The organism is Streptomyces sp. NPDC005794 (genome assembly GCF_042871445.1).
Taxonomy (GTDB): domain Bacteria; phylum Actinomycetota; class Actinomycetes; order Streptomycetales; family Streptomycetaceae; genus Streptomyces.
Genome location: NZ_JBIAIN010000022.1, coordinates 1 through 115343, shown reverse-complemented (window position 1 = coordinate 115343; position 115343 = coordinate 1). Strand labels below are relative to the sequence as shown.

The window sequence follows — 115343 nt, the reverse complement described above, 5'->3', positions numbered from 1 at the left end:
GATGCTCGGGCCACCTCCGAGTCACCCAGAATGATCCTTCCGCTACTGCCGATGGAACCCTTCACCTCGAAGAGATACGTCCGCCCGCCTTCATGAATGCGGAAGTCGTAGCCCAGGCGATCGTCCCCCTTACCCGCAAGGACATGGCTGCGCAGGCTGGACTTCCAGGAGACCTCGGGAGGCACGCCGAACTGCTCCTGGAGCCACCGTGCTACGACTGCTTCGCCCGCCAGGCCAACCGCTGTGGTTGCGTCTTGGTCCGCCGGAGTGACATGTCCGCCCAAGCCGCCACCGTTTCCCTGACTCCCCGAGCCCTGTGGCCGAGGCGCTCGGGGCGATAGCTCTGCTACCTCCCGTGCGGGCGTCGCGAGTTGTTCGGCAGTGAGCCCTGCCCCCACCTTGTAAGCGAGCTCGCGAAGGTCGTCTCGCTGAATTGGCAGTGCCGTGCCGTTGAACAAGAGACCGGAAGGTGGAGCCCCCGTCGTATGACCGGGTCCGGAGGTCGGCGCCGGCCCCGGGCGTTGTGCTGGAATCGGTGGTTTCTGTTTATCCAATGCCAGGTCCGCACGCCGATGCGTGACGGGCATCCCTACTGGCCAATGACCGAGTTTGCTCAGCCAGTGGGCAAGTCCCCGGGCCGAGGGAATCTCGAAGTCGAGCAAACCATCGCCATCCTGTTCCTGGATGATCTCCGAGGCACCGGGTAGCGACTCCTCGCCTTTACTCGTGTGCTGCGCCCATTCATCGACGAGAGCACGCAGTCTCGGCAAATGTGTGTGGACCGCTGCGATGGCCCCTTCGCGCACTTCGACGAGCGGGCGCAGCGGTGTAGTTGCCAGCCGGTGGGGCGACGTCGGCGTGCGGGTCGCCAGCCAGCTATTTGCTCGGGCTGTCAGGAGCTCGGAGGGAAGATTCCAGTACGTCGTGTGCCAATCCGGGTCGGGTGCAAGGTCCGGCAGCTCGCGCAGGCGGACGTATTCGGAAAGGTCTCCCCCGGAGCGGAAGACGTGAGCGAACGCATCCCTGACGCTCTCTTGGAGTTTCGGTCGTTCCTGCTCCAGCCATGCCTCGAACTGGCGGTGGTGCCCGGCTCGATTGTCGATGACGGGGAGGCCCAGGGTGCGCCAAGCTCGGTTCGCGGTAGCCAATGGGACGTTGAGGGCGTCCAGTTGGTGTGCCCGGTCATCGTAGTCGAGCAGCCCGAGGAGCGTGTCGGCACGGCGGGGGTCTAGCCGGCTCGCCAGCCACTCCCGGAGTTCCGCCTGGTCTTTGAAGCTTTCCATGCGGCGGCGCAGTTCCTCTGCGCCGTCGATATCGACACAGGCAAGCAGGGGTAGCAGTTGGGCGCTGCCGGAACGCTGGGATGCGCGGTCCGCGACGATGAGTTCGAGCCGCCCAAGCGGAATGCCGAGCGCGGCGGCGACGTCCCTGTCAGTGATCATTTCAGTCCGATGGCAGCGATCGGCCAGTTCGGAGAGGGCCGTACGCAGCTGTGCGGCCAAGTAGGGCGTACCGATCAGTGTGCTGATTGCCGTGGCTGCATGCCGCAGCACATGCCAGGGAGTAAGGGCCTCGGTGTGTCGTATGACGAGGCAGGGCTCGTCAGGGTCCTGGTACAGCAGACAACGTTCTGCGTCGGATGCCTCCACCCGGTGCCCGGCGATCCAGATGACGAGATCCTGCGTTACGGTGAACGCGCATGCCTGGAGTAGGCGATCGACGTCCGGCAGGAGCACGGGGTCCGGCCGGGAGGCGCGTTCCTCGTCGAGGTCAACCACTGCGGTCACGAGAGTCTTCAGCCACGCACCGACGTAGCCGACAAGTGATTCTCTAGGGGCTTGTCGGATGGGAAGTACACCGACGCTGATCTCCAGTTCCGCCTCGCCAGCGCAACGTACCTCGAAGTGTGACCGCGCCTGCATGAATGTCACGATTCGACGGCCCAGCGCCTTGTCCATGATGGGCAACACCGGAACCGGCGCCCGTTCTAGCAGCTTGTATTCCTGTACTCCCTGGGGGTCCCGCACATACACGGTCTCGCCCTCTTCGGATCCCTCCTCGTGAACCTCCAGCGCGTCTGCTCGCGAGAGAAGAAGGCAGGACGGAGCACTCGTCCCCGCCCGTGTGGCGGGCTCGTGCACCGGGAGCAGTTCCCCCCACGCCTTCTCGTACTCGCGGCTCACCTCGTACCGGAGAACACCTGTGCGTAGATGTGGATGCCGGTGTACGAGAGCGGGCAGCTCCTCGACTCGGTCGCTCGCCGTTTTCGGGTCGTCCCAGGAGCGGATGCCAAGGAGGCGCAGTCGATCGAGCACCCTAGGGGTGTGCCTGCGACGCAAGGCGGCGGTCACGACGCCCACATAGTCGGGCGGGGGCTGCTCGCTCGACCACCACCATGCCGAGTCGGCGACTGCGAAGGTACCGTCGTCCGTCCCGACCGGGGTCTGGGGAATCCATTCCTCCTGAGTGAGGAAGACCGCAAGAGGGGTCGGCCACCGGGTGCCGGACTTGTCGGTTGACCGGACGAACTTCATCTCCAGGTCGGAATCAACCCAGGTCGCCAGGCCGTGGACGATAAGTTCCGCGTACAGCCTGCGGCTGTGGTCGTCGAAAGCGTCGTAGTCGTACTGGCCAGGCAGCACAGGCAGCCCGGTACGCGACGGGTGATAGTCCACGGTCTCGTACGCGACCTGGCTTCGGCCGGGCCAGCGCAACGCGGCGTCCCGCCACTGGTCCCGGAATCCAGCTCCGGTGGCGCCGTTCGACATTCCTGCGAACCACCGCGGCCTGTTGAGGGCTGAGCCCCGCACACTGCCTCGGAACAGCTCATAGCGCGGTCGCAAACCGTGGTGCACGCCCTGGTGTTCGAGGAACCGACGCATGGCGTCCGCTGAGATACCAGTGTCGGCGCAGATCTGGTCCGCGGTTCTCAGCAGCCGCTTTGCGGTCGTGCTCAAGATCGGCACATCGCGGATGCCGTCGAGGAAGCGGACGAGGGTATCGTCTACCAGTTGCTCCCTGCTGGGCCATCCGCAGCCGAACATGGCCCGGTCGGCATTCAGCCATCCGTCGCGGACCGGCACGGGGAAGTTTGCAAGTTTGGGCGGGCGGCTGAGCGTGGCGGATACCGCGCAGGCGTATAGAAGGCACTGGTGCCGAGTGTCCTCGTCCTGCCCGTCTTGCTGCATGACCGAGTTGACGGCGCGGAGGACGGATTCCGTTTCGTACGCGTGGACTAGCCGCTGTGAACGCAGCCAGCGCAACCCCGCTGGTCGGCGCTTGCCACGTCGCGCAGATCTGTCGATCGCTCCGTGGAGGAAGGAGACGTTGCCCGACAGACCGTCGGGCAACGTGGGCAGGGTGGGTGACTCCGCACGACCCGGCTCCAGGAAGACAGCGTCATGTCCGGCCGGTGCCAGAGTCGCCTCGGAGGTCAGGATGATTTTCTTGCCTGACAGGGGGGTTCCATCGGCGAAGGATTCAGACAAGTCGGCGTAGTAGTCGGCCCACCGGTCCGCGTCGAACTCGTCGCGCTGCATTGCCTTTGCCAGTTGCTCCGCCCAGCTCAGAGTCACGGTCCGCGGCGGGGGCAAGGGAAGCCTGCGGGCTTCGGCGAGAGCGAGCAAGCGTCGTCGACGGGCCGGTTGGAGTCCTGGATCGATGAGGTTCGGTGTACCGATGGCCGCGAGGACTGTTGGTGTGAAAGCCCGCGCCGAGTCCGGGCACTTCCACAAGTAGCCCTTCTCCAGTGAGGTGCGCTCTCCCGGCGGCGCGAGTACCGGCATGAACGGAAGGGCGTCCAAGTCCTCGCCGAGGTCTTCGCAAGCTCTTCCCAAGCGATCCAGGTGAATGGGCGCCCAGCACATCAGATCGACAAGGGCACCCGCAGGGACATCGACCCGGCCCTCGCCGGCGAGCAGGACCGCTCGGGCACACGCCATCGCGGCAGTATCGAGCAGCAGGTTGTTCCAGGGGTTCGCCTCGTTGAAAGACCGTCGATTGAGTTCGACGAAGAACGGCGCATGCACGAACCCGGGTATCGGGCAAAGCGCTTGTGTTCCCATGGGCAGGAAAGCGTAGAGGCGCCCGTCCGGCAGCGGTTCTCCCGCTGGGACGGCCACGCAAACCGCGGCCTTTTTTTCCAACGCCGTCCAGTCGGCGCTCATGGAGCCGTCCCGTATGTTAGGCGCTATCGCGTCTCGGGCCAGTTCCTCGTCGACTCTGGCCCGTACGACGATCAGGCGCATCCGCCCGCGCAACGTGATCTCTTGGACTTTGAGTCCTCGAAATCCGTACAGCTGCCGAACCTTTCGGTCGTAACGCTTGCGCTGTCGGCCGCTCTCCGACCGGATGTCCAGCGTCACCTGAACGAGCCGATCCAAAAACAGCTCGAACGGTGCTGTGCCATCCATGAGTTCGCAGATCTGTGCGCGGGCCGCCTCTCGCGCCTCGGTCGAACGCAACGGCACCCTGACTACGGTGACGTAGCCGCGTGGGCCGAAACGCCGGACCGTATCCGGGACCGCTTCGAGGACGACCGGCACCCTGAGGCGAGGCAGGTTCTCGTGCAGGAGGCCCGACGGGTCCTGCACGTCAGTAGCAATCTTCTCGGCCAGTCGGTCGATGTCCTCTGGCAGGGCGAAGCGAAAGCGGTAACCGTCAAAGATCTTGGAGCCGGCCTGCGCCACGCTGTACAGCTCGGGAGCCTCGCTGAAGTGCAAGATGCTCTTGAAGCCGACTCCCTTGTGGCCGATGCCTTCCTCGGGGCGTTTGCTGGAACGCCCGATGCTGCACAACGCGTTGAAGTTCCGTGTGGTGAACGGGCGGCCTCCGTTAGCGACGTAGAGGACCCCGTGTTCCCCCTCTTGCTCGTCCAAGACGATCTCGACCCGCCCATCGGCAGAACGTGAGGAATGGGCGTCGTGGGCGTTCTGCAGGAGCTCGATCAGCCCCCGCCCCTGGTACTCGGGCGAGATCATCCGATCGACGATCTCCTTGAGCTCCCGGTACACCTCCGGATCCCGTAGACAGCCCTCTACCTGAGCAAGGGCACGGTCGTTGACCGCCTTCCGCCAGGCAGCAGGCCGGCTCCGTTCCACAGTGACCATGAAGAACCCCCACGAGTTGGCTACCCCAATGATCGTATCGATTCACCCCGCCGGTCAGCCGATTCAGTCAAGCACCGTGAGGTCAGAGAGAGCGCGGGGGTAGACGTGACCCCACCTGAGCCGATGTTTGATTGCTCCCCCTATAAGCACGACGGCTGATGATCTGAAGGACTACTGGATCTGAGTGCTCTTTCCGCAATCCATCGTTCCGGAGAAGAACACGAGCTCGGGCATGAGAAGTCGAGCGCCTTTCGGTGTGCGGTGTGCAGTGGGAGACGGAGGGCTACGAGCGTACTTCGAGGAGCGGAACCAGCTGTTCCACAGGGGTCAGCGATCCGTGCATCCCCACCATCGCGGACTCGTGGGGCTCCTTGACCGAAGCGGTGATCACCACGTCGTCGTGAGCGGCCGCCACCACGTCGCCGATCCGGCCGTACACCCGCTCGTCGATCCTCGGGCCGAACCAGCCCGCCGCGATGGCCTCGTCACGGCTCGCCACCCAGAACTGCTCGCCGAGCACCTCACGCCAGACGGTCAGCACGTCCGCCTCGGCCCCGGGGACCGCGTACACATGGCGGGCACGGCCCTCGCCCCCGAGCAGGGCGACTCCGGCGCTCAGCTCCCAGTCCTCGTCGAAGTCGATCCGGGACTGCTCGTCGAACGGGATGTCGATCATGCCGTGGTCGGCGGTGATGTACAGCGCCGAACGGGCCGGCAGCTGCTCGGCGAGGCGCCGCGCGAGCCCGTCGACGTACATCAGCTGGCCACGCCAGGCATCGGAGTCCACGCCGTAGCGGTGCCCCTGGCCGTCGACCTCGCTGTAATACGTGTAGACGAGGGACCTGTCACCGGCGGCGAGCCGCTCGGCGGCGAGGTCCATCCGGTCCTCGCCCGTGAGCCGGCCGAGGAAGGAACCGCCGCTGAGCGCCACCTTGGTCAGCGGCGTCTGTTCGAAGTCGGGGGCGGAGACCTGGGCCGTGCGTACGCCGGCGGCGTCGGCGAGCTTGAAGACGGTGGGGTGCGGCTGCCAGGCCTTGAGGGCGGTCCACGGCTTCCAGCGGAGCTGGTTCATCAGCGCGCCGGTCTCCGGGTTGCGCACCGTGTAGCCGGGGAGGCCGTGCTCGCCCGGGGCGAGCCCCGTGCCGACCGAGGCGAGCGAGGTCGCGGTGGTGGACGGGAAACCCGACGTGACCGGCCGGCCGGTGCCGCCGCGGGAGGTGGGAAGCAGCGAGTGAAGGAAGGGCGCTTCGTCCGGGTGGGCCTTGATCTGCTCCCAGCCGAGTCCGTCGATCAGGAAGACGCAGTTCCGGTCTGCGGGGGTGAGCTCCGGAATCGTGGCTTCGAAACCGGGTACTCCCTGACCCGCGACGAGCGTCGGCAGCAGGTCGGCGAGCGACCCGGTGCCGTACTCGGGTACGGGCGCGGCTTCGGGAGCGAGCAGAACGGGGTCCTGCCAGGCGGGCTGGACCATCAGCGAATGGTCGCCGCGGTCGCGGCCGTGGCCTCGGAGAGCGACTGGGCGAAGGCAAGGGTCTGGCGCACCGCGTCGGGGCCGTCCCCGGCCTCGCTGACGCGCAGGCTCAGGTCGTCGGCGGTCGAACTGCCGGTGTAGCCGTGGTCGGCCTCGCAGTTGGGGTCGCCACAGGCCGCGGGCTCCAGGTCGATGCGGGAGACGGCACCCCAGCCGATGGTCAGGACGACCTCGCGGGGCAACGTGCCGGGCACGTACTTCTCAGGATTGGCGACCACGCGGCTGACCACGACGGACGAGATCCGGTCGAGCTTGACCGACTCCGTGGACGTCGTGGCGTACGGCGTCGGGGAGCTCGTGTCTGCGGCCTGCTCGTCGGTGTGGCTGACGATGAAGCGCGTGTCCGTGAGGACGAGGACCGTGACGTGGCGACGGACCTCGTTGGAGTCGAAGGTGGTCTCCTGGTGCACCAGGTACGAAGCGACCGGCTCCCCGCCGACGGCGGCCTCCACCGCCTCGGCCACGAGGGCCGGGTAGTAGCCGCTGCGCTCGATCGCCGCGCGCAGCCCCTGGGTCGTCGTACCGGTCTTTGCCATGTGCACCATCCTACGGGGGGCCGGTGACTGCCGGGGACGTCGTGCGCGGGTCCATGGGGCGATCAGTAGCTGGGGAGGCGGCGAGGGCCGAGATCACTGCGGGCCGGTGGCGGAGCCAGCCGGACGCTCGCTCCGAGCACCGTCAGGCCCTGCGTGGCGACGACCACGGGTTCCAGTGCGACCGACACCACCTCGGCGTGGTCGTCGACCAGCCGGGACACCCGCAGCAGGAGCTCTTCGAGCGCCGCGGTGTCGGCCGGCGCGGCCCCGCGCCAGCCGAACAGTACCGGAGCCGCCCTGATGGAGCGGATCAGCTCGGCGGCGTCGCGGTCGGTGGCGGGCACGAGGCGGTGGGCCGTGTCGCCCAGCAGCTCGGAGGGCGCGCCGGCCAGACCGAAGGAGAGAACGGCACCGGCGGCCGCGTCGATGGACGCCCTGACCACGGTATCGACGCCCCTGGGGGCCATGGCCTGGACGACGGGCCGGAGTTCGGCGGGCGTACCGAGCAGATCGGTCAGTTCGTCGTACGAACGGCGTAGGGCGTTCTCGTTGGCGAGATCGAGCCGGACACCGCCGAGGTCGGCACGATGCCGGAGATGGGGTGCGGTGGTCTTGAGCGCCACCGGGTAGCCGAGCTTCGCGGCGGCCGCGACGGCGGCATCCGGATCCGGGGCGGGAAGCGCAGGCCGTACGGAGACTCCGTAGCGGGCGAGCAGTTCCCGGGCCTCGTCGTGGGTGAGCGGGCGGCCACGCGGGTCGGGGCTCGGGCCGAGCAGCGTCTCGATCAGCCCGGCGGTCCCGTGCTCGTCGATGGTGTCGTCCAGGAATCCGGGCACCTTGCCGGGGACGGCCGCCTGGCGCCGCCACTGGGCGTACTTCACGGCCTCGGCGAGCGCGCGCACGGCTCGCTCGGCGGCAGGGTAGGCAGGGATCCGCCCGGCGGTGGGCGCGGGGCGAGCGGTGCCGTCCGGCCCCCTTCCGGAGGTCGCCGCGTCGGGCGGGGACGGGGCGGGCGGGGGCGCGGCGGGCGGCCGGGGCTGCGGCTCCGCGGCAGCCGCCTGGGCGGCAGGCCGGGGCGCGGGCGGAGCCGCCGTGCTCGTGGCTGCGGCCAGGGCCTGCGCCAGGCCGCCCATCTCCACGTGCACCACCGCCACCGGCTTGGCAGGGCCGGTGGCCGCCGCCGCGCGCAGCGCGGCGGCCAGGACCTCGCCGTCGCCGGTCTCCGCCTCGCCGTTCTCCCCCACCCAGGGGATCGCGGTCACGATCACGGCGTCGCACGTCCGGTCGGCGAGCGCCTCGGCCAGTGCGTGCCGGAAGTCCTGCGGGCTCGCCTCCGTGGTGAGGTCGCGGGGCGGGCGCGGACGCAGCCCTTCCGCCAGGCAGGCGTCATAGGTGAGGAGGCCGAGCGACTCGGAGTTGCCCAGGATCGCCACCCGGGGGCCGTCCGGCAGGGGCTGACCGGCGAGGAGCAGGCCGACGTCGACCATCTCCGTCACGGTGTCGACGCGGATCACGCCCGCCTGGCGCATCAGCGCGGAGACCGTCGCGTCCGGGATCCGGCTGACCGGCACGGCGTGGCCCGGTGGATTGGTTCCGCTGTGCCGGGCGCCCTTCACCACGACCACGGGCTTCACCGCGGCCGTCCGGCGGGCGAGCCGGGTGAACTTGCGCGGGTTGCCGAGTGATTCGAGGTACAGCAGGGCGACGTCGGTGTCCTGGTCCTCGAACCAGTACTGCAGGAAGTCGTTGCCGGAGACGTCGGCCCGGTTACCCGCGGAGATGAAGGCCGAGAGCCCGGCGCCCCTGCGGTGGAGGCCGGACAGGAGGGCGATCCCGATGGCGCCGGACTGGGTGAAGAGTCCGATGCGTCCGGCCTGCGGCGACTCGGGGGCGAGGGAGGCGTTGAGGCGGACGGTGTCGGAGGTGTTGATGATGCCGAAGGCGTTCGGGCCGATGATCCGCATGCCGTACGAGCGTGCCTGCCGGACCAGTTCTCGCTGCCGTTCCCGGCCTTCCGCGCCGCGTTCGGCGTATCCGGCGGAGAGGACGACGAGGCCCTGGACGCCGTGTTCACCGCAGTCGGCGACGACCTCCGGCACTCGTTCCGCGGGGACGGCGACGACAGCGAGGTCGACCTGTTCGCCGATCTCGCTCACGGCGCGGTGCGCGGGCACCCCGTCGACCGTGCCCGGCCCTGGGGCGAAGGACGTGTTCACCGCGTACGTACGTCCGGTGAAGCCCGAGCCGAGGAGATTGCGCAGCACCGTCCGGCCCACGCCGCCGGGCTCGCGGCCGACCCCGATGACGGCGACGGACCCGGGGGCCAGCAGGCGCTGGACGGAGCGCGCTTCGGCCCGCTGCTCACGTCCGCGCTGGACGGCGAGTGACTCGGCCGTGGGTTCCAGGTCGAGGGTGAGGTGGACGGAGCCGTCCTCGAAGCTGCGCTGCTGGGTGAAGCCGGCGTCCCGGAACACCTTGATCATCTTGTTGTTGGCGGGCAGCACCTCGGCGGCGAAGCGGCGGATGCCCCGCTCCCTGGCCACCGCCGCGATGTGCTCGAGAAGGGCCGACGCCACACCGCGGCCCTGGTGGGCGTCCTGGACGAGGAAGGCGACCTCGGCCTCGTCGGCGGGGGCCGAGGCCGGCCTGCCCTGCTCGTCGATCCGGTCGAAGCGGACGGTGGCGATGAACTCGCCGCCGATCGTGACGGCCAGTCCCACCCGGTCGACGTAGTCGTGATGGGTGAAGCGGTGCACGTCCCGGGCGGAGAGACGCGGATACGGGGCGAAGAAGCGGTAGTACTTCGATTCGTCGGACACCTGCTCGTAGAAGCTGACCAGTCGTTCGGCATCGTCCGTGGTGATGGGCCTGATGCGCGCGGTGCCACCGTCACGGAGCACCACGTCCGCCTCCCAGTGGTCGGGGTACGCGTGATGCGGACTCTGCTCCGGAGTGGGCTCCATGGGCAAAGCCTACGGCTTGGGCTTTTCGTGTGGATCAGGCCGGATCAGGGAGCGGGGTCCGGTGCGTGCGGTCGCGAGGTGGAGGAGGGAGGCAACGCGGAGCGTCGGTGACGGACCACGACGTGGATGGGGTCCCCCTGGCCCTTGAGGCCTTGAGAGGGTACGCACCAGGCGCGCGAGCCCGGCCTTGTCCATAGGAACGCACCGGTCGCGGCGGGATGGTCGCGCAGGCACGCTGAGGGGACCGGCGGGCGTGAACAGCCCGGTGGCGATGCCTGGCACAGCAGTGCGCACTGCATGAGAGACTGGTCTAGACAACCCATTGTTACGTGAAGGGCAGAACCATGGCTGAGCGCCGCGTCAACGTCGGTTGGGCCGAGGGCCTGCACGCCCGCCCCGCTTCCATCTTCGTCCGTGCCGCCACGGCTTCCGGCGTCCCCGTGACGATCGCCAAGACGGACGGCAACCCGGTGAACGCGGCCTCCATGCTCGCGGTGCTCGGCCTGGGCGCGCAGGGCGGCGAGGAGATCGTGCTCGCGTCCGAGGCGGACAACGCCGAAGCCGCCCTGGACCGTCTGGCGAAGCTGGTCGCCGAGGGGCTCGAGGAGCTTCCGGAGACCGTCTGATTCCGCCGCTTCGAACCGGAATCATTTCTGCGGAAAAGCCGCGGCATCCCCACCTGGAGCCGCGGCTTTTTCTGTTTCCTGCACCGGGTCCTGACAGGACTCCGAATACCCGAATCAGGGCAGCAAAAAGAAAGCCCTTCGATAATTACCCTCTTTGTATACGGCGCAATTGTTAATGGCGGACTCCCGCGGTGTTTACGGGGTGTTGCGAAGTCCTCACCCCGGACGTTCCCACCGCGCGCCCCGGCAGGTCCGTGCGCCGCAGCCGGTGGGCCGCGGTGGCCCGCTCGGCGTGCTGGGTGGCGAGCGCCCTGGCCCGCTCCGTGTCACGGCGTGCCACAGCGTCGACGAGGGCGCCGTGCTCGGCCCAGGAGTCCGCGGGGCGGGCCGGCTGCTCGACGGCGTACATCCAGGCGATCTTGTGCCGGAGCTGGGTGAGCAGTGCGATCAGCGCGGGGCTGCCCGAGGCCTGCGCCAGCGTCTCGTGGAACCAGCCGCCCAGGGAGCGCAGATCCTCCCCCTCACCCCTGCGCACCCGCTCCTGCCCCAGCCTGACCAGGCCGCGGAGCACCTTGAGGTGCGCCTCGGTGCGGCGCTGCGCCGCACGGGCGGCTCCGAGGGGCTCCAGGAGCATCCGGATCTCGAGGAGGTCGGCGGCCTCCTGCTCCGTGGGTTCGGCGACACAGGCGCCGGCATGCCGGCGGGTGACGACGAACCCCTCGGACTCCAGGGTGCGCAGCGCCTCGCGTACGGGGACGCGGGAGACGCCGTAGCGACGCGCGAGCACCTCCTCGGTGAGGCGGCTGCCGCGCTCGAAGACACCGGAGACGATGTCGTCACGGATTGCCGTGCATACCGAATACGCGGGAATGCGCATGTCCGAACCTCCGCCTTAATCTCCGCGGAACGCGGCCGATCGACGCCTGTTCGGTGACTCTATTGCAACCGGCCGGAATTTCCGATGGCGGGGTGGAATCCATGGATATCTTTTGGCCAGGGAGCACTTCCGCGAGGCTTCTGCGGGCCCCTCCCCGGGGCACCGCGAAGGCCCCGGCGGATGCCGGGGCCTTCGTCCGAGAGATGTCGTGCGGCGTGGGTCAGACCTGGACGCCGTGGGCGCGGAGGTAGGCGACGGGGTCCATGTCCGAGCCGTACTCGGGGGTGGTCCGGGCCTCGAAGTGCAGGTGCGGCCCGGTGGAGTTGCCGGTCGAGCCGGAGATGCCTATCTGCTCGCCCGAGCCGACGCTCTGACCGACGGAGACACCGATCGAGGAGAGGTGGCCGTACTGGGTGTACGTACCGTCGTTCATGCGGAGCACGATGTTGTTGCCGTACGCGCCGCCCCAGCCCGCCTCCACGACCGTGCCGGCGCCGACGGCGACGACCGGGGTGCCGGACGCCGCCTGGAAGTCCACGCCGGAGTGGCTGCCGGAGGACCAGAGCGCGCCACCCGACTGGTAGCCGGTGGTCACGTGCGAGCCGGCGACCGGGAGGTGGAAGGAGTTCAACCGGGCGCGCTCGGCGGCGCGCGCGGCCCGCGCTTCGGCCTCACGTGCCTCCTTGGCGCGGGCTTCGGCCTTGCGCTCGGCCTCAGCCTTCGCCTTCGCTTCCGCCTCGGCCTCGGCCTTGGCCTTGGCGGCGACATCGGCCTGGTGCTGCTGGGCCTTCGCCTGGGCGTCGATCTGCGCGGCGAGGGTGGTGTCGAGGGCGACGGCCTGGGTCAGACCGGTGGCGGTGACGGCCTCGGAGTCCGCGGCGAGGGCAGGGGAGGCCGTGGTGCCGATGACGCCGGCGGTGGCCAGGGCCGCGATGCCGGCGACCTCGGCGCTCTTGCGCGTCAGGCGGCTCGGGGCACGGTGCTTCCCGGTGGCACGGATGAACGCCATGGAGGGGCTGGTCCTTTCCTTCCTTCTCGCCTACCGGGTTAGCTGACGGGTTCGGAGCAGGAAGGTCTCCTACGGGCCCCTGAGCCTCCGACGAGGTACAGGGATCCGATTCACCCCAGGGACTTATTGGGTCCCCGGCTCCCCAGGCTCGCGCCTGACGGGGACTCGGCGATGGCTGTCCGGCGCCGCGGACGCGGCATTCGTCTGGCGGACAGCCGAGCCGACGCTAGAGCGGGCCGCTTTTCCCCACCAAACGGGAAGGGGCTTTTGTCGCACATCCCACAGGATGAATGACAACTTTCCTCGCGATACGGACACATGACAGAACCCCGGCGAGCGTGCACTCGCCGGGGTCCGCCATGTCCCGTTCTGTCAGCCGGTGACGACCGACACCTCGCCGATACCGAGCGCCCTCACGGGCTCGGCGATCTGCGCGGCGTCCCCGACCAGGACGGTGACCAGCCGGTCGACCGGGAACGCGCTGACCACGGCGGCGGTCGCCTCGACCGTGCCGGTCGCGGCCAGGCGTGCGTACAGCTCGGCCTGGTAGTCGTCCGGAAGGTGCTGCTCCACCTGGTCGGCCAGGGTGCCCGCGACGGAGGCCGCCGTCTCGTACTTCAACGGGGCCACGCCCACGAGGTTCTGCACGGCGGTCTCGCGCTCGGCATCGGTGAGCCCTTCGGCCGCCAGGGTGCGCAGGACCTTCCACAGGTCGTCGAGCGCGGGACCGGTGGACTCCGTGTCGACGGAACCGCTGATGGCGAGCATCGCGGCGCCGGTCGCCCCGGAGGACGAGCCGGGCGCCGTCGAACGCAGCACCTGCCCGAAGGCCCGGACGCCGTACGTGTAGCCCTTCTCCTCGCGCAGCACCCGGTCCAGCCGGGAGGTGAGCGTGCCTCCCAGGCAGTACGTGCCGAGGACCTGGGCGGGCCATACGCTGTCGTGCCGATCGGCGCCGATCCGGCCGATCAGCAGCTGGGTCTGCACGGCTCCGGGGCGGTCCACGATGACCACACGGCCGGTGTCGTCCGCGGTGATCGGGGGCACCGGCCGGGCCTGGCCGGCGTTGCCCGACCAGTCCCCGACGGTTTCGGAGAGCAGTGCGTCCAGGTCCACCTCGGTGAGGTCGCCGACGACGACCGCCGTCGCGGTGGACGGGCGCACATGGGCGTCGTAGAAGGCGCGCACGGCGGCGGCGTCGATGCGCCGGACCGTCTCCTCGGTGCCCTGGCGCGGACGCGACATCCGTGCCGTGGCGGGGAAGAGCTCCTTGGAGAGCTGCTTGGCGGCCCGGCGGGCCGGGTTGGCCTGCTCGTGCGGGATCTCGTCGAGGCGGTTGCCCACCAGGCGCTCGACCTCGCTCTCCGCGAAGGCCGGGGCCCGCAGGGCCTCGGCGACCAGGCCGAGGGCCTTGGTCAGCCGTGAGACCGGGACCTCCAGGGAGACCCGGACACCCGGGTGGTCCGCGTGGGCGTCCAGCGTGGCGCCGCACCGCTCCAGCTCGGCGGCGAACTCCTCCGCCGAGCGCTTGTCCGTGCCCTCGGACAGTGCGCGCGCCATGATCGTGGCCACACCGTCCAGGCCCTCGGGCTCGGCGTCCAGCGGGGCGTCGAGGAAGATCTCCACCGCGACGACCTGCTGGCCGGGGCGGTGGCAGCGCAGCACGGTCAGCCCGTTGGGCAGGGCGCCACGCTCGGGCGCGGGAAAGGCCCAGGGCCTGGCCTCGCCGGCGGTCGGCTGCGGGTGGTACTCCATCGCTACTCCAGTCACGGCGGCGTCGGTCACTTGTCCGCCCCCTCGTGCGCGTCGGTGCCGTCCGTCTCGTCGGCCGGTTCGACCGGCTCGTAGACCAGGACCGCACGGTTGTCGGGGCGCAGATGCGCCCGGGCGGCGGCCTTGACCTCGTCGGCCGTCACGTCGAGCACCCGGCCCACCGCGGTCAGGGCGAGCTGCGGGTCACCGAACAGGACGGCGTACCGGCACAGTTCGTCGGCGCGGCCGGCGACCGTACCGAGACGGTCCAGCCACTCGCGCTCCAACTGCGCCTGGGCGCGTTCCATTTCCTCCGGTGTGGGGCCCTCCTCCGCGAAGCGGGCGAGCTCCTCGTCCACGGCCGCCTCGATCTGGGGCACCTCGACGCCACCGGACGTCTTGACGTCCAGCCAGCCCAGCGAGGGCGCGCCGGCCAGCCTGAGCAGCCCGAATCCCGCTGCCACCGCCGTACGGTCGCGACGGACCAGGCGGTTGTGCAGACGGGACGACTCGCCGCCGCCGAGCACGGTCAGTGCGAGGTCCGCGGCGTCGCACTCGCGTGTGCCGTCGTGCGGCAGCCGGTAGGCGGCCATCAGCGCACGCGCGGGGACCTCCTCCTGGACCACTTCGCGCAGCTGTTCGCCGATGACGGCGGGCAGCGAGCCGTCGCGCGGGGGCTGCTTGCCGTCGTGGGAGGGGATGGAGCCGAAGTACTTCTCGACCCAGGCGAGCGTCTGCTCCGGGTCGATGTCCCCGACCACCGAGAGCACCGCGTTGTTCGGCGCGTAGTACGTCCGGAAGAACGCCTGCGCGTCCTCCAGGGTCGCCGCGTCCAGATCGGCCATCGAGCCGATCGGCGTGTGGTGGTACGGGTGGCCCTCCGGGTAGGCGAGGGCGGTGAGCTTCTCGAAGGCGGTGCCGTACGGGACGTTGTCGTAGCGCTGGCGGCGCTCGTTCTTGACGACGTCGCGCTGGTTCTCCATGGACTCCTCGTCGAGCGCGGCGAGCAGTGAGCCCATCCGGTCGGCCTCGAGCCACAGGGCCAGCTCCAGCTGGTGCGTAGGCATCGTCTCGAAGTAGTTGGTGCGTTCGAAGCTGGTCGTCCCGTTCAGGGATCCACCGGCCCCTTGCACCAGCTCGAAGTGCCCGTTCCCCTTGACCTGGCCCGAGCCCTGGAACATCAGGTGCTCGAAAAGGTGAGCCAGGCCGGTACGTCCCTTGACCTCGTGCCGGGAGCCGACGTCGTACCAGAGGCAGACCGCGGCGACGGGGGTCAGATGGTCCTCGGAGAGCACCACGCGCAGGCCATTGGCCAGACGGTGCTCGGTCGCCGTCAAGCCGCCGGAACCGGCCTGGGCTGTGGCCGTGTGACCCATGGGCATGTACGTCCCTTCGATCGGTACAGGATTTCCTGCCGGACCTGCCACTCTAAGACCGTCCGGCAGATGGTGGGCGGCGTCGCGGAGCTGGGCACGCACATCTGCCACGTTGTCGTCAATCACCATGGCTCCTTCCCCAAGCTCTCAACTTCGTTCGAGCAGGGGAGACCCCAACGGCCTCGATCCTCCGCCTTTCGGCCGCACGCACCCAGCCCCGCTCCTTCCTCCACCCACCATGTGCCGGACGGTCCGGCCAAGCGCACGGGCACCTGGCGAAGTTCCCGTCGGGTGAATGTTGTCGTAGATGCTGCCGTAAACAGGGGCTCTGCGGGGCCCCGGGAGCCGCTTCGGACGGGTCGAGGTCGGCGTTGTCAGTACGGCGGGCCACAATGGTCGGCGTCAGAACCTGAGGTTGCCCGACAGAATCTGTGAAGGAGTCGCAGCCGCGATGGCCCGCCGCAGCACGAAAACCCCGCCGCCGGACGACTTCGAGGAGAAGATCCTCGACATCGACGTCGTCGACGAAATGCAGGGCTCCTTCCTCGAGTACGCGTACTCGGTGATCTACTCCAGGGCTCTGCCCGATGCCCGCGACGGCATGAAGCCCGTGCACCGCCGCATCGTGTCCCAGATGAACGAGATGGGGCTGCGCCCCGACCGCGGCTATGTGAAGTGCGCCCGTGTCGTGGGCGACGTGATGGGCAAACTGCACCCACACGGTGACGCGTCGATCTATGACGCACTGGTGCGCATGGCACAGCCGTTCTCGATGCGCCTGCCCCTCGTCGACGGGCACGGCAACTTCGGCTCACTGGGCAACGACGACCCGCCGGCCGCCATGCGGTACACCGAGTGCCGGATGGCCGACGCCACATCCCTGATGACGGAGTCGATCGACGAGGACACCGTCGACTACCAGTCCAACTACGACGGCCAGGAGCAGGAGCCGGTCGTCCTCCCGGCGGCGTACCCGAACCTCCTGGTCAACGGTGCTTCCGGCATCGCGGTCGGCATGGCGACCAACATGCCGCCGCACAACCTCGGTGAAGTCATCGCCGCCGCCCGCCACCTGATCCGGCACCCGGGCGCCGACCTCGAGACGCTCATGCGCTTCGTCCCGGGGCCCGACCTGCCCACCGGGGGCAGGATCGTCGGCCTCGGCGGCATCAAGGACGCCTACGCCGCCGGGCGCGGCACGTTCAAGATCCGCGCCACGGTGGCCATAGAGAACGTCACGGCCCGCCGTAAGGGTCTCGTCGTCACCGAACTGCCCTTCACCGTCGGCCCGGAGAAGGTGATCGCCAAGATCAAGGACCTCGTCGGCTCGAAGAAGCTCCAGGGCATCGCGGACGTCAAGGACCTCACCGACCGGGCGCACGGTCTGCGTCTGGTGATCGAGGTCAAGAACGGCTTCGTGCCGGAAGCCGTTCTGGAGCAGCTCTACAAGCTGACGCCGATGGAGGAGTCCTTCGGCATCAACAACGTGGCGCTGGTCGACGGACAGCCGCTCACCCTGGGGCTCAAGGAGCTCCTGGAGGTCTATCTCGACCACCGCTTCGACGTGGTGCGCCGGCGCAGCGAGTTCCGCAGGACCAAGCGCCGTAACCGGCTGCATCTGGTCGAGGGTCTCCTCGTGGCGCTGCTGGACATCGACGAGGTCATCCGCCTCATCCGGGACAGCGACAACTCGGCGCAGGCGAAGGAGCGCCTGATGGAGCGCTTCTCGCTGAGCGAGATCCAGACCCAGTACATCCTGGACACCCCGCTGCGCAGGCTCACGCGCTTCGACCGGATCGAGCTGGAGACCGAGCGCGACAAGCTCGCCGAGGAGATCGCCCAGCTGACCGCGATCCTGGAGTCGGACGCCGAGCTGCGCAAGCTGGTCTCGTCCGAACTGGCCGCGGTGGCCAAGAAGTTCGGCACCGATCGGCGCACCGTGCTGCTGGAGTCGGCGGGTTCGCAGATCGCCTCGGTTCCGCTGGAGGTCGCCGACGACCCCTGCCAGGTGCTCCTCTCCTCGACCGGCCTCCTGGCCCGCACGGCCAACGCGGAGCCGGTCGCCCAGGCCGAGGACGCCAGGCGCACGAAGCACGACGCGATCGTCTCGGCCGTCGCCGCGACGGCACGCGGGGACGTGGGTGCGGTGACGTCCGCGGGCCGGCTGCTCCGGCTCTCGGTGATCGACCTGCCGCAGCTGCCGGACACCCATGCGGCACCGAACCTGTCGGGCGGGGCTCAGGTCTCGGAGTTCCTGACGCTGGAACCGGACGAGGAGCTGGTCTGCCTCACCACCCTGGACGAGGAGGCGCCCGGCCTGGCCATCGGCACCCTGCAGGGGGTGGTGAAGCGAGTGGTGCCCGACTACCCGGCCAACAAGGACGAGTTGGAGGTCATCTCGCTGAAGGACGGTGACCGGGTCGTCGGCGCCACCCAGCTGCGTACGGGCGAGGAGGACCTGGTCTTCATCACCTCCGACGCGCAGTTGCTGCGCTACCCGGCCGCGTCGGTACGTCCACAGGGACGCGCGGCGGGCGGTATGGCGGGCGTCAAGCTCGCGGCCGACGCCACCGTCCTCTCGTTCTCCGCGGTGGATCCTTCGGCGGATGCCGTGGTGTTCACGGTCGCCGGGTCGCACGGCACGCTGGACGACTCCGAGCGGACCTGGAAGCTCACCCCGTTCGACCAGTATCCGCGCAAGGGCAGGGCCACCGGCGGGGTGCGCTGTCAGCGCTTCCTCAAGGGGGAGGACATCCTGGTGTTCGCCTGGGCCGGCGAGACCCCGGCACGGGCGGCGCAGAAGAACGGCGCACCGGCCGAGTTGCCGGACCCTGATCCGCGCCGCGACGGTTCGGGCACACCGCTGACCAGTCCGGTCGCGGTGATCGCCGGGCCGCTGTAGGACACCGGCCGGACGGCGCGGGGGCGGACTCAGGCCTCGTCGCCGTCCGGCTGCCGTACGTACCGCAGGACGCCCCACATGCTGCGTTCCAGCTCCTCGGTGGCGTCCTGCCACGCGTCCTGGCAGCTCTCCAGTTCCTTGTGCAGCGCCTCGGCGTCGATACCTGAGCCGATCAGCACGAGCTGGGTCCGCCGCGGTTCGTCGCGGGTCCAGCGCTGCGGTACGAAGCGCAGGAACCTGCCGACGGCGTGCAGTGCGTACCGGTTGCCGGGGTCACCCGCACCGAAGTCGGCGAATCCCTTGATCCGGTAGAGACCCGCGGGCCTGGAGTCGAGGAACGCCATGAAGCGGCGGGGACTGAGCGGTACGTCGGCGGTGAACGAGACGCTCTCGTACGCCGCGTGCAGATGGTCCTCGTGCGTGCGGTCGGCTTCGGGGAGCAGGTCCTCGAACGTCAGCTGGCGGAAGGCGTCGTCCTCGTCCGGTCTGAGCACGGGGTCGAACAGCAGCTCCGGGTCGATCCGCCCGTACGCGGCACGGATGACCGCCGCCCTGCCGCCCGCGGCGTCGACCGCCTCCTGGACGGCCCGCAGGTCCGCGTCGGCGACGCGGTCGGTCTTGTTCAGGACGATCAGATCGGCGACGGCGAGGTGGCGGTCGACCTCGGGGTGGCGCTCCCGCGTGGCGGGGAACTCGGCGGCATCGACGACCTCGACCAGTCCCCCGTACCGGATGTGCGGGTTGTCGCTGGCCAGCAGCATCCGTACGAGTTCCTGGGGTTCGGCGAGACCGCTCGCCTCGATGACGATCACGTCGAGCCGGGCGGCGGGCCCGGTCAGCGTCTCCAGATACGTGTCGAGCTCGCTCGCGTCGACGGCACAGCACAGACAGCCGTTGCCCAGCGAGACCGTGGAACCGACCTGCCCCGCGACGGTCATGGCGTCGATCTCGATGGACCCGAAGTCATTGACGATGACGCCGATCCGGTTGCCCGCCCTGTTGCGGAGCAGGTGGTTGAGCAGTGTCGTCTTGCCGGATCCGAGAAACCCCGCCAGGACGACGACCGGAATCTGCGGGGTGCGGGGCGGGGTCAACGGGGCCTTCCTCGGGTCGGTCGGAGTGCCGGTACGGGCTGCGGAGACGGGGTCCCCACATAGCGGGCCGCCGGGCGGATGATCTTCGAGTCCTCCGCCCGTTCCAGGATATTGGCGCTCCAGCCGACCATGCGCGCGGCACAGAAGGCGGGGGTGAAATCGCGCGCGGCAGACCGCAGAGCTCCATGACGCCGGCGGGCAGCACATCGGGCCCCGCCCGCCACAGCCACTGCCCGCGCCGAGGGCCCCTGCCTCACCGAGGGAACAGCAGAACAGCCGCAGGGCGCATACTCTGCAAATTAGCTACAGCTGACGGAAATTCCCATCGTTCTCCTGCCGGGGCGGGCGGGCCGTCGATCCGCGAACGACCAGCTCCGGCTCGAAGAGGAGTTCGTCGGACGGCACGGTGCGCCCCCCGATCTGCACCGAGAGCAGTTCGACCGCAGCCCTGCCCATGGCTTCGATCGGCTGGCGCACCGTGGTCAGCGGCGGCTCGGTGCAGTTCATGAACGCCGAGTCGTCGTAGCCGACGACGGAGACGTCCCCGGGCACCGACAGTCCGCGGCGGCGCGCCGCGCGTACCGCGCCCAGAGCCAGCGGGTCGCTGGCGCAGATGATCCCGGTGATTCCCAGGTCGAGCAGCCGCGTGGCGGCGGCCTGACCGCCCTCGAGCGAGAACATGGCCCTGGCCACCCACTCGTCCGGCACGGAGACGCCCGATCGGGCGGCCAGCGTGCGGGCGGCGGCGAGCTTGCGCTGAGAGGGCACGTGATCGGCCGGGCCGAGGACGAACCCGATGCGCTCGTGGCCGAGCGAGACGAGATGACGCCAGGCCTGCTCGACGGCCACCGAGTCGTCGCACGAGACCCCGGGGAATCCGAGACGCGCGATGGCTGCGTTGATCAGGACGACCGGGATCTTGCGGTCGGCGAGCACCTTGTAGTGATCATGGGGAGCGTCGGCCTGGGCGTACAGCCCCCCTGCGAACACGACTCCGGACACCTGCTGCTGCAGGAGAAGCTCGACGTAGTCGGCCTCGGAGACCCCTCCCTTGGTCTGCGTGCAGAGCACCGGAGTCAGTCCCTGCTGGGCGAGCGCTCCTCCGACCACTTCGGCGAAGGCCGGGAAGATCGGGTTCTGCAGCTCGGGCAGGACCAGTCCGACCAGCCGGGCGCGCTCACCGCGGAGCTGCGTCGGGCGCTCGTAACCGAGCACGTCCAGGGCGGAGAGAACGGCTTGCCGCGTGGAGTCGGAGACCCCCGGCTTGCCGTTCAGCACGCGGCTGACCGTGGCCTCGCTTACTCCCACCTTCTGGGCAACTTGAGCAAGTCGTCGCGTCATGAGCGCAAGATTAGCGCAAGGAACGCAAGAAGATTGCGTTCGATGCGGTGCCTGCAGAACGCTCACAGATGGACAGCGGAGAGGAAAGAGGCCCGGGCGGCGGAGGCCCGGCGGCAGAGGCCTGGGCGGCGGAGATTTCGATAAGCGGGGCTCGCCCTCTACCGTTCATATGATGAGCGCCCCACCGACCACCCCACGGGGACCTCGCCGGTTCGGCTGGCCGCAGCGGGTCTTCTCGCAGGTCCTGCTGATGCAGCTGGCCATCATCACCGGCGTCACGGTCCTCGTCACGGGTCTCTTCCTGGCACCACTCAGTGCCCAGCTCGACGACCAGGCGATGCGCCGAGCCCTGGCGATCGCGCAGAGCACGGCTGCACAGCCGCAGCTCGCCGCCTCGCTGATCGCCACCGAGCCGAGCCCGGACGGGGCCGTCCAGACCGCGGCGGAGCGGATCAGGCGGTCGACCGGCGCCGAATACGTCGTGATCATGGACAGGAAGGGGGTGCGCTGGTCACACCCCGACACCTCCCGCATCGGCGGCGTCGTCTCCACCGATCCCAGCACGGCCCTCGCCGGCAGGTCCGTGATGGAGATCGACAGCGGCACGCTCGGGCGTTCGGCCCGTGGCAAGGTGCCGCTGCTCGACGGATCGGACCGGGTCGTCGGCGCCGTCTCGGTCGGCATCGCGTACGACAGCGTCCGTGCGCGGCTGCTCGCCGCGATCCCAGGGCTGCTCGCGTATGCGGGCGGAGCGCTGGCCGTGGGTGCTCTGGCCGCCTATCTGATCTCCCGCCGCCTCCAGCGCCAGACCCATGACCTGGCGTTCTCCGACATCTCGGCACTGCTCACCGAGCGCGAAGCCATGCTGCACAGCATCCGTGAGGGGGTCGTCGCACTCGACCGCACCGGGCGCATCAGGCTCCTGAATGACGAGGCCCAGCGGCTGCTCGGCCTCGGGCCCGGCGCCGCGGGCAAGCAGCTCGACGAGGCACTGGGCGAGGGCCGGACCACCGACGTACTGGCCGGACGAGTGGTCGGCGACGACCTGGTGACCGTCCGCGGCAGCCGCGTGCTGCTCGCCAACCGGATGCCGACCGACGACGGCGGGGCCGTGGCCACCCTCCGCGACCGTACTGAGCTGGAGTATCTCGGCCGCGAACTCGACTCCACCCGTGGTCTGATCGACGCGCTGCGCGCCCAGGACCACGAGCACGCCAACCGGTTGCACACTCTCCTGGGACTGCTGGAGCTGGAGATGCACGAAGAAGCGGTGGAGTTCGTCACGGAAGTGGTCGGCGTCCACCGGGCGACGGCCGAGCAGGTCACCGAGAAGGTCCACGACCCCCTGCTGGCCTCGCTCCTGGTCGGCAAGGCAACCGTGGCCGCGGAGCGCGGTGTCGCTCTGCGCATGGCCGCGGAGACACTGCTGCCGGACCGGCTGGTGGACCCACGGGGACTCGTCACGGTCCTCGGGAATCTGGTCGACAACGCGCTGGACGCGGCCGCGGGGTCGTCCGACGCACGGATCGAGGTCGGGCTGCGGGCGGAGGGCCGTACGGTGGTATTGCGGGTACACGACAGCGGTCCCGGAGTGCCTGCCGGTGACCACGAGTCCATCTTCACGGAGGGCTGGTCGACCAAGGAACTCCCGGCCCACGGCAAACGCGGCCTGGGACTTCCTCTGGTACGACGGCTCGCCGAGCGACAGGGCGGCAACGTGTCCGTGTCGGGCTCCCCCGAGGGCGGGGCGGTGTTCACCGTCGTCCTCCCGGAGGCTCTGGGCGAACCGGCACAGCTCGGCGCCCCCGATCCGGGCGGCCTTCGGGCCCCCGTACGACCCCCGACGTCAGGAGACTCCCCATGATCGAGGTTCTCGTCGTCGACGATGATGTACGGGTCGCCCGGATCAACGCGGCCTACGTCTCCAAGGTGCCCGGATTCCGGGTTGCCGCCATGGCCCATTCGGCAGCCGAGGCCCTCGCCAGGATCGGCGAGATGCCCATCGATCTGATCCTGCTCGACCACTATCTGCCGGACCGCAACGGTCTGGCCGTGGTGCGGGAACTGCGCGCACTCGGCCATCACACCGACGTGATCATGGTGACGGCCGCACGCGATGTCGCGACCGTGCAGGCGGCGATGCGCCACGGAGCCCTCCAGTACCTGGTGAAGCCGTTCGCGTTTGCCGGACTGCGCACCAAACTGGAGGCGTACGCGGTGCTGCGGCACACCTTCGAGGGTGGCGGCGAGGCCGAGCAGACGGAGGTGGACCGGCTGTTCGGGGCCTTGTGGGCCACGGACGGGTCCGACCTCCCCAAGGGCCACTCGACGACCACCGCGGAACTGGTCCGTCAGGCCCTGCGAGCGGCCGAGGGGCCCCTCTCCGCGCAGGAGGTGGCGGAGAACGCCGGAATGAGCCGACAGACGGCCCAGCGCTACCTGAAGCTCCTGGAACGCACAGGCCGGGTGCGGCTGTCCCTCAAGTACGGCGAGACGGGCCGCCCTGAGCACCGGTACACCTGGGCCACCAGCTCCTGAAGCCGCCGCCCCTCTGCTCGGCCTACGCCGCCCCCGCCCCGGTGAGCGACCGGACTTCCGTCTCCGCGTACGTGGCCGGATCGGGAGACTCGAACGAGGTGACCGTGCCGATCCATCCGGCCAGGAAGCCGGCCGGGATCGACACCAGCCCCGGGTTCTCCAGGGGGAAGAGCGCCAGGTTGATACCGGGGAAGAGCGAGGTGGGGCTCCCCGAGACGACCGGAGAGAGCAGGACGAGCAGGACGGCGGGGATGAGTCCCCCGTAGACGGCCCAGACCGCTCCCCGGGTGGTGAAGTTCCGCCAGGAGAGCGAGTAGAGCAGCGCCGGGAGGTTGGCGGAGGCCGCGACCGCGAAGGCCAGCCCCACCAGGAACGCGACGTTCAGATTCTGGGCGAGCAGGCCGAGAGCGATCGCCACCGCCCCGATGCCCGCCGCGGCCACCCGGGCCACGCCGACCTCGCTCCGCCGCTCGGCACCCGGCCGGCGGAGTGAGGCGTAGAGATCATGGGCGACGGAGGCGGAGGAGGCGAGGGTGATCCCGGCGACGACGGCGAGAATCGTGGCGAAGGCGATGGCTGCCACGACCGCGAAGAGCACCGTGCCGCCCGTGGAACCCTCACCGCCTCCGAGCACGAGCGCCAGGAGCGGAACCGCGGTGTTCCCTGAGGCGTTGGAGGCCCGGACATCCGCGGAGCCGACGAGCGCGGCCGCTCCGAACCCGAGCACGATGGTCATCAGGTAGAAACTGCCGATCAGTCCGATCGACCAGACGACGGAGCGCCGGGCCGCACGGGCGGTGGGAACCGTGTAGAAGCGCGACAGGATGTGCGGCAGTCCGGCTGTGCCGAGGACGAGCGCCAGGCCGAGGCTGATGAAGTCGAGACGCGCCGTCCAGTTCCCGCCGTACCTCAGCCCGGGCGAGAGGAAGTCGCGGCCGTGACCACTGCGTTCGGCGGCGGAAGTGAGCAGGGTGTTGAAGTCGCCGTGGAAGCGGACGAGGACGAGCACGGTGAGTGTGACGGCGCCGGCCATCAGCAGGACCGCTTTGACGATCTGGATCCAGGTCGTGGCGCGCATGCCGCCGAACGACACGTAGACCACCATGAGCGCCCCGACCCCGACCACCGTCCACGACCGGGCGGTGTCGCTCGTGCCACCGAGCAGCAGCGCGACGAGGCTCCCCGCACCCACCATCTGGGCCACCAGGTACAGCACCGAGACAGTGACGGACGACGTGCCCACCGCCGTACGCACCGGGCGCTCCGCCATCCGGGCGGCGACCACGTCGGCAAGCGTGAACCGGCCACAGTTGCGCACGAGTTCGGCGACGAGGAGCAGCACGACGAGCCAGGCCACGAGGAATCCGACGGAGTAGAGCATGCCGTCGTAGCCGAAGAGGGCGATCAGCCCCGAGATACCGAGGAAGGACGCGGCGGACATGTAGTCACCGGCGATGGCGAATCCGTTCTCCAGGGGGGAGAACAGCCGCCCGCCCGCGTAGAACTCCTCGGGGGAACCCTGCCTGTTGCGGCCGGCCCAGGTGGTGATGCCGAGCGTCACGGCGATGAACACGCTGAACAGCAGCAGCGCCAGGGTCTGATGGTCCCACCTCACCGGCTGTTCCCTCTCGTCATCTCCTGGGTCTCCCAGCGGAGTTCCAGTGCGGCACGGTCCCGGTGCAGGCGCGCATGACGGGCGTACGCCCAGGTGAGCAGGAACGTGGTGAGGAACTGTCCGAGTCCGGCCACCATGGCCACATTGAGCGCGCCGACGACGGGACGCGCCATCAGGTCGTGCGCCGTGGTGGCCGCGATGACATAGACGAGGTACCAGAGCAGGAAGGCGGCCGCCGCCGGGATCACGAACCGCCGGTAGCGACGGCGGACTTCGCGGAATGCCGGGCTGTTCTGCACCTCCAGATAGATCTCGGCCCCGCTGTGGCTGCGCCGCTCCGCCGACCGGGACCGCCCGTCGGCCACGACGGCCCCCGCGGCGTCCTCAGGCCCACCCCACCCGGTGGCCGCCGCCTCGTACCACGGGTCGTCGTGCCGCGTCGCCGCGGCGCCGGTCGCTGTTTCTTTCTCCACCAACAACTCCCTTGTCCACGAGCCTTTTCGGCCGCGTAGCCAAGAATGGGCAGAACGGGAAGATCCCGGGCACTTCATTCCCCGTGCTTCACCATTTCAGGTGACGGAAGTGCCAGGCGGGTGTGCGAGCCCCCGGCCGTACGCATAGCGCACGACCCCTGTCCTGTCGCGCGCTCCTGTCCTGGCGAAGAGGTTGTCGATGTGCGTCTTCACCGTGGCCCGGGAGATGTGCAGGGTGCGTGCCATCTCCGTACGGGACAGACCGTCCGCGATGAGCACCAGGACCTCCGCCTCCCGAGGAGTGAGGCCGTCGGGCAGCTCCGACGGAAGCGGCGCCCCGGCCCCGACGGCCTGGGCGGTGATCCGCTCCAGAAGCCTGCTCCGCGCCTTCGGCGAGAGCCCTGCCTCGCCGGCATCAGAACGTTGAAGAGTTCTGACATGGCCGCCTCCGAGGGGCGTGAAGATTCGGTGTCTTCGGCGCTACGGAGGCGTGGCGGTCATGGGATCGGCTCTGGGGCTGACCGTGGGTGGAGAAGATGTCTCCACCCACGGGTGGAGGACGTCAGACGTCGATACGTGAACGGTCCAGTGTGGCGGCGGAGCTGGTGATGAATTCCTTGCGGGGCGCGACCTCGTTGCCCATCAGCAGATCGAAGACCTGTTCGGAGGATTCCAGGTCGCCGATGTTGATGCGGCGCAGGGTGCGGTGGCGCGGGTCCATCGTGGTCTCCGCCAGCTGGTCCGCGTCCATCTCACCGAGGCCCTTGTAGCGCTGGATCGAGTCCTTGAACCGGACGTTCTTCCGCTGCAGCTCCAGCAGGGTCTGCCGGAGCTCGTTGTCGGAGTAGGTGTAGATGTACTTGTCCTGGCCCTTCTTGGGCTGGACCAGCTCGATCCGGTGCAGCGGGGGCACGGCCGCGAAGACCCGCCCCGCCTCGACCATCGGCCGCATGTAGCGCTGGAAGAGCGTGAGCAGCAGGGTACGGATGTGCGATCCGTCGACATCGGCGTCCGTCATCATGATGACCTTGCCGTAACGCGCCGCGTCGATGTCGAAGGTGCGCCCTGAGCCTGCTCCTATGACCTGGATGATGGCGCCGCACTCAGCGTTCTTGAGCATGTCCGAGACGGACGACTTCTGGACGTTGAGGATCTTTCCGCGAATCGGCAGCAGGGCCTGGAACTCGCTGTTGCGGGCCAGTTTCGCGGTGCCGAGGGCCGAGTCACCCTCCACGATGAAGAGCTCGCTGCGCTCCACGTCGTCACTCCGGCAGTCGGCGAGCTTCGCGGGCAGCGAGGAGGACTCGAGCGCGGTCTTGCGGCGCTGCGCGTCCTTGTGCTGGCGGGCTGCGATACGGGTGCGGGCCGCAGCCACCGCCTTGTCCAGCACCGCCCTGGCCTGTGCCTTGGCATCACGCTTCGTGGACGTCAGGAACGCCTTGAGCTCCTTGGCGACCACATTGGCCACGATCCGGTTGGCCGCCGAGGTGCCCAGCACCTCCTTGGTCTGCCCTTCGAACTGCGGCTCCGCGAGCCGCACGGTGACGACCGCGGTCAGGCCTTCCAGGGCGTCGTCCTTGACGATGTCGTCCTCGGCGACGCGCAGCATCTTGGCGGAACGCAGGACCTCGTTCACCGTCTTCGTGAGGGAGCGCTCGAAGCCGCTGACATGGGTGCCGCCCTTGGGGGTGGCGATGATGTTGACGAAGGACTTGAGGTTGGTGTCGTAGCCGGTGCCCCAGCGCAGGGCGATGTCGACACCCAGTTCACGGGTGACCTCGGTGGCTGTCATGTGTCCGCGGTCGTCCAGGACCGGCACGGTCTCCTTGAACGTTCCCGTTCCGGTCAGGCGCTGGACATCGCAGACGGCCTTGTCCTGCGCGAGGTACTCGCAGAACTCGCTGATTCCGCCGTCGAAACGGAAGGTCTCCTCGGTCTTGCCCTCGCCGTCGATGCCCCGTTCGTCGCGGACGACGATGGTGAGGCCGGGCACGAGGAACGCGGTCTGGCGTGCGCGCTGGTACAGCGTCTCCAGGCCGAGCTTCGCGTCCTTGAGGAAGATCTGCCGGTCCGCCCAGTACCGCACCCGGGTACCCGTACGCGTCTTGGGAACACGCTTGCCCTTGCGGAGACCGTTGGCGGGGTCGAAGGGGCTGTCCGCCCCCTGCTCGGTGAACATGCCCGGGACACCGCGCCGGAAGCTGATGGAGTGGGTCGCGCCGTTGCGGTCGACCTCCACGTCCAGCCGCGCGGACAGCGCGTTCACGACCGAGGCGCCGACGCCGTGCAGGCCGCCCGACGCCGCGTAGGACCCGCCGCCGAACTTGCCGCCGGCGTGCAGCTTGGTCATGACGACCTCGATGCCGGAGAGCCCGGTCTTGGGCTCCACATCGACAGGAATGCCTCGGCCGTTGTCTCGGACCTCGACGGACGCGTCGTCGTGGAGGATGACCTCGATGGTGTCGCAGTAACCCCCGAGAGCCTCGTCGACAGAGTTGTCGATGATCTCCCAGAGGCAGTGCATGAGTCCGCGGCTGTCCGTGGACCCGATGTACATCCCGGGGCGCTTACGGACCGCTTCGAGCCCTTCGAGGACGAGAAGGTGCCGCGCGGTGTAGTTGGAACTGTCCCTGTCTGCGCCGCCTGCTCCGGTCAGCAGCGCAGTGGACGGCACGGAATCGGCGGTCACGCGGTTCGCTCCTCGCTGAATTTCATTGGGGGGCCCAGTGGGGACGGGCTCGGCCTCGGTAGCCCCTGAGAGCCTACCGAGGCCTGGTAGAGCGGTTGTAACGCCACCCAGGGGGAATCCTTATGCTAGTCCAGCCTCGCATAGACGTTCGATCATCCTTTGGGGTGACTCGTACATCACGTTCCCTTCGAGGCATGAACCATTTAGGCTCCGGGCACGTCCTCATGAACAACCGGCAAGCCAGCCGGCGGACCGGCCCACACAAGCAACGCGAAACCGTAGCGCTACGCAATACGGCACATTCGCCGCCAACCGGCAACAGACAGCCATCCTGAGAAGAAGTTTCGAAGAAATGCCACGAGCGGGAACGTTTTCGGCCTGGTTGGATGTTGACCCTGGTACGACAGCTCGTCGAGCTAGAGAAGAGGCGACGTGACTACTGTTCTGACCCCCGCGAGCCCGCTGACCGCAGCAGACCGCTGTGACCGTTGCGGCGCCCAGGCATACCTGCGCGTCGTCCTGATCAGCGGCGGTGAACTGCTCTTCTGCGCCCACCACGGGCGCAAGTTCGAGCCGGAACTCAAGAAGATCGCCGCGGAAATACAGGATGAGACAGATCGGCTCACTGCCGTGCAGGCCAGTGCTGCCGACGAGGAACAACACTGACACCTCGCATCCACGACGAGCCACGGGCCCGGTCCAGGACCGGCCGACGGGCGGCCTCCCCACGGGGAAAGCCGCCCGTTCTCATACCGTCAGCGCGAGGCGGGGCGAGGCGCCACGGTCAGCTCCGGCCGGTCATCCACCCGATGGCTGCGGATACACGCGTGTAGACCCCCGGGCTGCCGGGGCTCCCGCACCCGCTGCCCCAGGAGACGAGCCCGACGAGGCGCCCACGGGCCACGAGCGGGCCTCCGCTGTCCCCCTGGCACGCATCCCGCCCACCCGCACTGTCACCGGCGCAGAGCATCGATGAGGCCTCGTAAGCGCCCTGTGCGCCGCCGGGGTACGCCCGGGAACAGTCGTTGTCCGGCAGCACCCGCACCGAGGCGGCGCGCAGCCCGGACGCATAGGCTCCGTACCCGGTCGTGTCCCCCCAGCCGTACACCGTCGCCGAGGTGCCCGGTTCGTACGCCGCGTTCCCGGCCCTGGCCATCGGGATGACACTGCTCTCCGGCAGCGCCCGGGCCAGCGTGAGGACCGCGAGGTCGGCGGCGTTCGTGCGCGGGTCGTACCCAGGATTGACCCACGTCGAACGCACAGGGATCTCCTGACCGCCCGGCCCACTCAGCTCGTCCCGCCCGGCGATGATCCGCAGATCCCGGACGTCCGGGACCGCGACTCCCAGTACCTCCTCACTGAGGCAGTGCGCGGCCGTCAGCACCCTCGTGGGTGCTATCGCGACTCCGCCGCAGAACTGACCCGCGCGGATTCCTCCGAACCGGTCACGGCTCGAAAGGGCCACCGCCCACGGACTGTCCGCGACGGCCACCGGCCTCCCACCGACAATGATGCTGTCCGCCGCGGCGGGGGCCGGGGGACCGAGCGGTATGACGGCCGCAGAGGCCGCCAGGGCGAAGGCCGCAGGAAGGGCACGGAAGAGAACACGGGGCATGGAGGCTCCTGACGCCGAGGTGAACAGTGCCCACTCAGCGTCATCCGCCCTGGTGCCGACCGCACGCGGACATGGGTCGGGGCGCGGAACCTTCGTCAGGTTCCGCGCCCCGGCCCGTGTACGTCCGCGATCTAGTCGAGGTAGTCGCGCAGCACCTGCGAACGCGACGGGTGACGCAGCTTCGACATGGTCTTGGACTCGATCTGACGGATGCGCTCGCGCGTCACGCCGTAGACCTTGCCGATCTCGTCCAGCGTCTTCGGCTGACCGTCGGTGAGACCGAAGCGCATGGAGACCACGCCCGCCTCACGCTCGGAGAGCGTGTCGAGCACGGAGTGCAGCTGCTCCTGGAGCAGGGTGAAGCTGACCGCGTCGGCCGGGACGACCGCCTCGGAGTCCTCGATCAGGTCTCCGAACTCGCTGTCCCCGTCCTCACCCAGCGGGGTGTGGAGGGAAATCGGCTCGCGGCCGTACTTCTGGACCTCGATGACCTTCTCGGGGGTCATGTCGAGCTCCTTGGCCAGCTCCTCCGGGGTGGGCTCACGGCCCAGGTCCTGGAGCATCTGGCGCTGCACCCGCGCGAGCTTGTTGATGACCTCGACCATGTGCACCGGGATACGGATGGTGCGGGCCTGGTCGGCCATGGCGCGGGTGATCGCCTGGCGGATCCACCACGTGGCGTACGTGGAGAACTTGTAGCCCTTGGTGTAGTCGAACTTCTCGACCGCGCGGATCAGACCGAGGTTGCCCTCCTGGATGAGGTCCAGGAAGAGCATGCCGCGACCGGTGTAGCGCTTGGCCAGCGAGACCACGAGACGGAGGTTGGCCTCCAGCAGGTGGTTCTTGGCCCGGCGGCCGTCCTCGGCGATGATCTCCAGCTCGCGCTTGAGCTTCGGTGCGAGCTTGTCGGAGTTCGCGAGCTTGTCCTCGGCGAAGAGGCCGGCCTCGATGCGCTTGGCGAGCTCGACCTCCTGCTCGGCGTTGAGGAGGGGGACCTTGCCGATCTGCTTCAGGTAGTCCTTGACCGGGTCGGCGGTGGCGCCGGCGACGGCGACCTGCTGCGCAGGCGCGTCGTCCTCGTCGTCGTCGGAGAGGACGAAGCCCTTGTTCTCGCCCTCGCCCTCCTCTTCCTCACCCTTGCCGGCCTTTACTTCCTCGACCGCGTCGTCACCGTCGAGCAGTTCGTCGTCCTGCTTGCCGGTCTTCTTCGCGGCGGTCTTCTTGACCGCGGTCTTCTTCGCGGCGGTCTTCTTGGCAACCGTCTTCTTGGCTGCTGCCTTCTTCGCAGGAGCGGCAACGGCAGCGTCGTCGGCCGCCACGTCCGCGCTCTGGGCCGCCGGGGCGGCAGACGCCGCGACGGTCCGCGTCACGGTCGTCTTGGCAGCGACAGTCTTGGTGGCGGTGCGCTTGACCGGGCTCTTCGCTGCGACGCTCTTGCGGGCGCGCTTAGGCGACTCCGCGGCACTGACCATCAGCGTCACACCCTCTTCCTCGAGGATCTGGTTGAGGCTGCGCAGAACATTCTTCCACTGGGTTGGCGGAATCTGGTCAGCCTCGAAGGCCCGACGCACGTCATCGCCGGCGATCTGCCCATCAGCCTTTCCCCGCTCGATGAGCGCCATCACAGACTCGGACTCGGCGATCTCCGGCGGGAGCGTACGGGATGTGCTGGCCGACACGAACAACCTCTCGGAACGATGGAAACGGCTTCCGGCCCGGCCCTGGAGAGGGCTGGAACCGACGACCGTCGGCTGGGGATGTCGCCGACGGCGCGGGCTTGGCCTCAGAACTGCACAGCGCACTCTGTGGCTGCTGTATTCCTTCCGCGGCGGTCACCTCTTAAGTCATCGCACTGTTTCGAGGAGTGTTACGCCCAATTCGCGTGGCCCCAGTCACACCTCATTTGCGACAAACAGAACCAGAGGTCACATCACCGCATAAACATGCCGCCGAACCGCGAGGGTCCGGCGGCACACGGTTCGCATACCCCGGCCTGACGGCGTTCAGTGCTCGCGAGGCGCGGGAACCACCCGTTCCCCATCGGTGTGGCCGACCAGCAGCTGACGCATGGCGGCCTCGGCACCGGCGGAATCACCCGACGCGAGCGCCTCCACGATCCGCGCGTGGTGTCCGAGGGAGGCCTCGGCGGGCCGGTCACATCCTGTGACGGGTCCACCGGAAACATGCAGGGCGGCCGACACGATCCCGGAGAGATGTTCGAGCATGCGGTTACCCGCCGCCTGGATCAGCAGGGCGTGGAACTCCGCGTCGGCCCGGGAGAACGTCATGGTGTCCCCCTGCCCCATCGCGTGGCCCATGATCTCGATCATGTCGCCGAGACGCTGCTGGATGTCCTCGCGTCCGTGCCCGGCAGCAAGCCGGGCGGCCAGCGGTTCGATGGTCCATCGGAGGTCGTCCAGCTCGCGGCGCTGGTCATCCCGCTGCGGGCCGAAGGCGCGCCATTCGATGATGTCGGGGTCCAGCAGATTCCAGTCGCTCACCGGACGGACCCGCGTGCCCACGTTGGGCCGGGCGCTGACCAGGCCCTTGGCCTCGAGGACGCGCAGGGACTCCCGCACGACGGTGCGGGAAACCTCGAATCGCTGGCCGATCTCCTCCGGGACGAGCGGCCGGTCGGCACCGAGGTCACCGGAAACGATCATCTGGCCGAGCTGCTGGACCAGTTGACCGTGAAGCCCACGGCCGCGACTGGCCGTGCCGCGCCGGCTCGCCCGCCCCAGTTCGGATTCCGTACCGCCCCAGGACCGGAGGGCGGCGCGCTCGCCGGCCGGCGCCTCCGTGTAGGGGTAGCGGTCGAGTTCGCCCGGGCCGGCGAGGCCGGAGTCGGCGGAGCGGGCGGCGGTCATCATGGTGTGCGCAAGGGTACTCACGCATCCTTTGTCGGCGCGGCTCGCCCAGCCCTTGAGGTCTTTGCTGAAAAGCACACGAAAGGGTGATCGGCACCCGCCTCTCAATTGACGCCTTATCGGCAGAAACCGCACCCTTTCGAGAAGGTTGTCCGCAAGAGGCCACCGGGCCTGGACGATCCGGTCACCAACGAGCCCTCCCGCGAAGACTGGTGAACACATACGCGCAGATCAAGGCAGACAACGACAGGGAAAGCGCCAATCCCACGGGCTGGGCCACGACCCGCACGGCAGCCATGACCCATCGGTCCGTCTCGTACGGCCACTGCAGCCACCCGAGTTCACGCAGCCGGCCCGGCAGCCCGGTGATCGACCGGGCGGACGGTCCCGCGAGGAGCTTCTGCACCAGCGGTACGACGAGAACCGGAACTGCCAACACGGCAGCCACTCCGGCACCGGTCAGCCGGAACACGCCTGCCCCCAGCAGCCCCGCCCAGGCGCACCCGACCGACAGCCCCGCCCAACTGAAGGCCAGCTGCGCGCCGTTCGCCGGGACGGCCACCAAGTCGCCGCCGTACACGAGGCGCAAGGCCTGGGCGTCCGCGAGTACGGACAGCAGGGCGAGCAGCAGCGCGACGCCCGCCGAGACCACCAGCTTGGCCAGCAGGAGACCGAGACGACGCGGCACCGTCCCGCGCCCTGCGGCGAGCGCCGGGTAGCGGAACTCGTCACCGAAGGAGAGGGCACCCAGCAGCCCGGCGGCGAACGCGGCAGGCGGAAGCGGCAGCAGGTCGGGCCAGGCGACCAGCAGATCAGGCAGGGGGGTCCTCCCGTAGCGGGCAAGCAACACGGAAAGACCCGCCGAGACGACCAGAACGGCAGCCATGATCAGGGCGGTTGTCCTGACGCCGAAGAGGCGGCGCAGCTCGTACCTCACGGGCCGGAGCGGCCCTCCGGCCGGGCGTACGGGGATGGGAGGCGGCAGCTTCGAGATCGCCACGGTCGTGGCGGGCCCCGGCAGGACGGCCTTCACCGGGCCACGCCCCGGAGCGCCGTCCGGACCTCGGGCCGGAGCGGCCACCGGGCCCGCGTCCCCGGTCTCGTCGGCGAGTTGATGAACGGGGACACCGTGCCGGTACGCCGCGTCCCCGATCTCCGCGCAGCTGCTGCCGTACACCGACAGCCGGCTGCCGTCCTCGGCGACCACTTCGACGGAGCGCTGGGCGGCGCGGGCCTCACGGCTCACCACGGCGGCCAGCCGGGCCGCGTGCGGGGTCCGCACGGCGACCCGGGGCCGCAGACGGGTGCGGGAGAAGTCGGCGACGTCCTGGTCGGCCACGAGGCGCCCCTCGCTGATCGTGACCACCCGGTCGGCCGCGCGGGCGGCCTCCTTGGGATCACCGGTCGTGTGCAGGACGGTGCCCCCCTCGGCCGCGTGCGCGCGCAGCAGGCCGTGGAGCCAGCTCCTCTCGCGTGGCGACAGCCCCTCGGTGGGCTCGTCGAGAACGAGCGTATGGGGGTCACCCAGCAGCGCCGAGGCGAGGCCGAGCCGCCGGTCCATACCCGCCGAGAGGGTTCCGATGCGCTGGTCCCCCAACCCCGCGAGACCGACGACTTCGAGCAGTTCATCGGCTCGCGACGCGGGAACTCCCGCTGCGGCACAGAGCATCCGGAGCTGACCGCGCGCGGTGCGCGCGGGATGCCCCGGTACGTCTCCGAGCAGTACCCCGACCTCGCGGGCGGGGTGGCCGATGCGGTGCAGCGGGCGGCCCTCGAAGTAGGTGACGCCCCTCCCCGCTTCGAGCCCGAGCATCAGCCGGAGGGCCGTGGTCTTGCCGGAACCGGGGGCGCCGAGCAGCATGGTGACACTGCCGGTCGGGGCTTCGAAGGTCAGATCGTCCACGACGGGCGGACCGTCACGGCGAGGGGGGCTGGTGAGTCCGATGGCCTGGAGCATCGCTTCTCTCGCTGAGGGTGAGACCGCTCGGCGGCAGGGTGGAGTACCTCAGCAAGATAACGCGACATTTCAGACTTTTGGCGCACCGCTGCTTCTGTGGGCGTTCCGCAGGTTCACCCGGCGTGGGCCTGCGGGGCCGGATCCGGTCAGACTTCCGGCCTCAGCATCGGAGGGTTGAGCACGGTCGCCGCACCGGCCCGGAACAACTGCGCGGGGCGGCCTCCCTGTCGCGTGGTCGTCCCTCCGGACGGGACGAGGAAGCCGGGCGTGCCCGTCACCTTGCGGTGGAAATTCCGGGGATCCAGGACCACGCCCCACACCGCCTCATACACCCTCCGCAGCTCGCCGACCGTGAACTCGGGCGGACAGAACGCCGTGGCCAGGGACGAGTATTCGATCTTCGAGCGAGCCCGCTCCACCCCGTCGTCGAGAATCCTCGCGTGATCGAAGGCCAGTGGCGCGGACTGCTCGCCGTCGCGGCCGAAGCCGCCTCCCGGCCCGAGCAGATCCTGGACCGACGCCCAGCGGGCACTGTTCGCGTCACCGCCCGCACGCGGGGCCGGCAGGTCGGGCGCCAGCGCGAGGTGCGCGACACTGACGACTCTCATCCGGGGGTCCCGCCCCGGATCGCCGTAGGTGGCCAGCTGCTCGAGATGGGCGCCGTTGCCGACGGCGGGGGCAGCCGGATCGTGTGCGCAGAGCCCGGTCTCCTCGACGAGTTCTCGCGCTGCGGCCGCGCCGAGGTCCTCATCAGCTCTGACGAATCCGCCCGGGAGCGCCCACCGTCCCTGGAACGGCGATTCGCCACGGCGTACCACCAGCGCACAGAGTGCGTGTCGTCGCACCGTGAGGACGACCAGGTCGACGGTGACAGCGAAGGGCGGGAAGGTCGACGGGTCGTAGGGCGGCATGCCGAAATCATAGTCGTCTTCCTGACGATAAACACTCCCTTCGCGAGACCGGTTCCACACCAGGGGACGAGTCCGTCATTCACGGCTCCTGGCTCCTCGGTGGCCCAGCCGCCGGGTGTCACGGGCCCCGTCCCGGCTCAGGGCCGAGCGCGGGCCGGAGGCGGCGCCCGGCGCCGACCGGTGCGTCACCCTCCGCTTCCGCCTCGCGGCCGGAGCACGCGCGGGCCGGTGCTCTGCCCCTCGCTCCGTACGCCGTCCGCTGTGTTCCTGCACGGCGCTGTGTTCCTGCGCGGCGCTGTGTTCCTGCACGGCGCTTCCGGGGCCGTCGCCGTCGCGCACGACGCGCTCCCCGCGGAGACAGCTGCGCAGCGTTTCCGGGTCCAGTCCCTGATTGCAGGCCTCGTGCAGCAATTGAGCGAACGTGTACGCGGGGTCGGCCCGCAGTGCGAGCCCCAGTGCCACCCTGGCACCCGCCTCGTCGCCGGTGGACCACGAGACCCAGCCGGCCAGCGTGAGTGGCGCCGCGGCGTGTTCCACGTACGGACCGACACAACGCCGAGCGAGAGCACGCCACAGCCGTAGCGCCGTTTCGGCCTCGCGGCCCTCCATCCACTCAGCGGCCCGGTCCCTGGTCTCCCGGTCCTGGATGCCGAGAATCACAGCCGCCGCCTCCTCAGCCGAGATCAGACCGTCGTCACGGGTGTCCTCCCCGGCGGAGCCTGCGGGCGGCGCGTCCCCAAGGCGTTCCATGAGGTCACGCGCGAGCGCCAGGGTCTCTCGCGCCACCTCACCGCGCCCGTCGACGTCGAGGATGCGGGACACCAGCACGGCACCCGCCGAATCCAGCGCCCCCTCCTGCTCCTTCGAGGCCGGGGGTTCCCACGGCATGAGCCGCGTCTCCATGTCCCGCAACGATCCACGCACCTGCACACCGGCATACGCGGCCGCGGCAGCCATCACCGTGGTTCCCGGGAGCGCCAGCGGATTCCCCTCGGTCGGGCAACAACGCTCATCGGGGCAGCAGTAGGACCAGTAACGGCCGTCGGAGATGCACAGCGCTTCGAGTACGGGGACGTCGAGCGCCCCGCAGGCCGTGCGCAAGCGCTGCGCGAGCGGCCGCAGCCGTTCCATCGTCTGCGGAGCGCTCTCCCCCTCGACGGGGTCCTGACAGAGAAAGACGACGATCGCGTCAGGGCGGGATTCGCGCCTCTCGCTCCCCTCGATCAGGCATTGCGCCAGCTGGGCGGCGACCGGCGCCCACTCCTCGGGCTCGGGCGGGATGCCCAGCCTGAGCCGGCCGCCGAAGCGGCCCAGACCGCCGTGCAGGGCCACCATGACCACGCTGTCGTTCGGATGAAACCCCATCAGGTACGGAAGGGCATCGGCAAGGTCGGCGGGACCGCGCAGGGTGATCTGCTGGGCATCGGACGGTCCGCTGGTTTCGTCGCGCTTGTTCATGGCACGACCGTCCCGCGCGCCGCCGATTTCCGCGACCCCTGTGGATAACGTTATCCACAGGGGTCGGTCACCATTCGCGCGTTGCCGTAGGCATCGGGTTACATCAGGGCATGACCGACGCGAAAAGTGCCCTGCGGCCGGCGAGGCTCGCTCAACCGGCCAGAGCGAGGACCAGCGGGAGCACCTGTTCGGCGCCGGCCTGACGCAGGATGCGTGCACCCACGGCCAGGGTCCATCCCGAATCGGAGTAGTCGTCGACGAGCAGGACCGGGCCGGGGGTGGCAGCCATGGCGGCGGCGAGTTCGTCGGGGACCGTGAACGAGGCGGCCAGGGTCCGCAGCCGCTGGGCGGAGTTGCTGCGGTGCGCGGCGAACTCATCGGCGTGCGGGGTGTAGGCCAGGCTGCCCAGCAGCGGAAGCCTGCCGACGCGAGCCACTCCCTCGGCCAGCGAGCCGACCAGCTGGGGGCGGGTACGTGACGGCATGGCGACGATTCCCACGGGCCGCGCCGCAGCGTCTGGCGCGCCGCCGGCCCAGCCGCCCGGCGAACGGGCCCAGTCGGCCAGCACCGTCACCACGGCAGCCAGCACGTCGTCCGGGACCCGCCCGTCGGCCGCCTGCGCCGACAGGATCGGGCGAAGGCGGTTGCCCCAGCCGATGTCCGACAGCCTTCCCAGCGCACGCCCGGTGACTGCCTGCTGGCCTGCGGGGATGCGGCCCTTCAGGTCCATTCCGACCGCGGCGAGGCCGGTCGGCCACATCTTGCGGGGTTCGACCTCCACTCCCGGGCGGTCCAGCTCGCCCGTCGCTGCCGCGAGGGCCCCGGGAGAGACAGCGGGATCGAGCCAGGGCCCGGCGCAGGAGTCACAGCGACCGCAGGGGACCGCCTTCTCGTCATCGAGCTGCCGCTGCAAGAACTCCATCCGGCAGCCCGTGGTCGCCACGTAGTCCCGCATGGCCTGCTGCTCGGCTTCTCGCTGCCGGGCCACCCACGCGTATCGCTGCGCGTCGTACGCCCATGGCTGCCCGGTCGCGGTCCAGCCCCCCTTCACACGCTTGACGGCCCCGTCCACATCCAGGACCTTGAGCATCGTCTCCAGACGCGAGCGCCGAAGATCCACCAACGGCTCCAGCGCCGGCAGGGACAACGGACGCCCCGCCCCCTCCAGTGCCGCCAGCGTCCGCCGCACCTGCTCCTCGGGCGGGAAGCCCACCGAAGCGAAATACGCCCAGATCGCCTCATCCTCCTTGCCCGGGAGCAGCAGCACATCGGCATGGTCCACACCACGCCCCGCGCGGCCCACCTGCTGGTAATAGGCGATCGGGGACGAGGGTGATCCCAGGTGCACCACGAAACCCAGGTCCGGCTTGTCGAAGCCCATGCCCAGCGCAGAGGTCGCCACCAGCGCCTTCACCCGGTTCGCCAGCAGATCCTCCTCGGCCTGCAGGCGATCGGCGTTCTCCGTCTTCCCCGTGTAGGAAGCCACCGGATACCCGCGCTGCCGCAGGAACGCCGCGACCTCCTCCGCCGCCGCCACCGTCAGCGTGTAGATGATCCCCGAACCCGGCAGATCGCCCAGCCGCTCCCCCAGCCACGCCAGCCGATGCGCCGCGTCGGGCAGCTCCAGCACACCCAGCCGCAAGCTCTCCCGGTCCAGCGGCCCCCGCAGCACCAGAGCGTCCCCGCTCCCCGTCCCCAGCTGCTCCGCCACATCCGCGGTCACCCGCGCGTTCGCCGTCGCCGTCGTGGCGAGCACCGGCACCCCGGCCGGCAGTTCCGCGAGCATCGTGCGCAACCGGCGGTAGTCAGGCCGGAAGTCATGGCCCCAGTCGGAGATGCAGTGCGCTTCGTCGACCACCAGCAGCCCGGTCGTGGCCGCGAGCTTCGGCAGCACCTGGTCACGGAAATCCACAGAGTTGAGGCGCTCCGGGCTCACCAGGAGAACGTCGGTCTCACCGCGCTCCACCTCCCCGTAGATCGTCTCCCACTCCTCAGGATTGGCAGAGTTGATCGTGCGCGCCTGGATACCGGCCCGCGCCGCCGACTCGACCTGGTTGCGCATCAGGGCGAGCAGCGGCGAAATGATCACCGTGGGACCGGAGCCACGCCGGCGCAGCAGGGCGGTGGCCACGAAGTACACCGCCGACTTGCCCCAGCCGGTGCGCTGCACCACCAGAGCGCGGCGGTGCTCCTCCACCAGGGCCGCCACGGCCTGCCACTGGTCCTCCCGCAGCCGTGCCGAACCCCCTGGGGCGCCGACGAGCTCGGCAAGGATGGCGTCGGCTTCAGCGCGGAGCTCCAGGTTGTCCATGTCCCCCATGCAACCCGATGACACTGACAATCGGCGAATCCTGACCGGTGCGGCGAAGGGCTCACGAAGGGTGCGCCTGCCGCGCGCTGATCGAGTTCGGCCCGGGCGGAGCGCCCGGCCACGTCCCTTCCCTGCTGCTCCGAGGCGCGGGGGCGGTGGAGGTGTTCCCGCTGGTCCTCGCAGTCCGGGCGTGACGAATGGCTTCGTCCGTCGCCGAACGGGCAGGGATATCCGTGCCATTCCGTCAGATAACCGTCAGCCGCGCCAATTGCTCGTTGCCGCCTGCCGGTACGACAGGAAGAATTGGAGTCGCTCCCCGCACGGTCTCTTCGCGGGCCCGGAAGGGCTGTGCTGCGGCGCGCCCTCACTCGACCCTGCCCGCACCGTGGGCGTGTAGCGAAGGGAGGACCGTGACCTTCGGATTCGCTCCGTCCGCAGCCTCTTCACTGTCGGCGTCCGCCGGCTCCGCCAATCACACTGCCAGGATCCTCGAACCAGCCGAGTGGGCCGCGGCAGGCATACCTCTGCTGCGCAGCCCGCGGGAGGTGGTCAGCGGCCTCCACGCGCGGCACCGGCCGACTCCCGCCACCGCGGTCGTCGCCGTCGTCGACCACGAGGAGCGGCTCACGGCCAGCGCCTCGTTCGCCCGGCGGTCCACCGTGGCAGCGGACGGCTGGGAGTTCCGCAATGCCCTGCTGGCACATCTGCGCCGGGTGATCCCGCACGATCTGCGGCGCCGCACCCCGGTGCGAACCGCGGTCCTGCTCTACTGCCGTGAGGGCGACGAGCGCTGGACCGAGGAGGACGGGGCGTGGATGTGGGGGCTGAGGGACGCCTGCACACTGCACGGCCTTCGCTGCGGGGCCTACATCACCCTGACGCGTGGAGGCTGGCAGGTCCTCGGTGAGGGCCGGGGCGGCCGCAGCCCGACGCTGCTGTCCAGACCGTCGGCCCTGGCGGACACCTCCGCCGGCCATGACGCCGTTCCGCTGAGCACCGGGGGCGGGGCGGTCGAGGCACTGCGGCGGAGCGCCGCCCGGTGAAACGGGACGTGGGTCCCGGACGTCCTCTCGGACGGCCGGGACCCACGGACGTTCAGCTCAGACTCCCGCACCCAGTGCGGAGTTGATCTTCTGCGGGTCTCCGCAGACGATCAGCAGCGCGCCGGCGCGCTCCCGCGCGCCGGACAGCGCTCGGGCAGCTACGTCGTCGAGGTCACCGTTCACCGCGACCACGACCACGGCACGGGAGGCGCAACGGTCGGCGTTCGCCGTGCGGGCGAAGAAGACGTCGTCACCCGCGTCGTGCTGGGCCCAGTAGGCGGTCTCTCCGAAGGAGAGTTCGTGGGCGGCCCAGGGGTGCTGTTCGCCGGTGGTGAGCACCAGGATGTCGCCAGGTGCCCTCCCGGAGTCGAGCAGCAGGTCGACGGCCTCGTCGGCTGCGTCGACCTCGCCGCCGGCCGGAGCCGGAATCAGCTGGAACTGTGCTGCGGAACCCTCTTCCGGCAGCTTTCGCCCGGCAGGAGCCGGAGCGGTGGGAGAGGCGGATGCGGGGCGCGGGCGCTGCGCCGGGGGCGCGGGCCGCGCGGGACCGCGTCCCGGGCTACCGGGACGCGGGGCGGCCGCGGAACGCGGGCCAGGTACGGGACGGGGGGTCGGCGCGGTGCGGCCGGCGGCCGGAGTAACGCGGGGACCCTGGGCGCTCTCGGGAATCTGAGGCTCCTCGGGGATGAGAGGCAGGAATGGTGGTCTGTCACAGCCGACGCGAACACGTCGGCGGGTGGGTGCGTACGTGCGATCAGAAGTCGAAGCCGAGCTGGCCCCCGCTTTCCAGTGCTGCCGCCTCGGCGGAGAATCGGACCTTCTTCAGGTGCTGCCACTCGGGCAGCGCGTCGAGGTAGGCCCAGCTGAGGCGATGGTGAGGCGTAGGCCCCCGTTCCTCCAGCGCGGCCCGGTGCACCGGTGACGGATAACCGGCGTTCGCGCCGAAGGCGAAGTCTGCGTACTGCCCCGTGTCCGCTCCCAGTTCGGCCATCATCGTGTCCCGGTGGACCTTGGCGATCACCGACGCCGCGGCGACGGCGATGCAGGACTGGTCCCCCTTGATCACGGTACGGACGTTCCAGGGCGGTCCGAGGTAGTCGTGCTTGCCGTCGAGGATCACGGCGTCCGGCCGCACGGGCAGTACCTCGAGCGCCCTGACGGCCGCGAGACGGAGAGCCGCTGTCATGCCGAGGTCGTCGATCTCCAGGGGTGACGCGTGCCCCAGCCCGTAGGCAGTGACCCACTTCTCGAGCGTCGGGGCGAGTTCCGCCCGGCGCTTGGGGCTGATCAGCTTGGAGTCGGTGAGGCCCTCAGGGGGTCTGCGGAGACCGGTGACGGCCGCGCACACGGTGACGGGGCCGGCCCACGCTCCGCGTCCGACCTCGTCGACACCGGCGACGGTCCTGGCACCGGACGTAGCGCGCAGTGAGCGCTCGACGGTGTGCGTGGGTGGTTCATACGGCATGGCGCCTGCCAGGTTACGCCGATGGGCACGGCAAGAACACCCCGGGGCACCATCCAGCGGTTCGGCACGCGTCCGGCCTGGTCCGGAACACCCTGCCGGTGCCCTGGGAGGCGCCGGTGAGTCACCGTCCTCGTGCGCCCCTCGCACCTCTCCGGGGCGAACGCGCTCCCCGAACGTCCCTGACCCGACCGGGCGTTCGGGGTACTCCGGGCACGCAAGGCGTGCGCCCACGTGTACGGGGCGCACGGCCGGCTCAGTACGGGTCGTAGGGGTCCTTCTCCTCGTAGCCGTCCCGCTCGCCGGTTTCCTGGCCGAGGCGGTAGCACTCGACTCCGTGGTTCCGTACGGGACGCTTCTCCAGGATGTCCCGGGCCCTGACCTCGCCCCAGCTGGAGGAGTACCACGGAGCGTCCGCGAGGGCGACGTCGCGCTCGAAGTCCCGCAGTGCACAGGACCTCAGCGGTTCCGGCAGTGTATCGAGGGCCGGTACGGCGTCCGCGGAGAGGCCCTTGAGGTAATCGATGTCGATCGTCTTGTCCCGGTCGTACCGCTCCACGTTCTGTTCGGCGATCAGCCCGTCGGGCGAGAGCAGCCCGAAGGCGAGCACACCGGCGGCGGCACTCACCGCGATCGCGCGCGGCAGCAGCCTGGCCCCGAAGACACCGGCCGCGAGGATCAGGACCAGCACCACGCCGAGCCAGAGCTCCACGGCGGCGACGGAGATCCGCAGCCGGGTCAGCCCGAAGGCGTCCACATAGAAGTCCATGCGCCGCAGCGCTGAGGCCACGACGACGAGCGTGAGTACGCACAGGGAACCGAGAACGCTCCGGACGAGGGTCCGGTCGCCCGGTCCGCCCCGCGGTGCCCAGCGCAGGGCGAGCGCGATGACGAGCAGGATCAGCACGGTGGCCCAGAGGAGCTGCCAGAAGCCCTGTCGCGCGTACTCGGAGGGCGTGAGGCCCGTCTTCTCCTGCACCGTGTCGTACCCGCTGAGAAGAACGACGAGCTGGAGCGCGATGAAGGCGGCGAAGAGCAGGTTGAGCACGATCAGCGGAAGTGCCCACTCCGCCCGGTTCCTGGCTTTGCCCGGCCGGACGGTGATGCCGTCCCAGCGCACCGGTGCCGCGGCGCTGTACGCGGCGGCGAGTGCCCCGACGAGTCCGAGCACGAAGAGGAAGACCCGCCAGGGGCTGTCACCGACCGACACGTCGGGGGTGAGGCTGCCCAGCAGGTCGGCGAAGGCGGCGTCCGCGGAGGCGAAGAGCGCGCCGAACACGACGAGCAGCACCACGGCCACCACCGTGCTGCGCACCACGGTGCGCACCCGGCCTCGGGAGTCGTCCGCGCGGGCACGCACCCCGAGCCATCCCCAGCGCACACCGGCGGCGGCCGAGGGGAACAACCCCAGCGATCCGAGCAGCACCCCCGGCCAGCTGCGGCTTCCGTGCAGGGCGAGTGAGCCCAGGGCGAGGGCGGACACCACGGCGAGGAAGACCGGCCACCCTGCCTCCCTGAGCGCCGGGATCGCCAGGAGGGCCAGGCCGCCCACCGCCCAGACGGCGGTCCAGGGCCGTAGCCTGCGCCCTGCCGTGCGCGCGGCGAAGAAGGCTCCCAGGGCGGCGGGCACCGCCACGATCAGCAGGTTGGGCCCCAGACCGTCCCCGAGCAGCAGGGCGCTGAGCAGGGCCGTGGCGAAGACCGACCAGAGTGTCGCCGGTCCGATCACGGACGGGGACGGAGGCCGCAGCCGGGACAGCACGCCGGGAGGAGGCTGCTGGCCCCGGCGCTGCCAGACGTCCGCCCGGGGCGGCGCCTGGAGATACCCGGGCACCTTCGGCACGTCCGGGCCGGCATTCTGCGGCGGGACCGGCGGGGTCGAAGCCCGCGCGGGCTTTCCCGCCGCCTTCGCCCGGCCGGGGCCTTCGCGCGGCACCTCACTCGCCGGCTCGGGCGCGGATTCCACCGGGTCGACGGAGACCGGCGACTCCGGTGGCGTCTCCGGCCGGCTGGACGCGTCGGACGGCTGATCGGACATTGGGACCCCTCCCCGACCGGGGTCCGCTCACACGGCCACATCGCGGCGCGACGGCCCCGGCGTCTCTAGGCGCACGCCCACCAAGATCGATGAGGGCGGCGTGGCCGAAAGAGTAAGTCCCGCCCGAGCTGTTCGAACGGTTGGGGTCACCGCTGTGGCAGGACCGTGACAGTGGAACGCCGGTACCTGGCTGTGGCCCCGCCGAACCGCCCCGGCGGACGGTCAGCGACGCGCCGGAGCGCGGGGCACCCAGTCGGGCAGTTCCTCCGTCCGGGCCAGCCAGTCCGCCGGAGGCGCGCCGACCGGCTCCGAGGCCACGATCCCGCCGACGATGGCGCAGGTGGTGTCCACGTCGCCACCGGCCTGCGCCGTCACCCAGAAGGCCTGTTCGAAGTCGCCGAGGCTCCGTGCCGCCGACCAGAGGGCGAACGGCACCGTGTCGTGCGCACTCGTGCGGCGGCCGTTGCCGAGCACCGCCGCGACCGTCCCGGCGTCCCGGTAGTCGAGCATGTCGCGCGCCCTGCGCAGCCCGGCACCGACCGCGCTGCGGGGCACGAGGGCGACGACGCCGTCAAGCAGGTCCTCCGGCGTCGGCGGCCCTCCCGGAGCGGCGACGAGGGCGGCGGCCGCCGCGACGGCCATGGCCCCCACGACGGCTTCGCGGTGCTGATGCGTGGTGTACGAAGAGATCTCGGCCTGGTGGGTGGCCTGTTCCGGGTCGTGCGCGTACCAGGCACCCAGCGGCGCGATGCGCATCGCCGAGCCGTTCCCCCAGGAGCCCTGGCCCTGGAAGAGGGCGGACGCCAGCTCCCGCCAGTCGCCACCTTCCCTCACCAGCCTGAGCAGCCGGTTCACCGCGGGGCCGTAGCCCCGGTCGAAGTCGTGGTGCCGGGCGAAGGAGAGGGCGAGCGCGTCCTGGTCGACACGCTCGTGCGTGGCCAGCACAGCGAGTACGGAGCAGGCCATCTCGGTGTCGTCGGTCCATTGCCAGCCGTCCGGCGGCAGGTCCCGGTTCTTGAGCAGGGGGTAATGGGCCGGAACGAAGAACTGGGAGCCGAGGGCATCTCCCACGGACAGGCCACGCAGGCTGGCCAGAGCGCGTCGGAAGCGTTCGGAAGCGGAGTCAGCGGTCATCGCCCTGCCACTCTATCCGGTGGTGCCGTACGACTCAGGGGTACGCCACTGCTCGAAGGGCCGGTCGAGCGTGTAGCGGCCGTTCTCACCGAGCAGCAGCGTTCTGGACTCGCCGTTCCCCGGATTGGACAGCGACTCGAATTCCGCCACCGACCAGTGGAACCAGCGCATGCAGAAGAGCCTCATGGTCAGCCCATGGGTGACCAGCAGGACGTTCGGCGGATGGTCGGGGGCCTCGAAACTGCGGTGGAGGCTCTCCAGGAACGCGTCGACCCGGTCGTACACATCGGCCCCGGACTCACCCTGCGCGAAGCGGTAGAAGAAGTGCCCGTACGCGTCCCGGTAGGCCTTCTGCAGCCTGATGTCGTCGCGGTCCTGCCAGTTGCCCCAGTCCTGCTCACGCAGCCGGGGCTCCTCCCTGACCCGCACGCGTCCGGATTCGAGGCCGAAGGCCCTGAACGTCTCGTGGGTGCGCCGGTAAGGAGAGAGGTAGACGCTGACACGCTCGTCGCCGAACGTCTCACGCAGCCGGAAGCCCGTCGCCCGCGCCTGGCTCAGGCCCTTCGCCGTGAGCCTGAGCGCGTGGTCGGGCTCACGTTCGTAGACGGTGTCGTCGGCGTTGCCCTCCGACTCACCGTGCCGGACGAGAACGATCCGCTGCGGTCGTGCCATGTACCGACCCTAGATGTCGACCGGCGCGATCGAGCAATTGTGCGGGCTTCGCCGGGCGTATGTGACCGAGGGAACGACCGTACCGGCGTGGGTCAGACCGTCCACGACGGATCGAGCTGCACCACGTCCCCCGTGAGCGAGACGACGTCCCTCTCGATCTCCGCCCGCGCGGAGAGCCGGGCGACGCCCTCGGGCCGGTACTTGCCGCGTTCGGCGCTGGACTGCCACATCGACAGCACCAGGAACTCATGGCCCGGGGCTTCCCCGAAGACTCCGCGCAGCATCCCGGGGGAACCCGCCATGGCCGGGTTCCACACCTGTTGCTGCATGAGCGCGAAGTGGTCGACGCGATCCTCGTGCACCCGGCTGTGCGCCACCCTGACCACGTCCGCGTCGGTGAAGTGCGGCGCAAATCCGGTCTTCACGTCGAAGCGGTACTCGAAGAGTTTGACCTGCATGTCCTTGTACATTCCGGACTGTGCGACGGCCAGCCGGTCGTGCCCGCGGGCCATGAAGGAGTCGTAGAAGACCCGGCTGTCCCAGAAAGCGAAAACGTGGGCGACTTCGGGCTGCCCTCGGCTCCACCCGCCGCTCTGACCCCGGAATCCCGGCTCGTCGAGCAGCCCCGCCCACTTCCGCTGCCCCCGCTCGAAACCACGACGGTCCGACACGGTACAGCGAATCCACTTGACCAGCACTGCGCCATCGTACGGCGCCCGGCGTGTCGCGGGTCACGCGCCGGACGCACCCGGGCCGTCCGGCACGAACAGCACACAACTCCGGCCACACGATGGCCCGAAAGCGACGTCCGTTTCCAACGCGGTTGGATCCACGGACAGTTACGGACATGATTCGAGGATGGAAGAGGTCCGTCGGTCCAGCAGCAAGGAGGCACGTCCGATGAGCACTCCCAACAAGGACATCGAGAAGGTCGAAGTGAGGGTCAAGTGGGACCCCAGCGTCACCGGTGAGCCCGCCAACGACCTCGACATCATCGCGGCCACGTACGGGGCGGACGCGCCCTACGGCAGTCCCACCTACCTCGTGCACTTCGACAGCAGGTCGCCGGACGGCACGATCACACTGAACCGGGACAGCCGGACGGGGCAGGGTTTCGGCTTCGACGAGGTCATGACGCTCGAGCTGGCCCGGCTGTCGGACGCGTACGCCCGGGTCGTGGTCGGCGTGGCCATCCAACAGCGCGACGGTTACAAGACCTTCGGCCAGATCGAGCACACGGTCGTGCAGATCCGCGAGGGGTACACGAATCTGGCGGAGGACGACTTCTCGGCGGTGGCGTCCGCCACCGCCGCGGTCGTCGCGGAATTCGTCCGGGACTCCTCGGGTTCCTGGGGCTTCCACGGGTCCGTCCGCGGATTCGACGGTGACCCGGGTTCGTTCGCCTCGGAGATGGGGAACCGCTCGGACTGACGGGACGGGCAGACTGATGCCCGGCGCGCGGAAGCCCTCGGTTTCGGCACCAACACCCTCGGCATCGGCCTCGTACTGCTCCACCGCACGCAGAAGGGGACCGGCCGGTGGCCGGTCCCCTTCTGTGAGCGGGCCGCTGGTCAGCTACCCGTGCGGACTACACCGGATGTCCGTCCGATGCGGTGCCGCCCGTTCCTCAGCTGCATCCGCTGGTCGAGCCGCAGCCCTCGCAGATGTAGCAGGACCCGGCGCGCTGCATCTTCGTACCGCACGAGAAGCAGAGCGGCGCGTCCGCGCTGATACCGAGCTGCATCTCGACCAGCTCGGCCGAGGTGTGCGCGGCCCTGGGGGCCGGCTTCTCCGCGACGCTCTCCTCGGGCGACGCGACGGCCTTCAGCGGCTCCACGAGCACGGGAGCGGACTGGGCCAGGCTCTCGGCGTCGAGCTCATCGTCCCCGAAGGCAGGCTCGTACGAACCGGTGTCGAGGTGACGCTGACGCTCCTCGGCCGAGTGGATACCGAGCGCGGAGCGCGTCTCGAACGGCAGGAAGTCGAGCGCCAGACGGCGGAAGATGTAGTCGACGATCGACTGCGCCATCCGCACGTCCGGGTCGTCCGTCATACCGGCCGGCTCGAAGCGCATGTTGGTGAACTTGGAGACGTACGTCTCCAGCGGCACGCCGTACTGCAGACCGACCGAGACCGCGATCGAGAAGGCGTCCATCATGCCCGCGAGGGTGGAACCCTGCTTGGACATCTTCAGGAATACCTCGCCGAGACCGTCGTCCGGGTAGGAGTTGGCGGTCATGTAGCCCTCGGCGCCGCCCACCGTGAAGGAGGTGGTGATGCCGGGACGGCCCTTGGGCAGACGCTTGCGGACCGGGCGGTACTCGACGACCTTCTCGACCGCGGCACGGATGGTGTCCTCGGTCTTGGCCGTGACCTCGTCCTTCTTCTCCTCCCACTTCTTGGTGGAGAGGGGCTGGCCGACCTTGCAGTTGTCGCGGTAGATCGCGAGCGCCTTGACGCCCATCTTCCACGCCTCGAAGTAGACCTCCTCGACGTCCTCGACGGTGGCCGTCTCCGGCAGGTTCACCGTCTTGGACAGCGCGCCGGAGATCCACGGCTGGATGGCCGCCATCATCCGGACGTGGCCCATGGCCGAGATGGAACGCTCGCCCATGGCGCAGTCGAAGACCTCGTAGTGCTCGGTCTTGAGGCCGGGGGCGTCGATCACATTGCCGTGGTCGGCGATGTGGGCGACGATCGCCTCGATCTGCTCCGGCTGGTAGCCGAGGCGGCGCAGGGCCTGCGGCACCGTGCCGTTGACGATCTGCATCGAGCCGCCGCCGACGAGCTTCTTGAACTTGACCAGGGCGAGGTCGGGCTCGAGGCCGGTGGTGTCGCAGGACATCGCGAGCCCGATGGTGCCGGTCGGGGCGATGACCGAGGCCTGGGCGTTGCGGAAGCCGTTCTTGGCTCCGAGGCGGATCACGTCCTGCCAGGCCTCCGTCGCGGCGGCCCAGACCGGCGAGTCCAGGTCGTCGACGTGGACGGCCACGGCGTTGGCGTCCGAGTGCTGCTTCATGACGCGCTGGTGCGGCTCGGCGTTGCGTGCGTAGCCGTCGTACGGTCCGACAACAGCGGCCAGCTCCGCGGAGCGCCGGTAGGACGTGCCGGTCATGAGCGAGGTGATGGCGCCGGCGAGCGCACGGCCGCCGTCGCTGTCGTAGGCGTGCCCGGTCGCCATCAGCAGGGCGCCCAGGTTGGCGTAGCCGATGCCCAGCTGGCGGTAGGCGCGGGTGTTCTCACCGATCTTCTGGGTCGGGAAGTCCGCGAAGCAGATCGAGATGTCCATCGCGGTGATGACCAGCTCGACGACCTTGGCGAAGCGCTCGGCCTGGAAGGACTGATGGCCCTCGCCGTCGTCCTTGAGGAACTTCATCAGGTTCAGCGAGGCGAGGTTGCACGAGGTGTTGTCCAGGTGCATGTACTCGCTGCAAGGGTTCGAGCCGTTGATGCGGCCGGACTCCGGGCAGGTGTGCCACTGGTTGATGGTGTCGTCGTACTGGATGCCCGGGTCGGCGCAGGCCCAGGCCGCCTCGGCCATCTTGCGGAAGAGGGACTTGGCCTCGACCTCTTCGATGACGTCACCGGTCATACGGGCGCGGAGGCCGAACTTCCCGCCGGACTCGACGGCCTTCATGAACTCGTCGTTCACGCGGACCGAGTTGTTGGCGTTCTGGTACTGGACGGACGTGATGTCGTCGCCGCCCAGGTCCATGTCGAAGCCCGCGTCACGCAGGGCGCGGATCTTCTCCTCCTCCTTCACCTTGGTCTCGATGAAGTTCTCGATGTCGGGGTGATCGACGTCGAGGATGACCATCTTGGCCGCGCGGCGGGTCGCGCCACCCGACTTGATCGTTCCTGCGGAGGCGTCGGCGCCGCGCATGAAGGAGACCGGGCCGGAGGCGTTGCCGCCGGAGGAGAGCAGTTCCTTGGAGGAACGGATGCGGGAGAGGTTCAGGCCGGCACCGGAGCCGCCCTTGAAGATCATGCCCTCTTCCTTGTACCAGTCGAGGATCGACTCCATGGAGTCGTCGACGGCCAGGATGAAGCAGGCCGAGACCTGCTGCGGCTGGGGCGTGCCGACGTTGAACCAGACCGGGGAGTTGAAGCTGAAGATCTGGTGCAGGAGGGCGTACGCCAGCTCGTGCTCGAAGATCTCGGCGTCGGCGGGAGAGGCGAAGTAGTTGTAGTCCTCGCCGGCCTTCCGGTACGTCTTCACGATCCGGTCGATCAGCTGCCGCAGACCGGTCTCGCGCTGCGGCGTGCCGACAGCACCCCGGAAGTACTTGCTGGTGACGATGTTGACCGCGTTCACCGACCAGAAGTCGGGGAACTCGACGCCACGCTGCTCGAAGTTGATCGAGCCGTCGCGCCAGTTGGTCATGACGACGTCACGGCGCTCCCACGCGACCTCGTCGTACGGATGCACGCCGGGAGTCGTGTGGATGCGCTCGATGCGCAGGCCCTGCTTGGTCGCAGTCGACTTGGCTCCCTTGGTGCGGGAACCTCGTGCCGGGCCGCTCGCCGTCTCTGTCATGCCGCCTCCCATATGTGGGCAAAAACGCCCTGAAGTGCCCAGTTCTTCCCAGGGCACAGTGTGTGTCTGATGCTCCGGGCGCCACGCACAGCGCCTCGGAACAGGTCTGGTGCCGCTGCCGCCGGCTCGGCCGCCCTGCCGGCCGGCTCAGTGATCAATCAGCGGCGACTGCGGCGGGGGCGGGGACCTCGAGGGTCTCGCCGCTCCCGCATTGTTCTGCTCGGGGCCGCTGTTCGCGGAGTTCCGCGATCGCGGTCTCGAAGTCCTCGAGCGAGTCGAACGCCCGGTACACCGATGCGAAACGCAGGTACGCGACGAGGTCGAGTTCCTGCAGGGGGCCGAGTATGGCCAGACCCACATCGTGTGTCGTCAGTTCGGCACTGCCCGTGGCCCGCACGGCCTCCTCGACCCGCTGGCCGAGCTTCGCCAGGGCGTCCTCGGTGACAGGCCGGCCCTGGCACGCCTTACGGACACCCGAGATGACCTTGGTGCGGCTGAAGGGTTCGGTCACGCCACTGCGCTTGACCACCATCAGCGAGCAGGTCTCCACCGTCGTGAAGCGACGGGAGCAGTCGGGGCACTGCCGGCGCCGTCGGATCGACGTCCCGTCGTCCGTCGTGCGACTGTCCACGACCCGGCTGTCGGGGTGCCTGCAGAAGGGGCAGTGCATGTCTCCGAACCCTCCTTCACAGCACGACTGAATAGCCCTCCGTGCCCCGTTCAGGGCCCCTGAGGACAGTCACCAGCATAGGCGATGAACTCGCCCCCGATGGACCGGGGACCACTACTTGTGGGTGGCGACAGCAATGCAACCACTACATCTAGGGTTTTGCCCCACCTCTGCCCCCCGCGCGTGTCGCGCTTCCCCGAGGGCCGGGGGGCAGCCTACGGCCCGGCATGAGGGTACGGGAAACGCGCGAGGGCCCCGGCCACGGCCTGTCATGGGGCAACCGCGCGACAGGCCGGGGCGGGGCCCTCGATGGCTCCCCCACAGCGCGCGCGGGACGCACCCCCGCGCGCGTGGGCGGACCGGCGGAACGCTAGCGTGACACTCGGAACCCGCCGGTCGATTCCAGCCCACCGCGCCAGCACATACACCCCCCGGCAAGTCCACGACCCCCCTTTATTTGTTTTTCACTCGAACGTGTGTTTGGCGCAACCTTTCGAAAGCTACTACCGTTGCCTAACCAGGGAGACCATTCGAGAGGGGCCGACGTGACCACCACCGCAGACAGCGCCACCATCACTGCCCAGGACCACCGCTCCCAGGGCCGACTTGAGCCGGTGCATGCCATGAATGACTCAGTCATGAACGCGGAGGGGCCTGAGCCCACGCGACCCGCACGCTCCTTGCCCGGCCGCCCTCCAGGAATCCGGGCGGACAGCTCGGGGCTCACGGACCGGCAGCGGCGCGTGATCGAGGTGATCCGGGATTCCGTGCAGCGGCGGGGCTATCCCCCGTCGATGCGCGAGATCGGCCAGGCGGTGGGACTGTCCAGCACCTCGTCCGTCGCCCACCAGCTGATGGCTCTGGAGCGCAAGGGCTTCCTGCGCCGCGACCCTCACCGGCCGCGCGCCTACGAGGTCCGGGGCTCGGACCAGCCGACCACGCAGGCGACCGACACCACCGGGAAGCCCGCGGCCTCGTACGTACCTCTGGTCGGCCGGATCGCCGCCGGCGGGCCGATCCTCGCCGAGGAGTCCGTCGAGGACGTCTTCCCGCTCCCCCGCCAGCTCGTCGGTGACGGCGAGCTCTTCGTGCTGAAGGTCGTCGGTGACTCGATGATCGAGGCAGCGATCATGGACGGGGACTGGGTCACGGTGCGGCGCCAGCCCGTCGCGGAGAACGGCGACATCGTGGCAGCCATGCTGGACGGCGAGGCCACGGTCAAGCGGTTCAAGCGCGAGGACGGTCATGTATGGCTGCTCCCGCACAACTCCGCCTACCAGCCGATCCCCGGTGACGAGGCGACGATCCTGGGCAAGGTCGTGGCGGTGCTGCGGCGGGTTTGATCTCCGCCGGTCAGGACTGGGCCCCGGGATCCCTGCGCCGATCCCGGGGCCCTGACGCGTTCCCCGCCGGTGGCCCGCTTCCCTCACTGCGCGGTCTTGGCCGCCTCGTCGATGGCCGCGAGCGAGCGCCGTGCCTGGTTGCGGTCCGTGGTGTACCAGAAGTCGGGCAGCGAGGCGCGGAGATAGCTCCCGTACCGGGCGTTGGCCAGCCGGGGGTCGAGCACCGCGACCACGCCCTTGTCGCCCGTGGCCCGGACGAGCCGGCCCGCACCCTGGGCCATCAGCAGCGCCGCATGGGTCGCCGCCACAGCCATGAACCCGTTACCACCGGCTTCCTCGACCGCCTTCTGGCGGGCGCTCATCAGCGGGTCGTCCGGCCGGGGGAACGGAATGCGGTCCATGACCACGAGCTGGCAGCTCGGGCCGGGGACATCGACGCCCTGCCAGAGGGACAGCGTCCCGAACAGGCAGGTCTCGGGATCCGCCGCGAAGTTCTTGATCAGCTCCCCGAGCGTCTCCTCGCCCTGCAGCAGGATCGGCTTGTCCTGTCGGCCGCGCAGCTCCTCGGCTGCCGCCTGGGCCGCCCGCATGGAGGAGAACAGACCCAGGGTGCGGCCGCCCGCCGCCTCCACCAACTCGGCGAGCTCATCGAGCATGTCCGTACGGGAACCCTCCCGGCCGGGCAGGGCCAGGTGCCGGGCGACGTACAGGATGCCCTGCTTCGGGTAGTCGAACGGCGAGCCGACGTCGAGGCCCTTCCACTGCGGGATGTCCTCCCCGGCCGTGCCCTCGGGAGCGAGCCCCAGCGATGCCCCCACCCCGTTGAAATCGCCGCCCAGCTTGAGCGTGGCCGAGGTCAGCACCACCGAACGGTCGGCGAAGAGCTTCTCGCGCAGCAGGCCGGACACCGACAGCGGCGCGACCCGGACCGATGCCCCGAAGCGGTCGTGGCGCTCGTACCAGACGACGTCGTACTCGGAGCCCTGCGTAATGCGCTCCGCGACACTGTGGATGGACTCGACGTACGCCATCGCCTGCTTGCGCACCGCGTCCTCGTCCTGGACGGATGTGTCGCGGGTCCCGCCGAGGGCGGAGATCACCGTGCGCGCGGCGTCACGCAGCGCCATCAATGCGTAGCCGAGGTCTTCCGGCACCTCTTCGAGGCGCCCCGGAAGCGCCAGCTCCATGACGCGCTCGAATCCCTCCGAGGCTGTCAGCAGGGCGTCTGCCACCTTCTCGTCGACCAGCTTCGCCGCACGGCGCACCGCCCGGTTCACCTGGCCGGGGGTGAGCTCCCCGGTGGCCACCCCGGTGACCCGGGAGACCAGCTCATGGGCCTCGTCGACGATGAGCACCTCGTGCTGGGGGAGCACCGGGGCGCCCTCGATCGCGTCGATCGCCAGCAGCGCGTGGTTGGTGACGACGACGTCGGCGAGCTTGGCCCGCTCACGGGCGGCCTCGGCGAAGCATTCGGCGCCGTACGCGCATTTGCTGGCGCCCAGGCACTCACGCGAGGAGACGGAGATCTGGGCCCAGGCGCGGTCCGAGACGCCCGGTGTCAGGTCGTCGCGGTCCCCGGTCTCCGTCTCGTCCGACCAGTCGCGCAGGCGCAGCAGGTCCTGGCCCAGCTTGCTCGACGGCGCCGCCGCTTCGAACTGGTCGAAGAGCCCCTCCTCCTCGTCCTGCGGCGCCCCCTCGTGGAGGCGATGCAGACAGAGGTAGTTCGACCTGCCCTTGAGCATCGCGAACTGCGGTCGGCGGCGCAGCAACGGGTGCAGCGCGTCGACCGTACGCGGAAGGTCCCGCTCCACCAGCTGGCGCTGAAGGGCCAGCGTCGCCGTGGCCACCACGACCCGCTCGCCATGGGCCAGCGCCGGCACCAGGTAGCCGAGGGACTTACCGGTGCCGGTGCCGGCCTGGACGAGCAGATGGGCGTTGTCGTCGACTGCCTCGGCGACGGCCTCGGCCATGGAGACCTGACCGGGCCTTTCCGTACCGCCGACAGCGGTGACGGCGGCGTGGAGGAGCTCGGGGAGAGATGGCTTCGTCATAGCGCGTCCACCCTACGGCGCCCCACTGACAACATCGATCGGTCCCGGACTCAGACCGAGGGGTGGAGCGGGTTCGGGACGGTGCCGTGGACGGCGGCGTGCGGGCGCTTCGGCCGGTCGCGGTAACCGTCCAGGTGCAGACGGTTGCGGTTGAGACACAGGCGCTCGATCGTCGGCGTCAGCATGTCGAAGATCTCGAACCGCTCCTTGAGGTCGGGGAAGCGTGCGTGATGCCTCAGGATCTCTGCACGGACGAGTGACCAGAATTCGCCCTCCGGTACATCCATCTGATCCTCGCAGAGGGGGGACAGGTAGCGGAAGACGCCCACGAAGAGCCCCGAGTGGATGAACTGGGTGAGGAAGGAGGGGTCCTCCGTGAGCAGGATCTCGCGGACGGCCGCTGGCATGGTGTCGTGCTCGGGCAGACGCCGGGCGCTGACGTTCACGTCGTCGACGAAGTCCTTGATCGCGAGACGCACCGGCACGTCGTTCTCGTCGAAGACCACGATGGCGTTCTCGCCGTGCGGGGAGAACACCGTGCCGTAGCGGTACAGGAAGTGCAGCAGCGGCGGCAGCAGGGCGGCGAAGAGCCGGGTCAGCCAGACGGCCGGGGCCAGCCCCGAACGGGCGACGAGCTCGGCGGTGAAGCAACGGCCGTCGGAGTCCGTCAGCAGCAGCGAGGCCAGCGTACGGGCGCGTTCACCGGGTGCGAGCCTCGGCTGGAGAGGCTCTCTCCAGATCGCTCCGAGGATCTCCTTGAACTGGTACGGCGACTCGGGGAGGTGGTCGTAGAGCGGGTGTTCCACAGCCACCGACGCGACCTCGCCGAGCAGGATGACGCCGCAGGTGTCACGGAGGAACGGATCGCCGTCGCACAGTCCCTGGACCCACGCGGTGACGGCCGGCGCGGCGAGCGTGCGCTCGGTCGGGAGTCCCCGCCAGACGAGGGTGTTGAGGATCGACAGCGGCAGCTTGACCGTGTGCCGGTCGGGCCGCCCCACGTTGGTGAAGGTACGGATGGACTGCTGCGGCAGCCGGAGGTCGTCGTCGGTGTGCAGGGGCACGATGTCACCGTCCGCGATCGCGGGGGCGAAAAGCGGGACGATCCATTCGTCCCACTGCCACGGATGCACCGGGAGGAACAGATAGCCGGCGGGGTCCAGACCCCGTCCGCGCAGGATCCCGTTGAAGGATTCCCGGACGCGCGGGTCCAGTTCCTGTTCGTAGAGGTCTTCGGAGGCGGCGACGCGGCCCACTCCCCGGTAGCCGGCTATACGGGTACTGACGGCGATCCAGGGCAGTGCGGTGGCCGACCGGGCTTCGGGGGTGAAGCGGGCGGCATCTGCGGCGGAGAACCCGAGACGGCCTTTGTTCGCCACGAGCCACGGATGGCCGGTCTGGTGGCCTTCGAGCTCGGCGTAGGGGAGTTCGGCGAGCTGCGCCGCACGGAGCGCGGTGTGTTCGAGGTGGGCGTCCGCGGTGAGTGTGGCGGTCAGTTCACGGATGAGGTGGGCGAGCGTGGCACCGTCGAGGCCGAGGAGACGGCGGCCGCGGGCGAGGAACCGAAGCGGGTCACGGAAGGGGGTGCCGTCGTCGGCACTCCTGTCCCCGCTCCCGTCGGCGGTCATCTCGCGGATCGTCGCGGGGTCGACGCGCCAGCTGCCGTAGACGCCTCGCCGGGCGTGAAAGCTCAGTGTCGCGCCGTCATCGAGCGACACGGTGTAGTGGCCGGTCTCCCCGGCGGCGTCGTCCGCCCGGGGTACGGGCTCGATGACTTCCTCGTAGGCGAACTCACCGAGCATCTTGGCGAGGAGTCTCGCCGCCGCCCGGTTCCAGACGGTCCGGTTGAGTTCCGGAGTGTCGAGCGGCGTATAGGACTCCGCCGGATGATGGCTCGCAGGATATGTCGGCACGGGGACTCCTCCGGGTGGGACCGATGGGGTTCGAGCGGGCTGGGCGGTGCGGCGAGTTGTTCACAGGTGTTCGCGGTGGGCTCGGTCGCGGACCATCAGGGCCGCTCGCTTGTCGGGAAGGTCCACTTCCGCGCAGAAACGGAAACCGGCGCGCAGGAAGGCGGACACGGACGGGGTGTTGCGCAGGTCCGGCTCCGCGACCACACGTCCGCAGAGCGGACGGTGGTCGAGTACGAGGTCGGCGACAGCTCTGAGCAGTACGGTGCCGACGCCCCGCCCGCGGTTGCCCACACCGCCGATGAGGAGGTGGATCCCCATGTCGTGGGGACGTGCCGGGTAGTGGCGCGCCAGGGGGTCCAGATCCGCACGGTAGATCTCCCAGTAGCTCATGGGCGTACCGCCGAGGACCCCGAGGCACGGGACGCTGCGGCCGTCCCCTGCGAGCTGCTGACGGAGATGAGCGGCGGTGACCGCCTCCGGTCCGGCGAGCTCCCAGAAGGCGGCGACCGCGGGGTCGTTCATCCAGCGGCTGATCACCGTCAGATCACGTCCGGGCTCCACCGCGACGAGTTGGAACACTCCGGCGGTGGTGGTGACCGGGCTCCACGTGCCGGGGTCGCCCACGAGAGCGGAGGCGTCGGCCCCCGCGGCGGCAGCCGCGGGGGCGCTACCGAGCAGGGCGAGGAGCTCTTCGGTGAGCCGTAGCTCCAGGGTGTCCTCGGTGCCGGTGACGTCGCGCGGGACGGCACCGGTCTCGGTGTGGGCATCGGCTCGGTGCACCGTGACCCTCCCCTCTCGTGGTTTCAGGCGGTCATGTCCTCGAGCTGCGGAGCGGGTTGGCGATGGTGACGTACACGGACTGTGTGTCGACCGGGCCGACGAGTTCGTCCAGGCCGTGCATCCGGGTGAGCAGATTGGCCTTGCAGCGGAGCTGTCCGGTCTCCAGAAGGTAGGCGGGCAGGGAGGATCCCATTCCGGCGGCGCCTTCGAGGAAGCGGCGCAGCGCGGCGAGGAGCAGCTGTTCGTCGGCGAGCCGCTGCGAGCCGAAGGCCCCGATCAGCCCGAACACGTTGTTGATGCCGAGGTAGTAGGCGAGGCGCTCGTCGGTGACGTCGTCGGAGACGAAGGTGTCGCTGACGGCGCCGATGCCCGGCAGCCGGCGCTCGAGTGCGGACCGGTGGGACTCCCGGAAGTAGTAGCCCTGGTTGTCGCGGTACCTGCCGCCGACGGGCCAGCCGTCCGCGTCGAGGAGTACGAGCGTGTTCTGCTGGTGGGCCTCCAGGGCGACGCCCGCGTGGGCGTCGAGCCAGAGGACGGGGAGGACGACGCGGTCGAGATAGCGCAGGAACCACTCGGCGCACACCGCCCCGGTCGTCCTGCCCGTACGGGCGGCCAGCGAGGAGACCGTGTCGGCGAGCCTCGAGTGCGTGCCCGGACGGCCGGGCCACGGACGGGGAGCGGTGAGTCCGGCGATGCACACCGCGTCGTCGGCCGGGCCGAACGGATTGTGCCGGAGGATCACGTCGAGGCCGGGGACAGGGCTGCCGTCCGGGTTGTCGACGGCCAGCCAGGCGGGGTCCCGGACGATGTCGAAGCCCGGGTGTGCCTCCTGCCACCGGTCCGCCAGACCGGTGCGCAGCAGTCGGTGGACCTCGGCTCCGCGGTGGAGTTCCTTACGGAGGTTCTCCCGGCGGGAGTTGGTGATGCGTACGCCCAGGGACAGCTTCAGCATGAGGTCGGAGCCGGAGCGGTGCACGGTGCGGACGGAGGAGGTGGGGTGCCAGTGTTCCCCGTGCGGACCGAGGTCGTGCAGGAGGCCCTTCTCGCACATCGAGACGACCTCGGGGCGGCGCAGGACCTCCGCGGCCTGCCAGGGGTGAAGCGGGAGGGCCGTGGTCCCTTCGGGGAGGCTCAGCCCTTCGGCGTGGGGCGCGAGGAGTGCCTCCGCCGGTACGAGCCTGCCGGCCTTCGTCCACGACGACTCCGTGGCCAGCACGGCGCGGTCCACGGCCAGCCAGTGGAGCGGGAAGGAGCCGCGCAACTCGGGTGAGTAGCGCAGCGTTTCGGACTCGGAGAGACCTTCGCGGCTCTTCGGCGTGGGGTGCAGCGGGTGGCCGAGGACGAGGGACTGCTCGGCGGTGAGGAAGAGATCGGCCTCGGACGACGCGGTGGGTGTGCGGCGCCGGTTCGCGATGAAGGTCGCCGTGTGCCGTACGGAGTCGGCCACCCTGGCCACCAGATCGACTCCGGCGTTCCGCTCGCTCTCACGGCTCAGCAGCGCGGCCACGGTGACGGCGTCGGCGCCCGGGGCGCCGGTGGGCGCGTTCTCCAGAGCAGGAGTCCCGAAGCGGTGCCAGCCCGTCGCGGACCAATGGATGACGGGGACGGTCAACGCGGTGCCGCTCGCGGGGAGCGGAATGCGCAGCGTGCTGCCCTGGGGTCGGGGCAGGTCGTTCTCCCTGGTCCAGCAGCGCAGCAGATTCTCGGTACCGGCCGAGTCGGCCGCCCGGAGCGGGTCCGGATGATCCAGCAGATCCTGCTCCGTATGGCCGGGGCGGTCCGCCGGGAGGGCACCCGAGCGGGTGTCCGCCCCGGCACGCGGGGTTCCGTGGGGACCGGCCTTCTGGCGCGGCACGGTCGTCGACTCGACGGCGAGGGGGCCTTCGGGCAGGTCTTGTCCTCGCGGCTGGCTGGTGAGGGGGCCGTCGGCCTCGGGCGCAGGGGTGGGGTTCACGGCGGTCTTCCTTGTGAGGGGTCCGGGATCAGCGGGTCGGCCCGGCAGCGGCCCGGCGGTACGGAGAGCGCTCGGCCGCTCTCAGCGCGTCGGCGAGGCGGTCGACGACCGCCGTCGCCTGTTCGTCGGTGAGAGTGAGGGGAGGGAGCAGTCGGACCACGGCGCTGTGGCGGCCGCCGAGTTCGACGATGAGGCCGCGGCGCAGGCATTCCTGCTGCACCGCGGCGGCGAGGGCGGGATCGGGCGGCGGGGCGGAGCCGTTCTCGACGGTGACGGTGTGGGGCCCGGCCTCGGGGTCGACCAGCTCGATGCCGATCATCAAGCCCCGGCCCCGGACGTCGCCGATGCTCGGGTGCTCCGCGCTCAGCGCCTGGAGCCTGGCGAGCATGCGCGCGCCCAGCGTTCCCGCGCGTTCGGCGAGCCCGTTCTCCCGTACGTACGCGAGAGTCGCGGCACCGGCCGCCATGGCGAGCTGGTTGCCCCGGAAGGTGCCCGCGTGGGCACCCGGCTGCCAGAGGTCGAGTTCGGAGCGGTAGACGATCACCGCGAGCGGCAACGAACCACCGATGGCTTTCGAGAGCACCATCACGTCGGGCACGATACCGCTGTGTTCGACCCCCCAGAAAGTACCGGTCCTGCCGACTCCGGTCTGTACCTCGTCCGCGATCAGGGCGATGGAACGCTCCTGGGTGATCTCCCGCATCCGGCGCATCCAGCCGTCCGGTGCGGGATTCACCCCGCCCTCGCCCTGGACCGGCTCCAGAATCATGGCGGCCGGAGCGGGCACCCCGCCCTTGGGGTCGTCGAGGAGGTACTCGGTCCAGCGCGCGGCGATGTCCGCGCCCCGCTCCCCGCCGACGCCGTAGGGGCAGCGGTAGTTGTGCGGGAAGGGCAGTCGCGTCACCCGTACGTCCGTGGCGCCGCCCGAAGCCGCCAGGGCACCGGCGGTCATTCCGTGGTACGCGCCGGTGAAGGCGAGGAGTTCGCTGCGTCCGCTCGCCGTCCGGGCCAGCTTGAACGCCGCCTCGACGGCGTCCGTACCCGCCGGACCGCAGAACTGGATCCTGGCGTTGTCGGCCAGTTCCCGGGGCAGGGTGGCGAACAGCTCCGTCGTGAAGGCGTCCTTGACGGGGGTGGCGAGATCGAGCACGTGCAGCGGTGCGCCGGAGTCGAGGACCTTCCTGATGGCCTCGAGCACCACGGGGTGGTTGTGGCCGAGTGCCAGCGTGCCCGCCCCTGACAGACAGTCGAGATAACGTCGGCCGTCCGCACCCTCGATGGTCATGCCCCGCGCGCGGACCGGCACGATCGGCAGGGACCGCGCGTAGGTACGGGCCGCCGACTCACGTAGCGCCTGCCGCCGCAGAATCCCGTCGTGCGCAGGGGAAAGTGCCACCGGAGCTGGTTCGGTCACGGCCACGGCTGTTCGGTCCTCCTGCAGTAACAGTTGCGTTGCGCCTCGATACGGTCCCTCAAGGGGGCGGACTGCGCCGATGAACGCAATTCGGGTGTCCCCCGTACGTACCAACGACGCCGAACGCGGGAGATCACGGGTAAATCGGAAGATCCTTGCGCACGCGGAACCGTGGCCCTGCCGCGCGCCGTCCCTCTCGGCACCGGCATAGTAGGGGCCGCACTCGGGACGGGGCCGCCGCTCCGGGGTGTGCCGTGGTCCGCGGGTCCGTGCCGCGCACCCCAAGTCCGCAGTGCAGTACCGAAGTCAGTGACGAAGTCCCAGGGGGATCACCAGATGCGACCCATGCGCCCGATCGAGACCGCACACCGCGGGGGGAGTGTCCGTCGCGCCCCCCGGGTGTTCGCCGCAGCCGCCCTCACCGCTGTCCTGACGCTCACCGCCGCCGCCTGCGGGCCGGAGGAGGACGGCGCGGTCAGCGAGCCGAGCAGTTCCGCCGGCCAGTCCTCCGACGGAAAGGTCGTGATCCCGGACGACCTCAAGGACCGGCTCAAGGAGCACGGGATCGACCTCGACGAGTGGAGGGGCGGCGAGTGGAAGAACTGGGACAAGGACAAGTGGCTGCGTGAGGCCAAGGACTACGTCAACCCCATCATCGAGGACCTCTGGGACCCCGACCGGATGCGGGAGGCCGACAAGCCCCCGGAGAACCCGGTCGACAACGACATCTCCGGCGACGAGGGCGTGACGGACCCGACCCCCGCACCGGTCGAGGCGGCGAACCTGCAGACGCCGTACCACGGCAGCGCGCCGGAATCCGGCAAGCTCCTGTTCGACGGCCCTGACGGTTCGATGGTCTGCTCGGCGACCGTGGTGCAGGACCCGGCCCACCCGGGCAAGTCCAACATGGTCTGGACGGCCGGGCATTGTGTGCACGCGGGCAAGAGCGGCGGCTGGTACCGCAACATCGCCTTCGTCCCCTCGTACAACGACAGCGGCATGTCGACTGCCCAGCTGGAGAACGCGTCGAAGGAGCAGATCGCTCCGTACGGCGTGTGGTGGGGTCAGTGGGCACAGACCTCGGAGCAGTGGATCAGCCAGGGCGCCGCGACCGGCGGCCAGGGCGCTCCGTACGACTTCGCGGTGCTGCAGGTCGCTCCGGAGAAGGGCTCGACGGGCAAGTCCCTCGAGGAGACCGTCGGTTCGGCGCTTCCGGTCGAATTCGACGCCCCGGCCGTCCCCGAGATCGACAGCATGACGGCGACCGGCTATCCGGCGGCCCCGCCGTTCGACGGCCAGAAGGCGCTCCGGTGCACCGACAAGCCGGGCCGCCTCGCCGTCTTCGAGCAGCAGCCGACGATGTACCGCGTCGGGTGCACGATGACCGGTGGTTCCTCCGGTGGCGGCTGGGTCGCCACGGGCCAGGACGGTAAGCCGGCCCTGGTCTCCAACACCTCCATCGGCCCGGTGACGGCGGGCTGGCTGGCCGGCCCTCGCCTGGGCCAGGAGGCCAAGGGCATTTACGAAGCCGTCAGCAAGAAGTACGCGGGCCAGTAGGACCGCGGGTTCCGGTACGGCGATCGCCGTACCGGAACGCAAGGAGGCCGGGCTCCCCTTTCGAGGGGAGCCCGGCCTCCTGTGTGTTCCACCGCGTCAGTGAGTCACCGGGACGAAGACCGCGAGGTCCGCTCCGAGCTCCTCGTGGACCCGCGCCTTGAGCAGTGTGCCCTCCGGTGTGTGCTCCTCGGAGATCACCTCGCCCTCGGCATGCACCCGGGAGACGAGTCCGCCCTGGGTGTAGGGCACGAGCGCCTCGATCTCCACCGAGGGCCGCGGCAGCTCGGAGTCGATGAGCGCGAGCAGCTCGTCGATACCGGCGCCGGTCCGCGCCGACACCGCGATCGCGTGCTTCTCGGTGCGCAGCAGGCGCTGCAGCACGAGCGGGTCCGCCGCGTCCGCCTTGTTGATCACGACGACCTCGGGGACGTCGACCGCGCCGACTTCCCGGATCACCTGACGCACTGCGGCGAGCTGCTCCTCCGGCACCGGGTGGGAGCCGTCCACCACATGCAGGATCAGGTCGGATTCACCGACCTCCTCCATGGTGGAGCGGAACGCCTCGACCAGGTGATGGGGAAGGTGCCGCACGAACCCCACGGTGTCGGCCAGGGTGTAGACCCGCCCGCTCGGCGTCTCGGCCCGGCGCACGGTCGGATCGAGGGTCGCGAACAGTGCGTTCTCCACGAGGACGCCCGCGCCGGTGAGCCGGTTGAGCAGCGAGGACTTCCCGGCGTTGGTGTATCCGGCGATCGCCACCGAGGGCACCTTGTTGCGCCTGCGTTCCTGGCGCTTGATCTCACGGCCGGTCTTCATCTCCGCGATCTCCCGGCGCATCTTCGCCATCTTCTCGCGGATCCGTCGCCGGTCCGTCTCGATCTTGGTCTCACCGGGGCCACGGGTCGCCATGCCGCCACCGCCGCTGGAACCGCCGCCGCCCATCTGCCGGGACAGCGACTGACCCCAGCCGCGCAGGCGCGGGAGCATGTACTGCATCTGTGCCAGCGACACCTGCGCCTTACCCTCACGGGACTTGGCGTGCTGGGCGAAGATGTCCAGGATCAGGGCGGTCCTGTCGACCACCTTGACCTTGACGACGTCTTCCAGGTGAATCAGCTGGCCGGGGCTGAGCTCACCGTCGCAGACGACGGTGTCGGCCCCGGATTCGAGAACGATGTCGCGCAGCTCCAGCGCCTTGCCCGAGCCGATGTAGGTGGCCGGATCAGGCTTGTCGCGCCGCTGGAACACGGCGTCGAGCACCTGGGCGCCCGCCGTCTCGGCGAGGGCCGCGAGCTCCGCGAGGGAGATCTCCGCGTCGTGGACGGTCCCTGATGTCCAGACACCGACGAGCACCACGCGCTCCAGGCGCAGCTGCCGGTACTCGACCTCGGTGACGTCCTCGAGCTCGGTGGAGAGACCCGCCACACGGCGCAGCGCCGCACGCTCGGAGCGGTCGAGCTGCTCGCCGTCCCGCTCTCCGTCGATCTCGTGGCTCCAGGCGACGTCCTCTTCCATCAGGGCGTCGGCCCGAAGGCTCTCGTTGAGGCTCTCGGAGTTGGCTTCCGTGGCGCTCTGCGCGTCCTGCGCGTCCTGGGGAAGGGAGGAAGAGGAGGTCATTGGATCCTTACGTCGATAGAAGTCCGTTACGTCAGTCACAACGCGTGACCCCGCCGGAAGATTCCCGCGAAGGGGATCCACCGGCCGGCCGCTGTGCCGACGCGTCGATAGTGGCATGTGCCCGCCCGGCTCGTCACTCGGGTTTCGGTGCCCGCGCGGGGCCCTTCGGGGCTACGGCGTTCCGGGGAGCCTCACTGCGCCAGTCCGGGTGCCCCGGCATCGGCGGGGTCTTCTTCCCGTACAGCCACCCGTCGAAGAACTCCGTCAGGTCCCGTCCCGCGATCCTCGACGCCAGGTCCGTGAACTGCCGGGTGGTCGCCGATCCGTCCCGGTGGGCGCGTACCCAGGTCCGCTCCAGGCGGTCGAACGCGGCCTCGCCGATCTCCTCACGCAGCGCGTACAGGATGAGCGCGCTGCCGTCGTACACGACCGGCCTGAACAAGCTGATCTTGTGGTCGGGGGTGGGGACGTCCGGGCGGGCGGGCGGACCGCCCGCGGCACGCCACGTGTCGGAGCGGGCGTATGCCTCACGCATCCGGCGTTCCATCGGCTTCCGGTCGTGTTCCTCGGCGTAACGGGCCTCGTACCAGGTGGCGTGTCCCTCGTTGAGCCACAGGTCGGACCAGGACCGCGGGGAGACGCTGTTGCCGAACCACTGGTGGGCGAGCTCGTGCACCATGACCGAGTCGACGTACCACTCGGGATACCCGGTGCCGGTGAACAGGGAGCGCTCGAAGAGCGAGAGTGTCTGGGTCTCCAGCTCGAAGCCCGTCTCGGTGTCCGCGACCAGCAGTCCGTACGTCTCGAAGGGGTACGGCCCGACCTGCTTCTCCATCCAGGCCACCTGGGCCGGGGTCTTCTTCAGCCAGGGCTCCAGCTGCTCGCGGTCGGCAGCGGGCACCACGTCACGCACCGGCAGTCCGCGCGGTCCGGTGCGGCGCAGGACGGCGGAGCGGCCGATGGAGACCTGGGCCAGTTCCGTCGCCATCGGGTGCTCGGTGCGGTAGGTCCAGGTGGTCGCGCCCGCGTGGTCCCGCTTGCCGGCGGGGAGACCGCCGGCCACGACGGTGAGGTCCTTCGGCGCGGTGACCCGGAAGGTGAAGTACGCCTTGTCGGCAGGGTGGTCGTTGCCGGGGAAGACCCGGTGGGCGGCGTCGGCCTGGTTGGCCATCGCGAGACCGTCGGCGGTCGGGACCCAGCCCCCGTTGGCCAGGTCCCCCGAGGGATCGCTCGTGTGCCGGACGGTGACCCGCACGGGCACGCCGGCCGGGAGCCGGGTAGGAGCGTCGACGATCAGGTCCTCGCGCGCGGTGGCGAACTCCGCGTTCTGCCCGTTGACCTCGACGGACCGGACGGCGCCCCGGGCGAAGTCGAGGTTGATCCGTACCAGGGGCGCGGTGGTCCGCGCGTCGATCGTGGTGACCGCGTCGAGAGGATCGGTGTTGCTGCCCTTGTAGGTGAGTGAGATGTCGTACGAGAGGACGTCGTAGCCCGGGTTGCCGAGGTACGGGAACAGTCGGTCGCCGATGCCCAGCGGTTCGGGTGCGGGCAGGGTGGCGGCGACGAGGGTGACCGACGCGGTGGCCAGCAGTGCGGCCCGCAGTCGGCGGGAGGTGAGCGGCATGGACTACGGCTACCAGCGCGCACCGCCCGCGCGGGGGTGGCGCGCGCCGCACCACCCGAACGGGGTCGCCGAGGGCTGCAAGGAGCGGCGCGGGAGGGGCCGGTGGTCAGCCCGCGGCGGCGGGCTGCTGGGCGCGGCTCACGTCGTACACACCGGGTACGTCGCGCATCGCCCGCATGAGGCTCGGCAGCCCTGCGGCGTCCGGCAGCTGCAGCGTGTAGGTGTGCCGGACGCGCTGCTCGCTGGGCGGCTCGACGGTCGCCGAGACGATGGCCGCGTCCGCGGTCGCGATGGCCTCGGTGAGATCGGCGAGGAGCCTGGGGCGTCCGAAGGACTCGGCGACGAGGGTGACCCGGTAGTCGGTGGTGCCGCTCCAGTCGCCCGGGTCGTTCCAGCGAGCCTCGACGGCCGCCCGGCCGATCTCCCGCATGCGGGCCACCGCCGGGCACTCCTCGCGGTGCACGGTGACGGCCCCGCCGCGCACAGTGAATCCGATGATGCCGTCGGGCGGGACGGGGGTGCAGCAGCCGGCGAGACGGACGGGCGCGCCCGGAACGCCGACGGCCACGCTCGGCGTCCGGCCACCGGCCCTGCCCCGGCTGTTCGAGGTGTCGTCGGCGGGCTGGGCCTGCGGCCTCGGTGTGTCGGGCCCGCTTCTGTGCGGCCCTTGCGCGCCGTCCGGATGGGCATCGAGCCACGTCGTGATCGCGATCCGGGCGCCAGGGGTACGCACGTGGTCGAGCCACTCCGGGGAGGGACCGGACGAGGCGTCGTGGGCGAGCAGCAGCTGCACGGTGTCGCCGTCGTTCAGTACGGTGCTGAGCGTGGCCAGCCGGCCGTTGACGCGGGCCCCGATGCAGCCGTGTGCCTCGTCGCCGTACTGGGCGTAGGCGGCGTCGACGCAGCTGGCGCCCGCGGGAAGCCCCAGCGTCCCGCCGTCGGTGCGGAAGACCGTGATCTCCCGGTCCTGTGCGAGGTCGGCACGCAGCGTGGCCCAGAACGTGTCGGAGTCGGTCGCCGATTCCTGCCAGTCCAGGAGCCGGGAGAGCCAGCCGGGCCTGGTCGGGTCGGCGCGCTCGCCGTCCGCGGGTTCGGCCTGGTGGGCGACGGTGCTGCCGTCCTGGGTGTACGGGTTGCCGAGCGCGACGACGCCGGCCTCGGCGACCTTGTGCATCCGGTGCGTACGGATGAGGACTTCGGCGACCGCGCCCTCGGGGCCGACGACCGCCGTGTGCAGCGACTGGTAGAGGTTGAACTTGGGGGCCGCGATGAAGTCCTTGAACTCGGAGATCACCGGGGTGAAGCAGGTGTGCAGTTCTCCCAGGACCGCGTAACAGTCGGCGTCCTCCCCGACCAGCACCAGCAGCCGTCCGAAGTCGGTGCCCCGCATCTCGCCGCGTTTGCTCCTCACCCGGTGCACCGAGACGACATGACGCGGTCTGATGCGCACCGCGGCGCTGATGCCTGCTTCCCGCAGGGTCGAGGTGACGCTGTCCGCGATCTCGGTGAGCGGGTCCTGCGCGCCGCCCCAGGCGGTGAGCAGGGCCTGGGCTCGCTCGTACTCCTCCGGGTGCAGGATCGCGAAGACGAGGTCCTCGAGCTCCGTCTTGAGCGCCTGCACACCCAGGCGTTCGGCGAGCGGGATGAGTACGTCCCGGGTGACCTTGGCGATCCTGGCCTGCTTCTCGGGACGCATGACGCCGAGAGTCCGCATGTTGTGCAGTCGGTCGGCCAGCTTGATCGACATGACGCGCACGTCGTTGCCGGTGGCGACGAGCATCTTGCGGAAGGTCTCGGGCTCGGCGGCGGCTCCGTAGTCGACCTTCTCGAGTTTGGTGACGCCGTCGACCAGGTAACAGACCTCGTCGCCGAACTCCTCCCGCACCTGATCGAGGGTCACCTCGGTGTCCTCGACCGTGTCGTGGAGGAGCGACGCCGTCAACGTCGTGGTCTCCGCGCCGAGTTCGGCGAGGATCAGGGTCACGGCCAGCGGATGGGTGATGTACGGCTCGCCGCTCTTGCGCATCTGGCCGCGGTGGGAGGACTCGGCGAGTACGTAGGCCTCGCGCAGAATGGCGAGGTCGGCGTCCGGGTAGTGCGCCCGATGGGCCTCCGCGACATGCCCGATGGCGTCGGGCAGCCGGTCACGGGAGACCGGCCCGAGCAGGGCGACACGGCCCAGCCTGCGCAGATCGATCCGTGAACGACCGCGCTTGCGAAGGGGAGCACCTGAATCGGTGGCCTCTGCGCTCATGGGGCACGCACCTCCGGCAACGTCGACCGGCGGTGGGGAGGTGCGGATGCACCTCCAGGCCGGTGCTTGATGCTATCGACCCCACCACGTGGCGCAGTCCAGCTCTTGCCCAGCGTGAAACGGATCACCCATTCGAGCGAGGTTCTAACCGATCATCGTTTCGAGCCAGGTGGGGTCGATCACGCCTTCCGCGACGATCTCCGCGGGTCCCGTCATGTCGATCCCCCCGTCCGGGTACTCGGTGATCACCAGTGTGCCGCCGGGCAGGTCAACGGTGTACGTGGCCGGGGAGCCGGTCCGTGCCGGGTCCGCTCCGTCCCTGCGCGCGGCGGCGACGGCCACCGCGCAGGCACCCGTGCCGCAGGACCGGGTCTCGCCGGAACCGCGCTCGTGGACACGCATCGCGACGTGCCGGGGCCCGCGGTCCGCGACGAATTCGATGTTGACGCCGTCCGGGTAGACGGACTGCGGGCTGAACGACGGCACGGAGTGGAGCTCTCCGGCGTGGGCCAGGTCCTCGACGAACGCGACGGCGTGCGGATTGCCCATGTTGACGTTGCGGGCCTCCCAGCTGCGGCCGTCCACGGTGACCGTGACGCCGTCCTCGGGCAGCACGGCCCGGCCCATGGAGACCGTGATGTCGCCGTCCTTGGCGATGTGCACCCGCTTGACCCCGCCCCGGGTCGCGACGGCCAGATCGCCCTCCTCGACGAGTCCGGCGCGCTGCAGGTGGCGGGCGAACACACGCACCCCGTTGCCGCACATCTCGGCGATCGAACCGTCCGCGTTGCGGTAGTCCATGAACCACTCGGCCTGCGCGGCTATGCCTCGCGCCTCGGGGTGCGCCGCGGACCGCACGACGTGCAGCAGTCCGTCGCCGCCGATTCCCGCCCGGCGGTCGCAGAGCCGGGCTACGACGGAAACCGGCAGGTCGAGGGTGTTGTCCGGGTCGGGAACGATCACGAAGTCGTTCTCCGTGCCGTGGCCCTTGAGGAAGGTGATCTGCGCAGTGCTCACGGTCCAACTGTACGAGGCCGCACCGACAGCCCGCGAAACCACGTCGCCCCGCTCCGGCTCCGGCTCAGGAACGGAGGCGGGCCACACGCCAGACGGCCAGGGCCACCAGTGCGGCGCACACGGCGACGTACAGCGCGATCACGCGCCAGTCGGGACGCGCGTTCGATCCCCTGGCGGGCAGACCGGGCCAGGTGTGACCCACACGGCGCGCGGCCATCATGCCCGCCCCCGCGGCGCAGCCGCTGATCAGCAGCCCGAGCATCGCCACGACGGCACCGCCGCCGCCGAACTCGAAGGCGAGCGGGAAGGCGAACATCAGGGAGCCGACCGCCGCCAGCCCGACGATCGGGGCGAGCTGCCAGATCCGCAGCCGACGGGCGGGGCGGAGCTCGACCTCGACCTCGGGGGTCACATCGGTCTCGTCCGGCCCGTCAGGACTCAGACGCCCTGCCTGGTGCTGGGTATCCGGTGTGTCTCGGTCTGTGTCTCGAGGGCCGGCCTCCATCGCCACGCGCCCTCCCAACTCGGACTCCACTGGTCGATCGATGCTCGATGATGGCACGGCCCCGGCCGCCGAAATGACGGGCGGAGCTACCCGATGCCATCACGTGATCAGGCTGTGACCGCTCGTTCGACCAATGCCAGCGCTCGGCGCGGGAGTTCTTCGCGCTGTTCCTCGGCACCACTCAGCCACCGGACGCGCGGGTCGCGCCGGAACCACGAGTCCTGACGGCGCGCGAAGCGTTTGGTGGCGCGTACGGTCTCGGTTCGCGCCTCGCTCTCGGTGCACTCCCCCGCGAGCGCCGCGAGCACCTGCTGGTAGCCGAGCGCGCGTGAGGCGGTGCGCCCCTCGCGCAGTCCCCGGGTCTCCAGGTCGCGCACCTCGTCCACGAGTCCGGCCTCCCACATCCGGTCCACGCGGGTGCGGATCCGTTCGTCGAGTTCGGGGCGTTCGACGTCCACACCGATCTGCAGGGCGTCGTAGACCGCTTCCTCGCCCGGGAGGTTGGCGGTGAAGGGCTTGCCGGTGATCTCGATGACCTCCAGGGCGCGGACGATACGGCGCCCGTTGCCGGCCAGGATGGCACGGGCGGCAGCGGGGTCCGCGGCCGCGAGCCGGGCGTGCAGGGCACCGGAGCCGTGCTCCGTGAGTTCCTGCTCGAGCCTGGCGCGTACGTCGGGGTCCGTTCCCGGGAATTCGAGGGCGTCGATCGCGCCCTTCACGTAGAGACCTGAACCGCCGACCAGGACGGGAGTCCGTCCTTCGGCCAGCAGCCGGTCGATCTCGTTGCGGGCGAGCCGCTGGTACTCGGCGACACTCGCGGCCTCGGTCACGTCCCAGATGTCCAGCAGGTGGTGCGGAACGCCGGCCCGCTCGGGAAGAGTGAGCTTCGCGGTGCCGATGCCCATGCCCCGGTAGAGCTGCATGGAGTCGGCGTTGACCACTTCCCCGCCGAGCTGCTGGGCGAGGAACACGCCCAGATCGGACTTTCCGGCCGCGGTGGGACCGACGACGGTGATGACGCGGGGGGCGGGAGCTGCTCTTCTCACCGGGACAGTCTCCCAAACTTCGAGGCGCGCCCCGACCGGAAGAGACTGAGTGGTCTTCCGCTCGGTCCGGTGCGGACGTCCCGGTCCACCGGCGCGGACGGACACGGCGAGTCACGCACGTTTGCTCTCGGACGAGTAAAATGTGACCACAGTCCCCCAGCACGGAAGGTGACCCATGGGTTTCCTGGACAACCTGAAGGCCAAGCTGGCCCCGGCCAAGGAAAAGGTCGGCGACCTCGCGCAGCAGCACGGGGACAAGATCGACCAAGGCCTCGACAAGGCTGCCCGCACGGTCGACCAAAGGACCAAGGGCAAGTACAGCGACAAGATCGTGACCGGTACGCAGAAGGCCAAGGAGGCGGTCGACCGCCTCGGCCACAAGAACCAGGGCGGTACACCGCCGCCGCCCGCCCCCTGATCCGGGGCCTCAGCGGAATCGAGGGCCGTGGAGCACTGTCGCTCCACGGCCCTCATCCATACCGTCGAAGGGCCGGGGACGGGGTCACGACCAAGCCGCGACGGTGTATCCCACGCCGTACGGGGCGTCCTCGTACAGCAGCTGCCCGCCGAGTCCCGCGCCTCGGGCCGCACCTGCGAGCACCTGCCAGGGGGCCCTGCCCGCCGCCTTCAGTTCGTACGCGAGCGACTCGTCCAGAGCGCTCAGCGCGGCGAGGTCCGCACCGCCCAGCGCGCGGGACGCCGCGGCGTCGAAGTCCGCCGCCCTGTCGTCCAGATAGCCGGGTGCCTTGACCGTACGGCAGGCGCTGCCGTCGCCCATGACCAGCAGGGCCACCCGCTCCGCCCTGGCCGCCAGGTCCGCCCCGGCCCGCAGGCAGCGGCCGGCGGCGAGTGACTCCTCCACGCCGAGCCCTTCGACCGGAGCGCCGTCCCACCGGGTGTGGCCCAGCAGCCAGGCACCGACGGCGAGGGAGACCGGGAGCGGGCGCTGCGGTGCGGGGGCCCCGGCGGGTACTTCGCCGAGCCGCACGGCCAGATCGACGCCGAATCCGGCGAAGGAGCCGGCCGAACCCGCCGGGAACGGCCCGCTCTCATCCGGCCCGGCGGGCCCGGCCACGACCAGCAGACCGGGCCGCGCGGCGGCGAGGACGCCCAGCGCGTCGAGGCTCGCGTTCCTCGCGGCGTCGAGCTCGGGCCCGGCTCCCGAGGCCACCTCGGGCACCAGGAGCGGCGGGCAGGGACAGACGGCGGCGGCGACAAGCATGCCGGTCAGCGTACTCAGTCGCAGCCGCATCCCGGGGTGGCGGCCGCGGGCAGCGGGACGGGCGCGCCGATGCCCGGCAGGCCCAGCATGACTCCGGCAGGCCGGTCGGCGGGTGTCGCGGTGCGCTTCTCCCAGGCGTCGCCCGACCGGGTGCGCCGGACGCCCAGGGGCGCGCCTTCGGCGAGCAGGTGGTGAGGGGCGGCGTAGGTGACCTCGACGGTCACCACGTCCCCGGGGCGTACGTCCTGGGGCGGCTTGGTGAAGTGCACCAGACGGTTGTCGGGCGCACGGCCGGAGAGCCGGTGCGTGGCACCGTCCTTGCGGCCCTCGCCCTCCGCGACCATGACCTCCAGGACACGGCCGACCTGCTTCTTGTTCTCCTCCCAGGAGATCTCCTCCTGGAGGGCGGACAGGCGCATGTAGCGCTCCTGGACGACCTCCTTGGGGATCTGCCCGTCCATGTCGGCGGCCGGGGTCCCGGGGCGCTTGGAGTACTGGAAGGTGAAGGCGTTCGTGAAGCGGGCCTCGCGCACGGCGTGCATGGTCTGCTCGAAGTCCTCCTCGGTCTCCCCGGGGAAGCCGACGATGATGTCGGTGGAGATGGCGGCGTCCGGCATGGCGGCACGCACCTTCTCGATGATCCCGAGGAAGCGCTCCTGGCGGTACGAGCGGCGCATGGCCTTGAGGATCGTGTCCGAGCCCGACTGCATCGGCATGTGCAGCTGGGGCATCACGTTCGGCGTCTCGGCCATCGCCGCGATCACGTCGTCGGTGAAGTCACGCGGGTGGGGCGAGGTGAAGCGGACGCGCTCCAGGCCCTCGATCGAGCCACAGGCCCGCAGCAGCTTGGAGAAGGCCTCGCGGTCACCGATGTCGGACCCGTAGGCGTTCACGTTCTGGCCGAGCAGCGTGATCTCGCTGACCCCCTCGGCGACGAGGGCCTCGATCTCGGCCAGGATGTCGCCGGTGCGGCGGTCCTTCTCCTTGCCCCTCAGCGCGGGGACGATGCAGAAGGTGCAGGTGTTGTTGCAGCCCACGGAGATCGACACCCACGCGGCGTACGCGGACTCGCGACGGGTGGGAAGGGTCGAGGGGAACGCCTCCAGGGACTCGGCGATCTCGACCTGGGCCTCCTCCTGGACCCGGGCGCGCTCCAGCAGAACCGGCAGCTTGCCGATGTTGTGCGTACCGAAGACGACGTCCACCCAGGGGGCCCGCCGGACGATGGTGTCGCGGTCCTTCTGTGCAAGACAGCCGCCCACGGCGATCTGCATCCCGGGGCGCTTCGTCTTCATCGGGGCGAGGCGGCCCAGGTTGCCGTAGAGCTTGTTGTCGGCGTTCTCGCGCACCGCGCAGGTGTTGAAGACGACCACATCGGCGTCACCGTCGGATCCCTCGGGGGCGCGCACGTATCCGGCGCCCTCCAGCAGCCCCGACAAGCGTTCCGAGTCGTGGACGTTCATCTGGCACCCGTAAGTGCGTACCTCGTAGCTCTTCTGGACGTCCACTGCTTCGCTCCGGTTGCCGCTGGTCATGGGACAAGGGTAGGCGGTGACAGCACCTCTCCCGCCGCCGGAGCCCGTGCCCCAGGTCAGGCCTGGCCAGGACGGGGCACGGCCTGGCAGGATCGCGGCATGCTGCACGCACTGTCCCGGTCGGGCCGGCGACGCACCCTTCAAGGAGGCGCCGCCGCCGTGGTCGCGCTCGGACTGCTGCTGTGGTGGGTGCTTCCCATCGGGGAGGAGGAGCCGAGCGGTTCGCTCACCTTCTCCACCGGCGTACGGAGCGGGGTCTACCAGCGCTACGGGCAGCGGCTGGAGGGCGCGCTCGCCAAGGACATGCCCAAGGTGTCGATACAACTGCAGACCAGCGAGGGCTCGCAGCAGAACATCGAACGGGTCGCGACGGGTAAGGCCGACTTCACCATCGCCACCGCCGACGCCGTCGCCACCTACCTGCAGAGCGGGAAGCCGGGCAGTGAGCGGCTGCGCGGCTGTGTCCGTCTCTACGACGACTACGTCCAGCTGGTCGTGCCGCGGGACTCCGACATCCGTGAGGTCGCCGATCTGCGGGGCAAGCGGGTCGGAGTGGGGCAGAAGGGCTCGGGGGTGCTGCTCGTCGCGGACCGGCTGATGGACGCGGCGGGCGTCCACCCGGGCGAGGACATCACTCCCGTCCATGCCGGGATCGACACGATGCCGGCGAGGCTGATGGAGGGCCGGCTGGACGCCTTCTTCTGGTCCGGCGGGCTGCCGACCGGCGCGGTGCAGGACCTCTCGGAGAAGTTCGCGATCCGGCTGATACCGCTGGACGACGAGCTGATCACCGAACTCCAGTCGGCGGGCGGGTCCACGCGCTACTACCGCTCGGCCGTGATGCCGGCCGACGCCTATCTGCACGCGCAACAGGGTCAGCCCGTGCGCACGGTCGCGGTCTCCAATCTGCTGATCACCACGGACCGTACGGATCCGCTGACGACCGAGGCGTTCACCCGGACCGTGATCGACAGCCGGGACCGGATCGGCCGCGAGGTGCACTCGGCACAGCTGGTGGATTTGCGGACCGCGATCTACACCGATCCGCTCCCGCTGCACGAGGGAGCCAAGCGCTACTACCGCTCGGCCAAGCCCTGACGGTCCGGTGCGGGGCTCACGCCGACGGAGGATCGCGCGGCACGGTGACCGTGACGCGCAGGCCGTGCGGCTCGTGCGTCTCGTAGCGGATCGATCCGCCGCCCGCCGTGAGCAGGGCACGCGAGATGGAGAGGCCGAGACCCGACCCCTTGATGTTCTGGTGCCGCCCGCTGCGCCAGAAGCGGTCGCCGACGCGCTCCAGCTCCTGCTCGGTCAGGCCGGGGCCCCGATCGGCGACGGCGACCGTGGCGCCCTCGCCGTCCGATCCCGTCGTGACCCGGACCTCCTGGCCCTCGGGGGTGAATTTCAGCGCGTTGTCGATGACGGCGTCCAGCGCGCTGGAGAGGGCGATCGGATCCGCCCAGCCGGTCATCGCGGGCACCCCGTCCAGCGTCAGCCGCACACCCTTCTCCTCGGCCAGCGGGCGCCACGAGGCGATCCGCTCGGCGGTGAGCGCGGCGATGTCCGTCAGCTGGAGGTCCGCCGCCGGGTGCTCGGCCAGCGCCAGGTCCAGCAGGTCGTCCAGCACCTGGGCGAGACGCTTGCCCTCCGTGCGGACCGAGGCGATCTCCTCGTTCCCTTCGGGGAGTTCGAGCGCGAGGAGCTCGATCCGGAGCAGCAGCGCGGCCAGCGGGTTGCGCAACTGGTGCGAGGCGTCGGCGACGAAGGCGCGCTGCTGCTCCAGCACGTCCTCGACGTTGTCGGCCATCTCGTTGAACGAGCGGGCCAGGCGCCGGAGCTCCGGAGGCCCGCCGGACGCGGCGACACGGGACCTCATCCGGCCGCTCGCGATGTCGTGGGCCGCCGCGTCCAGGACCCCTACGGGCAGGAGCACCCATCCGGTGAGACGGAACGCGGCGCCGACCGCCACGAGCATGGCCGCGACCTCCCCGAGGGCGATGAGCAGCCAGCCGCGCAGGGTCCGGGACCGCATGTCGCCGGTGGGCGAGTCGGTCACGACCACGGCGATCACATCCCCGTCCCGTACGACCGGGGAGGCGACGACGATCCGGTTGTCCTGCCAGGGCCAGACCTGCGGCGGGTCGTGGGAGCGGCGGCCCAGGAGGGCCTCCGCGAAGGCCTCGCGGCCCTCTCCCTCGGTGGGGAGGGTCCAGGACGCGGGGGCTTTGGCGAGGGCTCTGTCGTCCCGGTAGAAGACCCCGGCCCGGATCCCGTACACCGAGTCGTAGGCCTCGAGTTCGGTCTGCAGGATCCTCTGCCGTTCCTCGGCGCCCCGGACGGGCTCGTCGACGAACTGGGCCAGCGCGGAGAAACGCGCGGTGTCGTCGATCCGGTCGATGACGACCCGCTGCTGCTCGGCGGCGGCCTCACGCACGGCCAGCGGGAAGCCGAGGGCGAGCAGCACGGCGGCCATCAGGATGATGAGCAGGGGAAGCAGGCGGGTGCGCACGGGAGGTGTACGTCCTCAGGCCGACGGGGGAACGAGCCGGTATCCGACGCCGCGTACGGTCTCGATCAGTGCGGGAAGCCGCAGCTTGGAGCGCAGCGACGCGACGTGCACCTCCAGGGTGCGTCCCGTTCCCTCCCAGCTCGTCCGCCACACCTCGCTGATGATCTGCTCACGGCGGAAGACCACTCCGGGGCGCTGGGCCAGCAGCGCGAGCAGGTCGAACTCCTTGCGGGTGAGCTGGACCTCCTGCCCTTCGACACTGACCCGGCGCGTGGGCAGCTCGATGCGGACCTGGCCGATCCGCAGGGCCGCGAGCGGGGTCGCTCCGGTGTCCTCACCGGCGGTCCGGCGCCGGGCGACGGCGTGGATCCGGGCCAGGAGCTCACCGGTGTCGTACGGCTTCACGACGTAGTCGTCGGCGCCGAGGTTGAGGCCGTGGATCCGCGAACGGACGTCGGAGCGCGCGGTCACCATGATCACCGGGATCGCCGAGCGCTTACGGATCTTGCCGCACACCTCGTAGCCGTCCTGGTCGGGCAGGCCGAGATCGAGGAGTACGACCCCGAAGGGCTCCTTGTGCGCAGGCAGCAGCGCCTGCAGGGCCTCCTCGCCGCTGCGGGCGTGCACGACCTGGAAGCCGTGCCGCGCGAGCACGGCCGACAGGGCAGCGGCGACGTGGTCGTCGTCCTCGACGAGCAGCAGTCTCATGGCCCCCCTCTGCAGTTCATGTCCGGTCATGTCCTTCGTGCGTGACGACGGCGGACCGTGCGTGACGATCCACCGGTGTTCCACCTGACGGACCTTGCCGTACAGCAGTGATTCACGTCATCCCCGTACCAGGGCATCCACGCCGATGACAGGTACGTCAGTCAAGTCCCTCCCCATTACCACCAGGTTTCCGTTACCCACCCGGTACGCCGGCGCGCGTCCCATGACGTCCCGTTCACGCGATGTGTCCGTCTGCGGCCGGATCGTTATGCTCAATTTCCGCTCAGATGTAATGACGCTGGTAGCACCGCCTCACTAGGGTCCTTCTAACCGAGGAGGACGGAGCATGAAGCCGATGAGCGGAGTTTCAGTGACCAAGGCCGCCGAGGATGCCGCACCCGCGGAGGACGACCTTGTCGTACTGAGCAACGTCAACAAGCACTTCGGCGCGCTGCATGTGCTCCAGGACGTCGATCTGACCATCGCCCGCGGCGAGGTCGTCGTAGTCATCGGACCCTCCGGGTCCGGGAAGTCCACGCTGTGCCGCACGATCAACCGCTTGGAGACGATCGACTCGGGCGCGATCACGATCGACGGCAAGCCGTTGCCCCAGGAGGGCAAGGCGCTGGCCAGGCTGCGCGCCGATGTCGGCATGGTCTTCCAGTCGTTCAATCTCTTCGCACACAAGACGGTGCTCGAGAATGTGATGCTGGGCCAGATCAAGGTCCGTGGGACGGACAAGAAGGCCGCCGAGGAGAAGGCCCGGGCCCTGCTCGACCGCGTAGGGGTCGGCGTGCAGGCGGACAAGTACCCGGCGCAGCTCTCAGGCGGTCAGCAGCAGCGCGTCGCGATCGCACGTGCGCTGGCGATGGACCCCAAGGTCATGCTCTTCGACGAGCCCACATCGGCGCTCGACCCTGAGATGATCAACGAAGTGCTCGAGGTCATGCAGCAACTGGCACGCGAGGGGATGACCATGGTCGTCGTCACCCACGAGATGGGCTTTGCCCGTTCGGCCGCGAACCGGGTGGTCTTCATGGCGGACGGGAAGATCGTCGAAGAGGCGACTCCCGACCAGTTCTTCAGCAATCCGCGCAGCGACCGTGCCAAGGACTTCCTGTCGAAGATCCTTCACCACTGATACCGACGACCTACGACACGAGGATTTTTGACATGAAGCTCCGCAAGTCGGCCGCCGTTGCGGCCATCGCTGTGCTCGCTCTGACCGCGACCGCGTGCGGCGGCAAGGAGGGCTCCGCCGGCGACAAGCCGTCGGGCGTCAAGCCCGGTTCCTCGGAGGCCCCGAAGCTTCCGACGTACACCGTCGCGACTGGTGTCGACCTGGACTCGCCGGTCTTCAAGGAGGCGAAGAAGCGCGGCAAGCTGGTCATCGGCGCCAAGGCCGACCAGCCGTACCTCGGCTTCGAGGACCAGTCGACCAAGGAGCGCTCCGGCTTCGACATCGAGATCGCCAGGATGATCGCGGCCGACCTCGGCTTCACGGAGAAGCAGATCGAGTGGAAGACCGTCGACTCGGGCATCCGCGAGACGGCCATCTCCAAGGGCCAGGTCGACTACTTCGTCGGCACCTACACGATCAACGACGAGCGCAAGAAGCAGGTCGGCTTCGCGGGCCCGTACTACAAGGCCGGCGCGGACCTGCTGGTGCGCAAGGACGAGACGTCCATCACCGGCAAGGAGTCGGTGAAGGACAAGAAGGTCTGCTCGATCGTGGGTTCCACCCCGCTCCAGGAGATCAAGAAGCCGGAGTACGGCGCGCAGGTCGTCGAGCTGGCCAAGTACTCGGACTGCGTCCAGCAGCTCCTGACCAAGCAGGTCGACGCGGTCACCACCGACGACTCGATCCTCAAGGGTTACGCCGCCGCCAACTCCGGCAAGCTCAAGGTCGTCGGCAAGCCGTTCACCGACGAGCCCTACGGCATCGGCCTGGACAAGGACGACAAGGTGCTCCGCGACGCGATCAACAAGTCGCTGGACACCCACATCAAGGACGGCACGTACAAGAAGATCTACGACGCCACCCTGGGCCTGTCCGGTTCGGAGTACACCGAGCCGCCGGCCATCGAGAGCTACTGACACAGCTCCGTCGCTGACGTCCTGTCACTGACGCCACGCGCGTGAGCGAGGCGTCCCGTACGCCGCCGTCCCTGAGCACGACGGCGTACGGGGCGCTCCTTCCCCTGCCCTGATGCCGCTGACCGCCGACGCGGAGACCCCATGAACGTATTGCTCGACAACTTCCCGGAATTCCGCGACGGCTTCATAGGCACTGTGTCGATCACCGTCATCAGTTCGGTCATCGCCCTTGTCCTGGGTGTCGCCATCGCCGGCTGCCGGGTGTCCCCTGTGCCACCACTGCGCTACTTCGGCACCGCCTGGGTGACCCTGCTGCGCAACACCCCGCTGACGCTTCTCTTCCTGATCTTCTTCTTCGTGGTGCCGGAGATCCTCTTCCCGGGCATGAGCCCCTTCCTGCTCGGCTCCCTGGCGCTCGGCTTCTACACCTCGTCCTTCGTGTGTGAAGCCGTCCGTTCGGGCATCAACACCGTTCCCCTGGGGCAGGCCGAGGCCGCGCGCTCCATCGGAATGACGTTCGCCCAGACCCTGCGGATCGTGGTTCTCCCGCAGGCCACCAGGTCCGTCATCCCGCCGATGAGCAGCATCTTCATCGCGCTCACGAAGAACTCGGCGATCGCCGGCGCCTTCAGCGTCACCGAACTCTTCGGGTGGCAGAAGCTGATGAGCGACCGGGGATACGAGATCACGCCCGTCTTCATCTGGGTGGCCCTCGGCTACCTGGTCGTCACGTTCGCCATCAGCGGTCTCTTCCGGCTGCTGGAGCGCCGCATGGAGGTCGCCCGATGAGCGCCAGCGTTCTCTACGACGCACCGGGCCCCAAGGCCGCCGTCCGCAACAGGATCTACGCCGTGGCCGGAAGCCTCGCGATCCTGGCCCTGATCGCGGTCAGCGTGGTGCGGCTGTCCGAAAAGGGGCACCTCGCCCCCGAGATGTGGGACATCTTCAACTACGCGGGCATCCGGCAGAACATCGCCGACGCCGTGCTCGCCACGCTCAAGGCCTTCGGTCTGGCGGCGGTCGGCTCAGTGGTCCTCGGCGTGCTGCTGGCCGTCGGCCGGCTCTCCGACCACAGGCCGGTCCGCTGGTTCGCCATCGCGTTCATCGAACTCTTCCGTTCGATCCCGCTGCTGATCACCATCTACGCCATCTGGGTCGGCTTCCTCACCGACTACTCGATGTGGGCCCTGGCGCTCGGACTGTCGGTCTACAACGGCTGCGTCCAGGCCGAGGTACTGCGCGCGGGCATCAACTCCGTGCCCAAGGGCCAGAGCGAAGCCGCGTACGCCCTCGGGATGGGCAAGACCCAGGTCATGGTCAACGTGCTGATGCCGCAGGCGATCCGCGCGATGCTGCCGACGATCATCAGCCAGCTGGTGGTGACCCTCAAGGACACCTCGCTCGGCTTCATCATCCTGTACCCGGAGCTGCTCCAGACGGCGCGTCTGATCGCTTCCAACACGCAGGTCAACTCCCAGTACCCGTACGTCTCGACCATCGCCGTCATCGGCACGATCTATGTGGCGATGTGTCTGGTCCTGTCGGCGCTCGCCACCTGGATCGAGAAGCGCGGGCGGCGGGCCAAGACCGGTATTACGGTCGCGGCCGCGGCCGCGACGCCGGCGATCCCGCCCGCCGGCAGCCTCTCGGGCCCCCAGGCCGAGGACGGCCCCGAGGGGAACGACACCATCGGCAAGATCGACAAGAAGGACTGACAGGTCGCGCGCGGGGCATCTCCCGTAACGGGTGACGCACCGTACGCCCTCATACGTCCTTACGTTCAGGACAGCCCGCCGGTACGCCGGCGGGCTGTCCTGGTTCCCGGCGCACCCGGTGCCGCATGCCGCTCGCGGTGTCCGATCTCCCGGGACCGCCGGAGGCACGGGAGCCGCGTGGGTTGCGTGGGGTGGCAACGCGGGCCTCCCGTCCCACTGTCGCTTGACGCAAGCAGCGGCAGTGGGTTGCATTCGTTCTGTGATCGCGTCTCGAAGCACCGCCGCCGCGCCTCCTCCCTCCCCTGCGAGCTCCACGGCCTCCACTACCTCCATGCCCTTCGCGACGGCCTTCGCGACCTGCACGATCAGGACCGGAGGGATCACGCCGTGGACCCGGTGATCGTCGTCGGCGCCGGGCCGGTCGGGCTGGCACTGTCACTCGCCCTCGCCGCACAAGGCGTTCCCTCCGTCCTCCTCGACGAAGGGCCGGGCAAGGACGAACCACGTCCCGCCCGCACCGTCGTGCTGCGTGAGGACACCGCGGGCCTGGTGGAACGGCTCGGCTGTTCCGCGCTCCACGGCGACGGGCTGCGGTGGGCCGGCTGGCGGTCGGTGCGGCGCAAGCAACTGGTGCGGGCGGTCCCCCTCGGCGAGGGGGAGGGCACCGTTCCGCTGCCCTCCCCCGTCCATCTGCCGCAACACGCGCTCACCGGCGGGCTGCGGGCAGCGGTCACCGCGCAGGACCTGGTCACCATGGTGCCGTTCAGCCGGATCGACACCCTGGAGCAGGACCCGCGCGGCGTCACCGTGCATACCAGGGAGCCCGGATCGACCTGGTGGCGCGGAAGTTACCTGGTGGGATGCGACGGCGCGCGGTCCACCGTACGCAAGCTCCTGGACATCAGATTCCCCGGTCGTACGGCGGTGGAACGGCACGCCGTCGCGGCGCTCCGTGCCCCACTGCCCTGGCCCGGCGAAGCTCTGCTGCACCGGTCTCCGCCGTGGCGTACGGGTGGCGCCGAGGTCACCGCCCGGCCGCTGCCCGACGACGTCTGGCGGCTGGACTGGCTTCTTCCGCCGCGCGGCGAACTCGTCACCCCCGACGCCCTGATCACCCGCATCCGTGACACCCTCGAAGGCTGGTGCGGCGAGACGCCGGCCTACGAACTGCTGGACACGGGTGTGTACACGCTGCACCACCGGCTGGCCAGGCGGTGGCGGTCCAAGCGTGCCTTTCTCGCCGGTGACGCCGCCCACCTGCTGGGCGCGCTCGGCACGCAAGGACTGGACGAGGGGTTGCGGGACGCCGAGAACCTGGCCTGGAAGCTGGCTCAGGCCTGGCACCAGGGCGCCTCCGATCTTCTGCTCGACAGCTACCAGGCCGAGCGCAGGGCCGCCGTGGCCTCCCGGCTGCGTGCCGCCGACCAGTCGCTGCCGATACTGCGGGGCGGAGCGGGTCTCCGGACACTCGTACCGGGCGCCGCACGCGGACACGACACATTGCTGGCCGATGGCCATCTGGGATGCGGGCCCCTGGGTGCGCCCCCCTCGTACACGCACTCCCCCCTTTCACCTCAACGCGCCGAAGGTCACGCAACGGTGGGGACTGCTCCCGGTGCGCCGGTCGCCGATGTGCGGGTGACCGCGCCCGACGGGGAGACGGTGCGGCTGCGCGAGCGGCTGGGCCTGGGGCACCTGCTGGTGATCCTGGTCGCTCCGGGCACCGGGGTGTGGGACCGGCGGCACTGGCTGACCGCGGGTGTCATGCCCCGGCTCGTCGACGCGGTGGACGCCCTCCCCGTGAAGGCCGAGCTGCTGGTGACCGAGAGCTACCCGGGGGCGACAGCCCACACGGTGTTACTTGTCAGGCCGGACGGGCATCTCGTGGCCGCCTTCAGTGGAGTGCGGCCCGCCGAGCTCCTCGCGGCGGCCGACGCGGCGCGCGGGGGTGGCGCGGACACGGCGCACGACGACCAAGAGCGCACCACCACGAGCTCCGACCGGGCTGCGGACGTCAATTGACCGCCACAGGCGCACATGGTGTACTCCAGATCATGAACGACACCGATGTGCGCCTGTGGCGGAGGGTCCATATGGACCTCGTCCGCTATGCGGGCTGCGTGTGTCGTCCGTCCTGCTGAATCGCCTCTCCCGGCACGCCGTGCTGTTTCCGCCCGGCCGTGCTTCCACGCGAACTCTCAGGACGGTCCCCGTGTCTTCTCCCTCTTCTGCTCTGTCCACGCCCGCCGCCGACGCCGGCCCGTCGGCCCCGACCGAGGCGGAGCTGCTCGACTTCGTCCGCCGGACCGCGGAGGACACCGCGCTCATCGCCTCGCTCCCGCTCGATCCCGAGGGGCGCACCTGGCTCCGGCTCGAGGGCCCCGGCGGCAGCGAGGCGTGGCTGATCAGCTGGCCGCCCGGTACGGGCACCGGCTGGCACGACCACGCCGAGTCGACGGGGGCGTTCACCGTCGCCTCCGGTTCCCTCAGGGAGCACTCGCTGGCCGCCCGGCTGCCCACCGACGGCTGGAAGACCCTCGAACTGAGCGAGGGCGTCGACCGCACCCGGCTCCTGGCGACCGGCCGAGGCAGGGCCTTCGGCCGGCACCACGTCCACGAGGTACTCAACGAGTCCGGCCACGAACACGCCGTGTCGGTACACGCGTACTACCCGCCCCTGCCGCAGATCCGCCGCTACAGCCGTACGGGGGCGGTACTGCGCCTGGAGCAGACCGAGCGCCCGGAGGACTGGCAGTGAGCGGCGGGGACCAAGGGCCTCAGGAACCGGTGGGCATCGACGAACTGCTCGCCCGGGTGCGGGCCGGCTACGAGCGGATCGGTCCCCAGGAGGCTGCGGCCGCGGCTGCGGAAGGCGCGCTGCTGGTCGACATCCGCTACGCGGCGCTCCGCGAGAAGGACGGTGTGATCCCCGGAGCTCTGGTGGTCGAGCGCAACGAGCTGGAGTGGCGGCTCGATCCTCAGGGCAGCCACCGTGCCCCGCAGGCCGTGAGCCACGATCTGCGGGTCGTGGTGATCTGCAACGAGGGCTATGCCTCGAGTCTCGCGGTCGCCTCCCTGCGTCAGCTGGGACTGCACCGGGTCACGGATCTCACCGGCGGTTTCCAGGCGTGGCGCGCTGCCGGGCTCCCGGTCGTCGTCCTCTGACCGGAAGCACGTGACCGAATGGCCGGTGGCGCTGTCACCGGCCATTCGGCTGTTCGCGGGACCCGAATGATTCCCTGACCCACCCGAACGCTGCTCTCCGGTGGAGCGTTCGCCCCGCGCGACGGACATTCGCCTCATCACTGAGGATCGGAATGTACGGAGATGCCGCGCCGATGGAAACCGCTCAGCTCAGCCCGGACCAGCTCGACGCACAGGCCTCCCGGCTCCACGACACGGACGCCTGGCAGCTCATCGTCACAGGCTGGGAGCGCACCGCCCACGAGCCCGCGTCCCCTGCGTCCCCTGCGTCCCCTGCGTCCCCTGCGTCCCCCGTGCCCCCTGCGTCCCCCGCGTCCGTATCGGACGGTGAGGCACGGCCCGCCAACCCGGCCGGCTGGCGGGCTCTGCTGTCCGTGCCCGTCGACCAGCTCATCGAGGACTCCCTGCGGACCTTGCCCGCGCGGCAGCCTCAGGAGCGCCCTCTGCCAGGGCGCCTCGGCGCCGTGCTGCCCGAACACCTGCACGCATGGCGGCGCATCGGACAGCCCGATGTCCGCCCGTCGACCCATCTCGGCTACGCGCGGCAGATCCTGACCGAGTGGGGCTGGCAGAACACCCCCTACCGTCTGCGCAACGCCCGTGGTGCACGCTGCCTCTGCGGGGCGATGCTGACCGCCCACCGGCTCGGCTACGGGTCGCTCGACACCGTCGACCGTGCCGGGGCCTGGATCGTCACCGAGCTGCGCTCGGTGGGCTGGACCGGTCTGATCGGCCCCTGGAACCGTCAGCCGGGCCGCACCGCCGCAGACGCGCTGGCCCTGATCGACGCCACGATCCGCCGGGCATCCCTGGCAGGGCACTGAGCCAGGCCGACGGGCGGCCCCGGCCGACACCGAGCGCAGGCTGCCAACAGCTGACGGTGGCGGCGGTGGCCCCCTCCGCCACCGCCGCAGGCCCGTTCATGTGGTCTGTACGCCCACTTCCTGACCCCCGCCACTCCCCGCCGAGCGCCACCGCGCTCCCCCGCGCCCACCGTCCGGCGCGTTCCCCCATTCGCCCATCGTCCGCGCGTTACCTCGGTTCGCCCATCGTCCGCGCGTTACCCCGGTTCGCCCGCGCGTTCCCCCGGTTCGCCCCCGTTCGCCGGTCAGAAGGGCTCGTCCAGCCCTTCCGTGTCCTCCCCCTCTGCCTCGATCGCCTGACGCACCACGCGCAGGGCCATCCCCTCGCCGTATCCCTTGCGGGCGAGCATGCCCGCGAGCCGTCGCAGGCGCTTGTCGCGGTCCAGCCCCCGGGTGGAGCGGAGCTTTCGCGCGACGAGCTCCCTGGCGGTCTCCTCCTCCTGTTCGGGGTCGAGCTGCCCGACTGCCTCGTCGATCACCGCCGGGTCCACCCCTTTGGTGCGCAGCTCCCGCACGAGGGCACGACGGGCCAGCCCTCTGCCGTGGTGCCGGGACTCGACCCAGGCGTCCGCGAACGCCGCGTCGTCGATCAGCCTCACGTCCTCGAACCGCGAGAGCACTTCTTCCGCCGCCTCGTCGGGGATCTCCCGCTTGCGCAGCGCGTCCGCCAGCTGCTGTCGGGTACGCGGGGTCCCGGTCAGCAGCCGGAGGCAGATGTTGCGCGCCTGTTCGACCGGGTCTCGCGGTTCCCCCTTCTCGGCCCTCGACGAGGAAGGGGAACCGCTGCTTCTGGAACGGGAGCGGGAACGACGGCCCGCCCCCTCGCCGAACCCGGCCCCCCGGCCGGGCTCCGGGAGACCCCCGGACGGCTCTGCGGCGTACTCGGGGCCGGGACCCGCACCGGCGTCGGTGCCCGGCCACTCCGTGCGACGCGTCACGGCCTAGCTCTTGGCGGCTGCGGTCTTGGCGGGCTTGGCCTTGGTCGCGGGAGCCGGCACCGACTTGGCCGCTCCCTCGGCCGGGGCACCGGCGGCATCGGCCGCGGGCTCCGGCGCCGCTTCCTCCGGACGGACACCGACGCCGAGCTTGTCGAGGATCTTCTTCTCGATCTCGTTGGCGAGGTCGGGGTTGTCCTTGAGGAAGTTGCGGGAGTTCTCCTTACCCTGTCCGAGCTGGTCGCCCTCGTACGTGTACCAGGCGCCGGCCTTGCGGACGAAGCCGTGCTCCACGCCCATGTCGATCAGACCGCCCTCACGGCTGATGCCCTGGCCGTAGAGGATGTCGAATTCGGCCTGCTTGAACGGCGGCGCCACCTTGTTCTTGACGACCTTGACGCGGGTGCGGTTGCCCACGGCGTCCGTGCCGTCCTTCAGCGTCTCGATCCGGCGGATGTCCAGACGCACCGAGGCGTAGAACTTCAGTGCCCGGCCACCGGTCGTGGTCTCCGGGGAGCCGAACATCACCCCGATCTTCTCGCGGAGCTGGTTGATGAAGATGGCGGTGGTCTTGGACTGGTTGAGCGCGCTGGTGATCTTGCGGAGTGCCTGGCTCATCAGACGGGCCTGCAGACCCACGTGCGAGTCGCCCATCTCACCCTCGATCTCCGCACGGGGCACCAGGGCCGCGACGGAGTCGATGACGATCAGGTCCAGTGCACCGGAGCGGACCAGCATGTCCACGATCTCCAGCGCCTGCTCGCCGTTGTCCGGCTGCGAGAGGATGAGGTTGTCGATGTCGACGCCGAGTTTCTTCGCGTACTCAGGGTCCAGAGCGTGCTCCGCGTCGATGAACGCCACCGAGCCGCCGAGCTTCTGCGCGTTCGCCACGGCGTGCAGCGTCAGCGTCGTCTTGCCGGAGGACTCCGGTCCGTACACCTCCACCACGCGGCCGCGCGGCAGACCACCGACGCCGAGCGCGACGTCGAGCGCGGTGGACCCGGTGGGGATCACCTCGATCGGCTCGTTCGGCCGCTCACCGAGGCGCATCACCGCGCCCTTACCGAATTGCCGTTCAATCTGTGCGAGTGCGGCGTCCAACGCCTTCTCGCGGTCGGTTCCTGCCATGGGTTCCACCCGATTTGCTTGAGTCGATCGCTTCACGTCACAGACGCTAACCCCTGCCACTGACAATGGGCCTCGACGTCCTCCCGGCCTGTGGACAACTCCACAGCCGGGTCCGGCAAAACCCGGCCGGAATCTCATGAGAATGGATGTTCGATTTCAGTGTCAAGCGCACCGCACCGGGCTGACACGCCCGAGAGTAGCCGCCCCTAGCAGTCAACAGCGAGTAAGTCAATTAAAATATGACGGGCTCCACGTTGATCTCGTGGAGGATCAAGAGTGGTGGCCCACGACGCAGCCAGGTCTGCCGGCCGATGTCACCGGTCGCCGCCCGCCCGGCCGCCGCCACCCTCGCCGCCCCGCACCGCGCGGCGGATCCTCGACAGCACCGGCTCGCCACGGCGCCAGCGGTGGCCGCCCTGCACCCTCGGGTCGTCCATCACGTCGTAGCGCTTCACATACGCGCCCAGGAACGCCTGGAGCGTCGCGACGGCCGGGATCGCGATCAGCGCCCCGACCGCACCCATCAGCGCGGTGCCCGCGACCACCGAGCCGAAGGCGACCGCGGGGTGGATGTCGACCGTCTTGGACGTGAGCTTCGGCTGCAGCACGTAGTTCTCGAACTGCTGGTAGACCACGACGAAACCGAGGACCCACAACGCGTACCAGGGATCGACCGTGAAGGCGATCAGCATGGGCAGCGCCCCGGCCAGATACGTACCGATCGTGGGGATGAACTGCGAGACGAGGCCGACCCAGACCGCCAGTGCCGGTGCGTAGGGCACACCGAGTACCACCAGCAGGACGTAGTGGGCCGCGCCTGAGATGAGCGCCATCAGTCCGCGCGAGTAGATGTAGCCACCGGTCTTGTCGACGGCGATCTCCCAGGCTCGCAGCACCTCGGTCTGCCGGGAGGGCGGCAGCACGGAGCACAGCGCGCGCCGCAGCCGGGGCCCGTCGGCAGCGAAGTAGAACGAGAACAGGAAGATCATCAGCAGCCGGAACAGCCCGCCGAGCACGGTGGTGGAGACGTCGAGCACGCCGGTCGCACTGTTCTGCACGTACTTCTGGAGCCAGTCGGAGTGCAGCAGACTGTCCTGCACCTCGACCCGGGAGAGCTCCGTCCGGAAGGTCTGGTTGACCCAGTTGATCACCGAGTCGAGGTACTTGGGGAACTCCTCGACCATGTCGACGATCTGGCCGGCGAGCATCGAGCCGAGCAGGACGACGAAGCCCACCCCGGCGATCAGCACCGCGAGGAAGACCAGGAAGGTGGCGAGCCCCCGGCGCATCCCGCGTCCGGCCATGCGGCTGACGGCCGGCTCGATGGCCAGCGCCAGGAAGAAGGCGATGAGGACGTTCGTCAGCAGTCCGATGAGCTGGTAGAACGCCCAGCTCCCCAGGTGGAAGCACCCGTAGAGCGCCAGTGCCATGACCATCGCGCGCGGCAGCCAACCGGGCATGCGGACGGGGCCGGTGCCGGGCTGCGGTGGATTCGGTGGTGCGGCCGGCGGGACGGGCGGCGAGGCGGGCGGCTGGGTCTGGGCGGTCTCGTCTGTCGGTGCCACGGGACAAGTCTCGCTCACCGCAGTGACAGCCGGGCCCCCGGCCCGTCGGCGCCCGGCAACGACTGACGCAGGTGACACAGGTCACGCGGACGTTCCGGTGGACGGGACCGCGTCGGTCAGCGTTTGTCCGGTGGCACACCGACCGCCGAGCAGACCCCGCGCCAGACGTCCTTGGCCTCCCAGCCTGCCGCCAGTGCCTCGTGGACCGTACGGCCGCCGAGCTCCGCCATGACGTGATCACGTGCGAAGGAGTCGGCGTACGTCTCGCCGAAGTGATCCGCCATCCGTTCCCAGAAAATCGTCAACCGCATGCCCTCAGTATCCCGCTCCTGAGAGTGCAGACGGCCCGGGAGGGCCCTGTCGGCGACCCTTTCCCCTCTACGGTCGGTTCATGGCTGGAACCGGAGCAAACCCTCTCGCCCGCGCCGAGCAGTTCATCTGGCTCACCGCACGCGTCCTCGAACAGCGGCGGTTCGCCCATCTCTTCCTGGGAGGAGGCGCGGACAGCGTCGAAACCGCGCTCGCCGCCTATCGCAACGAGGACGGTGGCTACGGTCACGCGCTCGAACCCGATCTTCGCGGACCGGTGAGTCAGCCGCTGCACACCGCTCATGCGCTGAGCGTGCTCGACTCGATCGGTGGCTGCGGTGGTCCGCGTATCGAGCGGATCTGCCGCTATCTGACGGACGTGTCGACCAAGGAAGGCGCGCTGCCCGCCCTCCACCCGTCCCAGCGCGGCTACCCCGCGGCACCGTTCATCCCCGTCGTCGATGACCCACCCGCCGAACTGCTGGCGACGGGCCCGGTGGTCGGGCTGCTCCACCGCAATCAGGTGTGGCATGCCTGGCTGTTCCGGGCCACCGACTTCTGCTGGGCGGCCGTCGACGCCCTGGAACAGTCCCATCCGTACGAGATCGAGGCCGCCGTCGCCTTCCTGGACGGCGTCCCCGACCGTGCGCGTGCCGAAGTGGCCGCCGACCGGCTCGGACAACTGGTGCGTGAGCAGCGGCTGGCGGTGCTCGATCCGCAGCGCCGCGCGGAATACCCGGTGGCCCCCGGTTACGCCCCGGAGGAGCGCCACTTCCCCTACGACTACGCCCGCACACCCGGGTCGCTCGCCCGCCGCTGGTTCACCGACTGCGAACTGGAAAGCTCCCTGGATCATCTGGCGGCCGAACAGCGGGAGGACGGCGGCTGGCCGGTCTACTGGCGTCAGTGGGCGCCGGGAACAGCCCTTGAGGGCCGCCCGATCGTGACGCTCAAGGCTCTGCAGACCCTCCAGGCGTACGGCCGTCGTCTGCGTTGATCCGTCCCGCTCAGAGCATGGCGCGCGTGACCGCGGTGACCACGACGGCGGCGCCGACGACGACCAGGAAGGGAGCCCGCAGGACGAGGGCGAGGGCCGCTGCGGCGAGCCCTGCCGCTCTGGCGTCGAGTACCAGCTGTTGTCCGTCGCCGAAGGTCTGCTGGGCGGTGAGAGCGGCGAGCAGCGCCACCGGAAGGAGTGCTGCCAGCCGTTGCACGAGGGGGCGTTCCAGGACTCCGGCAGGGACCATGAGCCCCAGGAGCTTCGCGAGATAGCAGCCGGCAGCCGTCAGCCCGATGGCGATCCAGATGTTCATCGACTCTCCCTGGGCGTCGTGCCTTCGGCGACGGTCTCGTCCGTGGTCCTCTTGTCGCGGCCTCGGCCCTGCAGGAAGAGGACGACCGGGGCTGCCAGCGCGGCCACCAGCACGGGCGCACCCGCCGGGAGCACCGGCAGGAGACCCAGCACCAGCAGGACCGCGAGCCCCCCTGTGACGCGTTCCGTCGTGCTCTTCAGCATCGGCGCGAGGAGAGCGAGGAACACCGCGGGGCCGGCCGCGTCCAGCCCCCAGGCGTCGGTGTCGCCGAGCGCTTCCGCTCCGAGCGCGCCGGCCAGCGTGGTCAGGTTCCACAGGGTGTAGAGGGTGAGGCCGGTGACGGTGAATCCGATGCGCGCGGCGCGCCTGTTGGGCTGGGGCAGGGTGACGGCGGTCGTCTCGTCGATGACCCATTGCGCGGCGAGGGGGCGCAGCGGCCGGGGCAGGGCGAGGAGCTGCGACAGCCGTAGCCCGTAGAAGGCGTTTCGGATGCCCAGGAAGAACGCTCCGGCCGCGGCGGTGTAGGGATTGCCTCCGGCCGCGAGGGCACCCACGAGGGCGAACTGGGAGGCGCCGGTGAAGACGAGGAGACTCAACGCGCAGGTCTGGAGAAGGGTCAGTCCGGAACCTGCCGAGGTCACGCCGAAGGCGAATCCGGAGAGACCCACTGCTATGCCCACGCCGAGTGCGTCCCGGACGACGGCCGAGTCCGGCTTCTCCGTGCCCACACCCTGCGCCTCGGGCGCGCCGGTGCTCTGAGGGGGTGCTGTCTGCTCTGCCACGCCCGGAACCCTAAGGGGCCGGGTCTCCGCCGGTCTTGTACGTTCTTGCACGCTCGCGCCGGTAGGCGCCCGGGGGAACTCCGACGATGCGGGTGAAGTGCCGGTTGAGATGGGGCTGGTCGGTGAAGCCGACGGCGGCGGCGGCATCGGCGGGTGCGGTCCCGGCGTCGAGCATGCGCCGCGCACGGCGCACCCGCGCGTCGGTGAGCCAGGTGTGCGGGGGCATCCCGTACTGCTTCTTGAAGGCCCTCAGCAGGGCGAACGGGCTGGTGCCCAGCTCGGCCGCGAGCGCCTCCAGGGTGGGCGGCCGTTCCATCCGCTCCTCCAGCGCGGCCCGCGCGCGGGCCGCGTCACGGGCACCGGCGAAGTGCGACTCCCTGGCCCGCAGCACGCTGCCGTGGCGGTCGAGCAGCCGGGCGACCAGGACCCGCAGCACACTGTCGGCGGCCAGGGCGTTGCCCTCTTCGGCCGCCCGGTGCACTTCGGAGATCAGCCGGGCGGGATACGGGTCCACCACGCTGCTCTCGTCGAAACCGACCGTGCCGCGCAGGCTCGTCAGGTCGGCCGCGATGTCGTTGATCACCTGGGCGGACGGGTAGAGCGTGGCGTACGCCCACCCCTCGGGCACCCCGGCACGCGCGGTGTGCGGCACTCCCGGGTTGATCATGACCACGGTGCCGGGTCCGGCGTGCACGGTGCTGCCGGGGAGACCGATGTGCTCGACACCGCTCGTGACCGTGGCGAGGACGAAGCCCTCGTGGCTGTGTCGCGGAAAGGCGTGGCGGACGTACCGGGCGCGCAGCAGATCGAGGTCGGGCAGCTCCGCGTACTGCCAGTGCCTCGCCCATTCCTGCGTCGTGTCCACCTCCGCCATCCTCGTATTCTCGCAGGTCCGGCAGGTGGCCCGACGTCCGGGAAGGCGAGCGGCGGGCACGTCCACCGGCCGTTGTCAGTGGCGGGGTGCACGATGGGGGGCATGGCAGGTTCCGCACTCGATTCGTTCTCGCCGGCGACCCGCAGCTGGTTCACGGCGGCCTTCGACGCGCCCACCGCGGCGCAGGAGGGTGCCTGGCGGGCCATCGGCGAGGGCTCGGACGTACTGGTCGTCGCACCGACCGGATCGGGCAAGACGCTCGCCGCCTTCCTCGCCTCCCTGGACCGGCTCGCAGCGGTCCCGCCGCCCGCCGAGGCGAAGAAGCGCTGCCGGGTGCTGTACGTGTCGCCGATGAAGGCGCTCGCCGTCGACGTGGAGCGGAATCTGCGTTCCCCCCTGACCGGGATCCGTCAGGAGTCGGTGCGCCTGGGCCTGCCCGAGCCGGAGGTGCGGGTAGGGATCCGTTCCGGTGACACCCCTCCGTCCGAGCGCCGTTCGATGGCGACGAAACCCCCGGACATCCTGATCACCACTCCCGAATCGCTGTTCCTGATGCTCACCTCCTCGGCCCGGGACGCGCTGGCCGGGGTCGAGACGGTGATCGTGGACGAGGTGCACGCAGTCGCGGGCACCAAACGCGGTGCCCATCTCGCCGTGTCCCTGGAGCGTCTGGACGAGCTGTTGCCACGGCCCGCGCGGCGTATCGGGCTGTCGGCGACGGTCCGTCCGGTCGACGAGGTCGCGCGGTTCCTGTCGCCGCAGCGGCGGGTGGACATCGTCCAGCCCCCGTCCACCAAGGAATTCGACCTCTCCGTCGTGGTTCCGGTGGAGGATCTCGGCGAGCTGAGCGGCTCCCCCGCTACGGGCGACGAGGGCGGCCAGGCGGAGAAGCCTTCGATCTGGCCCCATGTCGAGGAGCGGATCGCCGATCTCGTGCAGTCGCACCGCTCCACGATCGTCTTCGCCAATTCCCGGCGGCTGGCGGAACGCCTGTGCAACCGGCTGAACGAGATCGCCTACGAGCGGGCGACCGGCTCCGCGTTCGAGGAGGATCCGGGGGTCGGCAAGCCTCTGCCCGGGGCCCACTCCCCCGCCGAGCTCATGGCCCAGTCCGGATCCGCGAAAGGGGCGCCTGCCCTTCTCGCCCGTGCCCACCACGGCTCGGTGTCCAAGGAGCAGCGCTCCCAGGTCGAGGAGGATCTCAAGGCCGGCCGGTTGCCCGCCGTGGTGGCCACCTCCAGCCTGGAGCTGGGGATCGACATGGGCGCCGTCGACCTGGTGATCCAGGTCGAGTCGCCGCCGTCCGTAGCCTCGGGGCTGCAGCGGGTGGGGCGCGCCGGACACCAGGTCGGCGCCGTGTCCACCGGTGTGGTCTTCCCCAAGTACCGCGGCGACCTGGTCCAGGCGGCCGTCGTCACCGAACGGATGCGTGAGGGCGCCATCGAGGCACTACGGATCCCGTCCAACCCGCTGGACGTGCTCGCCCAGCAGATCGTCGCCACGGTCGCGCTCGACAGCTGGCAGGCCGACGACCTGCTCGCCCTCGCCCGCCGGGCAGCTCCGTTCGCCTCACTCCCCGAGTCGGCGTTCACCGCCGTGCTCGACATGCTCGCCGGACGCTATCCGTCCGACGCCTTCGCGGAGCTGCGTCCCCGTGTGGTGTGGGACCGCGTCACCGGTACGGTCACGGGCCGCCCCGGTGCCCAGCGGCTCGCCGTCACCTCGGGCGGCACCATTCCCGACCGCGGGCTCTTCGGCGTCTTCCTGGCCGGCGCGGACCCGAAGAAGGGCGGCGGACGCGTCGGTGAGCTGGACGAGGAGATGGTCTACGAGTCCCGGGTCGGCGATGTCTTCACGCTGGGCACCACGTCCTGGCGGATCGAGGACATCACCAGGGACAGGGTCCTGGTCTCACCCGCCCCCGGAGTCCCTGGCCGGCTGCCGTTCTGGAAGGGCGACCAGCTGGGCCGCCCGCTGGAGCTGGGCCGTGCGCTGGGCGCGTTCCTCCGGGAGCTCGGCGGGCTGTCGGCCGAGGACGCCAGGCTGCGGCTGCTCGCCGCCGGCCTCGATGCCTGGGCGGCGGACAACATCCTGTCCTACCTCGACGAGCAGCGGCGGGCCTGCGGCCACGTCCCCGACGACCGCACCGTCCTCGTCGAGAGGTTCCGGGACGAGCTGGGCGACTGGCGGATCGTGGTGCATTCGCCGTTCGGCGCCCAGGTGCACGCCCCGTGGGCACTCGCCCTGTCCGCCCGCCTCTCCGAGCGGTACGGCATGGACGCACAGGTCATGCACGCGGACGACGGCATCGTGCTGCGGCTGCCCGACGCCGATCTGATGGGCCTCGACCTCCTCGACTTCGATCCGGTCCAGGCGGAAGCGGGCGGTGGGGCCGGCGTCGATCCAGGACGCGGCGATACGGGCCCCGGTTTTCCCACCGCCGGCTACGACAGCGAGCAGCCGCCCGTCGGGGCCACCGATGTGGTGTTCGACAAGGGGGAGATCAGCCAGGTCGTCACCGAACAGGTCGGCGGGTCGGCTCTGTTCGCCTCCCGGTTCCGCGAATGCGCCGCGCGGGCCCTGCTGTTGCCCCGGCGCAGCCCGGGCAAGCGCACCCCGCTGTGGCAGCAGCGTCAGCGCGCGTCCCAGCTGCTGCAGGTGGCCTCCGAGTTCGGCTCGTTCCCGATCGTCCTCGAGGCCGTCCGCGAATGTCTGCAGGACGTCTTCGACGTTCCCGGCCTCACCGAGCTGATGGGCGATCTGGAGGCGCGTCGCATCCGTCTGGTCGAGGTGACCACACCCGAGCCTTCGCCGTTCGCCCGCTCGCTCCTCTTCGGTTACGTCGCGCAGTTCCTGTACGAGGGCGATTCGCCCCTCGCCGAGCGGCGGGCGGCAGCCCTTTCGCTCGACTCCCATCTCCTGGCCGAGCTGCTCGGCCAGGCGGAGCTGCGCGAGCTGCTCGACGCCGACGTCCTGGGCGAGCTGGAGCGGGAGCTCCAGTGGCTGACCGACGACAGGAAGATCAAGGACGTCGAAGGAGTGGCCGATCTGCTGCGCGTCCTCGGCCCCCTCACCGACGCAGAACTGGCGGAGCGCGGCGCCGAGCCGGCCTGGGCACCGGAGCTGGCGACATCCCGGCGCGCCATCCAGGTCCGCATCGGCGGAGCCGCGCACTGGGCGGCCGTCGAGGACGCGGGCCGGCTGCGCGACGCGCTCGGCACCGCGCTTCCGGTAGGTGTCCCGGAGGCGTTCACCGAACCGGTCAAGGACCCGCTCGGCGACCTCCTCGCCCGTTACGCCCGTACGCACGGCCCGTTCACCACCACGCTGGCAGCAAGCCGTTTCGGTCTCGGCACCGCCGTCACGGACGGGGCGCTGCAGCGGCTTACCGCGTCCGGCCGCGTCGTCCAGGGCGAATTCCACCCCGCGGGCATCGGTCAGGAGTGGTGCGATGCCACGGTCCTGCGGCGACTGCGCCGCCGTTCGCTCGCCTCGCTCCGTCAGGAACTGGAGCCGGTTCCGCCCGCCGCACTGGCCGGATTCCTCCCCCAGTGGCAGCACCTCGGCGACAACAGTCTGCGCGGGATCGACGGGCTGGCCCGCGCCATCGAGCAGTTGCAGGGTGCCCCGGTCCCCGCGTCCGCCTTGGAGAAGCTGATCCTGCCGAGCCGGGTCACGGGGTACACCCCCGCGATGCTCGACGAGCTCACCACCACCGGCGAGGTCGTCTGGGCGGGCGCGGGCGCACTTCCCGGAAAGGACGGCTGGCTGTCCGTCTACCTGGCCGACAGCGCGCCTCTGCTCCTCCCACCGCCCCACCCACTGGAGGAGACCGCGTTGCACGAGTCGGTTCTCACCGTCCTTTCCGGCGGGTACGGGCTCTTCTTCCGGCAGATCGCCGATCAGGTCCGCGCCACCACCCACCCGGACTGCACCGATCCACAGCTGGCCGACGCACTCTGGGACCTGGTCTGGTCCGGGCGCCTCACCAACGACACGCTCGCCCCCCTGCGTTCACTCCTCGGCTCAGGGCGCACGGCCGGCTCCACCGCACACCGAGCGAGACGCAATGTGCCGCGCGGCCGTTACGGGTCGCTGACGGCGGCAGCCCGTCCCGCGTCCCGCACCGGTCCGCCGACCGTGTCGGGGCGCTGGTCGCTGCTCCCCCCGGCCGAGCCCGAGCCGACCCATCGGGCGCATGCCCTGGCTCGGACGCTCCTGGACCGCCACGGTGTGGTGACCCGCGGTGCGGTGCAGGCCGAAGGCGTCGAGGGCGGGTTCTCGGCGGTCTACCGCATCCTCGCCGCGTTCGAGGACAGCGGGCAGGCCCGCCGTGGCTATGTCGTCGAGGGGCTGGGGGCGGCACAGTTCGCCATGGACGGTGCCGTGGACCGGCTCAGGGCGGCCTCCACCGCACGCGATCGTGCGGACCCCGGCTCCGCTCCCCGTGCGCTGGTCCTCGCGGCGGCCGATCCCGCCAACGCGTACGGCGCCGCCCTTTCCTGGCCCGAGTCGCCGGACGGCGCGGGACACAAGCCGGGGCGTAAGGCGGGCGCGCTGGTGGTCCTCGTGGACGGCGAGCTGACGCTCTACATGGAGCGCGGCGGCAAATCCCTTCTCGCGTGGCCCGCCGACCCCGATGACCCGGCCCTCCACGCCGCGGCGGCGGCGCTCGCGTCGGCGGCCCGCGCGGGGACGCTCGGCACGGTCACGGTGGAGCGCACCAACGGCGCTTCCTCCCTCACCTCCCCACTGGGCCGCACCCTGGAGGCCGCCGGCTTCCTCGCCACACCGCGAGGTCTGCGGCTGCGCGCCTGAGAACGACAACGGACCGAGGACGACAACGGACCGAGGAGGACAGCGGCCCGAGGACGACGTCGGAGCGGACGAGCGACCACGCACCACACGCCACACCCCGAACACCACGCACCGACACACCACGCACCGACATGTCCGCGCATCATGGATGCATGCCCGAAGGTGACACCGTCCTGCAGACCGCCCGACGCCTCGACGCGGCACTCGCCGGTCAGGTGCTGACGGTCTCCGACCTGCGGGTCCCCCGGTTCGCCACAGCCGACCTGACCGGCCGGACCGTGCTGGACGTGACAGCACGCGGCAAGCATCTGCTCACCCGGTTCCACGGCGGCCTCACCCTCCACAGCCATCTGCGCATGGACGGCGCCTGGCGCGTGTACGACCACGGCGAGCGCTGGCGAGGCGGTCCTGCCCACCAGATCCGCGCCGTCCTCGCCACAGCGGAGCACAGCGCCGTCGGCTACCGTCTGCCCGTCCTCGAGCTGCTCCGTACCGAGGACGAGGAGCAGGTCGTCGGCCATCTGGGTCCCGATCTGCTGGGCCCTGACTGGGATCCGGACACCGCTCTGCGCAATCTGCTCGCCGACCCCGAGCGGCGCGTCGGGGACGCGCTCCTGGACCAGCGCAACCTGGCCGGTATCGGCAATGTCTACATGTGCGAGCTCTGTTTCATGGCCCGGGCGACGCCGTGGCAGCCGGTGGGCGAGCTGCCCCTGCCCGTCGCCACGCGTCTGGTCGGCACTGCCAAGCAGCTCCTGGAGGCCAACCGCGACCGGCCGATCCGGACCACGACCGGGGCGACCCCGGCCATGTCCCGCATCCGCACGCGGGAGCGTCTCTTCGTCTACGGACGGGCAGGCCGCCCCTGCCTGCGCTGCCGCACACCCATCCGTCTGGCGGACCGCGACGACCGTCCCGCCTACTGGTGCCCGCACTGCCAGTCCGGGCCCACCGGCTGAGAACGGCCGGACCAGGCTGCTGAAGCGGCCAGCCTAGGAGGATATGTCCGTCCGGGTCGCCCCAGGCTCATCGGCGTCCGCCACCGACCGCACCGCGGAGGCCGCGTGTACGGGCAGGAGGCTCAGCCCCCACCCACCGGCCGCCACGGCGCCTTCGACCAGCCCGGCGTGTTCCGGCTCCAGAAGCAACCGCACCACGGCCCACCACCACAGGCCACCGATGACAAGCGCCAGGACCCATCGCCGCACCATGGCTGCCTCCTCCGGCCGACGCTAGTACGGCACGATCTCCTGGCGGGAGGGCGCACCGGTGCAACTACCGGCGTGCGCCGCGCCGACGGGACGACACTGCACGCCCTCCCCTCGGACCAGCCGTCGGGAGAGGGGGACCACGGCCCGCCCTCGCAGTTTCCCCCGGGTCCGCGCCGGCTGCATCCCGCGGCCCGATCCGCCGGAGCCTCGGACAGGTCGGAGCCCCGACACGCAGACATGCCGGTGCCCCCGGGGATTCACCGAATCCGCAGGGGCACCGGAGGGGCGCTTTCCCTACCTGTCGTCGTCGGTGAGGGAATCCTTCATGCCCTTGACGCGGTCGCCGGTTGCACCCAGGGCGCCCTCCGCCCTGGCCTTGGCCTGGTCGGACTTGCCTTCGGCTTCCTTGCGGCGGTCGCCGGTCACCTTGCCGGTCGCTTCCTTGGCCTTGCCCTTGAGCTTGTCCATGGCCTTCTTGTCCGTCACGGTGGCTCCTTCCTCGCGTTCGCTGTTTCAGGCACTCTCCGCCTGGAACATCCACGCGTGCTTCTCAAGATCCGCGGTGAGGGTGATCAGGATGTCCTGGCTGATGGGATCCGGTTCGTCGGTCGCCTCGATCCGCTCCCGCATGCGGTCGACGACCACGCGCAGGGCGTCGACGAGCACGCGTACCGCGTCCACGTCCTTGATCCAGCCGTCGGGCACCGCATCGATGGCAGTGGTCTTCGCGAGCGTCCGGGACCGGCCGTCCGGGTTGACGCCGACCGCGGAAGCCCTCTCCGCGACCGTGTCCGAGTGCTGCCGCGCCGTGTCCACGACCTCGTCGAGCTGAAGGTGCACGGAGCGGAAGCGCGGGCCGACCACATTCCAGTGGACCTGCTTGGCCACCAGGGAGAGGTCGACCAGGTCGACCAGCGCGCCTTGCAGCGCGTCCCCCACGACCTTGCGGTCAACCTCGGACAAGGCGCTCTTCACGACAGACATGCACTTCTCCGTTCAGATAGCTGTTCGGCCTACCACTCGTCCACGATGCCACATATGGAGCAAAACGGTCACACGGTGGCTGCTCCGGAGAATCACCTCCGAGAGACGCCTCCCGGCCTCACTTCGCGCGTGCCCCGCGAACCGCCCCGCACACACCGCGACACGCGAAAGCCCCGGCCGGCCCGTTGAGGGGCCGACCGGGGCTTCGTTCACCACGAACCGCGCGGTCAGGCGGCGACGACATCCACCGCTTCCGCAGGCGCCTTGATGGTCACCCGTCCCGTCGGTACGCCGGCGACCGACGCAACGGAGACGGAATTGAGCATCGGGCGAACCGGCACAGGCACCGCATCACTGGCTGCTGCCGACTCGGCCAGCTCAGCCAGCGACAGTTCATCGCTCACTTCACGCATGAGCTCGGACATCCGTACGTCCAGCGCGTCGCAAATGGCGGAGAGCAGTTCGGAGGATGCCTCCTTCTGCCCCCGCTCCACCTCGGAGAGATAGCCGAGCGAGACTCGGGCGGACGAGGAGACTTCGCGCAGAGTACGGCCTTGGCGCTGGCGCTGCCGACGCAGCACGTCACCAAGCAGGCGACGGAGCAGAATCATCGGTGGCTCCCTCCTCGGACCGCGTAGCCGCATCCTTCACGCCCCACCGTACCGCCTTGCGCTGCGGCCGTGCGGGGAGCGATGTCGTGTTCACTCAGGGCTGCAAACATCAATTCCCCCCGTTCTGTTCCGTATCCTGTGCCCTCGCATCTTCGCCGAGTTCGCCGGAGAGCAACTCGAGCAGGCTCCGCACCGTCTCTTTACGGATGTCCGCGCGCCCGCCGTTCAACCGCAGCTCGGCCACTTTCCGTACGCCACCAGGCCCGGAAACGGCTATGAAGACCGTTCCGACCGGCTTGCCGTCCTGCGGCTCCGGGCCCGCGACCCCGGTGGTCGATACGCCCCAGTCCGCGCCGAGGACCCTGCGCACGCCGGCGGCCATCGCCTGGGCGACCTCCGGGTCCACCGCTCCGCGCTCGGCCAGCAGCACGCCGTCGACACCCAGTACATCGCGCTTCAGGGGCGTGGCGTACGCCGTGACGGACCCGCGGAAGCACCGCGAGGCGCCCGGCACGGAAGTCAGCTCAGCCGCCACCAGACCGCCGGTGAGGGATTCGGCGACGCCGAGCGTCTCACCGCGCTCCTGCAGCTGCCGCAGCACCCGGGCCGCCACGGACGTCACCGCTCCGCCTCCGCGGCGCCCCGACTGCCCGCCACGCGTTTCCCGAGGGGCTCCACCACGCCTTCGGCCGCCCCGCTCATTTCATCCGTGGCGTAGCGCCCGGCGCCGTCCTCCCCGTCCGCTGCCACCGCGACCGCTTCCATGGCGGCGGCCCGTTCGGCCGCGAGCCCGCGGCGACGCAACACGACGGCCTGCCGCACGTAGTCGAGGCCGGTGACGACCGTCAGCACGACAGCGGCCATCATCACCCAGAAGCGCAGGGTCGCCAGGGGGCCCGTCAGCGCCAGGACGTACATACCCACAGCAATGCCCTGGGCCAGGGTCTTGATCTTCCCGCCGCGGCTGGCCGGGATCACCGAGTGCCGGATGACCCAGAAACGCATGAGCGTGATGCCGAGCTCACGGAAGAGGATCACGCCGGTGATCCACCACGGGAGATCGCCGAGCCAGGACAGACAGATCAGTGCCGCACCCATGATCGCCTTGTCCGCGATCGGGTCGGCGATCTTCCCGAAATCGGTGACCAGGTTGTACGCGCGCGCCAGATGACCGTCGAAGACATCCGTGATCATCGCGACGGCGAAGGCCGCCCAGGCGAACGCCCGCCAGACGGGGTCGTAGCCACCGTCGTGCAGGAGGAGCATGACAAAGCCCGGGACGAGCAGCAGCCGCAGCATCGTGAGGATGTTCGCGATGTTCCACAGACCGGCCTGATTGACGGCCGCCGCACCCAGCTTGCCGCCGCGGTGCGCCGGCGTCGCGCCGGAGCCGCCTGCCGCGGATGCCGGGGCTCCCGTCATCTGGCCGCCTCCGCAAGCTCGTGGTGTTCGGCCACGAGGTCCACTCCCTCGGTGCCCACTGCCTTCGCTTCGACCATACGGCCCGGCACGAGGCCTTCGCGTGCGGTGAAGACGACCTGGCCGTCCGTTTCCGGCGCCTGGTGGGCGGCTCGGCCCACCGCCACGGGCCCGTCCTCCTCGGATTCCACGGACTCGACGAGAACCTGAAGCGTTTCGCCGACCCGTTCCTCGGCACGCTGCGAGGTCAGCTCCTCGGCGAGCTGCGAGATGTGCGCAAGGCGCTCCGCGATGACGTCGGCGTCCAGCTTGTTCTCGTAACCGACCGCCTCGGTGCCCTCCTCGTCGGAGTAGCCGAAGACCCCGATCGCGTCCAGGCGCGCGCCGGTGAGGAAGCGTTCCAGCTCGGCGAGGTCGGCCTCGGTCTCACCGGGGAAGCCCACGATGAAGTTCGACCGCGCACCGGCCTGCGGCGCCTTCGTCCGAATGGTGTCGAGGAGTTCGAGGAACCGGTCCGTATCACCGAACCGCCGCATCGCGCGCAGGACCCCGGGGGCGGAGTGCTGGAACGAGAGGTCGAAGTAGGGGGCGACCTTGGGCGTCGAGGTGAGTACGTCGATCAGCCCCGGCCGCATCTCGGCGGGCTGCAGGTAGCTGACGCGGATCCGCTCGATCCCGTCGACGTCGGCGAGCTCGGGCAGCAGGGTCTCCAGGAGCCTGATGTCCCCGAGGTCCTTGCCGTACGAGGTGTTGTTCTCGGAGACGAGCATGACCTCCTTGACGCCCTGCTCGGCGAGCCAGCGGGTCTCTCCGAGTACGTCGGAGGGGCGCCGCGAGATGAACGAGCCGCGGAAGGACGGGATGGCGCAGAACGAGCACCGTCGGTCACAGCCCGAGGCGAGCTTCACCGAGGCGACCGGGCTGGTCCCCAGCCTGCGGCGCAGCGGTGCTCGCGGCCCGGAGACCGGCGCGACACCCTCCGGCAGGTCCGCGGGGGCCGGCGCGATCTCCTGGGAGTGCCCCGGCAGCGCGACGGCGGCGTCCTGCCGCTCGGCCGGACTGATCGGCAGCAGCTTGCGACGGTCGCGCGGGGTGTGGGAGGCGTGGATGCCACCGTTGAGGATGGTCTGCAGGCGGTCGGAGATGTCGGCGTAGTCGTCGAATCCGAGGACTCCGTCCGCTTCCGGCAGCGCCTCGGCAAGATCCTTGCCATAGCGCTCGGCCATGCAGCCGACGGCCACGACGGCCTGGGTTCTGCCGTGATCCTTCAGATCGTTGGCTTCGAGCAGGGCATCGACGGAGTCCTTCTTGGCGGCTTCGACGAACCCACAGGTGTTGACGACGGCGACATCCGCGTCCGTGGCGTTCTCGACGAGCTCCCAGCCGTCCGCTGCCAAGCGGCCTGCAAGCTCCTCCGAGTCCACCTCGTTACGGGCGCAGCCGAGAGTGACAAGGGCGACGGTACGGCGTTCGGGCATGGGCTCAAGACTACTTTGTCCCGGCACTCGCCCTACCGTGCAGGGTTCACTGCTACGGGGAGTGACCGAACAGTGGGTGAAGCCGAGGGACCACGAACGACCCGGAGAACGCCGACGGTGAGTGTCCGGCCGGACTGCCGGGCACTCACCGTCGGGAAAAGCGCGGGCGGAGAGGTCAGCCGACCTCGGGGTCACCCTTGGTGTACGAGAGCCTTTCGACCTGACCCGCTTCGAACTGATCGTCGAGCTTCTTGCCGTTCACGAAGAGATCGATCGCTCCGGCGTCACCGAGAACGAGGTCGACCCGCTCCTTGTCCTGGAAGGTCTTGGAATCTCCCTGGGCCAGCAGACCATCGAAGAGCAGTCGTCCGTTGTGGTCCTTGGCGGAGATCCAGCTCTTGCCTTCGGTGGCGCTGAGCCTGACCGTCACCTTGTCCCGCGGAGCTGCGGCGATGGCGCTTTCGGAGGGAACGGGCTTGGGGTCGGCGGGCTTGGTCGTGGTGGGCTTGGGAGTGGTCTTGTCGGATGTCGAGCCCTCGGCGACCTGCGCCGAGCCCGAACCCTTGTCCTCGCCGCTGAAGAGTGTGAAGCCGACGAAGCCGACCACGGCGACGATCGCGGCGACCATGGCCGCGGTCCAGTTGGGCCGACGGGGTTCGGAGCGGATCCGCTCCGCCTCGAACAGCGGCGCCGCGGGAGTGGGAGCGGGGCGGCCGCCGTGCTCGGCGTCGAACTCCGCGATCAGCGGATCGGGGTCGAGCCGGACGGCCCGGGCGAGCATGCGGATATGGCCGCGGGCGTACACGTCACCGCCGCAGCGGGAGAAGTCGTCCTCCTCGATCGCGTGCACGATGGGGATGCGCACCCGGGTGGAGCTGCTGACTTCCTCGACCGTCAGACCTGCGGCGATACGAGCCTGCTGAAGCACGCGACCGATCGAAGGCCGGTCGTCTTCGGGGGAGTTGCCGATGGACACGGGGGCGCCTTTCGAGCGTGAGCCACCTGCTGGATGTTCAGTCTAGGGGTGGTACGAAAGGGTGGGGCAACCGGGAGCGACGACTTTGTACGCCATCGGGTTCGCCGGGCAGCCCCTCGGGCAGGACACAGGACGGAGCGCGCGACGGATCATCCCGCTACTCCTCCTTTCAACTTGACGTACGACCGGGCGAAACGGTTGCCCGCAAACTCTTACGAAGCGGATTCCCCGCGGATGACGGCCAACACGCCGTCGAGTTCGTCCGGTTTCACCATGACATCGCGCGCCTTGGAACCCTCGCTGGGACCCACAATGTTGCGCGACTCCATCAGGTCCATCAGACGACCGGCCTTCGCGAAGCCCACCCGCAGCTTGCGCTGGAGCATCGATGTCGAGCCGAACTGGGTGGACACGACCAGCTCGGCCGCCTGGCAGAGCAGATCGAGGTCGTCGCCGATGTCCTCGTCGATCTCCTTCTTCTGCTTCGTGCCGACCACCACGTCCTCGCGGAAGACCGGCGCCATCTGATCCTTGCAGTGCTGGACGACAGCCGCGACCTCGGCCTCGGTGACGAAGGCCCCCTGCATACGGGTGGGCTTGTTCGCTCCCATCGGCAGGAACAGTCCGTCGCCCTTCCCGATGAGCTTCTCGGCCCCCGGCTGGTCGAGGATGACCCGGCTGTCCGCGAGCGACGAGGTCGCGAAGGCGAGCCGGGAGGGCACGTTGGCCTTGATCAGACCTGTCACGACGTCGACCGAGGGGCGCTGCGTGGCGAGCACCAGATGGATGCCGGCGGCGCGCGCCAGCTGGGTGATCCGGACGATGGAGTCCTCGACGTCGCGCGGGGCCACCATCATGAGGTCCGCCAGCTCGTCGACGATGACCAGCAGGTACGGGTAGGCCGAGAGCTCCCGCTCGCTTCCCTCGGGGGCCTTGGCCTTGCCGGTGCGTACCGCGTGGTTGAAGTCGTCGATGTGCCTGAAGCCGTAGGCCGCGAGGTCGTCGTAGCGGAGGTCCATCTCCCGCACGACCCACTGGAGCGCCTCGGCGGCCTTCTTCGGGTTGGTGATGATGGGCGTGATGAGGTGCGGAATGCCCTCGTAGGCCGTGAGCTCGACCCGCTTCGGGTCGACGAGCACCATCCGCACTTCCTCCGGCGTCGCCCGCACCATGACCGAGGTGATCAGACAGTTGATGCAGGAGGACTTGCCGGAACCGGTCGCACCGGCGACCAGGACGTGCGGCATGTTCGCCAGGTTGGCCATCTCGTATCCGCCCTCGACGTTCTTGCCGAGTGCGACCAGCATGGGGTGGTCGTCCTCAGCCGCGTCCGCGAGACGCAGGACGTCGCCGAGGTTGACCATCTCCCGGTCGGAGTTGGGGATCTCGATACCGACTGCGGATTTGCCGGGGATCGGGGAGATGATCCGGACGTCCGGGCTCGCCACCGCGTAGGCGATGTTCTTGGTGAGGGCGGTGATCCGCTCGACCTTGACGGCGGGGCCGAGTTCCACCTCGTACCGGGTGACGGTCGGGCCGCGGGTGAAGCCGGTGACGGAGGCGTCGACCTTGAACTCGGTGAAGACGTTGGTCAGCGAGGCGACGACCACGTCGTTCGCGGCACTGCGCGTCTTGCCGGGACCCCCGCGCTCCAGCAGGTCCAGCGAGGGCAGCGAGTAGGTGATGTCGCCGGACAGCTGGAGCTGTTCGGCACGGGCGGGCAGCGGCTCGGACCGCTCGGGGGCGGGTTTCGTCAGATCGGGCACTCCACCTGTGGACGAGGAGCCCTTCACCGTGCCCGTCTCCGAGCCCTTGCGACCGGGCGGAGCCTTCTCCGCCGACCGCGCGCCGGGAACCGGGGTGCCGGTCCACTCCCGGTCCCGGTCCGTGGAGACGCCCTGGGTCAGATCGGCGACGACCGGCGAGGGGGGCATGCCGTTGAGCACAGCCCCGTCGAGCGCTGCGGCAGCGGCGGCCGCGACGTCGACGGCGTCCATGGTGCGGTTCATCGCAGGCTGGGCGGAGGACCTGCGGGGCTTGCGCCGCTTGGCCAGCGCCTCGCCCTCGGCATGATCCGGGTCGTACACGCCGTCCGGATCCGAACCGCGGGGCGAGGAGCGCCGCGAGCGCTCGGGCAGCGCCTCGCGCCACTGTTCGTCGTACCGCTCGTCGTCGCTCCCGTCCTCCTCGCCCGGTACGTACACCGGGTCGACGATGCCGAGCCTGACGCCGAGCTGCCGCAGCCTGCGGGGGATGGCGTTGACCGGGGTGGCGGTGACGACCAGCAGGCCGAAGACCGTCAGCAGCAGAAGCAGAGGGACGGCGAGGACCGCGCCCATCATGAAGACGAGAGGCTGGGAAGCGCCCCATCCGATCAGTCCGCCCGCGTCCTGCATGGCCCCGGTGCCGTCCTCGCGGCCGGGCGATCCACAGGCGATGTGGACCTGGCCGAGCACACCGATGACGAGAGCGGAGAGCCCGATGACGATACGGCCGTTGGCCTCGGGCTTCTCCGGATAGAGGATCAGCCGCACGGCGACGGCGCCCAGCAGTATCGGCACCAGCAGATCGAGCCGGCCGAACGCCCCGGTCACGAGCATCTCGACGAGATCGCCGACGGGGCCCCGCAGATGCGACCAGGTGCCCGCCGCCACGACCAGCGCGAGGCCGAGGAGCAGCAGGGCGAGTCCGTCCTTGCGGTGTGCCGGGTCCAGCCCCTTGGCACCGCGCCCTATGGAGCGGAACACCGCCCCGACGCCGTGCGCGGTACCCAGCCACAGCGCACGGACGAGCCTGTACACACCCCCGGTGGGGGACGGTGCGGGCTTGGGCGCGACCTTCTTCGCCGCGGCCTTCTTGGCGGGCGCCTTTTTGACGGACGCGGTCTTCTTCGGAGCCGCCTTCTTGGCGGGCGCGGCTTTCTTCGCCGGTCCCTGGGTACGACCGGCACGCTTCGCGGTGCCCGCCGTGCCCAGGGAACCCTTGCCGGACGTACGTGAGGCCATGTGACTGAGGTTACCGGTGCCGACGCCGGTGGACACGTGTGCCTACGGCTTCACCCGTCCGTGTCGCCCTTGCAGAGGAGCGAAACTGACGCACACTCAGTCGCCGCAGGTCAGCTCTGCGAGGGCAGGGTGGCCCCGGAACCGCCCGCCCCGGGCTCCAGTGCGTCGAGCGCCCGGCGCAGTCCGGTGAGCTTGCGCTCGAGATGGGCGGCGGTGGCCACGGCGGCCGCGTCCGCCGATTCGTCGTCCAGCTGTTTGGAGAGAGCCTCCGCCTGCTCCTCGACCGCGGCGAGCCGCGCCGAGAGCTCGGCGAGCAGACCCGCCGGCTCCTTCTCGTCGGCGCCCTGGTGGGCACCGCCCTCGAGCTGGAGTCGTAGCAGCGCCGCCTGTTCACGCAGCTGACAGTTCTTCATGTACAGCTCGACGAACACCGAGACCTTGGCGCGCAGCACCCAGGGGTCGAAGGGCTTCGAGATGTAGTCCACGGCACCCGCCGCATAACCCCGGAAGGTGTGATGCGGGCCGTGGTTGATCGCGGTCAGGAAGATGATCGGGATGTCCCGGGTCCGCTCCCGCCGCTTGATGTGCGCGGCCGTCTCGAATCCGTCCATGCCGGGCATCTGTACGTCCAGCAGAATGACCGCGAAATCGTCCGTGAGCAGCGCCTTGAGCGCTTCCTCCCCTGACGATGCCCGTACCAGTGTCTGATCGAGCGCAGAGAGGATGGCCTCCAGCGCCAGCAGATTCTCCGGCCGGTCATCGACCAGGAGGATCTTGGCCTTCTGCACCATGGCCCGTCCTCCTCGCCCCGGAATCGCACCGGGTGCCGCCCCAGGGGACGACTCCCTTACGCCGTCCGTCCTTGTGCCGGTCATGGTAGCCGCACCCCGCCCGTCACCACACCCTGTCACCGCGATGTCACTGTGCACATAGGCGAAAACGCGGCCGAAGCCCAGAAGGTTCCCCGGAATCCGCTCACTCACACCCTTCCGGACACAGCGAGCCGACGGATTCCGGTGAGTCACTCCCCGGACGGTCACTCTCCTCGCATCCAGTTCTCCATCACTGACAGCAGGTGATCGGAATCGACCGGCTTGGTCACGTAGTCGGAGGCCCCGCAGTCGATCGCCTTCTCGCGGTCGCCCTTCATGGCCTTGGCGGTCAGCGCGACGATCGGCAGCCCTGCGAACTGCGGCATCCGGCGGATCGCTGTCGTCGTCGCATAGCCATCCATCTCGGGCATCATGATGTCCATCAGAACGATCGTTACATCGTCGTGCTGCTCGAGGACTTCGATGCCCTCGCGGCCGTTCTCCGCGTACAGCACCGACAGGCCGTGCTGCTCCAGCACGCTGGTGAGGGCGAAGACATTGCGGATGTCGTCGTCGACGATCAGCACCTTCTCCCCGTGGAACCGGAACGTCCGGCGGGGTTCCTGCTCCTCCGGCGCGCTCTGCACCCACTCCTCCGGCGCCTGGCTCTCCTCCACGGACCTGCCGTTCGCCAGGGCGGGGCGTTGCGCCGCGCCCCCCAGGGCCTTGCGCCGGCGGCGGAACACCCCGGCGGAGTTGGCGGGGTCGCCCAGGGGCAGCCCGGTCCCGTTGCCCTGCGACGCCTCCAGGTGCAGGGCATCCTCGGCGGACTTCGCGTGGACCTCGATGGGGCCGGGCCCCATCTGCGGGTAGCCCTGCGGAGGCAGCTCGCTCGGGTGCAGGGGCAGGTACAGCGTGAAGGTCGACCCACGTCCGGGTTCGCTCGCCGCGTGGATCTCGCCGCCCAGCAGACGGGCGATCTCCCGGCTGATGGAGAGGCCGAGTCCGGTCCCCCCGTACTTGCGGCTGGTCGTACCGTCCGCCTGCTTGAACGCCTCGAAGATCACCAGCATCTTGCTGGACGCGATGCCGATTCCGGTGTCGGTGACCGAGAAGGCGATCAGGTCGCCGTCGGCGTCCTGCAGCGAACCGGCCTCCAGCAGGTGCTCCCTGATGGCGTTCGGCACATCGGCGCCGGCCGGCCGGATGACCAGCTCCACGGCGCCGCTGTCGGTGAACTTCACCGCGTTGGACAGGAGGTTGCGCAGGACCTGCAGCAGCCGCTGCTCGTCCGTGTGCAGCGTGGCGGGCAGCTCCGGAGACACCCGTACGGAGAAGTCGAGCCCCTTCTCCGCGGTGAGCGGCCGGAAGGTCGCCTCCACGTAGTCGACCAGCTGCACCAGTGCGATCCGGGTCGGACTGACGTCCATCTTGCCCGCCTCGACCTTGGACAGGTCGAGGATGTCGTTGATCAGCTGGAGCAGGTCGGAACCCGCCCCGTGGATCGTCTCGGCGAACTCCACCTGCTTCGGCGAGAGATTGCCCTCGGCGTTGTCCGCGAGCAGCTTGGCCAGGATGAGCAGCGAGTTGAGCGGCGTACGCAGCTCGTGCGACATGTTGGCCAGGAACTCCGACTTGTAGCGCATCGAGACGGCGAGCTGCTCGGCGCGTTCCTCCAGGACCTGCCGCGCCTCCTCGATCTCGGTGTTCTTCACCTCGATGTCACGGTTCTGCTGAGCCAGCAGTTCCGCCTTCTCCTCCAGCTCGGCGTTGGACGCCTGCAGCGCCTTCTGCCGGTTCTCGAGCTCCTGTGAACGGTCGCGCAGCTGCTCGGTGAGCTCCTGGGACTGTTCGAGGAGCTTCTCGGTCTTCGTGTTGACGCTGATGGTGTTGACGCTCGTGGCGATCATCTCGGCGAGCTGGTTGAGGAAGTCCCGCTGAATGTGTGTGAACGGCTGGAACGACGCCAGTTCGATGACACCGAGCACCTGGCCCTCGAAGAGCACCGGAAGCACGATCACGTGTGCGGGCGGGGCCTCACCGAGTCCTGAGGAGATCTTCAGATAGCCCGGCGGCACATTGTCCACCTGGATCGTCCGCTTCTCCTCGGCCGCCGTGCCGATGAGCGTCTCACCGGGCCGGAAGGAGGTCGGCATGGAGCCCGCCGAATAGCCGTAACTGCCGCGCATGCGCAGCTCGTACGAGCTCTCGTTACCGGCGTCCGACCCGACGCCGTCGCCGGTGGTCATGGCCAGGAAGAACGCACCGTGCTGGGCGGAGACGACCGGAGTCAGCTCGCTCATGATCAGCGAGGCGACGTCGTCCAGATCGCGGCGGCCCTGCATCAGACCGGAGATCCTGGCGAGGTTGCCCTTGAGCCAGTCCTGCTCCTTGTTGGCCAGCGTGGTGTCGCGCAGATTGGCGATCATCGTATTGATGTTGTCCTGCAGGACCTGGATCTCACCGGCCGCGTCGACATCGATCTTGAGGTTGAGATCACCGCGGGTCACCGCGGTGGCGACGGCCGCGATGGCGCGCACCTGACGGGTCAGGTTCCCGGCCATCTCGTTCACCGACTCGGTGAGGTCGCGCCAGGTTCCGTCGACGTCCCGGACCCGCGCCTGCCCGCCCAGCTGCCCCTCGGTGCCCACCTCGCGGGCCACCCGGGTCACCTGCTCGGCGAACGAGGAGAGCTGGTCGACCATCGTGTTGATGGTGTTCTTCAGCTCCTGGATCTCGCCGCGCGCATCGATGTCGATCTTCTTGGTGAGATCCCCCTTGGCGATGGCCGTCGTGACCGTGGCGATCTGGCGCACCTGCCCGGTCAGGTTCGACGCCATCGAGTTCACCGACTCGGTGAGGTCCTTCCAGGTGCCCGAGACACCCGGGACACGTGCCTGGCCGCCCAGCTCGCCCTCGGTGCCCACCTCGCGCGCCACGCGGGTCACCTCGTCGGCGAACGAGGACAGGGTCGTCACCATCGTGTTGACGGTGTCGGCGAGTTCGGCGACCTCGCCACGCGCCTCGACCGTCACCTTCTTCGTCAGGTCGCCGTTGGCGACCGCGGAGGAGACCCGGGAGATGTTGCGCACCTGGCTGGTCAGGTTGTTGGCCATCAGGTTGACGTTGTCGCTGAGGTCCTTCCAGATGCCCGTGGCACCGCGCACGCGCGCCTGGCCGCCCAGGATGCCCTCGGTGCCCACCTCGCGGGCGACCCTCGTCACCTCGTCGGCGAAGTTGAGCAGCTGGTCGACCATCGTGTTGACCGTCGTCACCAGCTCGAGGATCTCGCCCTTGGCGTCTACGGTGATCTTCTTGGAGAGATCACCCTTGGCGACCGCTGTGGTCACCTCGGCGATGTTGCGCACCTGGAGGGTGAGGTTGTTCGCCATGCCGTTGACGGACTGGGTGAGGTCCTTCCACGTACCGGAGACGCCCTGCACCTCTGCCTGCCCGCCGAGGATGCCCTCCGTGCCCACCTCGCGGGCGACCCGGGTCACCTGCTCAGCGAAGTTGGAGAGCTGGTCGACCATGGTGTTGAGGGTGTTCTTCAGCTCGAGGATCTCGCCCCGGGCGTCCACATCGATCTTCTGCGACAGGTCACCCCGTGCCACCGCCGTGGCGACCTGCGCGATGTTACGTACCTGGGCGGTGAGGTTCCCCGCCATGCCGTTCACCGAGTCGGTCAGGTCGCGCCACACGCCGGCCACGCCGGGGACCTGCGCCTGGCCGCCGAGACGGCCGTCCGTGCCCACCTCACGGGCCACCCGCGTGACCTGGTCGGCGAAGGCGGAGAGCTGGTCGACCATCGTGTTGATGGTGTTCTTCAGCTCGAGGATCTCGCCCCGGGCGTCCACATCGATCTTCTGCGACAGGTCACCCCGCGCCACCGCCGTGGTCACCTGGGCGATCTGCCGCACCTGGGAGGTGAGGTTGCCGGCCATGAAGTTGACGGAGTCGGTGAGCTCCTTCCAGGTACCGGAGACACCGTCGACGCGCGCCTGACCGCCCAGGCGGCCCTCCGTGCCCACGTCCCGGGCCATCCGCGTCACCTGGTCGGCGAAGTTGGACAGCTGCGCCACCATCGTGTTGACGGTGTTCTTCAGCTCCAGCATCTCGCCGGCCACATCGACGGTGACCTTCTGCGACAGGTCGCCGTTGGCGACGGCCGTCGTCACCTGCGCGATGTCACGCACCTGGCCCGTGAGGTTACGGAAGGCGGTGTTCACCGAGTCGGTGAGGTCCTTCCAGGTCCCCGCCGCCCCCGGTACTTCGGCCTGACCGCCGAGACGGCCCTCCACGCCGACCTCCCGGGCGACCCGGGTCACCTCCGAGCCGAAGGCCTGGAGCTGGTCCACCATCGTGTTGACGGTGTTCTTCAGCTCCAGCATCTCGCCGGCCACATCGACGGTGACCTTCTGCGTCATGTCACCGCTGGCCACCGCGGTGGTCACCTGCGCGATGTCACGCACCTGCGTCGTCAGGTTCCGGAAGACCGTGTTCACCGAATCGGTGAGGTCCTTCCAGGTCCCCGCGGCACCCGGCACCTGGGCCTGGCCACCGAGCAGACCCTCGCCACCGACCTCGCTCGCCACGCGCGTCACCTCGTCGGCGAAGGTACGCAGCGTCTCGGTCATCTGGTTGATCGTCTCGGCGAGCTGCGCGACCTCGCCGCGGGCGCTCACCGTGACCTTCTGCGACAGGTCGCCGTTGGCGACGGCCGTCGTCACCTCGGCGATGCCGCGCACCTGGGACGTGAGGTTCCCGGCCATCGTGTTGACGGAGTCGGTGAGGTCCTTCCAGACCCCGGCCACCCCCGGCACGGTCGCCTGCCCGCCCAGTTCGCCCTCGGTACCCACCTCACGGGCGACGCGGGTCACCTCGGAGGAGAACGACGACAGCTGGTCCACCATCGTGTTGACGGTGTTCTTGAGCTGGAGCATCTCACCGGCCACATGGACGGTGACCTTCCGTGACAGGTCACCCTTGGCCACGGCCGTCGTCACCAGGGCGATGTCGCGTACCTGTGCGGTGAGCCGGTAGGCCATGGTGTTCACGGAGTCCGTGAGGTCCTTCCACGACCCGGACATGCCGCGGACCTGGGCCTGACCGCCCAGCTTGCCCTCGGTACCCACTTCGACCGCGACCCGCGTCACCTGTTCGGTGAACGCGGACAACTGGTCGACCAGGTTGTTGACCGTGCGGGCGACCTTCAGGAACTCCCCGCGCAACGGGCGTACGGTCTCGTCCACCGCGTGGGTACGCAGTTCCATCCGTTGCTCGAGGTCACCGTCGGCGACGGCGGAGAGTACCCGTCCGACTTCGGACACGGGTCGCGCCAGATCGTCGACGAGCTCGTTGGAGGCGTCGATCGCGGCAGCCCAGGAGCCCTCGCAGGCACCGGTCTCCAGGCGCTCGGTGAGTTTCCCTTCGCGCCCGACCACACGCCGCACACGGGCGAGCTCGCCCGTCAGGTGCAGATTACGGTCGGCCACCTCGTTGAAGACCGCGGCGATCTCCGTGAGTACGCCGTCGCCGGAGACGGTGAGCCGCCTGCGGAAGTTGCCGTCACGCATCGCCACGAGGGCCGCGAGCAGTCTGTTCAGAGCTGCCGCGTCCACGTCAATGGTCCCATTGCGCTGCTTTTTCACGGACTGCCCGCCTTTTGTGCGCGTTCCTGAACCCCGCGCCGCCACGCCAGACTCCACCGTGTCCCTCCCGCAGGGGTTGACCGTATCGCTCGGGCCGTTATCGGAAGCTTGCCCACTTCCACTTTGGCTCACCGCCACAGCACACCGTCAACGGGTAACTATGCGGTCGTCAAATCGTTGAAACGTACCAGGCCGGGAGGGGAGGGCGAGGAAGGTCTCATGGTCGTCCCATTTCCCTCACCGGGACCCCTTAGTTGTGCGCCCGGCGCACAACCGCTGACTGCCCTGCGAACCCAAGTCCGCCCTCGTGTACCCGGGACACCTGGCGAGCGTCTAGCCTGGCAGACGAATCGAAGCGGCGATATACGGGCACAGGACTCGGGGAAGCGACGAGACACCATATGGGGAGTGCTGTGATCACCGCGCGCGCGGCTGCCACCTTCGATCCGGTCGGACGCTCGGTCGCGACCGCCCGCGCATTCGTCCGCGACACCCTTCAGGGGTGGGGTTACACGGACGTCGTTGACGACGCCGTCGTTCTTACCAGTGAACTTGTGACCAACGCGGTCGTGCACGCCGGCACAGCCGCCGACGTGCTGTGTCTGCGCACCGAGGACGGTGTACGCGTCGAGGTCTCCGACCACTACCCGGAGCGGGAGGTCCCGCTCCAGAGTTCCGGCCTCGACTTCGGCAGCCCGGACCGTGAGGGCGGCCGTGGCCTGCTGCTCTGCGCGGCTCTCGCTTCCCGCTGGGGCGTCGAGTACACCCCGACGCACAAACATGTCTGGTTCCAGCTCGATCTCCCCGAACGCCCCGTGGGTGTGCGCTCGGCGAGCCCGGTGCTGCCCACCGCGCTGCTTCCGGTAGCGGAACAGCGCGTACGGGTGGCTGTCGTCCAGACCGACGGATCCGGATCCATCGTCTCCTGGAACGACGACGCCTCCTTCCTCTTCGGGTACGCCGCGGAGCAGGTCGACGGCAAGCAGCTCACCGACTTCGTGGCGTGGCCGCACACCCCGGGCACCAACACCGGCATCGCCGACGCACTGCGACTCTCCCGGTGGGAGGGCAGCTACGGCATCCGCGGCGCCGACGGCCGCGTCATCCCTGTGTACGCGTCACACCTCAGAGTCCGTGACGCCGACGGCGAGCCCTCCACCGTCTGCCTCCTCGTGCGCGATTACGAGCGCGCCGTGCTGCAGAGGCCGGTGCGCGCCCCTGTCTCCGACCCCTCGGCGGACAACCGCAGTACGGACCCCTTCGAAATCTTCATCGGCTCCCCCGCCCCCGACGACCTCGACGGACTGCTGCAGCGCACGGTCGAGCGGGCGCGCGACATGCTGGACGCCGACGCCGCCTTCCTGCTGCTGGCCACCGATGACGAGACGGAGCTGGAGGTCCGCGCGACCACCGGCCTCCCTTCGGCACGCCAGCGCTTCGCACGGGTCCCCGTGGAGGCGGGCACGGGCCGCTACGGCTCCGCCCGCATGCCCGCCGTCCACGAGGACCTCACCGTCGTACCGGGCGCCGTCCCGCTGCTCAGCGACACCGGCATGCGGTCGGTCGTCACGGTCCCGCTCAAGGTCGAGGGCCGCCTCACCGGCTCCCTCGGGGTCGCTGCCGAAGCGGCCGGGCGGTACTCCAACGAGGAGGCCCTGCGGCTGCAGTTCGCCGCGGACCGCATCGCGCTGGCCGTCGAGTCCGCCCGGCTCGGCGAGCTGGAGCGCCTGCGCCGCGGCTCGCTGTCCTTCCTCGTCGAGGCTTCCGATCTACTGGCCGGCACGCTGGACAGGGATCAGACACTGGCCCTGATGGCACAGATGACCGTGCCCACGCTGGCCACCTGGTGCGCCGTCTACACCATCGCGGACCAGTCCTCGGAGCCGTATCTCTCCTACGTCCTCCACGAGGACGAGGAGCGCATCGACGGCCTGAAGGCCCTGCTGTCCTCCATCGACCCGCCGGAACCCGTCCCCACCCCTGGCGCCCGCATCTGGCCGGCGCCCACGGAAGCAGGTCATCAGGCCGCCCTGCGCACCTCCAAGCGCACTCTGGGCAGGAACGCGCCCCTGAGCATGGGGGCAGCCGTCCGTACCGTCCTGGCCACGGCGGTTGCCGTGGGAGGCGAGACCGTGGTCCTGCCGCTCGTGGCGAGGAACCGTGTGATCGGCATGCTCACGCTCGGCAAGCCGTCCGACGAGCACTTCCGCCAGGAGATTCTGGAGCTGGCCGAGGACCTGTCCCGACGGGCTGCTCTGGCTCTCGACAACGCCCGCCTGTACTCGGAGCGCATGGCCATCAGCCAGTCGCTCCAGCGGAGCCTGCTGCCGCCCGGCCTGCCCGATGTGCCCAACGTCGAGATCGAGGTCATCTACCGTGCGGCCGGCGAGGGCAACGAGGTCGGCGGCGACTTCTACGACGTCTTCCCCATTCGTGACGGTGCCTACGGCTTCGCCATCGGCGACGTCTGCGGTACGGGCCCGGAGGCGGCCGCCGTCACGGGCCTCGCCCGCCATGCCTTGCGCCTGCTCGCCCGTGAGGGGTTCAGTGGCCCCGCGGTACTGGAGCGACTCAACGCCGCCATCCTGGACGAAGGCGCGCGCAGCCGCTTCCTCACGCTGCTCTACGGGGAATTGTGGCCCCAGGAGGACGGAAGCGCCCTCCTGAAGGTGGTCTGTGCCGGCCATCCCCTCCCCCTACGTCTGCGCCAGGACGGCTCCGTGGAAGCGGCAGCCGAACCGCAGCCGCTCCTGGGGGTCATCGAGGACCTCGAGCTGTACGAGCAGGAGGTCACCCTGGAACCCGGCGACGTCCTCCTGTGTGTGACCGACGGAGTCACCGAACGCCGCGAGGGTGCGCGCATGCTGGGCGACGACGGCCTGGCCGATGTCCTCGCCGTGTGTACGGGCCTGACGGCCGGAGCGGTGGCGGGGCGCATCCTGCGAGCCGTGGAGCGCTTCGCCGCAGAGCCCGCGTCCGACGACATGGCCATCCTGGCCATGCGCGTCCCGGAGCCGCACAGCCGCTAGGGCGGGTTTCGACAACACGCCCTAGAGGTTCCTCCCGACACGAGAAAGGCCCCCGCCAGTGGCGGGGGCCTTTCCAAGTGCTGAGCCCCAATGCGGAATCGAACCGCAGACCTTCTCCTTACCATGGAGACGCTCTACCGACTGAGCTATTGGGGCCTGCTGCCTTGCGGCAACGAGATAAAGCATACCCTGAACAAGAGGGTGCTCAAAACCAGCGGTTCGAAGCTTCCGACGACATCCGACGGACGACTTCGGCCTCGTCGGAACACCCCTGCCGGCACACTCACCGGCCGCCGGGTTCGTGCCTGTTTCGTCCTGTGAACGCAGAAAAGCCCCGTGCCACAAGGGCACGGGGCTTTCCCGGAATAATTGTTCGGCGGCGTCCTACTCTCCCACAGGGTCCCCCCTGC

At 69.8% G+C, this 115343-nt stretch carries 86 protein-coding genes, 1 tRNA gene, 1 pseudogene and 1 riboswitch (1 of these 89 running past the window's edge); of the genes and pseudogenes, 24 read left to right on the top strand and 64 right to left on the bottom strand.

What is annotated here, in order from left to right; translation table 11 throughout:
- The 4 genes from ACFYQ5_RS29755 to ACFYQ5_RS29740 all read right to left on the bottom strand — a co-directional run.
- Nucleotides 1-5012: the 5' portion of a sacsin N-terminal ATP-binding-like domain-containing protein gene (locus ACFYQ5_RS29755; protein WP_389201993.1), read on the bottom strand. 169 nt of this gene lie to the left of the window's left edge; only the first 5012 of its 5181 coding nucleotides appear in the window; it begins with the start codon at nucleotides 5010-5012; its stop codon lies off the left edge, out of view.
- Between the two features lie 379 nt (nucleotides 5013-5391).
- On the bottom strand, nucleotides 5392-6579 hold the full coding sequence (locus ACFYQ5_RS29750; protein WP_389201992.1) for an alkaline phosphatase family protein: 1188 nt from the start codon (nucleotides 6577-6579) through the stop codon (nucleotides 5392-5394).
- Nucleotides 6579-7175 carry a DUF5998 family protein gene (locus ACFYQ5_RS29745; RefSeq protein WP_389201991.1) on the bottom strand — a complete coding sequence of 199 codons (597 nt, stop codon included), beginning with the start codon at nucleotides 7173-7175 and terminating at the stop codon, nucleotides 6579-6581. The genes ACFYQ5_RS29750 and ACFYQ5_RS29745 overlap by 1 nt, the downstream gene beginning before the upstream one ends.
- Nucleotides 7176-7237: 62 nt before the next feature.
- The gene (locus ACFYQ5_RS29740) at nucleotides 7238-10138 is read right to left on the bottom strand and encodes a GNAT family N-acetyltransferase (RefSeq protein WP_389201989.1); all 2901 of its coding nucleotides are present in this window, start codon (nucleotides 10136-10138) and stop codon (nucleotides 7238-7240) included.
- Between the two features lie 344 nt (nucleotides 10139-10482).
- On the opposite strand from ACFYQ5_RS29740, the gene ACFYQ5_RS29735 reads away from it, so the two are divergent.
- The gene (locus ACFYQ5_RS29735; protein ID WP_389201987.1) at nucleotides 10483-10764 is read left to right on the top strand and encodes an HPr family phosphocarrier protein; all 282 of its coding nucleotides are present in this window, start codon (nucleotides 10483-10485) and stop codon (nucleotides 10762-10764) included.
- A 172-nt stretch (nucleotides 10765-10936) separates the two neighbouring features.
- On the opposite strand, the gene ACFYQ5_RS29730 is transcribed toward ACFYQ5_RS29735, so the two are convergent.
- The 4 genes from ACFYQ5_RS29730 to ACFYQ5_RS29715 form a co-directional block, all read right to left on the bottom strand.
- On the bottom strand, nucleotides 10937-11641 hold the full coding sequence (locus ACFYQ5_RS29730) for a GntR family transcriptional regulator (protein ID WP_389201986.1): 705 nt from the start codon (nucleotides 11639-11641) through the stop codon (nucleotides 10937-10939).
- Between the two features lie 220 nt (nucleotides 11642-11861).
- Nucleotides 11862-12650 (bottom strand): M23 family metallopeptidase, encoded by a 789-nt coding sequence (locus ACFYQ5_RS29725; protein ID WP_389201984.1) that lies wholly within the window; start codon nucleotides 12648-12650, stop codon nucleotides 11862-11864.
- A gap of 12 nt (nucleotides 12651-12662) precedes the next feature.
- A riboswitch (cyclic di-AMP (ydaO/yuaA leader) is annotated at nucleotides 12663-12831 on the bottom strand.
- Between the two features lie 191 nt (nucleotides 12832-13022).
- Nucleotides 13023-14405: a M16 family metallopeptidase gene (locus ACFYQ5_RS29720; RefSeq protein WP_389202026.1), complete on the bottom strand. Its 1383-nt coding sequence runs from the start codon at nucleotides 14403-14405 to the stop codon at nucleotides 13023-13025.
- 26 nt (nucleotides 14406-14431) lie between these two features.
- On the bottom strand, nucleotides 14432-15784 hold the full coding sequence (locus ACFYQ5_RS29715; protein WP_389202025.1) for a M16 family metallopeptidase: 1353 nt from the start codon (nucleotides 15782-15784) through the stop codon (nucleotides 14432-14434).
- A 445-nt stretch (nucleotides 15785-16229) separates the two neighbouring features.
- Here ACFYQ5_RS29715 and ACFYQ5_RS29710 point away from each other — a divergent pair, with 445 nt between their 5' ends.
- On the top strand, nucleotides 16230-18680 hold the full coding sequence (locus ACFYQ5_RS29710; protein WP_389201982.1) for a DNA topoisomerase (ATP-hydrolyzing) subunit A: 2451 nt from the start codon (nucleotides 16230-16232) through the stop codon (nucleotides 18678-18680).
- Nucleotides 18681-18709: 29 nt separating this feature from the next.
- Here ACFYQ5_RS29710 and ACFYQ5_RS29705 read toward each other — a convergent pair whose 3' ends face one another.
- From ACFYQ5_RS29705 to ACFYQ5_RS29695, 3 genes and pseudogenes are all read right to left on the bottom strand, one after another.
- Nucleotides 18710-19774, bottom strand: a complete 1065-nt coding sequence (locus ACFYQ5_RS29705) for a CobW family GTP-binding protein (RefSeq protein ID WP_389201980.1) — start codon at nucleotides 19772-19774, stop codon at nucleotides 18710-18712.
- Nucleotides 19771-19964 (bottom strand): annotated as a pseudogene (locus ACFYQ5_RS29700) (citrate/2-methylcitrate synthase); the annotation flags it as partial. The gene ACFYQ5_RS29705 and the pseudogene ACFYQ5_RS29700, both read right to left, overlap by 4 nt.
- A 113-nt stretch (nucleotides 19965-20077) precedes the next feature.
- The gene (locus ACFYQ5_RS29695) at nucleotides 20078-21115 is read right to left on the bottom strand and encodes a LacI family DNA-binding transcriptional regulator (RefSeq protein WP_389201978.1); all 1038 of its coding nucleotides are present in this window, start codon (nucleotides 21113-21115) and stop codon (nucleotides 20078-20080) included.
- Between the two features lie 172 nt (nucleotides 21116-21287).
- Here ACFYQ5_RS29695 and ACFYQ5_RS29690 point away from each other — a divergent pair, with 172 nt between their 5' ends.
- Both ACFYQ5_RS29690 and ACFYQ5_RS29685 read left to right on the top strand, forming a co-directional pair.
- Complete coding sequence (locus ACFYQ5_RS29690; protein WP_389201977.1) at nucleotides 21288-22979, top strand: ATP-binding protein; 1692 nt, start codon at nucleotides 21288-21290, stop codon at nucleotides 22977-22979.
- Nucleotides 22976-23653: a response regulator gene (locus ACFYQ5_RS29685; RefSeq protein WP_389201975.1), complete on the top strand. Its 678-nt coding sequence runs from the start codon at nucleotides 22976-22978 to the stop codon at nucleotides 23651-23653. The genes ACFYQ5_RS29690 and ACFYQ5_RS29685 overlap by 4 nt, the downstream gene beginning before the upstream one ends.
- A gap of 22 nt (nucleotides 23654-23675) precedes the next feature.
- On the opposite strand, the gene ACFYQ5_RS29680 is transcribed toward ACFYQ5_RS29685, so the two are convergent.
- From ACFYQ5_RS29680 to ACFYQ5_RS29665, 4 genes are all read right to left on the bottom strand, one after another.
- Complete coding sequence (locus ACFYQ5_RS29680; protein ID WP_389201973.1) at nucleotides 23676-25268, bottom strand: cation acetate symporter; 1593 nt, start codon at nucleotides 25266-25268, stop codon at nucleotides 23676-23678.
- Nucleotides 25265-25741 (bottom strand): DUF485 domain-containing protein, encoded by a 477-nt coding sequence (locus tag ACFYQ5_RS29675; RefSeq protein ID WP_389201971.1) that lies wholly within the window; start codon nucleotides 25739-25741, stop codon nucleotides 25265-25267. The genes ACFYQ5_RS29680 and ACFYQ5_RS29675 overlap by 4 nt, the downstream gene beginning before the upstream one ends.
- Nucleotides 25742-25837: 96 nt before the next feature.
- Nucleotides 25838-26059, bottom strand: a complete 222-nt coding sequence (locus ACFYQ5_RS29670) for a response regulator transcription factor (RefSeq protein ID WP_389202023.1) — start codon at nucleotides 26057-26059, stop codon at nucleotides 25838-25840.
- 244 nt (nucleotides 26060-26303) lie between these two features.
- Nucleotides 26304-28430, bottom strand: coding sequence for a type IIA DNA topoisomerase subunit B (locus ACFYQ5_RS29665; protein ID WP_389201970.1), 2127 nt, complete (start codon nucleotides 28428-28430; stop codon nucleotides 26304-26306).
- 432 nt (nucleotides 28431-28862) lie between these two features.
- On the opposite strand from ACFYQ5_RS29665, the gene ACFYQ5_RS29660 reads away from it, so the two are divergent.
- On the top strand, nucleotides 28863-29096 hold the full coding sequence (locus tag ACFYQ5_RS29660; RefSeq protein ID WP_014153643.1) for a hypothetical protein: 234 nt from the start codon (nucleotides 28863-28865) through the stop codon (nucleotides 29094-29096).
- A 118-nt stretch (nucleotides 29097-29214) separates the two neighbouring features.
- On the opposite strand, the gene ACFYQ5_RS29655 is transcribed toward ACFYQ5_RS29660, so the two are convergent.
- From ACFYQ5_RS29655 to ACFYQ5_RS29625, 7 genes are all read right to left on the bottom strand, one after another.
- Nucleotides 29215-30045 carry a S1 family peptidase gene (locus ACFYQ5_RS29655; protein WP_389201968.1) on the bottom strand — a complete coding sequence of 277 codons (831 nt, stop codon included), beginning with the start codon at nucleotides 30043-30045 and terminating at the stop codon, nucleotides 29215-29217.
- 131 nt (nucleotides 30046-30176) lie between these two features.
- Complete coding sequence (locus tag ACFYQ5_RS29650) at nucleotides 30177-31724, bottom strand: RNA polymerase sigma factor (protein ID WP_389201967.1); 1548 nt, start codon at nucleotides 31722-31724, stop codon at nucleotides 30177-30179.
- A 324-nt stretch (nucleotides 31725-32048) separates the two neighbouring features.
- Nucleotides 32049-32915: a FadR/GntR family transcriptional regulator gene (locus ACFYQ5_RS29645; RefSeq protein ID WP_389202021.1), complete on the bottom strand. Its 867-nt coding sequence runs from the start codon at nucleotides 32913-32915 to the stop codon at nucleotides 32049-32051.
- Between the two features lie 181 nt (nucleotides 32916-33096).
- Nucleotides 33097-34869: an ATP-binding cassette domain-containing protein gene (locus ACFYQ5_RS29640; protein WP_389201965.1), complete on the bottom strand. Its 1773-nt coding sequence runs from the start codon at nucleotides 34867-34869 to the stop codon at nucleotides 33097-33099.
- 146 nt (nucleotides 34870-35015) lie between these two features.
- Entirely contained in the window at nucleotides 35016-35780 is a 765-nt protein-coding gene (locus ACFYQ5_RS29635; protein ID WP_389201964.1) for an NUDIX domain-containing protein, read from the bottom strand.
- Nucleotides 35781-35855: 75 nt separating this feature from the next.
- A complete protein-coding gene (locus ACFYQ5_RS29630) occupies nucleotides 35856-37238 on the bottom strand; it encodes a DUF4192 domain-containing protein (protein ID WP_389201962.1) in 1383 nt (460 codons plus the stop codon).
- A gap of 151 nt (nucleotides 37239-37389) precedes the next feature.
- Nucleotides 37390-39549: a RecQ family ATP-dependent DNA helicase gene (locus ACFYQ5_RS29625; RefSeq protein ID WP_389201960.1), complete on the bottom strand. Its 2160-nt coding sequence runs from the start codon at nucleotides 39547-39549 to the stop codon at nucleotides 37390-37392.
- A 410-nt stretch (nucleotides 39550-39959) separates the two neighbouring features.
- Between ACFYQ5_RS29625 and ACFYQ5_RS29620 the strand changes: the two genes are divergently transcribed.
- Entirely contained in the window at nucleotides 39960-40592 is a 633-nt protein-coding gene (locus ACFYQ5_RS29620) for a hypothetical protein (RefSeq protein WP_389201958.1), read from the top strand.
- A gap of 57 nt (nucleotides 40593-40649) precedes the next feature.
- On the opposite strand, the gene ACFYQ5_RS29615 is transcribed toward ACFYQ5_RS29620, so the two are convergent.
- The 6 genes from ACFYQ5_RS29615 to ACFYQ5_RS29590 all read right to left on the bottom strand — a co-directional run bounded on the left by ACFYQ5_RS29615 (nucleotide 40650) and on the right by ACFYQ5_RS29590 (nucleotide 46596).
- Nucleotides 40650-41288, bottom strand: coding sequence for a hypothetical protein (locus tag ACFYQ5_RS29615; RefSeq protein ID WP_389202020.1), 639 nt, complete (start codon nucleotides 41286-41288; stop codon nucleotides 40650-40652).
- A gap of 58 nt (nucleotides 41289-41346) precedes the next feature.
- Nucleotides 41347-42057 (bottom strand): ribonuclease HII, encoded by a 711-nt coding sequence (locus ACFYQ5_RS29610; RefSeq protein WP_389201957.1) that lies wholly within the window; start codon nucleotides 42055-42057, stop codon nucleotides 41347-41349.
- Between the two features lie 253 nt (nucleotides 42058-42310).
- Nucleotides 42311-44092: a DUF4153 domain-containing protein gene (locus tag ACFYQ5_RS29605; RefSeq protein WP_389201956.1), complete on the bottom strand. Its 1782-nt coding sequence runs from the start codon at nucleotides 44090-44092 to the stop codon at nucleotides 42311-42313.
- Nucleotides 44093-44314: 222 nt separating this feature from the next.
- Complete coding sequence (locus tag ACFYQ5_RS29600; RefSeq protein ID WP_389201953.1) at nucleotides 44315-45226, bottom strand: ADP-ribosylglycohydrolase family protein; 912 nt, start codon at nucleotides 45224-45226, stop codon at nucleotides 44315-44317.
- Between the two features lie 12 nt (nucleotides 45227-45238).
- On the bottom strand, nucleotides 45239-45898 hold the full coding sequence (locus ACFYQ5_RS29595) for a histidine phosphatase family protein (protein WP_389201951.1): 660 nt from the start codon (nucleotides 45896-45898) through the stop codon (nucleotides 45239-45241).
- A 92-nt stretch (nucleotides 45899-45990) separates the two neighbouring features.
- On the bottom strand, nucleotides 45991-46596 hold the full coding sequence (locus ACFYQ5_RS29590; RefSeq protein WP_389201949.1) for a YdbC family protein: 606 nt from the start codon (nucleotides 46594-46596) through the stop codon (nucleotides 45991-45993).
- 202 nt (nucleotides 46597-46798) lie between these two features.
- Here ACFYQ5_RS29590 and ACFYQ5_RS29585 point away from each other — a divergent pair, with 202 nt between their 5' ends.
- Nucleotides 46799-47329: a TerD family protein gene (locus ACFYQ5_RS29585; protein ID WP_389201948.1), complete on the top strand. Its 531-nt coding sequence runs from the start codon at nucleotides 46799-46801 to the stop codon at nucleotides 47327-47329.
- 196 nt (nucleotides 47330-47525) lie between these two features.
- On the opposite strand, the gene ACFYQ5_RS29580 is transcribed toward ACFYQ5_RS29585, so the two are convergent.
- Together ACFYQ5_RS29580 and nrdR are read right to left on the bottom strand one after the other, a co-directional pair.
- The gene (locus tag ACFYQ5_RS29580; RefSeq protein ID WP_389201946.1) at nucleotides 47526-50435 is read right to left on the bottom strand and encodes a vitamin B12-dependent ribonucleotide reductase; all 2910 of its coding nucleotides are present in this window, start codon (nucleotides 50433-50435) and stop codon (nucleotides 47526-47528) included.
- 154 nt (nucleotides 50436-50589) lie between these two features.
- Nucleotides 50590-51105 (bottom strand): transcriptional regulator NrdR, encoded by a 516-nt coding sequence (gene nrdR / locus ACFYQ5_RS29575; protein ID WP_389201944.1) that lies wholly within the window; start codon nucleotides 51103-51105, stop codon nucleotides 50590-50592.
- A 545-nt stretch (nucleotides 51106-51650) separates the two neighbouring features.
- On the opposite strand from nrdR, the gene lexA reads away from it, so the two are divergent.
- Nucleotides 51651-52448, top strand: coding sequence for a transcriptional repressor LexA (gene lexA, locus ACFYQ5_RS29570; protein ID WP_351281602.1), 798 nt, complete (start codon nucleotides 51651-51653; stop codon nucleotides 52446-52448).
- Between the two features lie 83 nt (nucleotides 52449-52531).
- Here lexA and ACFYQ5_RS29565 read toward each other — a convergent pair whose 3' ends face one another.
- Genes ACFYQ5_RS29565 through ACFYQ5_RS29545 form a run of 5 tightly spaced genes read right to left on the bottom strand, consistent with a single transcriptional unit; the run spans nucleotide 52532 to nucleotide 60566 of the window.
- Nucleotides 52532-54499, bottom strand: a complete 1968-nt coding sequence (locus ACFYQ5_RS29565; RefSeq protein ID WP_389201942.1) for an ATP-dependent DNA helicase — start codon at nucleotides 54497-54499, stop codon at nucleotides 52532-52534.
- A 50-nt stretch (nucleotides 54500-54549) separates the two neighbouring features.
- The gene (locus ACFYQ5_RS29560) at nucleotides 54550-56412 is read right to left on the bottom strand and encodes an IucA/IucC family protein (RefSeq protein WP_389201940.1); all 1863 of its coding nucleotides are present in this window, start codon (nucleotides 56410-56412) and stop codon (nucleotides 54550-54552) included.
- A 60-nt stretch (nucleotides 56413-56472) separates the two neighbouring features.
- Nucleotides 56473-57192, bottom strand: coding sequence for a GNAT family N-acetyltransferase (locus ACFYQ5_RS29555; protein WP_389201939.1), 720 nt, complete (start codon nucleotides 57190-57192; stop codon nucleotides 56473-56475).
- A gap of 31 nt (nucleotides 57193-57223) precedes the next feature.
- Complete coding sequence (locus ACFYQ5_RS29550; protein ID WP_389201938.1) at nucleotides 57224-59146, bottom strand: IucA/IucC family protein; 1923 nt, start codon at nucleotides 59144-59146, stop codon at nucleotides 57224-57226.
- A gap of 28 nt (nucleotides 59147-59174) precedes the next feature.
- On the bottom strand, nucleotides 59175-60566 hold the full coding sequence (locus ACFYQ5_RS29545; protein WP_389201936.1) for a diaminobutyrate--2-oxoglutarate transaminase family protein: 1392 nt from the start codon (nucleotides 60564-60566) through the stop codon (nucleotides 59175-59177).
- Between the two features lie 339 nt (nucleotides 60567-60905).
- Between ACFYQ5_RS29545 and ACFYQ5_RS29540 the strand changes: the two genes are divergently transcribed.
- Nucleotides 60906-62117, top strand: a complete 1212-nt coding sequence (locus tag ACFYQ5_RS29540) for a trypsin-like serine peptidase (protein ID WP_389202018.1) — start codon at nucleotides 60906-60908, stop codon at nucleotides 62115-62117.
- Between the two features lie 96 nt (nucleotides 62118-62213).
- Here the strand turns inward: ACFYQ5_RS29540 and hflX are convergent, their stop codons facing one another.
- The 6 genes from hflX to miaA all read right to left on the bottom strand — a co-directional run bounded on the left by hflX (nucleotide 62214) and on the right by miaA (nucleotide 70180).
- A complete protein-coding gene (hflX, locus tag ACFYQ5_RS29535) occupies nucleotides 62214-63734 on the bottom strand; it encodes a GTPase HflX (RefSeq protein WP_389201934.1) in 1521 nt (506 codons plus the stop codon).
- Between the two features lie 133 nt (nucleotides 63735-63867).
- Nucleotides 63868-65358 carry a M1 family metallopeptidase gene (locus ACFYQ5_RS29530; protein ID WP_389201933.1) on the bottom strand — a complete coding sequence of 497 codons (1491 nt, stop codon included), beginning with the start codon at nucleotides 65356-65358 and terminating at the stop codon, nucleotides 63868-63870.
- Between the two features lie 106 nt (nucleotides 65359-65464).
- Entirely contained in the window at nucleotides 65465-67612 is a 2148-nt protein-coding gene (locus tag ACFYQ5_RS29525; protein ID WP_389201931.1) for a RelA/SpoT family protein, read from the bottom strand.
- Nucleotides 67613-67756: 144 nt separating this feature from the next.
- On the bottom strand, nucleotides 67757-68629 hold the full coding sequence (dapF, locus tag ACFYQ5_RS29520; protein WP_389201929.1) for a diaminopimelate epimerase: 873 nt from the start codon (nucleotides 68627-68629) through the stop codon (nucleotides 67757-67759).
- Between the two features lie 64 nt (nucleotides 68630-68693).
- Nucleotides 68694-69134: a hypothetical protein gene (locus ACFYQ5_RS29515; RefSeq protein WP_389202017.1), complete on the bottom strand. Its 441-nt coding sequence runs from the start codon at nucleotides 69132-69134 to the stop codon at nucleotides 68694-68696.
- A 107-nt stretch (nucleotides 69135-69241) separates the two neighbouring features.
- Nucleotides 69242-70180 (bottom strand): tRNA (adenosine(37)-N6)-dimethylallyltransferase MiaA, encoded by a 939-nt coding sequence (gene miaA, locus ACFYQ5_RS29510; protein WP_389201927.1) that lies wholly within the window; start codon nucleotides 70178-70180, stop codon nucleotides 69242-69244.
- 175 nt (nucleotides 70181-70355) lie between these two features.
- Between miaA and ACFYQ5_RS29505 the strand changes: the two genes are divergently transcribed.
- The gene (locus ACFYQ5_RS29505; RefSeq protein WP_389201925.1) at nucleotides 70356-70598 is read left to right on the top strand and encodes an antitoxin; all 243 of its coding nucleotides are present in this window, start codon (nucleotides 70356-70358) and stop codon (nucleotides 70596-70598) included.
- An 84-nt stretch (nucleotides 70599-70682) separates the two neighbouring features.
- On the opposite strand, the gene ACFYQ5_RS29500 is transcribed toward ACFYQ5_RS29505, so the two are convergent.
- Together ACFYQ5_RS29500 and miaB are read right to left on the bottom strand one after the other, a co-directional pair.
- Entirely contained in the window at nucleotides 70683-71402 is a 720-nt protein-coding gene (locus ACFYQ5_RS29500) for a class III extradiol dioxygenase subunit B-like domain-containing protein (protein WP_389201924.1), read from the bottom strand.
- 14 nt (nucleotides 71403-71416) lie between these two features.
- Nucleotides 71417-72937, bottom strand: coding sequence for a tRNA (N6-isopentenyl adenosine(37)-C2)-methylthiotransferase MiaB (miaB, locus tag ACFYQ5_RS29495; RefSeq protein WP_389201921.1), 1521 nt, complete (start codon nucleotides 72935-72937; stop codon nucleotides 71417-71419).
- Between the two features lie 99 nt (nucleotides 72938-73036).
- Here miaB and ACFYQ5_RS29490 point away from each other — a divergent pair, with 99 nt between their 5' ends.
- The gene (locus ACFYQ5_RS29490) at nucleotides 73037-74035 is read left to right on the top strand and encodes a TAXI family TRAP transporter solute-binding subunit (protein ID WP_389201919.1); all 999 of its coding nucleotides are present in this window, start codon (nucleotides 73037-73039) and stop codon (nucleotides 74033-74035) included.
- A 16-nt stretch (nucleotides 74036-74051) separates the two neighbouring features.
- Here ACFYQ5_RS29490 and ACFYQ5_RS29485 read toward each other — a convergent pair whose 3' ends face one another.
- Nucleotides 74052-75446 (bottom strand): ATP-binding protein, encoded by a 1395-nt coding sequence (locus ACFYQ5_RS29485; RefSeq protein ID WP_389201917.1) that lies wholly within the window; start codon nucleotides 75444-75446, stop codon nucleotides 74052-74054.
- Between the two features lie 15 nt (nucleotides 75447-75461).
- A complete protein-coding gene (locus ACFYQ5_RS29480; protein ID WP_389201916.1) occupies nucleotides 75462-76154 on the bottom strand; it encodes a response regulator transcription factor in 693 nt (230 codons plus the stop codon).
- Nucleotides 76155-76509: 355 nt separating this feature from the next.
- Here ACFYQ5_RS29480 and ACFYQ5_RS29475 point away from each other — a divergent pair, with 355 nt between their 5' ends.
- The 9 genes from ACFYQ5_RS29475 to ACFYQ5_RS29435 all read left to right on the top strand — a co-directional run bounded on the left by ACFYQ5_RS29475 (nucleotide 76510) and on the right by ACFYQ5_RS29435 (nucleotide 83994).
- On the top strand, nucleotides 76510-77295 hold the full coding sequence (locus tag ACFYQ5_RS29475) for an amino acid ABC transporter ATP-binding protein (RefSeq protein WP_389201914.1): 786 nt from the start codon (nucleotides 76510-76512) through the stop codon (nucleotides 77293-77295).
- A gap of 32 nt (nucleotides 77296-77327) precedes the next feature.
- Nucleotides 77328-78251 (top strand): glutamate ABC transporter substrate-binding protein, encoded by a 924-nt coding sequence (locus ACFYQ5_RS29470; RefSeq protein WP_389201913.1) that lies wholly within the window; start codon nucleotides 77328-77330, stop codon nucleotides 78249-78251.
- A 141-nt stretch (nucleotides 78252-78392) separates the two neighbouring features.
- On the top strand, nucleotides 78393-79040 hold the full coding sequence (locus ACFYQ5_RS29465; RefSeq protein WP_389201912.1) for an amino acid ABC transporter permease: 648 nt from the start codon (nucleotides 78393-78395) through the stop codon (nucleotides 79038-79040).
- Nucleotides 79037-79966 carry an amino acid ABC transporter permease gene (locus ACFYQ5_RS29460; protein ID WP_389201910.1) on the top strand — a complete coding sequence of 310 codons (930 nt, stop codon included), beginning with the start codon at nucleotides 79037-79039 and terminating at the stop codon, nucleotides 79964-79966. The genes ACFYQ5_RS29465 and ACFYQ5_RS29460 overlap by 4 nt, the downstream gene beginning before the upstream one ends.
- A gap of 387 nt (nucleotides 79967-80353) precedes the next feature.
- Complete coding sequence (locus ACFYQ5_RS29455) at nucleotides 80354-81988, top strand: FAD-dependent monooxygenase (protein WP_389201908.1); 1635 nt, start codon at nucleotides 80354-80356, stop codon at nucleotides 81986-81988.
- A 32-nt stretch (nucleotides 81989-82020) separates the two neighbouring features.
- Complete coding sequence (locus tag ACFYQ5_RS29450) at nucleotides 82021-82107, top strand: putative leader peptide (RefSeq protein WP_312845644.1); 87 nt, start codon at nucleotides 82021-82023, stop codon at nucleotides 82105-82107.
- A 71-nt stretch (nucleotides 82108-82178) separates the two neighbouring features.
- Nucleotides 82179-82724: a cysteine dioxygenase gene (locus ACFYQ5_RS29445; RefSeq protein WP_389201907.1), complete on the top strand. Its 546-nt coding sequence runs from the start codon at nucleotides 82179-82181 to the stop codon at nucleotides 82722-82724.
- A complete protein-coding gene (locus tag ACFYQ5_RS29440; RefSeq protein WP_389201905.1) occupies nucleotides 82721-83131 on the top strand; it encodes a rhodanese-like domain-containing protein in 411 nt (136 codons plus the stop codon). Before ACFYQ5_RS29445 ends, ACFYQ5_RS29440 begins: the two co-directional genes overlap by 4 nt.
- 173 nt (nucleotides 83132-83304) lie before the next feature.
- Nucleotides 83305-83994: a hypothetical protein gene (locus ACFYQ5_RS29435; RefSeq protein WP_389201904.1), complete on the top strand. Its 690-nt coding sequence runs from the start codon at nucleotides 83305-83307 to the stop codon at nucleotides 83992-83994.
- A gap of 284 nt (nucleotides 83995-84278) precedes the next feature.
- Here ACFYQ5_RS29435 and recX read toward each other — a convergent pair whose 3' ends face one another.
- The 4 genes from recX to ACFYQ5_RS29415 form a co-directional block, all read right to left on the bottom strand.
- A complete protein-coding gene (gene recX / locus ACFYQ5_RS29430; RefSeq protein ID WP_389201902.1) occupies nucleotides 84279-84971 on the bottom strand; it encodes a recombination regulator RecX in 693 nt (230 codons plus the stop codon).
- 3 nt (nucleotides 84972-84974) lie between these two features.
- On the bottom strand, nucleotides 84975-86096 hold the full coding sequence (gene recA / locus ACFYQ5_RS29425) for a recombinase RecA (RefSeq protein ID WP_389201901.1): 1122 nt from the start codon (nucleotides 86094-86096) through the stop codon (nucleotides 84975-84977).
- A 314-nt stretch (nucleotides 86097-86410) separates the two neighbouring features.
- The gene (locus ACFYQ5_RS29420; RefSeq protein WP_389202015.1) at nucleotides 86411-87556 is read right to left on the bottom strand and encodes an AI-2E family transporter; all 1146 of its coding nucleotides are present in this window, start codon (nucleotides 87554-87556) and stop codon (nucleotides 86411-86413) included.
- A 221-nt stretch (nucleotides 87557-87777) separates the two neighbouring features.
- Entirely contained in the window at nucleotides 87778-87972 is a 195-nt protein-coding gene (locus ACFYQ5_RS29415; RefSeq protein WP_099176446.1) for a DUF3046 domain-containing protein, read from the bottom strand.
- A gap of 80 nt (nucleotides 87973-88052) precedes the next feature.
- Here ACFYQ5_RS29415 and ACFYQ5_RS29410 point away from each other — a divergent pair, with 80 nt between their 5' ends.
- The gene (locus tag ACFYQ5_RS29410) at nucleotides 88053-88967 is read left to right on the top strand and encodes a hypothetical protein (protein ID WP_389201900.1); all 915 of its coding nucleotides are present in this window, start codon (nucleotides 88053-88055) and stop codon (nucleotides 88965-88967) included.
- Nucleotides 88968-88977: 10 nt separating this feature from the next.
- On the opposite strand, the gene ACFYQ5_RS29405 is transcribed toward ACFYQ5_RS29410, so the two are convergent.
- From ACFYQ5_RS29405 to ACFYQ5_RS29395, 3 genes are read right to left on the bottom strand one after another with little or no spacing between them, the layout of a single operon-like run.
- Nucleotides 88978-89283, bottom strand: coding sequence for an AzlD domain-containing protein (locus ACFYQ5_RS29405; protein ID WP_389201899.1), 306 nt, complete (start codon nucleotides 89281-89283; stop codon nucleotides 88978-88980).
- Nucleotides 89280-90065 carry an AzlC family ABC transporter permease gene (locus ACFYQ5_RS29400; RefSeq protein WP_389201898.1) on the bottom strand — a complete coding sequence of 262 codons (786 nt, stop codon included), beginning with the start codon at nucleotides 90063-90065 and terminating at the stop codon, nucleotides 89280-89282. Before ACFYQ5_RS29400 ends, ACFYQ5_RS29405 begins: the two co-directional genes overlap by 4 nt.
- A gap of 10 nt (nucleotides 90066-90075) precedes the next feature.
- Complete coding sequence (locus ACFYQ5_RS29395; protein WP_389201897.1) at nucleotides 90076-90939, bottom strand: AraC family transcriptional regulator; 864 nt, start codon at nucleotides 90937-90939, stop codon at nucleotides 90076-90078.
- A gap of 102 nt (nucleotides 90940-91041) precedes the next feature.
- Here ACFYQ5_RS29395 and ACFYQ5_RS29390 point away from each other — a divergent pair, with 102 nt between their 5' ends.
- Nucleotides 91042-95757 (top strand): DEAD/DEAH box helicase, encoded by a 4716-nt coding sequence (locus ACFYQ5_RS29390; protein WP_389201896.1) that lies wholly within the window; start codon nucleotides 91042-91044, stop codon nucleotides 95755-95757.
- A gap of 152 nt (nucleotides 95758-95909) precedes the next feature.
- Nucleotides 95910-96716, top strand: coding sequence for an Fpg/Nei family DNA glycosylase (locus ACFYQ5_RS29385; protein WP_389201895.1), 807 nt, complete (start codon nucleotides 95910-95912; stop codon nucleotides 96714-96716).
- A gap of 33 nt (nucleotides 96717-96749) precedes the next feature.
- On the opposite strand, the gene ACFYQ5_RS29380 is transcribed toward ACFYQ5_RS29385, so the two are convergent.
- The 11 genes from ACFYQ5_RS29380 to ACFYQ5_RS29330 all read right to left on the bottom strand — a co-directional run bounded on the left by ACFYQ5_RS29380 (nucleotide 96750) and on the right by ACFYQ5_RS29330 (nucleotide 111904).
- On the bottom strand, nucleotides 96750-96968 hold the full coding sequence (locus ACFYQ5_RS29380) for a hypothetical protein (protein ID WP_389201894.1): 219 nt from the start codon (nucleotides 96966-96968) through the stop codon (nucleotides 96750-96752).
- Between the two features lie 294 nt (nucleotides 96969-97262).
- Entirely contained in the window at nucleotides 97263-97454 is a 192-nt protein-coding gene (locus tag ACFYQ5_RS29375; RefSeq protein WP_389201893.1) for a CsbD family protein, read from the bottom strand.
- A 27-nt stretch (nucleotides 97455-97481) separates the two neighbouring features.
- Nucleotides 97482-97952: a Dps family protein gene (locus ACFYQ5_RS29370; protein WP_389201891.1), complete on the bottom strand. Its 471-nt coding sequence runs from the start codon at nucleotides 97950-97952 to the stop codon at nucleotides 97482-97484.
- 227 nt (nucleotides 97953-98179) lie between these two features.
- Entirely contained in the window at nucleotides 98180-98563 is a 384-nt protein-coding gene (locus tag ACFYQ5_RS29365) for a helix-turn-helix domain-containing protein (protein ID WP_014153702.1), read from the bottom strand.
- A 109-nt stretch (nucleotides 98564-98672) separates the two neighbouring features.
- Nucleotides 98673-99185 carry a CinA family protein gene (locus tag ACFYQ5_RS29360; protein ID WP_389201888.1) on the bottom strand — a complete coding sequence of 171 codons (513 nt, stop codon included), beginning with the start codon at nucleotides 99183-99185 and terminating at the stop codon, nucleotides 98673-98675.
- Complete coding sequence (pgsA, locus tag ACFYQ5_RS29355; RefSeq protein ID WP_389201887.1) at nucleotides 99182-99985, bottom strand: CDP-diacylglycerol--glycerol-3-phosphate 3-phosphatidyltransferase; 804 nt, start codon at nucleotides 99983-99985, stop codon at nucleotides 99182-99184. The genes ACFYQ5_RS29360 and pgsA overlap by 4 nt, the downstream gene beginning before the upstream one ends.
- On the bottom strand, nucleotides 99982-101460 hold the full coding sequence (rimO, locus tag ACFYQ5_RS29350) for a 30S ribosomal protein S12 methylthiotransferase RimO (RefSeq protein WP_389201886.1): 1479 nt from the start codon (nucleotides 101458-101460) through the stop codon (nucleotides 99982-99984). Before rimO ends, pgsA begins: the two co-directional genes overlap by 4 nt.
- A 175-nt stretch (nucleotides 101461-101635) precedes the next feature.
- Nucleotides 101636-102436 carry a helix-turn-helix domain-containing protein gene (locus ACFYQ5_RS29345; RefSeq protein WP_389201884.1) on the bottom strand — a complete coding sequence of 267 codons (801 nt, stop codon included), beginning with the start codon at nucleotides 102434-102436 and terminating at the stop codon, nucleotides 101636-101638.
- Nucleotides 102437-102648: 212 nt separating this feature from the next.
- Complete coding sequence (locus ACFYQ5_RS29340; RefSeq protein WP_389201883.1) at nucleotides 102649-105441, bottom strand: DNA translocase FtsK; 2793 nt, start codon at nucleotides 105439-105441, stop codon at nucleotides 102649-102651.
- Between the two features lie 110 nt (nucleotides 105442-105551).
- Nucleotides 105552-106232 carry a two-component system response regulator gene (locus ACFYQ5_RS29335; RefSeq protein ID WP_389201881.1) on the bottom strand — a complete coding sequence of 227 codons (681 nt, stop codon included), beginning with the start codon at nucleotides 106230-106232 and terminating at the stop codon, nucleotides 105552-105554.
- A 245-nt stretch (nucleotides 106233-106477) separates the two neighbouring features.
- A complete protein-coding gene (locus ACFYQ5_RS29330) occupies nucleotides 106478-111904 on the bottom strand; it encodes a HAMP domain-containing protein (protein WP_389201880.1) in 5427 nt (1808 codons plus the stop codon).
- A gap of 413 nt (nucleotides 111905-112317) precedes the next feature.
- On the opposite strand from ACFYQ5_RS29330, the gene ACFYQ5_RS29325 reads away from it, so the two are divergent.
- Nucleotides 112318-114933 (top strand): SpoIIE family protein phosphatase, encoded by a 2616-nt coding sequence (locus ACFYQ5_RS29325; RefSeq protein ID WP_389201879.1) that lies wholly within the window; start codon nucleotides 112318-112320, stop codon nucleotides 114931-114933.
- 83 nt (nucleotides 114934-115016) lie between these two features.
- Here the strand turns inward: ACFYQ5_RS29325 and ACFYQ5_RS29320 are convergent.
- A tRNA-Thr gene (locus ACFYQ5_RS29320) sits at nucleotides 115017-115089 on the bottom strand.
- Nucleotides 115090-115343 lie beyond the last annotated feature (254 nt).

Coding starts and splice junctions, on each gene's coding strand:
- ACFYQ5_RS29750 (WP_389201992.1), bottom strand. CDS start 6,579: ATGGTCCAGCCCGCCTGGCAGGACCCCGTTCTGCTCGCTCCCGAAGCC.
- ACFYQ5_RS29745 (WP_389201991.1), bottom strand. CDS start 7,175: ATGGCAAAGACCGGTACGACGACCCAGGGGCTGCGCGCGGCGATCGAG.
- ACFYQ5_RS29740 (WP_389201989.1), bottom strand. CDS start 10,138: ATGGAGCCCACTCCGGAGCAGAGTCCGCATCACGCGTACCCCGACCAC.
- ACFYQ5_RS29735 (WP_389201987.1), top strand. CDS start 10,483: ATGGCTGAGCGCCGCGTCAACGTCGGTTGGGCCGAGGGCCTGCACGCC.
- ACFYQ5_RS29730 (WP_389201986.1), bottom strand. CDS start 11,641: ATGCGCATTCCCGCGTATTCGGTATGCACGGCAATCCGTGACGACATC.
- ACFYQ5_RS29725 (WP_389201984.1), bottom strand. CDS start 12,650: ATGGCGTTCATCCGTGCCACCGGGAAGCACCGTGCCCCGAGCCGCCTG.
- ACFYQ5_RS29720 (WP_389202026.1), bottom strand. CDS start 14,405: ATGGAGTACCACCCGCAGCCGACCGCCGGCGAGGCCAGGCCCTGGGCC.
- ACFYQ5_RS29715 (WP_389202025.1), bottom strand. CDS start 15,784: ATGCCCATGGGTCACACGGCCACAGCCCAGGCCGGTTCCGGCGGCTTG.
- ACFYQ5_RS29710 (WP_389201982.1), top strand. CDS start 16,230: ATGGCCCGCCGCAGCACGAAAACCCCGCCGCCGGACGACTTCGAGGAG.
- ACFYQ5_RS29695 (WP_389201978.1), bottom strand. CDS start 21,115: ATGACGCGACGACTTGCTCAAGTTGCCCAGAAGGTGGGAGTAAGCGAG.
- ACFYQ5_RS29690 (WP_389201977.1), top strand. CDS start 21,288: ATGAGCGCCCCACCGACCACCCCACGGGGACCTCGCCGGTTCGGCTGG.
- ACFYQ5_RS29685 (WP_389201975.1), top strand. CDS start 22,976: ATGATCGAGGTTCTCGTCGTCGACGATGATGTACGGGTCGCCCGGATC.
- ACFYQ5_RS29655 (WP_389201968.1), bottom strand. CDS start 30,045: ATGCCCCGTGTTCTCTTCCGTGCCCTTCCTGCGGCCTTCGCCCTGGCG.
- ACFYQ5_RS29645 (WP_389202021.1), bottom strand. CDS start 32,915: ATGATGACCGCCGCCCGCTCCGCCGACTCCGGCCTCGCCGGCCCGGGC.
- ACFYQ5_RS29640 (WP_389201965.1), bottom strand. CDS start 34,869: ATGCTCCAGGCCATCGGACTCACCAGCCCCCCTCGCCGTGACGGTCCG.
- ACFYQ5_RS29635 (WP_389201964.1), bottom strand. CDS start 35,780: ATGCCGCCCTACGACCCGTCGACCTTCCCGCCCTTCGCTGTCACCGTC.
- ACFYQ5_RS29630 (WP_389201962.1), bottom strand. CDS start 37,238: ATGAACAAGCGCGACGAAACCAGCGGACCGTCCGATGCCCAGCAGATC.
- ACFYQ5_RS29625 (WP_389201960.1), bottom strand. CDS start 39,549: ATGGACAACCTGGAGCTCCGCGCTGAAGCCGACGCCATCCTTGCCGAG.
- ACFYQ5_RS29610 (WP_389201957.1), bottom strand. CDS start 42,057: ATGCCGTATGAACCACCCACGCACACCGTCGAGCGCTCACTGCGCGCT.
- ACFYQ5_RS29605 (WP_389201956.1), bottom strand. CDS start 44,092: ATGTCCGATCAGCCGTCCGACGCGTCCAGCCGGCCGGAGACGCCACCG.
- ACFYQ5_RS29600 (WP_389201953.1), bottom strand. CDS start 45,226: ATGACCGCTGACTCCGCTTCCGAACGCTTCCGACGCGCTCTGGCCAGC.
- ACFYQ5_RS29595 (WP_389201951.1), bottom strand. CDS start 45,898: ATGGCACGACCGCAGCGGATCGTTCTCGTCCGGCACGGTGAGTCGGAG.
- ACFYQ5_RS29585 (WP_389201948.1), top strand. CDS start 46,799: ATGAGCACTCCCAACAAGGACATCGAGAAGGTCGAAGTGAGGGTCAAG.
- ACFYQ5_RS29580 (WP_389201946.1), bottom strand. CDS start 50,435: ATGACAGAGACGGCGAGCGGCCCGGCACGAGGTTCCCGCACCAAGGGA.
- nrdR (WP_389201944.1), bottom strand. CDS start 51,105: ATGCACTGCCCCTTCTGCAGGCACCCCGACAGCCGGGTCGTGGACAGT.
- ACFYQ5_RS29565 (WP_389201942.1), bottom strand. CDS start 54,499: ATGACGAAGCCATCTCTCCCCGAGCTCCTCCACGCCGCCGTCACCGCT.
- ACFYQ5_RS29540 (WP_389202018.1), top strand. CDS start 60,906: ATGCGCCCGATCGAGACCGCACACCGCGGGGGGAGTGTCCGTCGCGCC.
- hflX (WP_389201934.1), bottom strand. CDS start 63,734: ATGACCTCCTCTTCCTCCCTTCCCCAGGACGCGCAGGACGCGCAGAGC.
- ACFYQ5_RS29530 (WP_389201933.1), bottom strand. CDS start 65,358: ATGCCGCTCACCTCCCGCCGACTGCGGGCCGCACTGCTGGCCACCGCG.
- ACFYQ5_RS29525 (WP_389201931.1), bottom strand. CDS start 67,612: ATGAGCGCAGAGGCCACCGATTCAGGTGCTCCCCTTCGCAAGCGCGGT.
- ACFYQ5_RS29515 (WP_389202017.1), bottom strand. CDS start 69,134: ATGGAGGCCGGCCCTCGAGACACAGACCGAGACACACCGGATACCCAG.
- ACFYQ5_RS29505 (WP_389201925.1), top strand. CDS start 70,356: ATGGGTTTCCTGGACAACCTGAAGGCCAAGCTGGCCCCGGCCAAGGAA.
- ACFYQ5_RS29500 (WP_389201924.1), bottom strand. CDS start 71,402: ATGCTTGTCGCCGCCGCCGTCTGTCCCTGCCCGCCGCTCCTGGTGCCC.
- miaB (WP_389201921.1), bottom strand. CDS start 72,937: ATGACCAGCGGCAACCGGAGCGAAGCAGTGGACGTCCAGAAGAGCTAC.
- ACFYQ5_RS29490 (WP_389201919.1), top strand. CDS start 73,037: ATGCTGCACGCACTGTCCCGGTCGGGCCGGCGACGCACCCTTCAAGGA.
- ACFYQ5_RS29480 (WP_389201916.1), bottom strand. CDS start 76,154: ATGAGACTGCTGCTCGTCGAGGACGACGACCACGTCGCCGCTGCCCTG.
- ACFYQ5_RS29475 (WP_389201914.1), top strand. CDS start 76,510: ATGAGCGGAGTTTCAGTGACCAAGGCCGCCGAGGATGCCGCACCCGCG.
- ACFYQ5_RS29470 (WP_389201913.1), top strand. CDS start 77,328: ATGAAGCTCCGCAAGTCGGCCGCCGTTGCGGCCATCGCTGTGCTCGCT.
- ACFYQ5_RS29465 (WP_389201912.1), top strand. CDS start 78,393: ATGAACGTATTGCTCGACAACTTCCCGGAATTCCGCGACGGCTTCATA.
- ACFYQ5_RS29460 (WP_389201910.1), top strand. CDS start 79,037: ATGAGCGCCAGCGTTCTCTACGACGCACCGGGCCCCAAGGCCGCCGTC.
- ACFYQ5_RS29450 (WP_312845644.1), top strand. CDS start 82,021: ATGAACGACACCGATGTGCGCCTGTGGCGGAGGGTCCATATGGACCTC.
- ACFYQ5_RS29435 (WP_389201904.1), top strand. CDS start 83,305: ATGGAAACCGCTCAGCTCAGCCCGGACCAGCTCGACGCACAGGCCTCC.
- recA (WP_389201901.1), bottom strand. CDS start 86,096: ATGGCAGGAACCGACCGCGAGAAGGCGTTGGACGCCGCACTCGCACAG.
- ACFYQ5_RS29420 (WP_389202015.1), bottom strand. CDS start 87,556: ATGCCCGGTTGGCTGCCGCGCGCGATGGTCATGGCACTGGCGCTCTAC.
- ACFYQ5_RS29415 (WP_099176446.1), bottom strand. CDS start 87,972: ATGCGGTTGACGATTTTCTGGGAACGGATGGCGGATCACTTCGGCGAG.
- ACFYQ5_RS29410 (WP_389201900.1), top strand. CDS start 88,053: ATGGCTGGAACCGGAGCAAACCCTCTCGCCCGCGCCGAGCAGTTCATC.
- ACFYQ5_RS29405 (WP_389201899.1), bottom strand. CDS start 89,283: ATGAACATCTGGATCGCCATCGGGCTGACGGCTGCCGGCTGCTATCTC.
- ACFYQ5_RS29395 (WP_389201897.1), bottom strand. CDS start 90,939: ATGGCGGAGGTGGACACGACGCAGGAATGGGCGAGGCACTGGCAGTAC.
- ACFYQ5_RS29390 (WP_389201896.1), top strand. CDS start 91,042: ATGGCAGGTTCCGCACTCGATTCGTTCTCGCCGGCGACCCGCAGCTGG.
- ACFYQ5_RS29385 (WP_389201895.1), top strand. CDS start 95,910: ATGCCCGAAGGTGACACCGTCCTGCAGACCGCCCGACGCCTCGACGCG.
- ACFYQ5_RS29380 (WP_389201894.1), bottom strand. CDS start 96,968: ATGGTGCGGCGATGGGTCCTGGCGCTTGTCATCGGTGGCCTGTGGTGG.
- ACFYQ5_RS29370 (WP_389201891.1), bottom strand. CDS start 97,952: ATGTCTGTCGTGAAGAGCGCCTTGTCCGAGGTTGACCGCAAGGTCGTG.
- ACFYQ5_RS29365 (WP_014153702.1), bottom strand. CDS start 98,563: ATGATTCTGCTCCGTCGCCTGCTTGGTGACGTGCTGCGTCGGCAGCGC.
- pgsA (WP_389201887.1), bottom strand. CDS start 99,985: ATGACGGGAGCCCCGGCATCCGCGGCAGGCGGCTCCGGCGCGACGCCG.
- rimO (WP_389201886.1), bottom strand. CDS start 101,460: ATGCCCGAACGCCGTACCGTCGCCCTTGTCACTCTCGGCTGCGCCCGT.
- ACFYQ5_RS29340 (WP_389201883.1), bottom strand. CDS start 105,441: ATGGCCTCACGTACGTCCGGCAAGGGTTCCCTGGGCACGGCGGGCACC.
- ACFYQ5_RS29335 (WP_389201881.1), bottom strand. CDS start 106,232: ATGGTGCAGAAGGCCAAGATCCTCCTGGTCGATGACCGGCCGGAGAAT.